Consider the following 113074-nt stretch of genomic DNA (forward strand, 5'->3'; position numbering starts at 1 on the left):
CTCCCGCAGACGCTGGCCAAGCGCCGGCAGGCAGGCGTCGAGCACGGCCAGTTGACGGCTCGCCACCGTGGCGGCGGAGAGCGCTTCCTCGAGCATCAGCGAAGTCATTCGAGTTCTCCTTCCACCATCACGGCGTCGAGTTCCAGGGAGCGATCCAGGCGCACCACATCGGCCCAGGCTGCGGGCGCCAGGCGGCCGCGCTCGGCGAGGCCGAGGTAATCGGCGGGGAATTGCGAAAGGCGTTGCGAGGCTTCGGCCAGGGGCAGGCCGATCTTCACCAGGTTGCGCAGCGCCTGGTCCATGGTCAGGGTGCTGCCGGCCAGAGTGCCGTCGGGCAGGCGCACGCCGCCCAGGCACTTGGTCACCGTGTGGCTGCCGAGCTTGTACTGGCCGTCGGGCATGCCGGCGGCGGCGGTGGAGTCGGTCACGCAGTACAGGCACGGGATCGAACGCAGGGCCACCCTGATGGCGCCGGGATGGACATGCAGCAGGTCGGGGATCAGCTCGGCGTAGCGTGCGTGGGCCAGGGCCGCGCCGACGATACCCGGTTCGCGGTGGTGCAGGCCGGTCATCGCGTTGTAGAGGTGGGTGAAGCTGCTGGCGCCGGCTTCCAGTGCGGCCACGCCATCCTCGTAGCTGCCCAGGGTATGGCCGATCTGCAGGCGTACGCCGCGCTCGGCGAGGGCGCGGATCAGCGGCCGGTGTCCGGCGATCTCGGGGGCGATGGTGATCACCCGGATCGGCGCGCGGCGCAGGTAGTCCTCGACTTCCTCGAGCACCGCGGCATGGGCGAAGTTGGGCTGCGCGCCGAGCTTGCCGGAGTTGATGTAGGGGCCTTCCAGGTGCACGCCGAGTATCCGTGAACCGCCCTCCAGCGAGCGGCGGCAGTAATCGCCGAGCTGGCTGAGGATGTCGGCGATCTCCTCGCGCGGAGCGGTCATGGTGGTGGCCAGCAGCGAGGTCGTGCCGAAGCGCCGGTGGGTGCGGGCGATGGTGGCGAAGGCGTCGCCGCCTTCCATGATGTCGCGGCCGCCGCCGCCGTGCACATGCAGGTCGATGAAGCCTGGCAGCAGGTACGGATCGGCGTTGCCGGCCGGATCGCAGGGCTCGCCTTCGATCCGCTGGATACGCCCGTCCTGGATGTGTAGGCGGCCGAGGACCCAGCCTTGCGGGGTGAGAATGTTGCCTTCGAGCATGGCGGCTCCGTGTCGGTCAGCGTCGCAGTTCGGCGACGAAGTCGTAGTAGTCGTTGCGGCAGTAGGTGTCGGTCAGCTCGATCGGGGTGTTGTCCTCGAGGTAGCCGATCCGGGTCATCAGCAGCATCGCGGTGCCCGGCGCGATGCCGACCAGCGCGGCATCGGACGCGGAGGCGTTGATCGCGCGCACGTGCTGGAGGGCGCGGACCACTGGGCGACCGATGCCGTCCAGGTATTCGTAGAGGGAATCGCCGACCGCTGTCGGGTCCGGCAGCAGGCGCGCCGGCAGGGTGCTGTTCTCGATCGCCATCACTGTGCCGTCGGCCTTGCGCAGGCGCTTCATGCGCGCGACCTTTTCGGTCGGCGAGAGGCCGAGGCGGATCAGTTCGTCGTGGGTGGGCAGGGCGATGCCGCGCTCCAGCCAGGTGGAGCCGGGGGTGAAGCCTTTCAGGCGGAGCATCTCGCTGAAGCTGGAGAGACGCGACAACGGTTGTTCGAGACGCGGCGTAATGAAGGTGCCGGAGCCCTGGTTGCGGCGGATCAGGCCCTGCTCGAAGAGTACTTCGAGGGCCTTGCGCGCGGTGACGCGGGAAATGTTCAGGGTTTCGCTGAGGTTGCGTTCGGAGGGCAGCGCTTCCTCCGCTTTCCACTGGCCGGCATGGATCGCGCTCTCGAGATTGCGCGCCAGCTGCAGATAGAGGGGGGTGGGTTGCGCCTCGTCGGGACGCAGGGCCAGGAGCAGGTCGTGGGCTGTCTTCATGAGAGGTTCCGATGCGGATTGTGTTGTTGTCGCCCGGTAATGCTGGGAAAACTAATACCACTTGAATACCACGTCAATGCCAGTTGTGCGTCGCGCACGCGTCAGCCAGCCGTCCCGTCGATTGACTCGGCCTGAGTAAGGGATGCAAGGGTTTGACGGATAAAAGAAAACGCCGCCGGAAAATCTCGCGGCGGCGTTCCTGGCGTGGCTGACGGCTGACGAGTGGTATCAGCCTGGTTCTGTCAGGGGCGGATCTCGATCAGCGTGCCGTCTTTCACCACGCTCCAGACTTCGCGCATGTCGGTGTTGTTCATGGCGATACAGCCATTGGTCCAGTCCAGGGTGGAGAAGTACCACTCCGGGTATTCGTCATCCAGCGGGGTGCCGTGGATCATGATCATGCCACCGGCCGGCAGGCCCTTTTCCCGGGCCTTGGCCACGTCGCGGGCGTTGGGGTAGGAAATGTGCATGGAGAGGTTGTAGTTGTTGCTGGTCTTGCGCCAGTCGATCCAGTAGAAGCCTTCCGGGGTGCGGTTGTCGCCTTCGGCCAGCTTCGGGCCGGTCGGGCGCTTGCCCAGCGAGACACGGTAGCTTTTCAGGACGTTGCCTTTGTTGAGGAGCAGCAGTTTTCGCTCGGACTTGAGCACCAGGACCTTGTCCACCTTGCCTTCCAGGCTCGGCGCGGCATTGGCCTGGGTCAGACTGGCGAAGGTCAAGCACAGCAAAGCAAGCAACCAGCGCATGGAAGTGAAATCCCCGATGTTCCCTTGAGCCGCAACGGCGGCGGTGTTCGAGTGTTTGGCGTTCAGTCTTTCTTATAGGAAGCCAGCATAGGTGCAATGGCTTCGTTGCGCACCGGGAAGCAGCCTTCGCGGCGGTCGCTGAAGTAGCATTCTAAGGTACGGCCGATGGTCGGAAAAGCCAGCTCCGACCAGGGAATCTCCGCTTCGTCGAAAAGCCGCACCTCCAGGCTTTCATCGCCGGCGGAGAAATCCAGGTCGAGCAGCTCGGCGCGGAAGAACAGGTAGACCTGGCTGATGTGCGGCAGGTCGAAAAGGGTATAGAGCTGCAGGTCACCGATCCGCGCGTTGGCTTCTTCCTCTGTCTCGCGGGCCGCCGCCTGGGCGAGGGTCTCGCCGTTCTCCATGAAGCCGGCCGGCAGCGTCCAGTAGCCCAGGCGCGGCGCAATGGCGCGACGGCAGAGCAGGACCTGGCCGTCCCACACCGGCAGGCTGCCGGCGACGATACGCGGGTTCTGGTAGTGCACGGTGTGGCAGGCGTCGCAGACGTAGCGCAGGCGGTTGTCGCCGTCCGGGATGCGCTGGACCACCGTGGCGCCGCACAGGCTGCAGAATTTCATGCCAGGTTCTTCTTCGGGGAAAGGCCTATCTTGCTCGGCTGGCCGGGAGGCGACAAGGCCCCGTGCGGGAGGGGTGGGCTGGCCGGGGCTTTCGTGCCATGATCTCGGGGAAACGACAAGACCTCGGAAACCCCGGCAGTATGAACTGCACGCTCGACGAGCTGCGCCAACGCATCGAGGCGCACCGCCCCCGCCAACTGGATACCGACCAGCGCTTCCCCCAAGCGGCCGTGCTGGTGCCCATCACCCGCAGCGACGATCCGGAGCTGGTGCTGACCCTGCGCGCCGCCGGTTTGTCCACCCATGGCGGCGAGGTCGCCTTCCCCGGCGGGCGGCGCGACCCGGAAGACGCCGACCTGGTGCGCACCGCCCTGCGCGAGGCGGAGGAGGAGATCGCCTTGCCGCCGGGCCTGGTGGAAGTGGTCGGGCCGCTGAGCACCCTGGTCTCGCGGCATGGCATCGAGGTCACTCCCTATGTCGCCTTCATTCCCGACTTCGTCGAGTACCAGCCCAACGACGGCGAGATCGCCGCGGTGTTCAACGTGCCGCTGAGTTTCTTTCGCGACGACCCGCGCGAGGTCACCCACCGTATCGACTACTTCGGCCGCAGCTGGTACGTGCCCAGCTATCGCTTCGGCGAGTTCAAGATCTGGGGCCTGACGGCCATCATGGTGGTGGAGCTGGTCAACCTGCTGTACGACGACCCCATCGACCTGCACACGCCGCCGGCTTCGTTCATCAAACTGAGTTGACCGACGGGGCGCAGACCCCGGCCATGAGGAGATCGCGATGAAATACCGCCTGGGCGATGCCCGCGTCGAAACCCATCCCGACAGCTGGATCGCGCCCAGCGCAGCGGTGATCGGCAAGGTTCGCCTGGATGCCGGCGCCAGCGTCTGGTTTGGCGCGGTGCTGCGCGGCGACAACGAGCTGATCCATATCGGCGAGCACAGCAACGTCCAGGACGGCTCGGTGATGCACACCGACATGGGCTATCCGCTGACCCTCGGCAAGGGCGTCACCGTCGGCCACAACGCCATGCTGCATGGTTGCAGCGTGGGCGACTACAGCCTGGTGGGGATCAACGCGGTGATCCTCAATGGGGCGAAGATCGGCAAGTACTGCATCATCGGCGCCAACGCGCTGATTCCCGAGGGCAAGGAGATTCCCGACGGCTCGCTGGTGATGGGCTCGCCGGGCAAGGTAGTGCGCGAGCTGAGCGAGCCGCAGAAGAAAATGCTCGAGGCCAGCGCCGCCCACTATGTGCACAATGCCCGCCGTTACGCCCGCGACCTCGTCGAGGACCCGGCGTGAACGAGCGACCGGTGGCTTCGCCCTGCGTGCATGTCTGCGCGCTGGACGAGCAGGACATCTGTATCGGCTGCCAGCGCACGGCGGCCGAGATCACCCGCTGGGGCCTGATGAGCAACGACGAGCGCCGCGAGGTGCTCGGTCGCTGTTTCGAGCGCGCCAAGGCGCAAGGGCTGGTCAGCGGTTCCGCCTGAAGCTGATTCCGTTTTCTTTCATTTCCGAGGTTCTTCCATGACCCGTATCGGTACCCCCCTGTCGCCGAGCGCGACCCGCGTCCTTCTCTGTGGCTCCGGCGAGCTGGGCAAGGAAGTCGCCATCGAGCTGCAACGCCTGGGTTGCGAAGTGATCGCCGTCGATCGCTATGGCAACGCGCCGGCCATGCAGGTGGCACATCGCAGCCACGTGATCAGCATGCTCGACGGCGCCGCCCTGCGCGCGGTGATCGAGCAGGAGAAGCCGCACTACATCGTGCCGGAGATCGAGGCCATCGCCACCGCGACCCTGGTCGAGCTGGAGGCCGAAGGCTACACCGTGGTGCCCACCGCCCGCGCCGCGCAACTGACCATGAACCGCGAGGGTATCCGCCGGCTGGCTGCCGAGGAGCTCGGCTTGCCGACCTCGCCCTATTACTTCGCCGATACCTTCGAGGACTACCGCCGTGGCGTCGAGCGCGTCGGCTACCCCTGCGTGGTGAAGCCGATCATGAGTTCGTCGGGCAAGGGCCAGAGCGTCCTGAAAGGCCCCGACGACCTGCAGGCGGCCTGGGACTATGCCCAGGAAGGCGGGCGCGCCGGCAAGGGCCGGGTGATCGTCGAGGGCTTCATCGATTTCGACTACGAAATCACCCTGCTCACCGTGCGCCACGTCGACGGCACCACTTTCTGCGCGCCGATCGGTCACCGCCAGGTCAAGGGCGACTACCACGAGTCCTGGCAGCCGCAGGCGATGAGCGCGCAGGCCCTGGCCGAGTCCGAGCGGGTCGCCCGGGCAGTGACCGAGGCCCTCGGCGGACGCGGGCTGTTCGGCGTCGAACTGTTCGTCAAGGGCGACCAGGTGTGGTTCAGCGAGGTGTCGCCGCGTCCGCACGATACCGGCCTGGTGACCCTGATTTCCCAGGATCTTTCCGAGTTCGCGCTGCACGCGCGGGCGATCCTCGGCCTGCCGATCCCGGTGATCCGCCAGCTCGGCCCGTCGGCCTCGGCGGTGATCCTGGTGGAAGGCAAGTCCCGGCAGGTCGCTTTCGCCAACCTCGGCGCCGCGCTGAGCGAGGCGGATACGGCGCTACGCCTGTTCGGCAAGCCGGAAGTGGATGGCCAGCGGCGAATGGGCGTGGCCCTGGCGCGCGACGAGTCGATCGACGCCGCCCGCGCCAAGGCGACCCGGGCCGCCCAGGCGGTTCGCGTCGAACTCTGAGATGCGCCGGCTGGCATCGCTGGCCTGGTGGGCGGCGGCTCTGCCGTTGCTGCCGCTGGCGGTGCCGCTGGCTATCCGCACCCGCCGCCGAGCCTTGCGCCTGGCGCCCGCGGCGGGACCTCGCGAAGGGCTGGTCGGTGGGTCCGGTGCCGAAGAACCGCTGCGCTTGCTGTTGTTCGGTGAGTCGACAGTGGCCGGGGTCGGCGCCAGTTGCCTGGACTACGCCCTGGCCGGCCGCCTGGCCGCGGCGCTGGGCGAGCGTCTGCGCCGCCCGGTGGCCTGGCAGGCGCTGGGCGAGAACGGCATCACCAGCGGCGAGGCGCGCGAACGCCTGCTACCGCAGGTGGCGGGACGTTTCTTCGACCAGGTGATCCTGGTCTTCGGCGTCAATGACACCACCAGCCTGCGCTCCCTCGAACGCTGGCGTGCCGACTGCGCGGCCCTGATCGAAGGCTTCCAGGCGGCCGGCGCGCAGGTGACCTGCACCGCGGTGCCGCCGCTGCGGCATTTTTCCGCCTTGCCCGGGTTGCTGCGGGCCCTGCTGGGGTGGCGCGGGCGGCTGCTCGACGAGGCGCTGTGCGATCTCGCTGGCGCGACCGGCGCCGGCTACTGCCCGATCTCGCTGGACCTGCTTCCGGGCTACCTGGCCATCGACGGCTTTCATCCGTCGCAGCTGGGCTACCAGGTCTGGGCCGGGGCCCTCGCCGACTGGTTGGCGGCGAGGGAGAAGGGCGGCGTCGCGGTAGTCTGAGCGAGACTCAGGACACTGCGCCGAGGTCGTTGTCGCGGGTTTCCTTCAGGCACAGCACCGCCAGCAGGCTGAGCAGCGCCGCTGCGGAGACGTAGCCGCCGACCCAGCCCAGGCCGCCGATGCCGACCAGCTTCTGGGCGATATAGGGCGCCACCGAGGCGCCGAGAATGCCGCCCAGGTTGTAGGCCGCCGACGCGCCGGTGTAGCGCACGTGGGTGGGGAATATTTCCGGCAGCAGCGCGCCCATCGGGGCGAAGGTGACCCCCATCAGGAACAGCTCGATGCAGAGGAACAGGGCGACGCTGAACGTCGAGCCCTGGCTGAGCAGCGGCTCCATGGCGAAGCCGGAGGCGATCGCCGCCAGGCTGCCGAGCAGCAGTACCGGCTTGCGTCCGAAGCGGTCGCTGAGCCAGGCCGACAGCGGCGTGGCGGCGGCCATGAAGAGCACCGCGAGGCACAGCAGACCAAGGAACTCCTCGCGGCTGAAGCCGAGGCTGGCCACCCCGTAGCTCAGCGAGAACACCGTGGAGATATAGAACAGCGCATAACACACCACCATCGCCAGGGCGCCGAGCAGGGTCGGCCGCCAGTGCTGGGCGAACAGCTCGGCGATCGGCAGGCGGACCCTCTCGTGCTTGGCCATGGCCTTGGCGAACACCGGGGTTTCCGCCAGCTTCAGGCGTACGTAGAGGCCGACCACAACCAGCGCCGCGCTGAGCAGGAACGGGATCCGCCAGCCCCACTCACGGAACTGCTCCTCGCTGAGCAGCATCGCCAGGGCCAGGAACAGGCCGTTGGCGGCGAGGAAGCCGATCGACGGGCCGAGCTGGGGAAACATGCCGAACCAGGCGCGCTTGCCGGCCGGCGCGTTCTCCGTGGCCAGCAGCGCGGCGCCGCCCCACTCGCCGCCGAGGCCGAGGCCCTGGCCGAAGCGCAGCACGCAGAGCAGCAACGGCGCCCAGTAGCCGATGCTGTCGTAGCCGGGGAGGACGCCGATCAGGGTGGTGGACACCCCCATCAGCAGCAGCGAGGCGACCAGGGTCGACTTGCGCCCGATGCGGTCGCCGAAGTGGCCGAACAGCGCCGAGCCCAGCGGACGGGCGAGGAAGGCGATGCCGAAGGTGAGGAAGGCGCTGAGCATCTGCGCGGTGCCGGATGTCTGCGGGAAGAATACCGGACCGATCACCAGGGCGGCGGCAGTGGCATAGACGTAGAAATCGTAGAACTCGATGGCGGTGCCGATGAAGCTGGCGACTGCGACCCGGGTGGTCGAGTTGGCCGGTTCCGGAGCGGCGTCGGCGGCGAGGGTGGCGGCGGTCATGGTGGGAAGGTCCCTGGCAGTCGGGGCACGACGGAGTGCTTCCGTGCGGCCGGATGGTTATGGCCAGTGCGCCGATGCGGCGGCGCGGCGCCCGGGTGGGGCGGACGAGATCGGTCGCGCAGGGAGGATGGGGCTGCGCGCCGTGCGCCGGCTGGTACCGTCGGCATCGGGGCCGGGCGGGCAGGCGGGACTGGCGGGTGACTGGCCGGGGCTCGGGCTGCGGGTAGCGGCGGAACCGGCGGCAGGGCTGGATAAGCTGGGGTCGATTATAGAGCGCCGCGGGGCCGGTTCGGCAATCCCGGATCAGACGCTGGCGTCGCTTTCGACCAGCGGGGTCAGCGCGCGGGGATGCCAGGCGCGCACGCTTTTCACACGGTTTTCCGCCGACTGCTGGATTTCCAGGCAGTAGGGGCCGATGCGCAGGCACACCGCGCAATCGGGGATCTGCTCCAGGGCTTCGGTGACCAGGCCGTTGAGGGTCTTCGGGCCGTCGCAGGGCAATTGCCAGCCAAGCGACTTGTTCAGCTCGCGCAGGTTGGCGCTGCCGTCGATGACGAAGCTGCCGTCCTCCTGGGCCTGGATATCCGGGTTGTCGAGGCTGTCGAGGTCGTTGAAGTCGCCGACGATCTCTTCGAGGATGTCCTCCAGCGTGACGATGCCGATCACCTCGCCATATTCGTCGACCACCACGCCGATACGGCGCTTCTCCTTCTGGAAGTTCACCAACTGGGTCGACAGCGGCGTGCTTTCCGGCACGAAATACGGCTCCATGCAGGCCTGGCGGAGATTCTCCTTGGTCAGGCGGCCCTGGGTCAGCAGGCGCGCGATCTGGCGCATGTGCACGACCCCTTCGATCTGGTTGACGTCGTCGCGGTAGACCGGCAGGCGGGTGTGGCTGGTGGTGCGCAACTGCTCGACGATGACCTCGAGTTCGTCGTCGAGGTCGATGCCTTCGATTTCGTTGCGCGGGATCATCAGGTCGTTGACCGTGACCTTCTCCAGGTCCAGCAGGCCGAGCAGCATGTCATGCCGGTTGACCTCGCTGGCCTGGGGATTGTCGGCCGGATGCAGGGCCTCTTCGTCGCGGCTGCGTCCGCTGTCGTCCTGTTCCGCCGCGGCGACGCCGAGCAGGCGCAGCAGCGCGTTGCTCAGCAGGGTCAGCAGCCACAGCAGGGGCCAGCACAGGCGCTGCAGGATCAGGAGCGGCAGGCTGAGCGGCAGGGCGACGCGTTCCGAGCGAAGGGCGCCGTAGCGGCGCGGCAGCAGGGCGCCGAACAGCAGCAGGAGCAGGGTCATGCCGGGGATGGCGACGGCCAGGCCGATGACGCCCCAGTGGCGCAGCGCGGCCCAACTGGCCAGGGCGGCGGCGCTGACGTTGACCAGGGTGCGGCCGAACAACAGGGTGCCGCGCAGGCGGTCGTCGTGCAGCAGCAGCCAACTGCTGCGCCGGGCCCCGCGCAGGCCTTGCTTGGCCTGCAGGCGCAGGCGGTAACGGTCGAGGTTGAGCAGGGCGGTCTCGACGCAGGAGAAGAACGCCGAGCAGGCGACCAGGAGAACCAGCAGGCCGACCAGGTACCCGGGGTGCAGCTCATCCATGAAGGAGGCCCATCAGATGTGCAGGATGAATTCCCGCACCAGCTTGCTGCCGAAGTACGCCAACATCAACAGGCAGAAACCGGCCAGGGTCCAGCGGATCGCCTTGTGGCCCCGCCAGCCGAGCTGGTGGCGACCCCAGAGGAGCACGGCGAAGACCACCCAGGCGAAGCAGGACAGGATGGTCTTGTGCGCCAGGTGCTGGGCGAACAGGTTGTCGACGAACAGCCATCCGGACAGCAGCGACAGCGAAAGCAGCGACCAGCCGCCCCAGAGGAAGCCGAACAGCAGGCTTTCCATGGTTTGCAGGGGCGGGAAGTTGCGGATCAGCCCGGACGGATGCTTGTGCTTGAGGCGGTAGTCCTGGAGCAGCAGCAAGAGCGCCTGGAACACCGCGATGGTGAGCAGGCCGTAGGCCAGGATCGAGAGCAGGATGTGGGCCAGAATGCCTGGCTGTTCGTTGATCGGCTCGACGGTGCCGTGGGGGATGAGTACCGCCAGCAGGGTGGTGAGGGCACCCAGCGGGAATAGAAGGAGGAGCAGGTTCTCCACCGGTATCCGCAAGGTCGCCAGCAGGGTCAGGAGAATTACCGCGGCGGCGATCAGGCTGGCGGCGTTGAAGAAGTCCAGCACCAGGCCGGCCGGGGTCAGCAATTGCTGGTAGAGGCTGAAGGCGTGGGCGACCAGTGCCAGGAGTCCGAACAGGAGCAGCAGGGGTTTGCCCGGCGCGGTGCGCTTGGACACACAGGCACCCTGGTAGGCGGCGGTGCCGAGATAGAGAACAGCAGCGATGAGGCTGGGCAGCAGGGGATGCATAAGTCCTTGTAATCGCGGGCCCGAAAGGATGGGAGTTTGGCATAGATCGAGCGTCGCGAGAAAGCCGTTGCGAACAGTTCTCTCGTACCTGTGGCCGGGTTGGCGGACCGCCTGCCGCGGGCGCCGCGACCTCATGGTCCGGCGGTCGCTTCGGCAAAGACGGAACGCATCGGCAAATCAAGGACTTGAGGCTGGCCTCCGGTCGTCGCCGGACACACACTCCGTCTTTCATCGCGTGTCCCGCGACGCGCTCTTGGTTATAATCCGCCGCTTGCCGCAACCCCCGTGGAAGGATCGCGCATGTTCGAAAACCTTACAGACCGCCTCTCGCAGACGCTTCGCCATGTCACCGGCAAGGCCAAGCTGACCGAGGACAACATCAAGGACACTCTGCGCGAAGTGCGCATGGCCCTGCTCGAGGCCGACGTGGCCCTGCCGGTGGTCAAGGACTTCGTCAACAAGGTCAAGGAGCGCGCCGTCGGTACCGAGGTCTCGAAGAGCCTGACCCCGGGACAGGCGTTCGTGAAGATCGTCCGCGCCGAGCTCGAGGAGCTGATGGGGGCGGCCAACGAGGACCTGGCGCTGAGCGTCGCGCCGCCGGCGGTGATCCTGATGGCCGGCCTGCAGGGCGCGGGCAAGACCACCACCGCGGGCAAGCTGGCGCGCTTCCTTAAGGAACGCAAGAAGAAGTCGGTGATGGTGGTTTCCGCCGACGTCTACCGACCCGCCGCGATCAAGCAGCTGGAAACCCTGGCGGGCGAGGTTGGCGTAACCTTCTTCCCTTCCGACGTCAGCCAGAAGCCGGTGGCCATCGCCGAGGCGGCGATCCGCGAGGCGAGACTGAAGTTCATCGACGTGGTGATCGTCGATACCGCAGGCCGCCTGCACATCGATGCCGACATGATGGACGAGATCAAGCAGGTGCACGCGGCGATCAAGCCGGCGGAAACCCTGTTCGTGGTCGATGCCATGACCGGCCAGGACGCCGCCAACACCGCCAAGGCCTTCAATGACGCCTTGCCGCTGACCGGCGTGGTCCTGACCAAGGTCGACGGCGACGCGCGTGGTGGTGCCGCGCTCTCGGTGCGGGCGATCACCGGCAAGCCGATCAAGTTCCTCGGCATGGGCGAAAAGAGCGAAGCGCTCGATCCGTTCCATCCCGACCGCGTGGCCTCGCGCATCCTCGGCATGGGCGACGTGCTCAGCCTGATCGAACAGGCCGAGCAGAACCTCGACCGCGACAAGGCCGAGAAGCTGGCGAAGAAGATCAAGAAGGGCAAGGGCTTCGACCTGGAAGACTTCCGCGACCAGTTGCAACAGATGAAGAACATGGGCGGCCTCGGCGGGCTCATGGACAAGCTGCCGATGCTCGGCGGGGTCAACCTGGCGCAGATGGGCAATGCCCAGGGTGCTGCGGAGAAACAGTTCAAGCAGATGGAGGCGATCATCAACTCGATGACGCCCGGCGAACGGCGCGATCCGGAAATGATCAGCGGCTCGCGCAAGCGCCGCATCGCCCTTGGCTCCGGTACCCAGGTGCAGGACGTCGGCCGGCTGATCAAGCAGCACAAGCAGATGCAGAAGATGATGAAGAAGGTCACCGCCAAGGGCGGCATGGCCAAGATGATGCGAGGCATGGGCAGTATGTTCCCGGGGGGCATGCCCAAGCTTTGATCGGACGCGCGGCCGCTGGCCACGCCGGCGGTTTCGCTCCGTCGGCCGGCGGGCGGACCGTGTGCTTCCCGCGCTCTCCGCGCCGGCCGATGGGTGGCCGAAAAAGAGATTTGCAAATTCCCCGATAATCCTTAGAATATGCGGCCTTTCGGGCCGTGGGCCCAGCGTGCATTCATTTTGCAAGCACCGACTACAGGAACGAAGTTCACATGGTAACCATCCGTCTTGCTCGTGGCGGCTCCAAAAAGCGCCCCTTCTACCACCTGACCGTGACCAACAGCCGCAATGCGCGCGATGGTCGCTTCGTCGAGCGCATCGGTTTCTTCAACCCGGTTGCGACTGGTGGCGAAGTGCGTCTGTCCGTCGACCAGGAGCGTGCTACCTACTGGCTCGGCCAGGGTGCACAGCCGTCTGAGCGCGTTGCTCAGCTGCTCAAGGACGCTGCCAAGGCAAACGCCTAAGCCGTCATGAGTGAAATGCCGACACCCGCCGACGACCTGGTCGTGATCGGCAAGATCGTTTCGGTGTACGGCATCCGCGGTGAGGTGAAGGTGTATTCCTTTACCGACCCGTTGGACAACCTGCTGGACTATCGCCGCTGGACGCTCCGGCGCGACGGCGAGATTCGGCAGGCCGAGCTGGTCAGGGGGCGCCTGCATGGCAAGGTCCTGGCCGCCAAGCTCAAGGGGCTCGACGATCGCGAAGAGGCCCGCACCTTCACCGGTTACGAGATCTGCATCCCGCGTAGCGAGTTGCCCTCTCTCGAGGAAGGTGAGTACTACTGGCACCAGCTGGAAGGCCTGAAGGTGATCGACCAGGGCGGGCAGTTGCTCGGCGTGATCGACCATCTGCTGGAAACCGGTGCCAACGATGTCATGGTGGTCAAGCCCTGCGCGGGCAGCCTGGACGACCGCGAGCGCCTGTTGCCCTACACCGGGCAGTGCGTGCTGTCGATCGACCTGGCCGCTGGCGAGATGCGGGTGGACTGGGACGCGGACTTCTGATCATCCATGGACAAGCGTTTGTGGGTGGGCGTCGTCAGCATCTTTCCGGAGATGTTCCGCGCGATCAGTGACTATGGCATCACCAGCCGTGCGGTAAAGCAGGGGTTGCTCACGCTGACCTGCTGGAATCCACGGGACTACACCGAGGACCGCCACCAGACGGTGGACGACCGGCCCTTCGGCGGTGGCCCTGGCATGGTGATGAAGATCAAGCCTCTGGAGGGCGCGCTGGCGGATGCCAGGCAAGCCGCCGGGGGCAGGAAGGCGAAGGTGATCTACCTTTCGCCGCAAGGCCGCCAGCTGACGCAGGCGGGCGTACGCGAACTGGCCGAAGAGGAAGCGTTGATCCTCATCGCCGGGCGCTACGAAGGCATCGACGAGCGCTTCATCGAAGAGCACGTCGATGAAGAATGGTCGATCGGCGATTATGTCCTGTCCGGCGGTGAGTTGCCGGCCATGGTGCTGGTCGATGCAGTGACGCGGTTGCTGCCCGGTGCATTGGGTCATGCAGATTCCGCCGAGGAGGACTCCTTCACGGATGGCCTGCTCGACTGCCCGCACTACACCCGACCCGAGGTGTACGCGGACAAACGTGTTCCTGAAGTGTTGCTCAGTGGCAACCATGAACACATCCGGCGTTGGCGTTTGCAGCAGGCCCTTGGGCGGACCTGGGAACGACGCGCCGATCTTCTGGATAGCCGCTCGCTTTCTGGAGAAGAGCAGAAGCTGCTGGCGGAATATATCCGTCAGCGGGACGATAGTTAACGTATCGATGGCTGGCCGATTGCCGGTCTTAGGAGCACAGCATGACCAACAAGATCATTCAGCAGATCGAAGCTGAACAGATGAACAAAGAGATCCCGGCGTTCGCCCCCGGCGATACCGTGATCGTCCAGGTCAAGGTGAAGGAAGGCGACCGTCAGCGTCTGCAGGCCTTCGAAGGCGTCGTTATCGCCAAGCGCAACCGTGGCCTGAACAGCGCCTTCACCGTGCGCAAGATCTCCAACGGCGTGGGCGTGGAACGTACCTTCCAGACCTACAGCCCGATCGTCGACAGCCTGAGCGTCAAGCGTCGCGGCGACGTGCGCAAGGCCAAGCTGTACTACCTCCGCGCCCTGTCCGGCAAGGCCGCGCGCATCAAGGAAAAACTGGTCTAATCCGGTTCTTCTCCGAGAAAAGCAGCCCGAGGGCTGCTTTTTTCATGTCTGGCGTTCGCCTTTCCGGCGGCGCTTCCTACTGCCCACGGCAGCGCATAACCAGTACAACATCCGCGGCACCCAGGCAGCCACTCCATCCGGTATTCGTGGCATGACCCCCAGAGAGCAAGAAATCCTGCGTCGCACCGAGCTTTCCGAAACCCGTGTGACCAAGGCGGTATTCCCGCCCACCACCAATCACCACAACACCCTGTTCGGCGGGACTGCGCTGGCCTGGATGGACGAGGTCTCGTTCATCACCGCGACCCGTTTCTGCCGCCTGCCGCTGGTGACCGTTTCCACCGATCGCATCGACTTCAACCACCCGATCCCGGCGGGCTCGATCGTCGAACTGGTCGGACGGGTGGTCAAGGTCGGCAACACCAGCCTCAAGGTGGAGGTCGAGGTGTACCTGGAAAGCATGTACGCCGACGGTCGCGAGAAGGCCATACACGGCCTGTTCAGCTTCGTTGCCATCGACGACGAAAAGCGGCCGGTTCCGGTCCTGCCGGGGTTCCCGGCCAGCCAGGCGGCTTGAGACAGGCGGAAAGAAGGCACCCACGGGTGCCTTTTCCATATCCCCGGACGATCCGGCCCTGGGTTGGGATCAGGGCCGCAGGCTGATCTTCAGGGAGGCCTGGGACAGGTCGATCTGTTGCAGGCTGACGCTGCCGAACGTCTGCTCGCGCGGCGCGCCGGCAATGCGAATATTGTCGAAGCGCACCTCGCCGATACTGCTCGGCAGGCGCAGGTTGACCGAGCCGTCGGGGTTGAGCGTGCTTTGCGTCTTGCCGGTTTCGTAGCGAACGTCGCTCATCGAGGTTTCCGCCTCCAGGCTGTCGAGCATCGGCATCACCAGCTTCGCCAGTTGCTTCACCGCGGCCAGTCCGTCGCCGCCCTCGGCCTTCAGGAACAGGCCCTCGAGGCTTTCGTTGAGGCCCTGGGCGTTGACGTTGCTCATCTCGACGTCGGTCAGCGGACGCAGGTTCTTCGGCAATTCCTGGCGGCTCATGGCCGCTGGCGGCTGCATACGCTGGATGTCGGCGCTGGCCATCTGGAACGGACTGAGCAGGGCGGCGACCAGGGTCGCGGCCAGGCGCAGGTTGGTCTGCTTCTTCAGCGCCTTCTTCAGTTGCCGTTCGCTCAGCAGGCCCTGCTCGATCAGGGTTTCGCCCAGGCGCTTGTGGTTGCTCAACTGCGCCTGGATCGCGGCGTCCAGTTGGGCGGCGCTAATCAGCCCCTTGTTGATCAGGATCTGGCCCAGGCGGGAATGTTGTTGATTGGACATGGTCATGGCCTGATGAAAAAAGAGGATGATGGCTAGATGCAATCATCCTCTTCGTGGGCTTCGTTTGTCACCCAACCTTGGATAGGGTGACGACGGTCTTTCGTCGGTTCGTTGAAGTCTAGTCGGCGATTTCCGTGGCCTGCGACTTGCTGACTGACGGTTCCGCGTCGATCAGCGACAGCAGCGTCCAGCCGGTGCCCGGCGCCAGCGTGGACTGTGGCGTGGCGACGTGCATCCTGCCGTTCGGATCGCGGGCGAACAGCAGGATCGCGGACTCGCCGTGCAGCGCCTGGTAGTCGTTCCAGCCGAAGGTGTCGGTGAGCAGGGTGGTGCGGATTTCGGCGCCGCGCGACAGCAGGCTGGCGAACTGCGCGTAGGTCAGCGGTCGCTGGCCAAGTGGGCGGCCACGGTGTTCGTCGCTGGAGCGGTGCTTGTCGGTACGCTTGGCTTCCTGGCTGGTCGGCAGGCCGAACAGCTGGCGATGGCCGAACTCGTGGCGGAAGCGCATGGCCGCCAGGGTATTCAGCTCGCCGGCTGGAGAAACCCCCAGCAAGTGCCCGATGCCGACCAGGTCGAGGTGGGCTTCGGCGTGCTGCGAGGTGGGATTGCCGAAATAGGTGGGCAGGTTGTCCATGCGGGCGGCGCGGATGTTTTCCCAGCTCGAATCAGTCAGCAGCACGCGGCTGCCGAGGCTCTTCAGGGCTTTGCCGATGGCGCGCCCGACCGGATTGGCGCCGACGATCAGGTAGCCGCTGGGCGAGGGCTCGGCGACCTTCAGCAGGCGCGCCAGGGGGCGGGCGGTGGCGCTTTGCAGGACCACCGTGCCGATGATCACCAGAAAGGTCAGCGGCACCAGCAGCGCCGCCTGGGCATGGCCTTCGGCGCTCAGGCGGATGGCGAAGATCGCCGAGACCGCCGCGGCGACGATCCCGCGCGGGGCGATCCAGCTGAGCAGGGCGCGCTCGCGCCAGCTCAGCGGCGAACCCCAGGTCGACAGCGCCACGTTCAGCGGCCGGGCGACGAACTGGATCAGCAGCAGCACCAGCAGCGCCGCCGGGCCCAGGCCGAGCAGGGCATTGATGTCCAGGCGCGCGGCCAGGAGGATGAACAGGCCGGAAATCAGCAGGACGCTGAGGTTTTCCTTGAAGTGCAGGATCTGCCGTACGTCGACGCCCTTCATGTTGGCCAGGCCCATGCCCATCAGGGTGACGGCGAGCAGTCCGGATTCGTGCATCACCCGGTTCGAGGCGATGAATACGCCCAGCACCGCGGCCAGCGTCGCCAGGTTGTGCAGGTAGTCCGGCAGCCAGTGGCGGCGCAGGACGATGCCCAGCGCCCAGCCGCCGAGGATGCCGAACAGGCTGCCGCAGAGGATCACCCCGCCGAAGGTCTGCAGGCTGTGCAGCCAGCCGTCGCCTTCGCCGCTGGAGATGATGAAGCTGTACACCACTACCGCCAGCAGGGCGCCGATGGGATCGATGACGATGCCTTCCCAGCGCAGGATGTTCGCCACCGCGGCCTTGGGCCGGACCACCCGCAGCATCGGGACGATCACCGTGGGCCCGGTGACCAGGGTCAGGGTGCCGAACAGCAGGGCCATTTCCCAGCTGAAGTCGAGCAGGTAGTGGGCGGCCAGGGCGATCACGCCCCAGGTCGAGAGCGCGCCGATGGTCACCATCCGGTGCACCACGGTGCCGATTTCCTTCCATTCGCTGAAATGCAGGGTCAGGCTGCCCTCGAAGAGGATCAGCGCCACCGCCAGGGATACCAGCGGGAACAGCAGGGGGCCGAACATCTCGTCCGGATCGAGCCAGCCGAGCAGGGGGCCGGCGACGATCCCGGACAGCAGCAGGAAAAGAATGGCTGGCAGGCGCAGGCGCCAGGCCAGCCATTGACTGAGCAGGGCGGCGGCACCGATGCCACCGAGGGCGAGCAGGATAGCGTTCTGGTCCATCGAGGATTCCTTGTCAGCGTCGCTCCGCTCGTCCTGAGCCGGGGCGAACCATCGAGCCACATGGCTCCGCTTTTTCCCGCGGGCACGGGAAGCCGGCCGACCTCCTGTCGACCGGCCTGACTAACCATTACGTGGCGATGACGGCCAACGCTCGCGATAGCGCCCAGGCTATGAAAGACTAGCCGCGCTTTCATTTGGTTCGCAGCCTTCATCCATGAGTACCCTCGAACATCCCCTGATCGACCGTTTCCTCGATGCCCTGTGGCTGGAAAAAGGCCTTGCCGACAACACCCGCGAGGCTTATCGCAACGACCTCCAGCAGTTCAACGCCTGGCTCGATGGCCGCGGGCTGCGCCTGGAGGGCATCGGCCGCGACGCCATCCTCGATCACCTGGCCTGGCGCCTGGAACAGGGCTACAAGGCCCGCTCGACCGCGCGCTTCCTCTCCGGCCTGCGTGGCTTCTATCGCTATTGCCTGCGCGACGGCCTGATCGCCGAGGATCCCACCTTGCAGGTGGACCTGCCGCAACTGGGCAAGCCGTTGCCGAAATCCCTCTCCGAAGCGGACGTCGAGGCATTGCTGGCGGCGCCGGAAGTCGACGACCCGCTGGGCCTGCGCGATCGCACCATGCTCGAAGTGCTGTATGCCTGCGGCCTGCGGGTCAGCGAACTGGTCGGCCTGACCCTGGAGCAGGTCAACCTGCGCCAGGGCGTGGTCAAGGTATTCGGCAAGGGCAGCAAGGAGCGCCTGGTGCCGCTCGGCGAGGAAGCCATCGGCTGGCTCGAACGCTACCTGCGCGAGGCCCGCGGCGACCTGCTCGGCGGGCGGCCCAGCGACGTGCTGTTCCCCAGCCTGCGCGGCGAACAGATGACCCGCCAGACCTTCTGGCATCGCATCAAGCATCACGCGCAGGTGGCGGCGATCGGCACGTCGATTTCGCCGCACACCCTGCGCCACGCCTTCGCCACCCACCTGCTCAACCATGGCGCCGACCTGCGGGTGGTGCAGATGCTGCTCGGCCACAGCGACCTGTCGACCACCCAGATCTATACCCATATCGCCCGGGCCCGCCTCCAGGATCTGCACGCACGCCACCACCCGCGAGGCTGACGCTTTGTCCGAAAAATCCGTACCTACCCGAAAAGAGGCGCTTTCGTAGCGTTCTGCGACAAGCGTCGGGCCCGTCGGGATAGTGGTCTATGGTAGGCTTCGCCGACCGCACGACAGGAGTGACACATGCGCGTGACCCGTTTTCTGGCTGCTGCCGCCCTCGGCCTGATGAGTACCCTGGCCCTGGCAGACAATGCCGATCAGAACATCCGCAAGACCCTGCAGGCCCTGCAACCGGACCTGCCCATCGACTCCATCGCCAGCAGCCCGCTGCAGGGGCTCTACCAGGTGCAGCTGAAGGGCGGCCGGGTGCTCTACGCCAGCGCCGACGGCCAGTTCGTCATGCAGGGCTACCTCTACCAGGTGAAGGACGGCAAGCCGGTCAACCTGACCGAGAAGGCCGAGAGCCAGGCGATCGCCAAGGCGATCAACGGCGTGCCCGCCAGCGAGATGGTGGTGTATCCGGCCAAGGGCCAGGCCAAGGCGCACATCACGGTGTTCACCGATACCACCTGCCCGTACTGCCAGAAGCTGCATGCCGAGGTGCCGGACCTGACCGAGCAGGGGATCGAGGTGCGCTACATGGCGTTCCCGCGCCAGGGGCCGCAGTCGGCGGGCGACAAGCAACTGCAGGCGGTCTGGTGTGCGAAGGAGCCGACCAAGGCGATGGACGCCATGATGAACGGCAAGGAGATCAAGTCTTCCGAGTGCAAGAACCCGGTCGACAAGCAGTTCCAGATGGGCCAGATGGTCGGGGTGCAGGGAACGCCGGCGATCGTCCTTGCCAATGGCCAGTTGCTCCCCGGCTACCAGCCGGCCAAGCAGTTGGCCAAGCTGGCGCTGGAGGCCAAATAGCGCCGGGTCTGCCGAACAATTGACTAATAAAGAGCCGCTTCGTAATGTGCGGCTCTTTTGTTTTCATCATTGGCGATTTCCGCCGCCCGCTGGCGGAATCCATCGCCAGGATGTGTCGTGGCCCGTACAGTGGTCGCGTCAACCTCGATTCGATCGGGGAACCATAGCAGGCCGGCGCGTCCGGCCGTCGTAGGTGAGATGGGGAGTTCCAGCGTGAAACCGGTCAAAGTAGGCATCTGTGGGTTGGGGACCGTCGGTGGCGGTACCTTCAATGTACTCGAACGCAACGCCGAGGAGATTGCCCGCCGTGCCGGGCGCGGTATCGAGGTTGCGCAGATCGCCGCCCGCCGGCCGAACCCGAAGTGCGATACCGGTGCGACCCCCATCACCGCCGATATCTTCGACGTAGCGTGCAATCCCGAGATCGACGTGGTCGTCGAGTTGATCGGCGGCTACACCCTGGCCCACGAGCTGGTGCTCAAGGCCATCGAGAACGGCAAGCACGTGGTCACCGCGAACAAGGCGCTGATCGCCGTGCACGGCAACGAGATCTTCGCCAAGGCCCGCGAGAAGGGCGTGATCGTCGCCTTCGAGGCCGCTGTCGCCGGCGGCATCCCGGTGATCAAGGCGATCCGCGAGGGGCTGTCGGCCAACCGCATCAACTGGCTGGCCGGGATCATCAACGGTACCGGCAACTTCATCCTCAGCGAAATGCGCGAGAAGGGCCGTACCTTCCCCGACGTGCTCGCCGAGGCCCAGGCCCTGGGCTATGCCGAGGCCGACCCGACCTTCGACGTGGAAGGCATCGACGCCGCCCACAAGCTGACCATCCTCGCCTCGATCGCCTTCGGCATTCCGCTGCAGTTCGACAAGGCCTACACCGAAGGCATCTCGAAGCTGACCAGCGCTGACGTCAACTACGCCGACGCCCTCGGCTATCGCATCAAGCACCTGGGCGTGGCGCGTCGCACCGAGAGCGGCTTCGAGCTGCGCGTGCACCCGACTCTGATTCCCTCGGATCGCCTGATCGCCAACGTCAACGGCGTGATGAACGCGGTGATGGTCAACGGCGACGCCGTCGGCTCGACCCTCTACTACGGCGCCGGTGCCGGCATGGAGCCGACCGCTTCCTCGGTGGTGGCCGACCTCGTCGACGTGGTCCGCGCCATGACCTCCGATCCGGAGAACCGCGTACCGCACCTGGCGTTCCAGCCGGACGCGCTGTCCGACCACCCGATCCTGCCGATCGAAGCCTGCGAAAGCGCCTACTACCTGCGCATCCAGGCCAAGGACCACCCGGGCGTACTGGCCCAGGTGGCCACCATCCTGTCCGAGCGCGGCATCAACATCGAATCGATCATGCAGAAGGAGGCCGAGGAACAGGACGGCCTGGTGCCGATGATCCTGGTTACCCACCGGGTCATCGAACAACGCATCAACGATGCCATCGCCGCCCTGGAAGCGCTGGAAGGCGTGTCCGGGCCGGTGGTCCGTATCCGTGTCGAACAACTGAATTGATCGAACGCCGGGCGCCGCTCGCGGGCCCGCGTCAACAGCGAAGGTTTTGAACATGCGTTACATCAGCACCCGCGGCCAAGCGCCCGCCCTGAACTTCGAAGATGTCCTCCTCGCCGGCCTGGCCAGCGACGGCGGCCTCTACGTCCCGGAAAACCTGCCACGCTTCACCCTCGAGGAGATCGCCTCCTGGGTCGGCCTGCCCTACCACGAGCTGGCCTTCCGGGTGATGCGCCCGTTCGTCGCCGGCAGCATCGCCGATGCCGACTTCAAGAAGATCCTCGAGGAAACCTATGGCGTCTTCGCCCATGACGCAGTGGCGCCGCTGCGCCAGTTGAACGGCAACGAATGGGTGCTGGAGCTGTTCCACGGCCCGACCCTGGCCTTCAAGGATTTCGCCCTGCAACTGCTCGGCCGCCTGCTCGACCATGTGCTGGCCAAGCGCGGCGAGCGCGTGGTGATCATGGGGGCCACCTCCGGCGATACCGGCTCCGCGGCCATCGAAGGCTGCCGCCGTTGCGACAACGTCGACATCTTCATCATGCACCCGCACAACCGCGTGTCCGAGGTGCAGCGCCGGCAGATGACCACCATCCTCGGCGACAACATCCACAACATCGCCATCGAAGGCAACTTCGACGACTGCCAGGAGATGGTCAAGGCCAGCTTCGCCGACCAGGGCTTCCTCAAGGGTACCCGCCTGGTAGCGGTGAACTCGATCAACTGGGCGCGGATCATGGCCCAGATCGTCTACTACTTCCATGCCGCGCTGCAGCTCGGCGCGCCGCATCGCTCGGTGGCGTTCTCGGTGCCGACCGGCAACTTCGGCGACATCTTCGCCGGCTACCTGGCGCGCAACATGGGCCTGCCGGTCAGCCAGCTGATCGTCGCGACCAACCGCAACGACATCCTGCACCGCTTCATGAGCGGTAATCGCTACGACAAGGACACCCTGCATCCCTCGCTGTCGCCGTCGATGGATATCATGGTCTCGTCCAACTTCGAACGCCTGCTGTTCGACCTGCACGGCCGCAACGGCAAGGCCGTCGCCGAACTGCTGGATGCCTTCAAGGCCAGCGGCAAGCTGTCGGTGGAAGACCAGCGCTGGACCGAGGCGCGCAAGCTGTTCGACTCCCTGGCGGTCAGCGACGAGCAGACCTGCGAGACCATCGCCGAGGTATACCGCTCCTGTGGCGAGTTGCTCGACCCGCACACCGCCATTGGCGTGCGTGCCGCCCGCGAATGCCGGCGCAGCCTGAGCGTGCCGATGGTGACCCTGGGCACTGCGCATCCGGTCAAGTTCCCCGAAGCGGTGGAGAAGGCCGGCATCGGCCAGGCGCCGGCGCTGCCTGCGCACCTCGCCGACCTGTTCGAGCGCGAGGAGCGCTGCACCGTATTGCCGAACGAGCTGGCCAAGGTACAGGCCTTCGTCAGCCAGCACGGCAATCGCGGCAAGCCGCTCTGAGCCTGTCGTGAAAGGAAGAAGCCCGCCTTGATGGCGGGCTTTTTCATGTCTTCTCAAAGGGCAGCGGCGAGTTTGTTGCGCGAGGGGCGGAGCAGCCTCAGTGGATCGTTGAACTGGATGTCGCTGGCCAGCTTGTAGTAGCGCCCGACGAAATAGTCGCGGGCCTGGGCATCGTTCTTTCCCTGGTACAGCACCCAGGCGACGCTGATGCCGGCGAACTCGTTGTACTCGATCTGTCGCAGCGGGCTGAAGTGGGTCGCCGTGGTGGCCGTGGCGCCCCAGGCGGGCACGTCGCGGATCAACGGGCCCTGCCAGAGGATCGGCCAACTGAGCGGCGGCACGACCACATCGGCCAGTCCGGTCAGCAGCAGGGTCGGGGTCTTTACCGTGGAACCGATGGCCAGGGGGCCTGGCTCGATCGGCAGGGCGCCGACCAGCTTCAACCGTGGCTCGATGAGTTGCAGGGCTTGTGCAGAGAGGCTGGCGCTCTGCAGTGTGGCCTGGCCGCCGGCGGAGTGCCCGGCGACCAGCGTCCGGGAAAAGTCGGCCCGGCCATGCAGGGCCGAGGCCGGGTCCCTGTCCAGTTTCGCGACCTCAAGGATGCCGAGGGCGTGCATCAGCGGGAAGGAATTGATGAAGTCGGAGGAGATCACCACGATGAAGCCGTGGCTGGCCCACAGTTTCATCAGTTCGTGATAGTTGCCGGCGTTGGAAAGTATGCCGCCGACGAAAGTGATGACCGGAAGCTTGGCGTCGGACGCGGCGATGTCCGCCGGATAGTAGACGCTGGTACTGATCGGGCTGGCGAAGCCATAGGGGAAAGCCTCGTTGCAGCGGATCGAGCCGTCCAGCAGGACGATCCTGGCGATGGTCCCGACGAAGCCACGACAATCGGCGAGCACGGCGGTGCTGGCGATCTCGGTGTCGGCGACCGGACGCGCGTACTGGTCGTTGGCCAGGCCGACGGCGCCGAACAGCAGCGAGCCCTGTGCCGTGCCGGCGGCGAATGCCAGCGCGAGGATGAAGGCGCGCCAGGCGCCGCGGGGGGATGCGAAGGCAGTCATGATATCCTCGCTGTTCGATGCGCAGGGGGAAGTCTCGTTGTTACTGCCTGACGGACGCGCCGGATACTGCAATTTCAAGCAGGTGAAGGCGTTGCGCGAGGGTGGGATGGTTGGAGTTTTTCCCGGTGCTTCCCTTATAGCGGGCTGATCGTTGCGTTGGCCTGGTTCGGCTCGAATGGCTATTTGCGCCGGCACGTGGCCTTTCGCCAGATGCTGCCGTTAGTCCGGTAAATGCTTGCATCGACGAACCCTATTCGCGTTTTTTCGGTCTTTGACGAGTCTTATTCGTCGAAACAGGAGACCTGATTTGGACAGCCTGAAGCAACGACTGGCCGATGCCTTCGCTCCCCATCCCTTCACCCTCAGCCAGCCCCGGCCCGATGGCGGACGGGTGGTCACGCTGGTCGATCCGCAGGGGGAAACCCTGTTGCAGCGGGTCATCGCCAAGGTGCAGTTGAACGACGAAAGCTATCTCGAGGATGCCGTGCAGACCATTCGCCGGGAATTGCAGGTGCTGGTCGGGCGGATGGAGGAAGACGTGCTGGCGACCTTCCGCGAGCGGGATCACGTGCTGCTGTATTCGTCGCGCTAGCACCGTCTCGTTCGAGGGCGCGTTGCGCATCGGGCGGTCAGGCCGAAGGCGCGCGCCGGTGCAGCGGCTCTTGCCGGATGGCGCCATGCTCGTGGAAGCGTGCGGATAACCCCCTCTCCCTGGCTGGATAGGGGAGAGGGGCCGCCCTGTCCGCGGAGCACCGATGAAGGGCTCCGCGTACCGTTCAGATGGCGCCTTCCCGGCGCAGGGCGGCGATGCCCTCGCTGTCGTAGCCCAGCTCGGCGAGCAGGGCATCGGTATGCTCGCCCAGTTCCGGGCCTACCCAATCCGCCGAGCCTGGCGTGGCGGACAGCTTGGGCACGATGCCAGGCATGCGGAATGGCTTGCCGTCCGGCAAGCGTGCCGAGAGGAACATCTCGCGGGCAAGGAATTGCGGATCGCGGAACATGTCTTCGGCGGAGTAGATGCGGCTGGCCGGGACTTCGGCTCGCGCCAGCACCGCCAGCACTTCCTCCAGGGACTGCGAGGCGACCCAGCGGTCGATAACCCCATAGAGTTCGTCGCGGCGCGCATCGCGCCCGTCGTTGCTGGCCAGTTGCGGGTCGCTGGCCAGGTCGTCGCGGCCGATGGCCTGCATGAAGCGGCGGAAGATCGCGTCGCCGTTGGCGCCGATCTGTACGTGGCGGCCATCGGCGCTGGTGTGGATGGAGGAGGGGGTGATGCCCGGCATGATGTTGCCGGTGCGCTCGCGGATGAAACCGAACACGTCGAATTCCGGAACCATGCTTTCCATCATGGCGAAGATCGCCTCGTAGAGGGCGACGTCGACCATCTGTCCCTCGCCGCCGTTGACCTCGCGGTGTCGCAGCGCCATCAGCGCGCCGATCACGCCCCACAGGGCGGCGATCGAGTCGCCGATGGAAATCCCGGTGCGAACCGGCGGGCGGTCCTCGAAGCCGGTAATGTAGCGCAGTCCGCCCATCGACTCGCCGACCGCGCCGAAGCCCGGCTGGTCCTTGTAGGGGCCGGTCTGGCCGAAGCCCGACAGGCGCACCATCACCAGGCGCGGGTTCAGCGCGTGGAGGACATCCCAGCCCAGGCCGAGCTTTTCCAGTACGCCGGGGCGGAAGTTCTCGATCAGGATGTCGGCATCGCCGAGCAGGCGTTTCAGGATCGCCTGGCCTTCGGCGTGCTTGAGATTGAGGGTCAGGGATTTCTTGTTGCGTGCCTGAACGAACCACCACAGCGAGGTGCCTTCGTAGAGCTTGCGCCACTTGCGCAGTGGATCGCCGCCGTCGGGCGACTCGATCTTGATCACTTCGGCGCCGAACTCGGCGCAGATCCGCGAGGCGAAAGGGCCGGCGATCAGGGTGCCGAGCTCGACCACCTTCAGGCCGGCCAGCGGTTTGGGCGAATGTTCCATGCGGTGTCCGTCAGGCTGCAGTGTGCGCATAGCCTAGAGCATTTGCCGGCGGTGCGGGCGGGTGCCGCGGTAGGGTGAGACGTTTCCCGTTTTTTCCCGATATGCCCGGCGGTCCTTCAATTCCTTTTGCATAGAGGGTTTAATGCGGGAGTCGATACAGGATGTAGCGCGCCAGACACCGAGCCAGGGAGGCCCCTCGTGCCATTTCTTTCTCTCTTTCCTCCCCGTGTTTCTTTTCCATGCTCCGGCCGGCCCGGCGTAGATATGCGCGTGCGTTGGTTTTTATTACATGTGATCTGTTGAAATCTTACATGTGATCTCGTAGTGTGAGTCCATGCAACGGAAATCATCAGCCCATTATCAGCGTGTCTTTCGCCAGCGCCTGCGCGAGCAGGGCCTGGTGAAGAAGGAAGTCTGGATCTTGCCGGAGAACGCCGCGGCGCTCGCCGGCATCGAGCGGATGCTGCGTCGCCCGGCTGCCGGAGCGGCTCATTTGGAGAAGGAGGAAGACATGACGGAAGCCCGGGTATGGAACGCTCGCTCGCTGGCCGAGGCCCTGAGCGGCACCGAGCTGTTCAGCAGCGGCGAGGCCCAGATCGAGCTGATCGAGGGGGCGGAAGCGAGTCTCTATGTGATCATGCGCGAATACGGCGACCTGCCGGTGTTCGTCGCGCCCCAGGGCGAGCAGATCATCGTCGAGGCGCTGCTCTGGCCGGAAAGCGACGTTACCGACGCGACCGCCTTCAACGAAGAGGTCCTGCTCAGCCGGCAACTGTTCCCGCTGTCGAGCATCGGCCTGCTCAACCTGCCGGGCGAGGAGCGCTGCTACAGCATGTTCGGCGCGTTGAGCACGACTTCGTCGCTGGCCAGCGTGCTGCACGAAATCGAAACCCTGGCCGGCAACGTGATCCGCGCCACGGAAGTCTACGCCGGCTACCTGAAAGCCCGGGCCTGAGGGAGGACACCATCATGACGGTATGGAGCAAGCTGCTGAGCGCCCTGCGCGGCGGAGCCAACGAGGTTGGCGAGGCGATCGTCGACAGCCAGGCGCTGCGCATCCTCGACCAGGAGATCCGCGACGCCGACGTCGAACTGCGCAAGTCGCGGGAAGCGCTGGCCTCGATCATGGCCCGCCACCGCCTGGCCCAGGAGCGCGTCGAGAAGGGCGCGGCCCAGGTCGCCGAGTACGAGCAATACGCGATCAAGGCACTGGAGGCCGGCAACGAGGAGCTGGCCCGGGAGGTCGCGGAGAAGATCGCGACCCTGGAGAACCAGCTCGAGGGCGAGCGTGCCCAGGTCGCGGAATTCGCCGCCAGCGTAGCCCAGTTGCGCAAGTCGGTGAGCCAGGCCGAGGGCAACATCCGCCAGCTCAAGCAACAGGTGGATACGGTCAAGGCCACCGAGAGCGTGCAGAAGGCGCAGATGGCCGTTGCCCAGCGCTACGGCAACTCGAAGAGCAAGCTGCAGACCGCGGTGGACTCCCTGGAGCGGATCAAGCAGCGCCAGGCCGAACGCGCGGCGACCATGGATGCCGCGGCCGAACTGGCCAGCGCGGCGGCGCCGGACGATGCGCTGGACGCCAAGCTGCGCGCGGCTGGGATCAAGGCCTCGGGTAACAGCGTGGATGGCGTGCTGGCGCGCCTGAAGGAAAAGGGCAAGGCCTGATAGGCCCGCGGCTCGGCGAAGGCGTCCGGGCCCGTTTTTCAGGGATAGAGCGACAATGGAAGGTTTCCTGCAGACGGCGCTGTCGTTCCCGACCGTGCTGTTCAGCTTTCTTCTGATCCTAGCGATCATCTACTGGGGCATCGTCGCCCTGGGCATGGTCGAGATCGATGTGCTCGATCTCGACGCCGAGTCGGTCGTCGATGGCGCCGGCCAGGCCGAAGGCCTCGCCGCGCTGCTGGCGAAGCTGAAACTCAACGGCGTACCGGTCACCCTGGTGCTGACCCTGCTGTCCTTCTTCGCCTGGTTCCTCTGCTACTTCGTCCAGCTGTGGCTGCTCAGCGCATTGCCGCTCGGCTGGCTGCGCTACCCGTTGGGCGCCGTGGTGGCGGTGGGCGCGCTGTTCCTGGCGGCGCCGCTGGCGGCCACGCTGTGCCGGCCGTTGCGGCCGCTGTTCCGCAAGCTGGAAAGCACCAGCAGCAAGTCGGTGCTGGGCCAGGTCGCGGTGGTGCGCAGCGGGCGGGTCACCCTGCAACATGGCGAGGCGTTGCTGGAAGACGGCGGCGCCGGGCTGATCCTGAAAGTTCGTGCGGAAGAGAACAAAGGCTTCAAGCGCGGCGATCGCGTCGTGCTGCTGGAGTACCTGGAGGCGGAGCACGCCTATCGGGTCGTTACCGAGGAAGAGTTCCGCGGTATCTGACCCGGGCTCGGTGAGAATCAAGGAGAACTGCTGCTATGGATATGACGTCGCTGATGCCCCTCCTGCTGGGAGTGGGCCTGGTCGTTCTGCTGGTCGTGGGCCTGCTGGCCCTGTTCAAGGCCTTCTACATCAAGGTCCCGCAAGGCACCGCGCTGATCGTCAACGACATGTCGTCGACGCCCAAGGTGCATTTCACCGGTGCGCTGGTCTATCCGGTGATCCACCTGAAGGAGTTCATGCGCATCTCGCTGATCACCCTGGAGGTCGACCGGCGCGGCAAGGACGGCCTGATCTGCCGCGACAACATGCGCGCGGACATCACCGTTGCCTTCTACCTGCGGGTCAACGAGACCCAGGACGACGTGCTCAAGGTGGCCAAGGCCATCGGCGTCGACCGTGCTTCCGACCGTTCGGCGGTGAACGAGCTGTTCAATGCCAAGTTCTCCGAGGCGCTGAAGACCGTCGGCAAGCAGTTCGACTTCGTCCAGCTGTTCGAGAATCGCCAGGACTTCCGTGACCGCATCATCGAGGTGATCGGCAACGACCTGAACGGCTACGTCCTGGAAGACGTCGCCATCGACTACCTGGAGCAGACCGCGAAGAACTCGCTGGACCCGAGCAACATCCTCGATGCCGAGGGCATCCGCAAGATCACCGAGCTGACCGCCACCCAGAACGTCATCACCAACGAACTGGAGCGCAACGAAGAGCTGGCGATCAAGAAGAAGAACGTCGAGACCCGCGAGGCGGCCCTGGCCCTGGAGCGCCAGCAGGCTGACGCCGAGGCCCGGCAGAAGCGCGAGATCGAGACCATCCGTGCCCGCGAGGAAGCGGAAACCGCGCGGGTCAAGGAAGAGGAGCGGCTGAAGGCCGAGCAGGCGCGGATCCAGGCGCAGCAGGAAATCGACGTGCGCACCGAGAACCACCAGCGCGAGGTCGAGGTGGCGCAGCAGAACCGCCAGCGCGCGGTGGTCATCGAGGTGGAGAAGGTCACCCGCGCCAAGGACCTGGAGATCGTCGCCCGCGAGCGTGAGGTGGAGCTGCAGAAGATCGAGAAGGAAAAGGCGCTGGAAGAGCAGCGCAAGAACATCGCCAATGTGATTCGCGAGCGCGTCGCGGTGGAAAAGACCGTGGCCCAGGAGGAGGAGCGGATCAAGGAGGTGCGCGAGGTTTCCGAGGCCGAGCGGGTCAAGCAGGTGATCCTGCTGCAGGCCCAGGCGGAAGCCGAGCAGGAGCTGGTACGCCAGGTCAAGCAGGCGGAAGCCGACGAGGCCCGCTCCAAGCACAAGGCGGTGGAAATCAACACCATGGCGCAGGCCGAGCTGGAAGCGGCGTCGAAGCAGGCCGAGGCGAAGAAGCGTCTGGCCGAGGGCATCGAGGCCGAGCGCGCAGCGCCGGGCCTGGCCGATGCGCGGGTGCTGGAAGTCACCGCTGCGGCTAAGGAAAAGGATGGCTTGGCAGCGGCGCGGGTACGTGCCGAACAACTGATCGCCGAAGCCAGGGGCGACGAGGAGCGCGGCCTGGCCGACGCCCGGGTGCTCGAGGCGCAGGCCGCAGCCAAGGAGAAGGACGGCCTGGCCGAAGCCAAGGTGCTGGCCGAGAAGCTCGGCGCCCAGGCGCGCGGCGAGGAGCAGCTCGGCGCGGCCAAGGCCAAGGCCACCAAGGACCAGGGCAGCGCGGAAGCGGAAGTACTGCTGCAGCGCCTGAATGCCGAGGCCGAGGGGCTTGGCAAGAAGTTCGGCGCCCTGGATGCCCTCAGCGACAGCGCTCGCCAGCACGAAGAGTTCCGCATGCAGCTGGAGAAGAGCTTCGAGGAGGCCATGGCGGCCATCGCCGCGAACAAGGACATCGCCAAGGACCAGGCCGAGGTGCTCGCCACCGCGCTGGGCAAGGCGAACATCGAGATCGTCGGCGGCGAGGGCGACTTCTTCAACTCCTTCGCCAAGTCGCTGTCGGTGGGCAAGGCCATCGAAGGTGTGGTCGGCAAGAGCCCGGTGGTGCAGGACGTTCTCGCCCGCCTGCTCAACGGCCGTGGCGCAGCCGCTGCGGTGATGCCGGAACGCAAGAGCGGCCACGAGAACGAGCCGGCGGCGGAAGTCTGAGTCGACCCGCAGCCTCCTCCGCCAACTGCGGAGGCGTTCCGCCCGCGCCCTGAGCGGCGCAGCCCCTGGCGTGGCCTGTTGGCTGCGCCCGGGGCAGGCCGCTCGGGCCGGTTTCCATCGATGACCGCCGTAGACCCAGGAAGACCAGGATGTCGGACACTCAAGCCGCAACTCCCGCGCAGGACGTATTGGACAAGGCCGTTGCCGAGGGCGGCGCCTACGAGGTGCTGCACAAGCGCCTGCTGGAGCAGGGCCAGCGCCTGCGGCAGACCGCCGAAAGGCTCAACGCCAGTCGCCTGGAGGAGTTCGGCGACAGCCAGATGGATGTGATCGGCCGGGTCCGCATCCGTACCGAGAACAACTGCATCGCCCGCGATATCGTCCAGGTCGGCGATTGCCTGCTGTTCGGCTACAACGTGTTCATCGGCCTGCGCAAGGAAACCGGCGTGGCCGACGTGTTCTCCCTCTACCGCCTGGTGGAGGGCAGCGAAGGCTACGAGGCGGAGCCTGTGCCACTGGGGGACAGCTTTCTCGCCGCGCCGGGCTTCGTCAACGACTTCAACGAGCTTTACACCTACTACAAGAACACCCGCCTGCTGCAACTGGCGATCCGCGACGGCAAGCTGCTGGCCAGCTTCCAGATCGGCGAGCGGATCACCGACATCCGCGTGTTCCGCTGGTCGATCTCCAGCGACGGCAGCGAAGTCCGCTACATCGACAACCGCGGCGAGCGCGACATCGCCTTGCCGGCACCGTTCGACTTCGAATGGCAGCGGGCTACCCGCGAGATGGTGGTGGAGGGCCGCTTCCCGCACCTGAACATCCTCGACACCCTGTTCGTCGAGACCATTGGCGGCGACCTGACCATCAAGGTCGAGAACAACACCGAGGTCGGCCTGGGCATCTATCGCGAAGAGGTGATGGACAAGACCCAGTCGCTGGACGACGCGCAGGTTGAGTTCGCCCGCCTCGGCAGCCTGCTGCTGCTCAAGGTCCTGCCCTATCGCGAGGAGCAGTGGCGCTACCTGGTGTTCAACAGCCTGACCGGCAAGGTCGAGCGCATCGACGCCATCGGCCTGGCCTGCATCCAGTTGCCGGAGGACCACGGGATCATCTTCCCCGGCGGCTACTACCTGCAGAACGGCGAGTACCGCACCTTCGAGCAATCCATGGAAGGCATGCGCTTCAAGCGCTCGGTACGCTCGCCCAACGGCGAGGACGTGCAGTACGTTTTCTACCATCCCGAGCAGGGGCGGAACGTGCTGCTCACCTACAACCTGATCAACCGCCAGTTGCAGAATCCGCTGTTCGGCCACGGCTACGCGCGCCTGGAGGACGGGCGCATGGTGATCTTCGCCGCCGAAGGCGAGGAACCGACCCGCATCCATCCGATGCAGGTCTGGCAGACGCCGTTCTGCACCGAGGAGTACGCGGCCCGCCAACCGGCGCGTAGCGGTTTTCTCGGGCGGATCGGCAATGCCGAGCTGGTGCGCGGCGTCTCCGACCTCTACGACTTGTGCCGGGAGATCGAGACCCCGGCGGTTTCGATCCAGCGCTACTCGCTGCTGTGCCAGAACACCCAGCGCCTGTTCGACGTCTACCACTGGCTCGGCAGCGACCAACTGGACGGCTTGGCGCCGCTGTTGCGCGAAGTGGCGGCGACCGCCGAGCTGGTGCTCGACGAGTACGAGAAGGTCGAAAGTATCCGCCGCCAGTCGGCCCAGGCGATGGTCGACGCGGAGGAGCGGCACAAGGCGCTCCTCTCCGGCTTGCTGCCCGACGGCTGGGACCGGGTGCAGCAGTTCGTCGACGGGCTCAACGGCATCACCGCCCAGCGTGGGTTGCTGCTGACCATCCGCGAGTACCGCTACATCGACGTGGCGCGACTCGACGCCATGGAGGCCGAACTGCTCGCGGCCCACGAGCGGGTGGCCGCCGCCACCGCGACCTTCCTCGCCAGCGAACAGGCCCTGCAGCCCTTGCTGGAGCGCCTGCAGAGCCTCGATGGCGAGGCGCAGAAAGCCGAGACCGTGGCCCAGCTCGGCGAGCCGCTGGCGGCCCTGGAGGCGATGGCCGGCGACCTCGACATGCTGTCCTCGCTGATGGCTTCGCTGCGCATCGACGACGCGACCCAGCGGACCCGCATCATCGAGTCGATCTCGGAGATCTACGCCCGCCTGAACCAGGCCAAGGCGCGCGCCGAGCAGCGGCGCAAGGGACTCGGTTCGAGCGAGACCGTGGCCCAGTTCGGCGCCCAGTTCAAACTGTTCGGCCAGGGCATCACCAACGCCCTGGCCCAGGCCCAGGACCCCGAGCGCTGCGACGAGCAACTGTCGCGCCTGCTGGTGCAACTGGAGGAACTGGAAAGCCAGTTCGGCGACCATGAGCAGTTCCTCGGCGACATCCTGGCCAAGCGCGAGGAGCTGCTGGAAACCTTCGAAGCGCACAAGCAGACCCTGCTCGACGAGCGCCAGCGCAAGGCCCAGGGACTGCTCGACGCCGCCCGGCGAATTCTCGACAGCCTGCAACGACGCACCGCGCGCTTCACCCAGGCGGAGGAACTGAACGCGTTCTTCGCCGCCGACCCGCTGATCCTCAAGTTGCGCGAACTGGCCGAACGTCTTCGCGAATTGAAGGACAGCGTCAAGGCCGACGACGTCGAGGCGCGCCTGAAGGCCGCGCGCGACCAGGCGGTCCGCGCATTGCGCGACAAGAGCGAGCTGTTCGAGGAGGGCGGCGACGTCATCCGCCTGGGCCCGCGCCACCGCTTCAGCGTCAACACCCAGGAACTCGACCTGACCCTGATGCCGCGCGGCGACGCGCTGTACCTGCACCTGACCGGCACCGATTTCCTCGAACCGCTGCAGGACCCGCGGCTCGATGAGTTGCGCGAGTTCTGGCAGGTGAACCTGGAATCCGAATCGGAGACGCTGTACCGCGCCGAATATCTCGCCGGCGAAGTGCTCGCCGCCGCCGACGCGGGCCGCGATGGCTTCAGCCTGGAGCGCTTGCAGGCGCTGCTGGCGCAGCCGGACGAGCTGGCGCGGGCGATCCGCGATTTCGCCGCACCGCGCTACAAGGAGGGCTACGAGAAAGGCATTCACGACCACGATGCGGCGGCGATCCTGGTTCGCCTGCTGCCGTTGCGCGAGAGCGCCGGACTGCTACGCTACGCACCCTCGGCGCGGGCCTTCGCCAGCCTGTTCTGGAGCCGCCGGCGCGAGGAGCGGGAAGTCGCCGGCTGGCCCGAGCGGGCACGCAGCAGCCGCAGCATCCAGCAGATGTTCGGTCGTGACGACGGCCTGCTCGCCCTTCGCGGCGAAGTGGCCGCGGCGATGCGTGCGCTGCTCGCCGAACAGCCCATCGCGCTGGACCCGCAGCATATCGACGAGGCGGCCGAGTACCTGGTCTGGGAATTGTCCGCCGAGCGTCCCGAATTCACCTTCAGCAAATATGCCCGGCAATTGCAGGAAGGACTCAAGCTGCGCCTGCAAGGCGCGCGTCTATGGGACGACTACCGGCAGACCCTGGAGCGTCTCGGCGAGCGGCCCGCCGCCCAGTGGGAACTGGCCGGCAACTGGCTGCGCGGACTATGTGGCGACGCCGAGTTCCAGCCGCTGGCGGCCTACCTGGACGAGGCGGTGGCGCTCTCGTTGCTGGACGAGGAGATGCCACGACGGATCACCGAGGTCGACCTGCGCTTCCAGGTCGACGGCCTGATGGGCGAGCATCCGCGCATCTTCGAACGCGGCCTGGCGCTGGCGGTGGACGACTTCTTCGGCCGCCTGCGTCGCCATCGCCAGCAATTCCTGCCGGGGCTGCGGCGCTACCAGGCGCTGCGCCAGGAGATCGTCGAACGCGAGCGCGAGGCATTGCGCCTGGCCGAGTTCAAGCCGCGACCGCTGTCCTCGTTCGTTCGCAACAAGCTGATCAATGACGTCTACCTGGGTGTCATCGGCGACAACCTGGCCAAGCAGATGGGGACGGTGGGCGAGAACAAGCGCACCGACCTGATGGGCCTGCTGATGCTGATCTCCCCGCCAGGCTACGGCAAGACCACCCTGATGGAGTACGTGGCGCATCGCCTGGGGCTGATCTTCATGAAGATCAACGGTCCTGCCCTCGGCCACGAGGTGCGCTCGCTCGACCCCGGGCAGGCGCCGGACGCGACTTCGCGGCAGGAACTGGAGAAGCTCAACCTGGCGCTGGAGATGGGCAACAACGTGATGCTCTATGTCGACGACATCCAGCACACCCATCCGGAGTTCCTGCAGAAGTTCATCTCCCTCTGCGACGGCACGCGCCGGGTGGAAGGGGTGTGGAAGGGCCGGACCAAGACCTACGACATGCGTGGGCGGAAGTTCTGCGTGGTGATGGCGGGCAACCCCTACACCGAGTCCGGCGACGTCTTCCGCATTCCCGACATGCTCGCCAACCGCGCCGACATCTACAACCTCGGCGACACCCTCAGCGGCATGCAGGAGGCGTTCTCCCTCAGCTACATCGAGAACGCCCTGACCTCCAACCCGGTTCTCGCGCCGCTGGCCACCCGCGACATGGCCGACGTCTATCGCTTCGTCGCCAAGGCCGAGGGCAAGCCGTTCTCCAGCAACGAGCTGGCCCACGGCTACAGCGGTGCCGAGATCAACGAGATCAGCAGCACCCTGCAACGCCTCATGCAGGTGCGCGACGTGGTGCTCAAGGTCAACCAGCAGTACATCGCCAGCGCCGCCCAGGCCGACCAGTACCGCAGCGAGCCGCCGTTCAAGCTGCAGGGCAGCTACCGCAACATGAACAAGATGGCGGAGAAGATCTCCGCGGTGATGAACGATGCCGAGCTGCTGCAACTGATCGCCGACCACTACCAGGGCGAGTCGCAACTGCTGACCACCGGAGCCGAGGAGAACCTGCTGAAGCTCGCCGAACTGCGCGGCAACCAGAGCCCCGAGCAGGCCGAGCGCTGGGCGCAGATCAAGCGTGACTTCCTGCGCAACAAGTCCATGGGCGGCAGCGACGCCGACGTCGGCGGACGGCTGGTTGCGCAGCTCAACGACCTTGTGGAAAGCGTCCGTGGCCTGGCTCGCGAACCCCAGCCGGTACAACCGGCGCCCTGGGACGAGTTGTTGGCTGGATTGCGCCAGCTCGGCCAGGGTGCGCCGGCGCTGAATGTCGAGGTGACGGCGCCTGCGCAGCCGGGCGTGCAGCAGGTGCTGGAGAGCCTTGCCGCCTGCCTGCAGGACAGTTTCCTGCCGCTGATCAAGGTGATGGACCGCAAGATCGACGTCGACCTGCGCACGCACAACCGCATCAACGAGATATCCAGCCGCCTCGACGAACTGGGCCGGTTGCTGGGCGGCGAGCAGAGGCCGCTGGAGAACGATCAACCCTGAGGACACGAGGAGCGGGAAATGGACTTCGACGGATTGGACCGCCAGCTGCGCGACAGCCTGGCCGATCTGAAGCTGAGCAACGAGGAGCGGGACGAACTGCGCCAACTGGGCAGCGAGCTGGCACCCGACCAGGTGCGTTTCCTGCGCAACCGTGCCTTCGACCTGGTGCGTGAGCTGGTCCTCCTGGAGGAGCAGGGCGAACGGATAGCCGCCCTGAAGTGGCTGGAGCAGGTGGTGCGCACCCTGGAGGTTACCGCGGCGCCGCCGCGCAGCCGCGCCAGCGCCTATTTCAGTCCCGGCGAGGAGTGTCGGCGGAAGATCCGCGAACTGTGCCGGCAGGCCAGGCAGAGCCTGGACATCTGCGTGTTCACCATCTCCGACGACCAGCTCAGTGCGGAAATCCTGGCCTGCCATCGGCGCGGCGTTCCGGTGCGGATCATCAGCGACGATGACAAGCAGTTCGACGAAGGCAGCGACATCCATGCGCTGCGCGAGGCCGGCGTACCGCTGCGAATCGACGACAGTCCCTTCCACATGCACCACAAGTTCGCCCTGGTGGATGGCGCCTGGCTGCTCAACGGCAGTTTCAACTGGACCCGCAGCGCCAGCGTCAACAACGAAGAGAACCTGCTGGTAACCGACGACGCCGTGCTGATCGGCGCCTATCGGCGAGAGTTCGAGGAACTCTGGGGCCGCTACGCCCCGCGCTGAGCGGCAGCGACGCGAGAAAGGCAGGGCAGGCGGTCGGCCGGCGGACCGCACGCGGGCGGGTTTCAGGTTAGACTTGCGCCCTTTCGCTTCCCACGCCGGTATTCCCATGGCCCTGCAATCCACGCCCTATAAAGCCGATATTTCCCTCACCGACCTGGACCGCGGGGTCTACGAGACGTTGCGCCTGACCGTGGCCCGGCACCCCTCCGAGACCGAGGAGCGCCTGGCCGTGCGCTTGCTGGCCTACGTGCTCTGGTACGGCGAGCAGATCGCCTTCGGGCGTGGCCTGTCGGACGTGGACGAACCGGCGCTCTGGGAAAAGAGCCTGGACGGCCGGGTCCTGCACTGGATCGAAGTCGGCCAGCCGGACGCCGAGCGCATCACTTGGTGCTCGCGTCGCTGCGAGCGCTTCAGCCTGCTCGCCTATGGCAACCTGCGGGTCTGGCAGACCAAGGTGCTGGACAGTGTGCGCAGCCTGAAGAACATCAACGTCGCGGCAGTGCCCCAGGAACCCCTGGAGAGCCTGTCCCGCGACCTGCCGCGTTCGATCAACTGGACCGTGATGATCAGCGAGGGCACCCTGTTCGTCACCGACGAGAACGGCCAGCACGAGTTGCAGCTGGAGTGGCTGCAGGGCGAGCGTTGATCGCCGCCGCCGTTTCCTTCCGTCGAGCCGAACGAGTGACCTGATGCGTATCGAACCCCGCCCCCTGCCCGAAACCCTGCCCGATCTCGGCGACCTTCCGCCATTGCTGGCGCGCCTGTACGCGGCTCGTGGCGTGCGTTGCGCCGAGGAGCTGGACAAGGGCCTGGCGCGGCTGATTCCCTACCAGCGGCTGAAAGGCATCGAGGAGGGCGTGGCGCTGCTGGTGGACGCCCTGGAGGGCGGCCAGCGGATTCTCATCGTCGGCGACTTCGACGCCGACGGCGCCACCGCCAGCAGCGTCGGCGTGCTGGCCCTGCGCATGCTCGGCGCGGCCTGGGTCGATTACCTGGTGCCGAACCGCTTCGAGTACGGCTACGGCCTGACCCCGGAGATCGTCGGCGTGGCCCTGGAGAAGCGTCCCGACCTGCTGGTGACGGTGGACAACGGCATCTCCAGCGTGGACGGCGTCCAGGCGGCGAAAGCCGCGGGGCTCAAGGTGCTGGTCACCGACCACCACCTGCCTGGCCCGGAACTGCCGGCGGCGGATGCGATCATCAACCCCAACCAGCCGGGCTGCGAATTCCCCAGCAAGGCCATGGCCGGGGTCGGGGTGATCTTCTATGTGATGCTGGCGTTGCGGGCGCGCCTGCGCGAGCTGGACTGGTTCGCCCGGCGCGGGCTGAAGGAACCGAACCTCGCCGAGCTGCTCGACCTGGTGGCGCTGGGCAGCGTCGCCGATGTGGTGCCGCTCGATGCCAACAACCGCATCCTGGTCCACCAGGGCCTCGCGCGCATCCGCGCCGGCCGCGCCCGGCCGGGCTTGCGCGCGCTGCTGGAGGTGGCCGGGCGGCCTCCGGTACGGATCACCTCCACCGACCTGGGTTTCATCCTCGGTCCGCGCCTGAACGCGGCGGGTCGGCTCGACGACATGTCCCTCGGCATCGAATGCCTGCTCTGCGACGACGAAGCGCTGGCCCGCGACATGGCGGTGCAGCTCGACCAGTTGAACCAGGACCGCAAGGCCATCGAGCAGGGTATGCAGCGCGAGGCGCTGGCGCAGCTCAAGGAGCTGAGCCTGGAGCAACTGCCGTTCGGCTTGTGCCTGTTCGACGCCGACTGGCACCAGGGCGTGATCGGAATCCTCGCCTCGCGCCTGAAGGAGCGCTACCACCGGCCGACCATCGCCTTCGCCGATGCCGGCGACGGCAGCCTGAAAGGCTCGGCACGGTCGATTCCCGGCTTCCACATCCGCGACGCGCTGGACGCGGTAGCCGCCCGTCATCCCGGGCTGATCAGCAAGTTCGGCGGCCACGCGATGGCTGCCGGACTATCGTTGCCGCAGGAAAACTTCGGCGCTTTCTCCGCCGCCTTCGATGCCGAAGTACGCCGCCAACTGGCCGAGGAGGACCTGGCCGGGCGCCTGCTCTCCGATGGCCAGTTGAGCATCCAGGAGTTCCACCTGGAGCTGGCGCGCGCGTTGCGCCAGGCCGGTCCCTGGGGCCAGCACTTTCCCGAGCCGATGTTCCACGGGGTGTTCCAGCTGGTGCAGCAGCGGATCGTCGGCGAGCGTCACCTGAAGCTGGTGCTGAAAAGCGAATGCGGCTCGCTGCAACTGGATGGCATTGCCTTCAACATCGACCGCGAGCAGTGGCCCAACCCTACCGTGCGCTGGGCCGAGCTGGCCTACAAGCTCGACGTCAACGAATTCCGCGGCCAGGAAAGCGTGCAACTGATGATCGTCCACATGGCCCCTCGCTGAGCGCGTCCCGGAGCTGGGGGCAACCTAGCTGCCACCTGCTTTTCTGCTAGCTATTCCAGCGAAAACATACAGATTTCCGGCGAAATCAAGGCTACCTGCCAGTTCTGGCAGGTTTGGCCGCGGGTTCTTTTTGGTACACGAAAGCACCGTCGAAAACGGGACCGAGCCAGGGGAGTGCAGTTCCTTCTACCCGAAGGACTGATACGGCTGTTCCGATCAGCCCACAAGGCGGCGGTAAGCGTCGGCCGAGTACTTCGGCCTGAAAAAACCAGGAGAACTGAACAAGATGAAGAAGGTTTCTACGCTTGACCTGTTGTTCGTTGCGATCATGGGTGTTTCGCCGGCCGCTTTTGCCGCCGACCTGATCGACGTGTCCAAACTCCCCAGCAAGGCTGCCCAGGGCGCGCCCGGCCCGGTCACCTTGCAAGCCGCGGTCGGCGCTGGCGGTGCCGACGAACTGAAAGCGATCCGCAGCACGACCCTGCCCAACGGCAAGCAGGTCACCCGCTACGAGCAATTCCACAACGGCGTACGGGTGGTCGGCGAAGCCATCACCGAAGTCAAGGGTCCCGGCAAGAGCGTGGCGGCGCAGCGCAGCGGCCATTTCGTCGCCAACATCGCTGCCGACCTGCCGGGCAGCACCACCGCGGCGGTATCCGCCGAGCAGGTGCTGGCCCAGGCCAAGAGCCTGAAGGCCCAGGGCCGCAAGACCGAGAATGACAAAGTGGAACTGGTGATCCGCCTGGGCGAGAACAACATCGCCCAACTGGTCTACAACGTCTCCTACCTGATTCCCGGCGAGGGACTGTCGCGGCCGCATTTCGTCATCGACGCCAAGACCGGCGAAGTGCTCGATCAGTGGGAAGGCCTGGCCCACGCCGAGGCGGGCGGCCCCGGCGGCAACCAGAAGATCGGCAAGTACACCTACGGTAGCGACTACGGTCCGCTGATCGTCAACGACCGCTGCGAGATGGACGACGGCAACGTCATCACCGTCGACATGAACAGCAGCACCGACGACAGCAAGACCACGCCGTTCCGCTTCGCCTGCCCGACCAACACCTACAAGCAGGTCAACGGCGCCTATTCGCCGCTGAACGACGCGCATTTCTTCGGCGGCGTGGTGTTCAAACTGTACCGGGACTGGTTCGGCACCAGCCCGCTGACCCACAAGCTGTACATGAAGGTGCACTACGGGCGCAGCGTGGAGAACGCCTACTGGGACGGCACGGCGATGCTCTTCGGCGACGGCGCCACCATGTTCTATCCGCTGGTGTCGCTGGACGTGGCGGCCCACGAGGTCAGCCACGGCTTCACCGAGCAGAACTCCGGGCTGATCTACCGCGGGCAATCAGGCGGAATGAACGAAGCGTTCTCCGACATGGCCGGCGAGGCAGCCGAGTTCTATATGCGCGGCAAGAACGACTTCCTGATCGGCTACGACATCAAGAAGGGCAGCGGTGCGCTGCGCTACATGGACCAGCCCAGCCGCGACGGGCGATCCATCGACAACGCGTCGCAGTACTACAACGGCATCGACGTGCACCACTCCAGCGGCGTGTACAACCGTGCGTTCTACCTGTTGGCCAATTCGCCGGGCTGGGATACCCGCAAGGCCTTCGAGGTGTTCGTCGACGCCAACCGCTACTACTGGACCGCCACCAGCAACTACAACAGCGGCGCCTGCGGGGTGATTCGCTCGGCGCAGAACCGCAACTACTCGGCGGCTGACGTCACCCGGGCGTTCAGCACCGTCGGCGTGACCTGCCCGAGCGCGTTGTAAGCTCGGTGGTCCCGGCCGGCACTCCAGGAAGGAATGCCGGTCGGGGTCGCTCAAGCCGTCTTCCGCCAGGAGGGCGGCTGCTTTATGTCGCTTGGGCCGTTGGCCTCCGCGAACCCGGTCTAAAGTTCAGGTGTGAGCACTTATTCCAAGACCGACCGGGAGTCCTGCCATGAGTCTGCTGTTCGAGCCTCTTAGCCTGCGTCAAATCACCTTGCCCAACCGCATCGCCGTATCGCCCATGTGCCAGTACTCGGCGCAGGAGGGCCTGGCCAACGACTGGCATCTCGTGCACCTGGGCAGCCGCGCGGTGGGCGGCGCCGGCCTGGTGATAGTCGAAGCCACCGCGGTGTTGCCCGAGGGGCGCATCACCGCTGACGACCTCGGCATCTGGAGCGACGCGCATGTCGAGCCGTTGCATCGCATCACCCGTTTCATCGAATCCCAGGGCGCGGTCGCCGGGGTCCAGCTGGCCCACGCCGGGCGCAAGGCGAGTACCTGGCGGCCGTGGCTGGGCAAGCACGGCAGCGTGCCGATCGGCGACGGCGGCTGGATACCGGTGGCGCCGTCGGCGATCCCGTTCGATCCCCAGCACACGACCCCCGAGGCCCTGAGCGAGGCGCAGATCGAGGCGCTGGTGCAGGCCTTCGTACGCGCCGCCGAGCGCTCCCTGGCTGCCGGCTTCAAGGTCGCGGAGGTGCATGCGGCCCACGGCTACCTGTTGCATCAGTTCCTCTCGCCGCTGTCGAACCAGCGTCGCGACCAGTACGGCGGCTGCTTCGAGAACCGCATCCGCCTGCTTCTGCAGGTCACCGCCGCGGTGCGCAAGGCCTGGCCGCAAGAGTTGCCGCTATTCGTGCGGCTGTCCGCCACCGACTGGGTGGAGGATGGCTGGAACCCCGACGAGACCGTGGAACTGGCCCGGCGCCTGAAGGACCTGGGCGTGGACCTGATCGACGTGTCTTCCGGCGGTACCGCGGCGAATGCGGAAATCCCGGTAGGACCGGGCTACCAGACCGAGTTCGCCGAACGGGTGAAGAAGGAGGCCGGCATCGCCAGCGGCACGGTGGGCATGATCACCGAGCCGGTGCAGGCCGAGCATATCCTGCGCACCGGTCAGGCCGACCTGATCCTGCTTGCCCGTGAACTGCTGCGCGATCCGTACTGGCCGTTGCACGCCGCCGACGAACTGCGCAACGAGCAGATGCCCTGGCCGCCGCAGTACCTGCGAGCCGCTCATCGCAGCACGCCGCCGCGCAAATCCCTGGAAATGCAGTGAGCCGTCGGGGCCGTCGGCGCGGCGAGGCGCTGGCGGCCCACCTGATGGAAACCTTTGCCGACCTTGGCGGTCTGCCTGGCATCAGGAAATCAACCTGAGCGTTTCGTGGGAGATATTGCGTAATGGCAATATGATGTTATTCTCCCGCGACGTTCGCTCCGGACCGCACTTCGAGAAAGGATGCTCGCATGCACGCCAACGCCGGTTCTCCCCACGCCTCCCTGCCTGACAGCGATGTCGCCCTGCTGGCCAATATCCTGGTCCTGGCGACACGCAACATGAACAACATGACCACCATGCTGGCGCACCTTTCGGTGGAGCTCAGCCAGAGCGAAGAGCCACGCCTGCAACGGGTCGGTCATCGGGTCCTGAACGAACTCTCGGAGCTGGGGGCCGCCCTGGAGACCCAGTGGGACCTGATCGGCGCGCTGGCACGTTTCTCACCCCTGCTCGAACGTACCCTGCCGCGCCAGGAACCCCTGGTCACCGAGATCCACCTCACCGAACTGCCGGGCCAGGCGCTGCCGCCCTCCGCCTGAACGGCGCGTCGCTCAGCCCTGCGCGAGGCGCTGCGACAGGTGTTCCAGGTAGCAGGCGATGATGTCCACCGACAGCTTGAGGCGGGTTTCCAGCAGCGCCATGGTCGGCTGGAAGTCGGCCACGCTGAGGGCCTTGAGGAACAGGTCGGCCTTGAGCATCTCGAGAAACTGGCAGGCCACCGCGTAGAGCGTTTCCTCGTCCATGTGGGGAGCAACCGCGGCCAGTCGCTCGCTGAGCAGCAGATAGCTCTGCTGCGGCCCCTGCTCGTAGAAGGACTTGCCGATCGCCGGAAACCGCGGGGATTCCGCTACCACCAGGCGATAGAGGCTCTGGCAGCGGGGATCGAGCAGGCTGGTGAGAAAGCGCCGGCCGAAATGCTCGAGGGTGGCGCTCAGTGTGGCGGCGGGGCGCGGCTGATCGGCGCTGTCGTCGAAGATTTCCTCGATCATGTGGGCGATCACCGCGGCGAACAGGCCCTCCTTGCCGCCGAAGGAGCTGTACAGGGTCCCCCGTGAACCACCGGCCCGTTCTATCACCATGTCCAGGGTGGTGCCTTCGAAACCGTGTTCGAGAAAGGCCTGGGTAGCGGCGTCGAGCATGGCGCGGCGGCGTTGCCTGCCGCGTTCGGTCAGACGGGGGGACGCATCGTTCATGAGCGGTATCGGGCCTCGCGGGGTGGCGGTCGGAAGGTGCGCATGGTGGGCCGTCGGGACGGTCCGTTCAAGCCTCCAGGCGGTTTGCTGAGAGCGTTTCTCGTTAGGGTTGACGCTGGTCATTTAAGAACTGTATCGTACAGTACTGTTTTGGCAAGCACTTCCGCTCATTCCTCCGCCTTGCCTCCCCGCAGGAGTCCCCCCATGAATGCCCCCGCTAAGAGCCTGTTGGATATCGATGCCTTTCCCTTGGTCCAGGTCCGCGAGATGCCCCGCGAGCTGGCCGATGTCGAGCGCTGGTTGGAGGAGGTCGAGGCGCTGCTGGCCGTCGAGCGCGATTTCGCCCTGGTCTATCCGCCGCTCCCGCAGGAAACAGCTGAAGGCGACCAGCAGGCGCGCAAGCGCCTGGTGTTGTGGCTCAAGGAAAATCGCCAGCGCTTCGTCGAGCATTGCCGGGGCATCCTGCTCAGTGCCAACGGCCAGCCGGACAACCTCGCCGACCTGCAGCAACTGGCGCCGGTGCTGCAGGCTGTCTACGGCCCGCCGGTGAGCGTGGCGCCGGACCTGGCGTCCGCCCGCGGCATGGCGAAGGCACTGCTGAGCGGGCCGGCGACGGGGATGAACTGGTGACGCCGCCATGTCCCTGAACACTCCGCGCAACAAACCGTCCCGCACCGAGACCGAAGCTGTCGCTGCCAGCTCGGGACGATCCGCCGTCGGTCGGCGGGATTACACCGAGCAGCTGCGCCGGGCAGCCCGGCGCAATGCCTGGGACCTCTACGGCGAGCACTTCTACTGAGCGGGCGTGCCGGATTGCCATTGGTGCGGGCGATGGAACACATCGTTTGATTCCTGGGCTCTTTACCTCAAGTTAACTTGAGCTATCAGAATCCGCGCAGAGCGTCTGGCGATCTTGCCGGGCGCCACTCCATGCCCGGAGGCAACGATGGATAGCCCGTCCACTCTCGCTCGTCCGCACCCCCAGGCCAGCCCGCGATGGCTGGCAGTTGCCAATGTGATCTTCGCCGGCATCGCCGCTGCCCTGCATGTCGGCAAGGCGACCATCGCCCTGCCGTCGCTGCAACGGAGCTTCGGCGGCGACCTCGCCGCGCTGAGCTGGATCATGTCCGCCTTTCCGTTCGTCGGCGTATTCGGCGGCATCGCCGCCGGCCTCCTGGTGCGTTGTTGGGGAGATCGCCGGCTGCTGACCGTTGGGCTGGCGATTCTCGGCGGGGCGAGCCTGCTCGGTGCGTCGATGCAGGACTTCGCCTGGTTGCTTGCCACTCGCTTCGTCGAAGGGCTCGGTTTCCTCATCGTGGTAGTGGCGGCGCCCGCCGTGTTGCACAGGATCACCAGCGAGACGCGGCGCAGCGTGGTGTTCGGTCTGTGGAGCACCTTCATGGCAGGCGGAATCGCCCTCTCGATGCTGTTCGGGCCGCTGCTCGCGGACTGGCGTGCCGACTGGCAACTGAGCGCACTGCTGGTACTGGTCGCGGCGCTGCTGCTGCCGCTCAGCGTCCCTGCCGACGATGGGTGCAGGGCGGCAGGCGTGAGGCCGGCCGGTCTTGGCGCGTTGCTCAAGGTTCCGGCGATCACCCTGCTGGCGCTCGGCTTCACCACCTACAACCTGCAGTTCTTCGCCCTGATGACGTTCCTCCCCGTGTTCCTCATGCAGCGCCTGGGCGTCGCCCTGGAGACTGCGGGACTCATCGGCGCGGCCATCGTCGCGGCGAACGCCCTGGGCAATGTCGCGGCGGGCTTCATCCTTTCCCGCGGCATACGTCCCGGCGCCTTGCTGGCGAGCACCGCGATCCTGATGGGACTCACCGGTGCGGCGTTCTTCCATGCCGCGACGCCGGGACTCCTGGCGATTGCGCTGGGGTTCGTCTTCTCGGCGGTCGCCGGCATGCTTCCCACCACCGTGCTGGCGACCGCGCCGCTGGCCTCGCCCGCGCCTTCGCTGACGCCACTGGCCATCGGCTGGGTAATGCAGGGCAACTACCTGGGGCAGGTGATCGGCCCCTTGCTGATCGGCCTGATCGTCAGCCGTTTCGACTGGTCGGGCGCGATCGGCCTGATGCTGGTCGCGGGCGCGGCGGGGGCCGTCCTGGGGTTCTGCCTGCTGCGTGCGCTGGACGGCCTGCCTCGCGCCATTGCCACGGGTTCCGCGGCTCGCCCCGCGGATTAGAAGAGAAACCGGCTTCGTGCAGGGCGGGTAGCCGAGCGACTATTCGTCCTGCGCATTGGTTCGGCACGGGCGGCCAGAGGCCGCCGCCGTCCCTCGGCTCAGTCGTCGCGGGTGAGCACTTCCAGCAGTTCGATCTCGAACAGCAGGTTGGAGTGGGGCTTGATGTGCGCGCCGACCTGCCGTTCGCCGTAGGCCAGGTGGGAAGGGACGAACAGCCGTCGCTTGCCACCGACCTTCATGCCCATCAGGCCCTGGTCCCAACCCTTGATCACTCGTCCGGTGCCGATCACGCACTGGAATGGCCGGCCGCGCTCGTAGGAGGAGTCGAACAGCGTGCCGTCTTCCAGGGTGCCCTTGTACTGGGTGGTGATCAGCGCACCCTTCACTACCTCCTTGCCGTCGCCCAGGAGGAGGTCTTCGATCTGCAGTCGGTCGTTCATGGGGCGGTACCTGCGCGGTTTGCGGAAAGCCGCGATTCTGCCAGCAAGCGCGCCGCCTGTCGCCGAGCCGACGGATCAGGGCATTGCCAGGCGGTCCGCGGCACGGGCATCATGCCCGCGCCTTTCCGTCGGGAAGGCTACCGCGTTCCGCGATGTCGCGCGCATCGCGGCTGGACACATATCTCAGGGATCATACGAGAACATATCCGCATGCAAAGACTGTCGCGTATCGGCCGCAACACCCTCGCCGTCTCCGTTTCCACCTTGCTCCTCAGCGCCTGCAACCAGGGCGACGATGCGCCGAAGCCTGCGGCGGTCGCGCCGCAACCGGCCGCACCGAGCATGGCTGCACTGAGCATCCCGCTATGCCTCAACGGCCAGTGCGCGGTGATCGACCAGGACGCCAAGCTGCTCGTGCCGTTCGACAACGACTACGACAATATCGTCGCCAGCGCCTACCAGGGCACCCTGATGGCGGCGCGCGAGGAGCGCTGGAACCTGATCCAGGCGAAGGACGGCAAGGTGTTGCGCGACGATATCGGCGAAGCCCTGTCGCTGCTCACCCCCAACCTCTATGGCTTCGTCCGCGATGGCAAGTACGGCGTGGTCGACGGCCAGGGCAAGGAAGTCCAGGCGCCGCGTTTCGACGACATCTACCCCAACAGTGCCAACGAATTCATCATCTACGAGATCGATGGCAAGCGCGGCATCCTCGATGCCAAGGGCAAGCAGCTCACCGAGGCGCTCTACGACACCACCCTGGTCAACGGCAGCGTCGCCGAACACGGCGGCTTGATCAGCGCCGAGCGTGGCGAGGAGAAGTGGATCATCAACCTCGCTACCGGCGAACAGAAGGCCGTGGCCTACGAGAGCCTGGGCGACCTCCACGACGGCGTGATGAGCGCCAGCGTCATCGGCAAGGGCTCCCAACTGGTGGATGCCAAGGGCGACGTGGTCGGTGACGGCAAGAGCTACGATTACCTGGGCACCCCGGCCAACGGTCTGGTCGCGTTCCGCGAGAAGTACGACAGCCCCTGTGGCTACCTCGACTACCAGGGCAAGGTGGCGATCGCCGCCCAGTTCGCCGGTTGCGGCGCCTTCGGCAAGCAGGGCGGGCTGGCCCAGCAGCGCATGGAAGATGGCTCGTCGGGCAAGTACGGCCTGATCGATCGCAGCGGCGCCTGGAAGGTGCAGCCGCAGTACGATTCGGCCGACAGCGCCGGCCTCACCGCGCTTGGCTACACCGTCGACGTGCCCGGGCTGGCTGCCGTCGGCGTGAGCACCGGCCTGTTCAGCGCCGACTTCGGCATCTTCAACCTCGACGAAGGCAGCGAGTGGGTGAAGCCGGGTTATGCGCAGATCGGCGCGCTGGGCAACGACCTGTTCGTCGTGGCGAAGAAGGGCGGGCCGCAGAAGACCGTCAGCTTCATGGGTTCGGAAAGCCAGGTGCCGGTGGTGGGCCTGATGGACCGCAGCGGCAAGATGCTGCTGGAGCCGGGCGAACTGATCAGCATCCAGTCTGCGTATGACGGTCGTTTCCTGGAAGCTCTCGACGGTATGGACAACGCTGCCCACACCGTGTTGCTCGATCGCCAGGGACGCACGCTGGTTCCGGCGCTCTGGCAGAAGCTGGAGGTGAATCCGCAGCAGGGTTACATCCTGGGCTACGAAGTCAGCGGCACTGGCGACGAGGCGACGGAAACCTTGCGCGCACTGTACGACCTGAACGGCAAGCCGCGCTTCACCGTGGCCACCACCGATTGCGGCGCCGAACAGTTGCTCGACGGCAATGGCAAGGCGATCTGGCCGCAGGACCCGACGCCGTATTGCCAGTCGGACGAGGAGCAGGGCGACGAAGGCGAGCCGGAGCAGGAGCCCGCCGAAGAGAGCGAAGAAACCAGCGAGAGCTGAGTTCCCTGCGCGCGTCCGCCCCTTGCGGCGGGCGCGCGGTTCCGCTGTTTCGCCGTGGCTGGTGGCCACGGCCTTCCCTCAATGGCGGTGCCAGAAGTCCGAATACTCCTCGAACGGGTAGCGCTCGCCGTCATAGCGCAGCGTGCGCTTCACCGTGCGCAAGGGTTTGCCGTTCTCCGTTTCGCCGTCGCTGACCCGCGAGGTGACGACCAGGTCGGCAAAGCCGTTGGAGCGTCCGCGGCCGAGTTCCAGGGTCAGGTGCGAGACTTCCTGTTCGAACCCGGGCTCGGCGGAGCAGACCGAGCCTTTCAGCGTCCTCCACTGATCCAGGTAGGTATTGAGCACCGGCCGCAGCTTGCCTTCGCCGGCCGGCACCACCAGGGTCAGCAGGTTGTCGAAGCCGGCTTCCGGACAACTGGCGCCACGCGCCACGCTATGGAATACCACGCCGAAGGCGCGCACCGTCGGGCTCAGGCGATAGCGCGCGGTGTCCAGCCAGAGGCTGTCGCTGCCGACGGCGACGGACGCGTCTTCTTCGAAGTCGCTGTCGTAGCGTTCGAGCAGCCTGCCGCTGCGGCTGTCGGCCTTGGCCAATAGCAGATGCGGGTGGCGTTCGCCTTCCACGGCGGTGTCGCCCGGATCCAGGTAGGCCATGGCGATCACCGTCTGCGCGGGGTCGTCCGGCCAGGGCTTGCAGGCCACGGCGAGGAACGGACCGGAAGATTCGTACGAAGGGGCTATCCAGCCATCGTGGCCGACCTGCCTGGCTACGGCGTCAAGCAGTCGCGACGCGCAGGGCTGCGGTTCGCGGGCTTCGGCCTGGCTGGCGAGTCCCAGCAGCAGGAGGCAGAGTCGGGCGGAGAGGCGGCGGTTACGGTCCATGTGAAAAGAGTCCTTTGGCGGAGGCGGGCACGGATGACGCCCGGCGCTGCGGGACATTCTAGCTGCTGCGCGGACCTTGCGAAGCGGGCTGGCGGGGCGGACATATCGCGGCCGCGCTGCTCAGGCCAGGCCGTTTTCCCGGATGTAGATAAAGAGTCCGGCATTGCTGTCCAGGCCAAGCTTGCGCATGGCGCTGCTCTTTTGCGCGCTGATGGTCTGCTTGCTGCGGCACAGTCGGATGGCGATTTCCCCGACCGCCAGGCCGCTGCCGTACAGGCGCAGCACTTCCACTTCGCGCGGGGTGAGTTGTTCGAGGCTGGCCAGCGGCTTGCCGTGCTCGGCTTCGCCCACTTCCAGCAGGTGTGCGATGGAGCGCGAGATGAATGGTCGACGGCCGGCGTGGCGGATCGCCTTGGGCAGATCGTCGAGCATGCCGCGTTTGCTCACCAGGCCGTGAATGCCCAGCTTGAGCAGGGATGAAACGAGTGCCGGGTTGCCGAGCATGGTGACGACGATGATCGGCAGGTCCGGATAGCGCCGCCGGACCTTCTGCACCAGGCGCAAGCCGTCGGCCTGCTGGCTGCCGGGCATCATCAGGTCGGTGATCAGCAGGTCGCAGGGGTGCGCTTCGAGCTGCGCCAGCAAGCCATCGGCGTCCTGGGCCTGGGCGACGATCCGCAGGTCGTCGTACGCACTCAGCAGATAGCGCATGCCGATCAGGGTGAGGGCGTGGTCGTCGACGAGGATGACGCGTGTTTTCATGAAATCGAACCCGATCGAGGTGGAGGTTTCCGCAGCGGCTACCGGCAACGCCGGCAGGCGGATAATCCGCCAGGAGGCAGCTCCGGACGGGCTCGAATTCTAGCGATGGTGTCTGTCGGTTTAATCAGGACTTTTCTGAATGCTAGTAGGAAATTTCCTATGTGTTTTCCCTAGGTTATTTCGAGGGGAGGCCGAGAAACATAGGGTCTTTGAACGGCTTTCGTGGAGTAGGGGTTGAAATCGCTGTCAGTACATTTCTGTCAGTCTTGCTGGACATCGGAAGGGCGCGACGGCAGCGCGGGTTCCGCTGCCGTCGCCGTCCTTCAACCCAGTTCGCGGACTGCCCGCACCGCCTGGTCGATGGCGGCATGGGCGTAGGCATCCCAGGCCGCATCCGAGTTGGCGATGGCGACATTGCCGACCTTGCTTCGCGCCAGTTCCATCAGCGCTTCGCTTTCCGCCTCGTCGTCGTAGAGGGTATTCATGAAGTAGGAGTAGCCGTGCGACCAGCGGTTCACGGTGATGCCGGTGATGTCGCGGCGGTGGTCGAAGCCCGCCGGGCCGAGCATGGCCTGGAGCTGGTCGCGGATGTCCTTTTCCAGTTGCTCGAAGCTCATCGCGTAGAGCTTGCTGCGGCCTACGCGAGCCTGGGTGCGGGCGTCCATGCCGGCGTTCGGGGTGGTCGGCACGTAGACCATGTGCACGCCGATCGGCTGCCGCGGGTCGCGTGGATGCCGGTAGCTGCCGAGGTCGACCGGGAAGTCCAGCTTGATCCGCGAGTAGGGCAGGGTCGGCGCGTAGATCTCGTGGATGCCGAGGGTCTTCCAGGCCTGCCAGTTGCGCAGCAATACCTTGGTGTACACCAGCGGGAACTTGACGTTCTGGCTCAGCGCGTGGGCCTGCTCCTCGGAGAGGTCGCGCAGCAGGTACGGCACCATCATGTTGTAGCAGGCCATCACGCAGTGCTTGCCGCGTACCCGGTGCAGGCGGCCGGCGCGGCTGTAGCCGACATCGACGCCGCCGGCGCGGTTGCGCACGCTGACGGCGGTGCTGTTCAGGCGCAGGCGCACCGGGTGCCCGGCGAGGTCCAGCTTCGAGTAGTCGAAGCGGGCCATGACGATGTCCTCCATGCCTCGGCCCGGCGCCACCGCGGGGATCAGGTCGCGCACCATGAGCCGAGCCAGCGAGGCGTTGCCGTCGGGGAAATGGTAGATGTACGGCTCGTCCATTTCCGCCTGGGCCTCCTCGCTGGGTTGCGGTAGGCCGAGGGCGTCGAAGCCGGGGAAGCCGGCGGCGTATGCGTCGGCCGCCGGCAGGGCGTCGGCGCCGAGGGCAGAGAAGTCGTTGCTGCGGCCCTGGAAGTACTTCACCGAGGTTTCCGAGAGCCCGACGTTCTTGAGCAGGTAGTCGCGGTAGCTGGTCTTCGCCAGGTAGGTTTCCTTCTCTTCCACGCTCTTGCCGGCAAGATAGTCGCGAGGTGACTCGTACAGCGCGATGAGCGCCTCCCGGTCTTCGCGGCTCAGCGGGAAGTCGCCGATGAAGGCGCGCCAGGAGCGGGCATTGAGACGATCGCGGGGGACCTCGTCGGCAACCATCGGCGTCGGGTCGCCGCTGACCAGCTTGTCCACGCCGAAGCTGGCCTTGTCGAAGAACACCGCGCGGGACAGGCCCAGGCCGGGGTAGAAGTCGGTGTCGAAGGCTGTCTCGAAGCGCTTGAGCTCGACGCCCAGGCGTTTCAGCAGGTGTTTGGCGTCTTCGCTATAGAGGGCGTTCGGCGATTGCAGCGACTCGCTGCCGCCGTAGCCGAGGATAGTGCGCCCGCCGGCCTGGAATTCGTTGCGCTTGGCATGGCCGCCGAAGTCGTCGTGGTTCTCGATGACCAGGATGCGCGCCGCGGGGTGCCGTTCGCGATAGAACCAGGCGGCGGCGAGGCCGCTGATGCCGCCGCCGACCACCACCAGGTCGTATTCCTCTTCGATCGGCAGGTGGTCGACATCGAAGGTCTTCTTCTCCCAGCCCATCTGGTGTGCGACTTCGAAGGCGCCCGGATGGCTACCGCGCAGGCCGGTGAGCGCGGGCGGATAGTAGCGGCCGCCGGGGGCGGCGCGGAGGATCTCGGCGGGGGTCAGGCCTGCGGCGATGGTCAGGGCTACGCCGTTCAGGAAGTCGCGGCGGGAGATGGTCATGGGAAGTCCTTTGCGAGGCAGTGGGTGGCTCGGGGGAGCCATGTTCACAGATTGCTGTTGCGAATGCGCGCGGAGCGGCTGGCGTCGGACGCCGACCCGCAGTCGCAGGCGGGCGCGGAGTTTAGAGGGCCATGCCGGCGCGTCGAAGGGCTTTCTGCTGGCACTAGGCCTCTATCTGGAGAAATGTGACATGTGTCGCGCTTTGCCACGGTGTCCGGGGAGGCCGGCAATATCTCGAAGCAAACTCCCGGCGGGCAGCGCGGACGCGAAGGGCTAGAGTCGGTCGAATCCGGTTGTTACCGAACGTCCTGGAGGTTCCTCATGAATACCCGTGGTTTGCTCGACCAATTGCTCAAGTCCGGGCAGGAAATGTTGCAGAACAAGTCCGGCGGCAAGCCCGGCGCCAGCGGCGGCGGACAGCTCGGCAGCCTGCTTTCCGGCGCCGGCGGCGGAGCCCTGGCGGCCGGCGCCATCGGCCTGCTGCTGGGAAACAAGAAGGCGCGCAAGTTCGGCGGCAAGGCGATCACCTACGGCGGCCTCGCCGCGCTCGGGGTGATCGCCTACAAGGCCTACAACAACTGGCAGCAGCAACAGAACGGCGCCGCGCCGCAGGCGCAGCCGCAGACCGTCGACCGCCTGCCGGAAGCCCAGGCCGAAGTGCATAGCCACGCGATCCTCCAGGCCATCGTCGGTGCGGCCAAGGCCGACGGCCACATCGACGAGCGCGAACGGCAGATGATCGAAGGCGAGGTGGCCAAGCTGACCAGCGACCGCGAGGTGCAGGGCTGGCTGGAGCGCGAGCTGAACAAGCCGCTGGACCCGGCCGAGATCGCCCGTGCCGCGAGCACCCCGGAGATCGCCGCCGAGATGTACCTGGCCAGCCTGCTGATGGTCGACGAGGAAAGCTTCATGGAGCGCTCCTACCTCGAGGAGCTGGCGCGGCAGCTGCGCCTGGAACCCTCGTTCAAGCTGGAGCTGGAGAACCAGGCCAGACAGGCGCTGCAACGCCTGGCCTGAGACGGCGGAGCGTCGTTCCGCGGATAACCGCCGCCATCATGGCGGCGGCGTTGCCGAAGGGCCTAGCAGAACCTCTCGCTCGCGCTGGCACAGCTCCAGCAGGAAGTCCCAGACCACCCGCAGGCGCACCGAGCGGTGCAGCTCCCGCCGGGTGCTCATCCAGTACTCGCGCTGGATGCTTTCCTCGGGCAGCACCGATACCAGCAACGGATCGCGGCTACCCATGAAGTGCGGCAGGATCGCCAGGCCGATGCCGGCCTGTGCCGCCTGCTGCTGGGCGACCACGCTGGTGCTGCGGAACACGACCTGCGGGTGGCGGCAGAAACTGTGGTGGAACATCAGTTCCTGGCTGAACAGCAGGTCGTCGACGTAGCCGATCCACTGGTGCCTGCCGAGGTCGTCGCGGTCGCGCAGCGGCGGCGCCTGTTCCAGGTAGGCGGGGCTGGCGAACAACGCCAGGCGATAGCGGGTCAACAGGCGGGTGATCACCAGGTCGGCGCTCGGCCGGTCGAGGGAGATGGCGATGTCCGCTTCGCGGTTGGTGATGCTGACGAAGCGCGGCACCGAGACCAGCTCGACCTCCAGGCCCGGGTAGTGGCGCATCAATTGCGCCAGGCGCGGAGCGAGGAAGACGCTGCCGAGGCCTTCGGTGACGCCGATGCGGATCTGCCCCAGCGGCGAGATGCTCTGGCTCATTTCTTCCTGGGCGAGCAGCGCGGTGTTCTCCATCGCCTCGGCGTGCTTGAGCAGCGCCTGGCCGGCCGGAGTCAACTGGTAGCCGCCGGTGTGCTGGGCGAACAGTTGGGTGCCGAGGTCGCGCTCGATGTTCTCGATGTGCCGGGCCACCGTGGCGTGAGTGGTGCCGAGACGCTTGGCGGCGGTCAGCAGGCGACCGCTGCGCTGCAACTCAAGGAAGAAACGCAGGTCATTCCAGTCGAACATGGGGAGCGCCTTCTGCCGGGCCGAGGGGGTGTTGTTAGAAAACGAACAATAGCTGCCCCGAAACGTTTGTTTTTTTATCGCGAATGAACGACTAGCCTCAAGCCGTTCGAGACTTGCCGGTCATCCGCAGGTCCGACGGCCCATCACAAGAACGACAAGACGAGGCTCGCCATGCCCGAGGTACTGGATACCTACGACTACCTCATCGTTGGCGCCGGACCTGCCGGCTGCCTGCTGGCCAACCGGCTTTCCGCCGACCCTGCCAACCGTGTCCTGCTGCTGGAAGCCGGCGGCCCGGACAACTATCCCTGGATCCACATTCCCGTCGGCTACCTCTACTGCATCGGCAACCCGCGTACCGACTGGTGCTTCGACACCGACGAGGTCCCCGGGCTCAACGGTCGTTCCCTGAAGTACCCGCGCGGCAAGGTGCTCGGAGGATGCTCCTCGATCAATGGCATGATCTACATGCGTGGCCAGGCCCGCGACTACGACCAGTGGGTGGCCGAAGGCAATCCGGGCTGGAGCTGGAGAGAGCTGCTGCCGCTGTTCCGCAGGATGGAGGACCATTTCGCCGGGACCAGCGAAATGCACGGCGCCGGCGGCGAATGGCGGGTAGAACGCCAGCGGCTCTCTTGGAAGCTGCTCGATGCCTTCCAGCAGGCGGCGGCGCAGACCGGCATCGCCAGCGTCGAGGATTTCAACGGTGGCGACAACGAAGGCTGCGGCTACTTCCAGGTCAACCAGCGCGGCGGGGTGCGCTGGAATGCCTCGAAAGGCTTCCTGCGCGGCATCGCCCAGCGCGCCAACCTGACGGTTCTGACCCATGCCGAAGTCCAGCGAGTGCTCCTCGAGGACGGCCGCGCCAGGGCCCTGTCGGTCCGTTGGCAGGGCCGCGAGCAGCGCTTCGAGGCGCGCCGCGAGATCGTCCTGAGCGCCGGCGCGATCGGTTCGCCGTGCCTGCTGCAACGCTCCGGGATCGGCCCGCGGGACCTGCTGGAGCAGCTCGGCGCCGGGGTCGTCCACGAGTTGCCCGGGGTCGGTGGCAATCTCCAGGATCACCTGCAGCTGCGCATGATCTACAAGGTCGACGGCGTTCCCACCCTCAACCAGATCGCCGGCAGCCTATGGGGCAAGCTGGGCATGGGCCTGCGCTACCTGGCGAGCCGCAGCGGGCCGTTGTCGATGGCGCCGAGCCAACTGGGCGCCTTCGCCCGCTCCGATCCGCAGCAGCCCTCGGCCAACCTCGAATACCACGTCCAGCCGCTCTCGCTGGATCGCTTCGGCGAGCCGCTGCATGCCTTCCCTGCGTTCACCGCGTCGGTCTGCGACCTGCGTCCGCACAGCCGGGGAACGGTGCGCATCCGCTCGCTCGACCTGGGCGAGGCGCCGTCGATCCAGCCCAACTACCTGAGCGATCCGCGCGACCTGAAGGTCGCCGCCGACGCCATACGCCTGACCCGCCGCATCGCCGCCGCACCGGCGCTGGCCGCCTTCCGTCCGCAGGAATACAAGCCCGGCCCGGAATACCGCAGCGAAGAGGATCTGCAGCGCGCTGCGGCGGAGATCGGCACCACCATCTTCCACCCTGCCGGCACCTGCCGCATGGGCCAGGGGCCGCAAGCGGTGGTGGATGCGCAATTGAGGGTGCACGGAATCCCCGGCCTGCGCATCGCCGATGCCTCGATCATGCCCAGCCTGACCTCCGGCAACACCTGTTCGCCGGTGCTGGTGATCGCCGAGAAGGCGGCGCAGATGATTCTCGCCGAGCGCCGCCGCGAGGCCGCGCCGCAGGTCGTCGAAAGCGCCATGGCGGCCGGCGGCAAGGAGGCGGTGGAGGCCTGAGGATCGCTACACCCCGTATCGCGTGGCGCCCGGCGCCGCAGCGGTCGACGCTGAAAACGGAAATGGCAGACAACAATAAGAGCCCCCACAAGGGGCGGGAGAGCCGCAATGACCGAGTACGCAACGACCCCTTCCTACACAGTGCCTGCGACCACGCCCCAGGAGGAGCGCAAGGTGATCTTCGCCTCCTCGCTGGGCACGGTCTTCGAGTGGTACGACTTCTTCCTCTACGGCGCCCTGGCGGCGGTGATCAGCAAGCAGTTCTTCGCCGGCGTCAACGACACCACGGCCTTCATCTTCGCCCTGATGGCCTTCGCCGCCGGCTTCCTGGTGCGGCCCTTCGGCGCGCTGGTGTTCGGCCGCCTGGGCGACATGATCGGGCGCAAGTACACCTTCCTGGTGACCATCCTGTTGATGGGGTTGTCGACCTTCGCTGTCGGCCTGCTGCCCACCTATACCTCGATCGGGGTCGCCGCGCCGATCATCCTGGTCACCTTGCGCATGCTCCAGGGCCTGGCCCTGGGCGGCGAGTACGGCGGCGCGGCGATCTATGTCGCCGAGCACGCCCCGGCGAACAAGCGCGGTAGCTACACCAGTTGGATCCAGTCCACCGCGACCCTCGGCCTGTTGCTCTCGCTGCTGGTGATCCTGGCCTGTCGCCAGTTGACCGGCGACGAGTTCGAGACCTGGGGCTGGCGCCTGCCATTCCTGCTGTCCATCGTCCTGCTGGGCATCTCCACCTGGATCCGCCTGTCCATGCGCGAGTCGCCAGCGTTCCTCAAGATGAAGGCCGAGGGCAAGGTCAGCAAGGCGCCGCTGCGCGAGTCCTTCACCCAGTGGGGCAACCTGAAGGTGGTGCTGACCGCGCTGTTCAGCATCAATGCCGGCCAGGCGGTGACCTTCTACACGGCGCAGTTCTACGTGCTGTTCTTCCTTACCCAGGTGCTCAAGGTCGATGGCGGCACCGCCAACGGTCTGCTGATCGTCGCCCTGGTGCTTGGCGCGCCGTTCTTCATCGTCGCCGGCTGGCTGTCCGACCGCATCGGCCGCAAGCCGGTGCTGCTGGCCGGCCTGTTGCTCGCCACGCTGTTCTACTTCCCGCTGTTCAAGGGCCTGACCCACTACGCCAACCCGGCCATCGACCAGGCCAGCCGGCAGTCGCCGATCAGCGTGGTGGCCGACCCGGCGACCTGCACTTTCCAGTTCGACCCGGTAGGCAAGGCGACCTTCGACAGCCCCTGCGACAAGGTCAAGACCTTCCTGGTCAAGGCCGGCCTGCCCTACTCGACGGTGGCGGCGCCCGCCGGCAGCGACGTCAGGGTGCGGATCGGCGAGACCGAGATCGCCGGCTTCGACGCCGAAGCGATGGCGGCCGCGGTGAAGACGGCAGGCTATCCGCAGCAGGCCGACGGCAGCCAGGTGAACAAGCCGATGGTGATCGCTATCATCTTCGCTCTGGTACTGATCTCCACCCTCTGCTACGGCCCGCTGGCGGCGCTGATGGTCGAACTGTTCCCGACCCGCATCCGCTATTCCTCGCTGTCCCTGCCGTACCATATCGGCAACGGCTGGTTCGGCGGCTTCCTGCCCACGGTCTCGTTCGCCCTGGTGGTGTACACCGGCGACATCTTCTACGGCCTCTGGTATCCGGTGCTGATCACCGGCGGTAGCCTGGTCTGCGCCTTGCTGTTCCTCCGCGAAACCCGCCATACCGACATCCACCGGTGAAATCGCGCCCCGTTCCCGGCATGGGAACGGGGCGCACATTCCCTCCGTGATGAGCCTGTCTTCTCAGAAAAGTCTGGCTTGCCAGTTTTCTTTCTTTCTCTTTCTGCCACACTTCTGGCGTCAAAAAACGCCTTTCCAGCGCCTACAATAGCGGGAAAACCCTATGGCGCTGCTTGCCGGTGCCGGGGACGGCCTATACAGTCCGCGCGATTGACGGGCCGTTGTGGCGGCAGGAACGAATCCGGACTCGAGTCTTGGGGAAAAATGTGAAGAACTGGACTGTTCGCCAGCGAATCCTGGCAAGTTTCGCCGTGATCATCGCGATCATGCTGCTGATGGCCGCTACTGCGTACGTGAAGATGTTGACGGTGGAAAAGGGCGCCTACCGTGTCCAGGACGACGCCATGCCGGGGATGTACTTCATCACGCTGGTACGCAGTTCGTGGACCGACAACTACTTGCAGACCCAGGAACTGTTCGGCATCACCGACGACCAGGAGCTGAGCAAGGCCGAGGCCGACAGTATCCTCGCCAGCGAGGAGCGCCTGGACCAGCAGATCGCCTCCTACCAGAAGACCATGAACCCGGACGAGGCCCGCGACCACGAGTTGCTCGCCGGTTTCCAGGCCGTGCGCAAGAACTACCTGGAGCAGCACGACAAGGTGCTCGAGCTTTACCGCGAGAAGCGCTTCGAGGAAGCCGGCAAGCTCGTCGCCGGCCCGTTGACCGAGCACTGGCGCGAGGGCCGCAAGTACCTCAACGAGATGATCGAGCTGAACAAGGACATCGCCGATCGCGCCTCGGACAACATCGTAAACGCGGTGGACGATGCCGAACTGAGCATGCTGGTGACCCTGCTGCTGGCGGTGGTGGTAGCCGGCATCTGCGGTTTCCTGCTGTTGCGGGCGATCACCCAGCCGATCCAGAAGATCGTCCGCAGCCTCGACCTGATGGCCGGTGGCGACCTCACCGCACGCCTGAACCTCGGCCGGCGTGACGAATTCGGCGCCATCGAGACCGGTTTCAACGGCATGGCCGAAGAGCTCAAGGGCCTGGTGTCGCAGGCCCAGCGTTCTTCGGTGCAGGTCACCACCTCAGTCACCGAGATCGCCGCGACCTCCAAGCAGCAGCAGGCCACCGCCACCGAAACCGCCGCGACCACCACGGAGATCGGCGCCACTTCTCGCGAGATCGCCGCCACCTCGCGCGACCTGGTGCGGACCATGAGCGAAGTCTCCGGCGCCGCCGAGCAGACGTCGACCCTGGCCGGTTCCGGCCAGTTGGGCCTGGCGCGCATGGAGGAAACCATGCACCACGTGATGGGCGCGGCCGACCTGGTCAACGCCAAGCTGGCGATCCTCAACGAGAAGGCCGGCAACATCAACCAGGTGGTCACCACCATCGTCAAGGTCGCCGACCAGACCAACCTGCTCTCGCTGAACGCCGCCATCGAGGCGGAGAAAGCCGGCGAGTACGGCCGCGGGTTCGCCGTGGTGGCCACCGAGGTGCGCCGGCTGGCGGACCAGACCGCGGTCGCCACCTACGACATCGAGCAGATGGTGCGCGAGATCCAGTCGGCGGTATCGGCCGGGGTGATGGGCATGGACAAGTTCTCCGAGGAGGTCCGCCGCGGTATCGCCGAGGTCGGCCAGGTCGGCGAGCAACTGTCGCAGATCATCCAGCAGGTGCAGGCGCTGGCGCCGCGGGTGCAGATGGTCAACGAGGGTATGCAGGCCCAGGCTACCGGTGCCGAGCAGATCAACCAGGCGCTGGTGCAACTGGGCGAGGCCACCGGGCAGACCGTGGAGTCGCTGCGCCAGGCCAGCTTCGCCATCGATGAGCTGAACCTGGTGGCGAACGGGCTGCGCAACGGCGTATCCCGCTTCAAAGTCTGAGGCTGTGACCGTGTCCCGCTCCACCGGCGATCATCGACGCACCAGCAAGCTGTTCCTGCTGTTCCGCATGGAAGGCGACCGCTATGCCCTGGATGCCCGCGAAGTGGTCGAAGTGCTGCCGCTGCTGCGCCTGAAGCGCATTCCGGAGGCGCCGGAATGGGTCGCCGGGGTGTTCTCCCATCGCGGCGTCCTGGTCCCGGTGCTCGACCTCTGCACAATGGCCTTCGGCCGCGCGGCGCTGGCCCGCACCAGCACGCGCATCGTGCTGGTCGAATACCGCGCCCGCCAGGACCGGGAGCCGGTCTGGCTCGGACTGATCCTCGAACAGGCCACCGATACCCTGCGCTGCGAACCGTCGGCGTTCCGCGACTATGGCCTGGACAACGGCGGGGCCCGCTATCTCGGTCCGGTCTATGAAGGACCACGGGGACTGGTGCAATGGGTGCGGGTCGAGGCATTGCTGCCCGACGAAGTGCGCGCCCTGCTGTTCCCGCCGGAGTGCGGCGAGGGGACGGCATGAACGATCGCTTCGAACGCCTGCTCAAGAGCAGGATCGGCCTGGATGCCAGCTCGGTGGGCAGCGCGGTGATCGAGCGCGCGGTACGCCAGCGCATGAGCGGCCTCGCGCTGCACGACGAGGACGAATACTGGATGCGCCTGAACGGCTCGCCGGGCGAGGTGCAGGCGCTGATCGAAGCGGTGGTGGTGCCGGAGACCTGGTTCTTCCGCTACCCGGAGTCGTTCACCACCCTCGCCAGGCTGGCCTTCGAGCGCCTGCCGAGCCTGGGCGGCGGACGCGCGCTAAGGATCCTCAGCCTGCCCTGTTCCACCGGCGAGGAGCCGTATTCCATCGTCATGGCCTTGCTCGATGCCGGGCTCTCCGAGTACCTGTTCGAGGTCGACGCCCTCGACGTCAGCGCTCGGGTGATCGAGCGCGCCAGCCTCGGGGTGTACGGCAGGAATTCCTTTCGCGGCGACGAACTGGGGTTTCGCGACCGCCATTTCAGCGAGGTTGCCGAGGGCTACCAGTTGGCCGAGCAGGTTCGCCGCAAGGTGCGCTTCCGCTGCGGCAATTTGCTCGATCCCGGGCTACTGGCGGGCGAGGCACCCTACGATTTCGTGTTCTGTCGCAACCTGCTGATCTATTTCGACCGCCCGACCCAGAGCGAGGTGGTCGAGGTGCTCAAGCGCCTGTTGCGGTCGGACGGCGCGATGTTCATCGGTCCGGCCGAGGCGAGCCTGCTCAGCCAGCATGGCATGCAGCCGATCGGCGTGCCGCTGTCTTTCGTGTTCCGCCGGACCAGCGAGGCGCCCCGCGGCGCGCGGCCCAAGGCGGTGAGCGACGGAGCGCGCCCGGTGGTTGCCGCCGCCGTGGAGCGTGCGAGTATTCGGCCTTCGCCGCCGCCACCGGCGAAACCGCGCCAGCGGCTGTCCAGCCTGGTTCCACCAGCCAGCGGCCAGCCCCTCGCCAGTCCCGTCGGCGAGTTCGACGAAATCGCCCGCCTGGCGGATGCCGGCCAGCACCGCGAGGCGCGCGCCGCCTGCGAGCGCCAACTGGCCGCGCGTGGGCCGTCGGCCACGGTCTTCTACTGGCTCGGGCTGCTCAGCGATGTCGCCGGGCAGGAGCAGGAAGCCCAGGATTTCTACCGCAAGGCCCTGTACCTGGAGCCGCAGCACGCCGAGGCGCTGGCGCACCTGGCGGCGCTGCTCGCCGCTCGCGGCGACCATGCCGGCGCCCGGCGCCTGCAGCAACGTGCGGCCCGTGGAGTGAACAAAGATGGTTGAGGCGAGCCTGACCTTGCTCGATACCCAACAGGTGGATGACTGCTGGAACCGCATCGGCGTGCATGGCGACAAGTCCTGCGAACGCCTGGCCGAGCATGTCCATTGCCGCAACTGCGAGGTTTACGCTGCCGCGGCGACCTACTTGCTGGACCGCATCGCCCTGCGCCAGGACCAGCTCGACAGCGCCGAAACGATGGACAGCCAGCGCGAACAGAGCGACCTCGGCGAGACGCGTTCGATCCTGGTGTTCCGCCTGGGCGAAGAGTGGTTCGGCCTGGCCACCGGCAGCCTGGTGGAAGTGGCGCCGATGAATCCTATCCATTCCCTGCCGCACCAGCGCTCGCGCGCCCTGCAAGGGGTGACCAACGTGCGCGGCGCGCTGGTCGCCTGCCTTTCCCTCGGCGAACTGCTGGATCTCGAACCCGGCGCCGCGCCGGTCAGCGAGCGCCGGGTGGTTCCGCGCATGCTGATCATTTCCGCCGCCGGCGGTCCGGTGGTGGCGCCGGTGGAGGAAGTCGACGGCATCCATGCGATTCCGCTGGCGCGGATACTGCCGCCCAACCACGCCGACGGCCAGGCCTCGCGCCGGCACGTGGCCGGCGTGCTGCAATGGCGCGAGCGGAGCATCACCCTGCTCGACGAAGGCCCTCTCCTGCAAGCCGTAGCGCGGAGCCTGGCATGACCCCGGACCAGATGAGAGACGCGTCGCTGCTCGAGCTGTTCCGGCTCGAGGCGGAGGCCCAGACCCAGGTGCTCAACGCCGGCCTGATGGCGCTGGAGCGCAGCCCGACCCAGGCCGACCAACTGGAAGCCTGCATGCGCGCCGCGCACTCGCTGAAAGGCGCGGCGCGTATCGTCGGGCTGGACGCCGGCGTGCGCGTGGCGCACGTCATGGAGGATTGCCTGGTGGAGGCGCAGGACGGACGCCTGCTCCTGCAATCGGAACATATCGATGCGTTGCTCCAGGGCTGCGACCTGTTGCTGCGTATCGGCACCCCGCCAGCCGGCGACGCAGGCTGGGCCGAAGGCGCCGGGCGGGAAGAGATCGACGGCCTGGTGCTGCGCCTCGAAGGCCTGGTGCGCAGCGGCCTGCCGCTGGCCCGCGCGGAGCTGCCGGCGACGACTCCCGGTCTGCCGGAAGCGGTCCCCGAGGCGCCGCCAGCGGCGTCAGCGGCCGCCAGCGACGACAACGACGAGGAGCCCGCCGGGCAGGCGGGCGGCGAACAGGCCGAGGAGCGCCGCAGCCGGGTCCTGCGGGTCACCGCCGAACGCCTGGACCGGCTGCTGGATATCTCCAGCAAGTCGCTGGTGGAGTTCCAGCGCATCAAGCCGCTGGCCGATTCCCTGCAACGCCTGCGTCGCCTGCAGTCCAGCGCCAGCCGCGCGCTCGACGTGGTACGCGAGACGGTCCAGGAAACCGCCCTCGACCCGCAGGCCCAGGCCATGCTCGGCGAGGCGCGGCAACTGATTGGCGAATGCCAGCAGATGCTGGTGCAGCACATCGCCGATCTCGACGAGTTCGCCTGGCAGGGCGGCCAGCGTGCCCAGGTGCTCTACGACGCGGCGCTGGCCTCGCGGATGCGGCCATTCGCCGACGTCCTTAGCGGCCAGGCGCGGATGGTTCGCGACCTGGGCCGCTCGCTGGGCAAGCAGGTGCGCCTGCTGGTCGAGGGCGAAAGCACCCAGGTCGACCGGGATGTCCTGGAAAAACTCGAAGCGCCGCTCACCCACCTGCTACGCAATGCCGTCGATCACGGTATCGAGGCGCCGGAAACCCGCCTCGCCGCCGGCAAGCCGGCCGAGGGCAGGATCACCATCCGCGCCCGCCACCACGCCGGCATGCTGGTCCTGGAACTGAGCGACGACGGCGGCGGCATCGATCTGCAGCGCCTGCGCGAGACCGTGCTCAATCGCCAGTTCGCCACCGCCGAGACCGTGGCGCAACTGAGCGAGGAGGAACTCCTGGCGTTTCTCTTCCTGCCCGGCTTCAGCATGCGCGAGCAGGTCACCGAGGTGTCCGGTCGCGGCGTCGGACTGGACGCCGTGCAGCACATGGTCCGCCAGTTGCGCGGCGGCGTGCGCATGGAGCAACGCCAGGGGCAGGGAGCGCTGTTTCACGTCGAGGTGCCGCTGACCCTGTCCGTGGTGCGCAGCCTGGTGGTGGAGATCGGCGAGGAGGCCTACGCCTTCCCGCTGGCGCACATCGAGCGCATGTGCGAGCTGGAAGCGGAGGAGATCGTCCAGCTCGAAGGTCGCCAGCACTTCTGGTACGAGGGTCGCCATGTCGGCCTGGTCTCGGCTGCGCAACTGCTGCAGCGGCCCGAGAGCAGCCGCACCGAAGGGGCCATCCCGGTAGTGGTGGTGCGCGACCGCGATGCGGTCTACGGCGTCGCCGTGGAGCGTTTCGTCGGCGAGCGTACCCTGGTGGTGATGCCTCTCGATCCCCGCCTGGGCAAGGTGCGCGACGTTTCCGCCGGCGCCTTGCTGGACGACGGTTCGCCGGTGCTGATCCTGGACGTCGAGGACCTCCTGCATTCGGTCGGCAAGCTGCTCAGCAGCGGCCGCCTGGAGCGCATCGATCGCAGCCGGCGGCAGGCCGGCGGGGCGCAACGCAAGCGCATCCTGGTGGTCGACGACTCGCTCACGGTGCGTGAGCTGGAACGCAAGCTCCTGCTCGGCCGCGGCTACGACGTGGCAGTGGCGGTGGATGGCATGGACGGCTGGAACGCCCTGCGCTCGGAGCATTTCGACCTGCTCATCACCGATATCGACATGCCGCGTATGGACGGTATCGAACTGGTCACCCTGGTGCGTCGCGACAGCCGCCTGCAGTCGCTGCCGGTGATGGTGGTGTCCTACAAGGATCGTGAGGAGGACCGTCGGCGCGGTCTCGACGCCGGCGCCGACTATTATCTGGCGAAGGCCAGTTTCCACGATGAGGCCTTGCTGGATGCCGTCGTCGTCCTGATCGGAGAAGCACAGGGTTGAGGATCGGAATCGTCAATGACATGCCGTTGGCCGTCGAGGCGCTGCGCCGCGCGCTGGCCTTCGAGCCGCAGCACCAGATCGTCTGGGTCGCCAGCAACGGTGCCGAGGCGGTGACCCAGTGCGCCGCCGATACGCCCGACGTGGTGCTGATGGACCTGCTCATGCCGGTGATGGACGGCGTCGAGGCAACTCGTCGGATCATGGCGGAAAGTCCTTGCGCGATCGTGATTGTTACCGTCGATATCGAGCAGAATGTGCACCGGGTTTTCGAAGCGATGGGATATGGGGCGCTCGATGCGGTGAACACGCCGGCGCTGGGCATCGGCAACCCGCAAACGGCGGCGGCGCCGTTGTTGCGCAAGATTCAGAACGTCGGCTGGCTGATCGGCCAGCGCGATAACCGTGGCAAGGTCCAGGTGGTGCCGCCGAAGGCCGGCGGGGCGCGCCAGCGTCTGGTGGCGATCGGCGCTTCGGCTGGCGGTCCGGCGTCGCTCGCGGTGTTGCTCAAGCAACTGCCGGCCAGTTTCAATGCCGCAGTGGTGCTGGTGCAGCATGTCGACGAGGTATTCGCCGCCGGCATGGCCGAATGGCTGGCCAGCGAATCGAAGCTGCCGGTGCGCCTGGCGCGCGATGGCGAGCCGCCGATACCGGGGCAGATCCTGCTGGCGGGGACCAACAATCACATCCGCCTGCTGCGCAACGGTTCGCTGGTGTACACCGCCGAACCGCGTTCTTTCGTCTACCGGCCGTCCATCGACGTGTTTTTCGAGAGCGTGGCGAATTATTGGCGTGGCGATGCCGTGGGCGTGCTGCTGACCGGCATGGGCCGCGACGGCGCCCAGGGCCTCAAGCAGATGCGCGAGCGCGGTTTCCTCACCATCGCCCAGGACCAGGCCAGTTGCGCAGTCTACGGGATGCCGAAGGCCGCGGCGGCGATCGATGCAGCGGTGCAGATCCTTTCCCTGGAAAAGATCGCCCCGCGCCTGGCGGAGGTATTCGATTAGCCGGGTTCGACTCCGGCCAGGCGCCAGGGTAGGCGCCGGCGCCCGCCGCGGCGGTGCGTGGAACAGCATTCAATTTGATACGAGGGGCCCCGGTCCCGGAGAGAAACATGCACAACCCTCATGAGAGCAAGACCGACCTGGGCGCCCCTCTGGACGGCGCGGTCATGGTACTGCTTGTCGATGATCAGGCCATGATCGGAGAGGCTGTGCGTCGCTCACTGGCGAGCGAGGCGGGCATCGACTTCCATTTCTGTTCCGATCCGCAGCAGGCGGTGGCGGTGGCCAACCAGATCAAGCCGACGGTGATCCTCCAGGACCTGGTGATGCCCGGCGTCGACGGCCTCACGCTGCTCGCTGCCTACCGCGGCAACCCGGCGACCCGCGACATCCCGATCATCGTCCTGTCGACCAAGGAAGAGCCGACGGTGAAGAGCGCGGCGTTCGCCGCCGGCGCCAACGACTACCTGGTCAAGCTGCCGGACGCCATCGAGCTGGTGGCGCGGATCCGCTACCACTCGCGTTCGTACATCGCCCTGCAGCAACGCGACGAGGCCTATCGGGCGCTGCGCGAGAGCCAGCAGCAGTTGCTGGAGACCAACCTGGTGCTGCAGCGGCTGATGAACTCCGACGGCCTGACCGGGCTCTCCAACCGTCGTCACTTCGACGAATACCTGGAGATGGAGTGGCGCCGCTCGCTGCGCGAGCAGTCGCAACTGTCGCTGCTGATGATCGACGTGGACTATTTCAAGAGCTACAACGACACCTTCGGCCACGTCGCCGGCGACGAGGCCCTACGCCAGGTCGCCGGGGCCATCCGCGAGGGCTGCAGTCGCTCCTCGGACCTGGCGGCTCGGTACGGCGGCGAGGAGTTCGCCATGGTCCTCCCGGGCACCTCGCCGGGCGGCGCACGGTTGCTGGCGGAGAAGGTCCGGCGCACGGTGGAGAGCCTGCAGATCAGCCACGACCAGCCACGCCCGGGCTCGCACCTGACCGTCAGCATCGGCGTCAGCACCCTGGTGCCGGGCGGCGGCGGGCAAACCTTCCGGGTTCTCATCGAGATGGCCGACCAGGCGCTCTACCAGGCCAAGAACAATGGCCGCAACCAGGTCGGCCTGATGGAACAGCCGGTGCCGCCGGCCCCGGCGGGCTGAGCGGCGCGCGGCGGCCATGCGTCGCCGGCCGGCATTAAATAGAGGCCGGCGTACTGCCTGTGGGGCGCAAGTGCAGTATACTTCGCAGCTTTTCGACGTTTTCCCGCGAGTGAGCGCCAGCCATGGAAATCAACCCGATCCTCAACAGCATCAAGGACCTCTCCGAGCGCACCCAGACCATTCGGGGGTATCTTTGACTACGATCAGAAGCATGATCGCCTGGTCGAAGTAAACCGCGAGCTCGAAGACCCCAACGTCTGGAACAACCCCGAATACGCCCAGAACCTCGGCCGCGAGCGCGCCCAGCTGGCGCAGGTGGTGGAAACCCTGGACGACCTGACCAGCGGCCTGGCCGACTCCCGCGACCTGCTGGACATGGCGGTCGAGGAAGACGACGAGGGCGCCGTCGACGACGTTGCCAACGAAGTCGAGCGTCTGCGCGAGATCCTCGAGAAGCTGGAGTTCCGCCGCATGTTCAGCGGCGAGATGGACCCGAACAACGCCTACCTGGACATCCAGGCCGGCTCCGGCGGCACCGAGGCCCAGGACTGGGCCAACATGCTGCTGCGCATGTACCTGCGCTGGGCCGACAAGCACGGCTTCGACGCCACTATCATCGAGCTGTCCGAGGGCGAGGTCGCCGGCATCAAGGGCGCCACCGTGCACATCAAGGGCGAGTACGCCTTCGGCTGGCTGCGCACCGAGATCGGCGTGCACCGCCTGGTGCGCAAGAGTCCGTTCGACTCCGGCAACCGTCGCCACACCTCGTTCACCGCGGTGTTCGTATCGCCGGAAATCGACGACAACATCGAGATCGAGATCAACCCGGCCGACCTGCGCATCGATACCTACCGCTCCTCCGGCGCGGGCGGTCAGCACGTGAACACCACCGATTCGGCGGTGCGGATCACCCACGTGCCGACCAATACCGTGGTGGCGTGCCAGAACGAACGCTCCCAGCACGCCAACAAGGACACCGCGATGAAGATGCTGCGGGCCAAGTTGTACGAGCTGGAAATGCAGAAGCGTACCGCCGCGTCCCAGGCCCTGGAGGACTCCAAGTCCGACATCGGCTGGGGCCACCAGATCCGCTCCTACGTGCTCGACCAGTCGCGGATCAAGGACCTGCGTACCGGTATCGAGCGCAGCGACTGCGACAAGGTGCTCGACGGCGATCTAGACGAATACCTCGAAGCCAGCCTCAAACAGGGGCTGTAAAGCTGCTGCGCCTGGCCAGGCCGCGTTGGAAAATGGTTCGGACTGCTCGTTTTTTACGATCGTGAACTCCGTGTCCTCGCCATTTCCCGCCTTGCCTGGCCGGCGTTCGCTACGCTTTTCGCCCCTGTTGCGCAATCCGTTTCCACAGGCAAGAGAGCCTAACCAGGAACCACCAAGACCATGAGCGACCAACAACTCGACCAGCACGAACTGCAACAGGAAGAAAACAAGCTGATCGCCCAGCGCAAGGAAAAACTTGCCGCCGTGCGCGAAGCCCGGGCCATCGCCTTCCCCAACGACTTCCGCCGCGACGCCTACTTCGCGGACCTGCAGAAACAGTACGCCGACAAGACCAAGGAAGAGCTGGAAGCCGCAGCGATCCCGGTCAAGGTGGCCGGTCGGATCATGCTCAACCGCGGTTCCTTCATCGTCCTCCAGGACAGCAGCGAGCGCCTGCAGGTCTACGTCAACCGCAAGACCCTGCCGGAAGAAACCCTGGCCGAGATCAAGACCTGGGACCTGGGCGACATCATCGGCGCCGAAGGCGTGCTGGCCCGCTCGGGCAAGGGCGACCTGTACGTCGACATGACCAGCGTGCGCCTGCTGACCAAGTCGCTGCGTCCGCTGCCGGACAAGCACCATGGCCTGACCGACACCGAGCAGCGCTACCGCCAGCGCTACGTCGACCTGATGGTCAACGAGGAAACCCGCCACACCTTCCGCGTGCGTTCCCAGGTCATCGCCCACATCCGCCGTTTCCTCAGCGAGCGCGGTTTCCTCGAAGTGGAGACCCCGATGCTGCAGACCATCCCCGGCGGCGCCGCGGCCAAGCCGTTCGAGACCCATCACAACGCGCTGGACATGGCCATGTTCCTGCGCATCGCCCCGGAGCTGTACCTCAAGCGCCTGGTGGTCGGCGGTTTCGAGAAGGTCTTCGAGATCAACCGCAACTTCCGTAACGAAGGCGTCTCGACCCGGCACAACCCCGAGTTCACCATGCTCGAGTTCTACCAGGCCTACGCCGACTACGAAGACAACATGGACCTGACCGAGGAACTGTTCCGCGAACTGGCTCAGGCGGTACTCGGTACCACCGACGTGCCCTACGGCGACAAGGTCTTCCACTTCGGCGAGCCGTTCGTGCGCCTGTCGGTGTTCGATTCGATCCTCAAGTACAACCCGGAGATCACCGCCGCCGACCTCAACGACGTCGAGAAGGCGCGGGCCATCGCCAAGAAGGCCGGCGCCAAGGTCCTCGGCCACGAAGGCCTGGGCAAGCTGCAGGTGATGATTTTCGAGGAACTGGTGGAGCACAAGCTGGAGCAGCCGCACTTCATCACCCGCTACCCCTTCGAGGTTTCGCCGCTGGCCCGCCGCAACGACGAAGACCCGAGCGTCACCGACCGCTTCGAGCTGTTCATCGGCGGCCGCGAGATCGCCAATGCCTATTCCGAGCTGAACGACGCCGAGGACCAGGCCGAGCGCTTCATGTTGCAGGTCAAGGAGAAGGACGCCGGCGACGACGAGGCGATGCACTACGACGCCGACTTCATCAATGCCCTGGAATACGGCATGCCGCCGACCGCCGGCGAAGGCATCGGCATCGACCGCCTGGTGATGCTGCTGACCAACTCGCCGTCGATCCGCGACGTGATCCTGTTCCCGCACATGCGCCCGCAGGCCTGAGCGCCGCAACAGTCCATGGAAAAGCCGCCTTCGGGCGGTTTTTTCATGGCCGCGCGGTGTCCCGGCCGCCGGGCCAGGGGTCGATAGCCGCCGATCTGCCGGCTGACCACGGGAGGTGCGGGTGGGATCGGAGCTTCCCCGGTAGCGGCCGATTGATTCCACGCGAAAAAGTCCGAACAATGCTCCATCGTCCGCGAGCGGAGGAAACACCGTGTCCCGAGTAGCTCCCAGAGACAGCGCCGCGCAGGCCGCCAGCGCGGTAGCCGAAAGCGTTCGTTACCAGGGCCGCAAGGCCAGCCGCCAGGGCAGCGAGCAGCGGCGCCAGGCGATTCTCGATGCCGCCATGCGCCTGATCGTCCGCGACGGCGTACGGGCCGTGCGCCACCGCGCGGTGGCCGCCGAGGCCCAGGTGCCGTTGTCGGCCACCACCTACTACTTCAAGGACATCGACGATCTCATCACCGACACCTTCGCCCTCTTCGTCGAGCGCAACGCAGAGGCGCTGTCGGCGTTCTGGAGCAGCGTGGAGGGCGACCTCCAGGAGATGGCCGCGGTGCTGGCCGACGACCCCGGCGCCCGTGGCTCGCTGGTGGAACGGATCGTCGAGCTTGCCGTGCAGTATGTCCAGGTCCAGCTCACCGAGCGCCGCGAGCACCTGCTGGCCGAGCAGGCCTTCCGCCAGGAGGCGTTGCTCAACCCGCGCCTGCGCGAACTGGCCGATGCCCACCAGCGGATTCTCTCCCTCGGCGCCGTGCATTTCTTCCAGGTGCTCGGTTCCGGGCAGCCCGAGCAGGACGCCAAGGTGTTGACGTCGATTATTCTGCAGATGGAATATCAGGGCCTCGTGGACGGGGTCGAGCAACTGGCCGTGGACGAAATGCGCGCCATACTCAGACGGTACCTGAATCTGGTCATGGGCCTGTGACCTGAGCGTCAACCCCGCCATGGCGGGGTTTTTCATACCCGAACCTTCCCTCGGCCAGCCGGTCGCAGGTTGCGGAGGGTTCCTAAGGAGCGTGTGATGAAAGCCTGGCGTTGCCTGGTGGTCCTGAGTTTCCTGCTGTTGGGCGGTTGCCTGGTCACCTTCAAGGAGCCGATACCGCCGCGCGAGGCGGCGCCGAGCCATCTGCTCGGGACCTGGAGCCGCGAGAACGAGTGGAAGGAAGAACAATTCCTGGAGATCACCCGTTCCGGCAGCAATGTCTACCGTGCGCTCAGCTACGTGGACAGCAAGGACAATACCGAGAGCCTGGAAGACTACGGCTTCACCGTCTCCCACCAGGGCAAGCGCTGGTACCTGTCGGCCGGCCTGCCGAAGAGCCTGGGCGGCAACTTCATCATCGCCGGCTTCGAGATCACCGACGGTGACGAGCTGGTGATCTACAACCTCGACGTCGAGCGCATCGTCGAGGACCTCGGCGCCGGCCAGCTCGACGGCGAGACCGTCGACAGCGATCAGGGCAAGGGCGCGCTGGTGCGCAGCCCGTTGGCGAAGGTCTTCGCCTACCTGAACGATCCCGCCAATTCCGACGTGTTCGTCGAGGCCGCCCGCTTCCAGCGGGTCACCCAATGAGATTGCCGATGAGCCAGCGCAAGGCGCAGAACGACTACCAGAAGATCATCCGCTCCCTGTCCGATCGCATCGTCGAGGCGCAGACGCCGATCCGCGTGCTGGATGCGATCAAATGGGACGACGGGATCCGCCAGGACTTCCTCAAGGGCCGCGGCAAGCATGCGCCGAAGGTCGATCGCGGCTACTACGACAGCCGCCCGCTGGCCTTCGACGCCAGCGCCAAGAAGCAGGAATTCCAGAACATCGAGCGCGACATCACCCGCCAGTTGGGCCAGTTCAACCCGGTCGGGCAGATCATGCGGCGGATGTGCAAGGAATACCGAATGGTCATTCGCATGCTCGAGGCGCGCGGCACCCCGGACCTCGGGCTGATCTCCCAGGAACTCTACGGCTCGGCCTCGGACGCCTTCCATGCCGGCGATCCGACCCTGGCCGACCTCGGCCTGATGCTCTCCGACTACCTGAACAACATCGCCGACCGCGGCGATCTCAAGGACGAACCCAAGACCCTGACCGCCAAGGAGGTCGTACCGATCCTCCAGGCGCGGCTGAACACCGTGTTCGGCGAGGAGGAGGGCACCATCCGCGTGTTCGAGTCCGACGGCATCGTCGCCGACGCGGCGGCCGGCGCCGACTACATCAAGGTACGCGCCGACGCCCTGTTCAACGAGCGCGACGTGCGCGCGCTGGAGGTCCACGAGGGCCTGGTGCACGTCGGCACCACCCTGAACGGCCTGAGCCAGCCGATCTGCACCTTCCTCGCCAAGGGACCGCCGTCCTCCACCGTGACCCAGGAAGGCCTGGCGATCCTGATGGAGGTGATCGCCTTCGCCTCCTACCCGACCCGCCTGCGCAAGCTGACCAATCGCACCCGGGCGATCCACATGGCCGAGGAGGGCGCCGATTTCCTCGACGTGTTCCACTTCTACCGCGAGCAGGGCTACAGCCTGGAGGACAGCTACCAGAACGCCAGCCGGGTCTTCCGCGGCTCGACCCCGGATGGCCTGCCGTTCACCAAGGACCTGTCCTACCTGAAGGGCTTCATCCTCATCTACAACTACATCCAGCTCGCCGTGCGCAAGGGCAAGCTCGAACAGATCCCCCTGCTGTTCTGCGGCAAGACCACCCTGGAAGACATGCGCACCCTGCGCCAACTGGTGGACGAGGGCCTGGTGGCGCCGCCGAAGTACCTGCCGCCGCAGTTCCGCGACCTCAACGCGCTGTCGGCCTGGATGTGCTTCTCGAACTTCCTCAACCACCTCAGCCTGGACCGCATCGAAGCGGACTACGCGAACATCCTCTGACCGTTCCCCGCCGTGCCGGTCTTTCCCGGTGCGCGCGGGCGGTCGGCCGGCAAGCAAGGAGAACGGCGATGGCCAGCCACGAACTCGACTACCGCATCCTCGGCGAATCCATGCAGACCGTGGAGATCGAACTCGACCCCGGGGAAACCGTGATCGCCGAGGCCGGGGCAATGAACTACATGACCGGCGACATCCGCTTCACCGCGCGGATGGGCGACGGCTCCGACGGCAGCCTGCTGGGCAAGCTGTGGAGCGCCGGCAAGCGCAAGCTCGGTGGCGAGTCGGTGTTCATGACCCACTTCACCAACGAAGGCCAGGGCAAGCAGCACGTGGCCTTTGCCGCGCCCTATCCGGGCAGCGTGGTGGCGGTGGACCTGGACGATGTCGGCGGGCGCCTGTTCTGCCAGAAGGACTCGTTCCTCTGCGCAGCCTATGGCACCCGGGTCGGCATCGCCTTCACCAAGCGCCTGGGCGCCGGTTTCTTCGGCGGCGAGGGCTTCATCCTGCAGAAGCTCGAGGGCGATGGCCTGGTCTTCGTCCACGCGGGCGGCACGCTGATCCGCCGCCAGTTGAATGGCGAGACGCTGCGGGTCGACACCGGTTGCCTGGTGGCCTTCACCGACGGTATCGACTACGACGTGCAACTGGCCGGCGGCCTGAAGAGCATGCTGTTCGGCGGCGAAGGATTGCTGCTGACCACCCTCAAGGGCAGCGGCACCGTCTGGCTGCAGAGCCTGCCGTTCTCGCGCCTGGCCGGGCGCATCTACGACGCCACCTTTCGCGCCCGCGAAGAGGTAAGGACCAACAACGGATGAAGCGCCTGCTGATCCCGCTGCTGGTACTCGGCGCGCTGTTCCTCGGTGGCTGCAGTTCGCTGCTGTTCTATCCCGAGCCGGTGGTGCAGATCACTCCGGCGCGCGCCGGGCTGGAGTACCGCGACGTCACCCTGACCACCGCCGACGGCGTGCGCCTGCGCGCCTGGTGGCTGCCGGCGAAGAAAGGCGTGCCGGTGAAAGGCACTGTGCTCTACCTGCACGGCAACGGCGGCAACCTGTCCTGGCACCTCGGCGGCACGTGGTGGCTGCCCGCCGAGGGCTACCAGGTGCTGATGCTCGACTATCGCGGCTACGGCCAGTCGGAGGGCCAGCCGGGACTGCCGGAGGTCTACCGCGACATCGACGCGGCGTTCGCCTGGCTCGACCAGGCGCCGGAGGTGAAGGGCACCGAGCGCGTGCTGCTGGGGCAGAGTCTCGGCGGCGCGCTGGCGATCCACTACCTGGCCGAGCATCCGCAGCGCCAGGGCCAGTTCAAGGCGCTGGTGTTCGACGGGGTACCGGCGAGCTACCGCGGCATCGCCCGGCACATGCTGGACGGTTCCTGGCTGACCTGGCCGCTGCAGGTGCCGCTGTCCTGGCTGGTGCCCGACGACGACAGCGCCATCCATTCGGTGGCGCGGCTTTCTGGCGCACCCATGCTGTTCTTTCACAGCATCGACGATACCATTGTGCCCCTCGAGAACGGCATCGCCCTGTACCGCCAGGCGCGGCCGCCGAAGGTCCTGCAACTGACCCGAGGCGGCCACGTGCAGACCTTCGCCGAAGCGACCTGGCAGGAAGTGATGCTGCGCTTCCTCGACGATCCCCATGGCTTCACCGGCCTGCGCCGGCTGGCCGAAATCCCGAACCGCGAATCCGCGAAACCCGAAGGCAATCCATGAGCGACCGTAACGTACTCCCCTGCATCCTGACCGGCATCGGTACCATCTTCGTCACCGTCGGCGTGCTCTGGTACTACGGCTACCTGCATTTCGCCAAGCCGCAGGACGCCCTGTTGCTGGCCGACTTCACCATGCTGAAGAGCCTGCCCGGCGAAGATGTGAAGCTGTCCCTGGAGCCGGCCAAGCAGGTCGCGCAGTGCATCGATGGCGTCCTGGTGCTGTTCGACACCGAGCAGAAGGGCCTTTCCGGCGTGCTGGTGGACAACAGGAAGCACGCCGTGCGCTGCGCCGGACAGGAAGTCCCGCAGGAAGTGAAATGACCGAGGTCCGCGTCTGGCAGGGAGACATCACCCGTCTTGCGGTGGATGCCATCGTCAACGCGGCGAACTCCTCGCTGCTCGGTGGGGGCGGTGTCGACGGCGCCATCCACCGCGCCGCCGGTGCCGAACTGGTGGCGGCCTGCCGCCTGCTGCACGGTTGCAAGACCGGCGAGGCGAAGATCACCCGTGGGTTCCGTCTGCCGGCGGCCCACGTGATCCACACCGTCGGCCCGGTCTGGCGCGGCGGCGACAACGGCGAACCGGAGCTGCTGGCCAGCTGCTACCGGCGCAGCCTGGTGCTGGCCGAGCAGGCCGGGGCGGCCAGCGTCGCGTTCCCCGCCATCAGCTGCGGCATCTACGGCTATCCCTTGGAGCAGGCCGCGGCCATCGCCGTCGAAGAGGTCTGCCGGCAACGCCCGGCGCACAGCAGCCTGGAGGAAATCGTCCTGGTTGCCTTCGATAGCTCGATGGCCGAGCGCTACCAGCGCTTGCTCGGCGAGCGGCCTGTGGCCCGCTGATACCTGGAAAGCTCAAGCCCCGCCCATGAAAAAGCCCCGCCGGATGGCGGGGCTTTTGGGCTTCCGTAGGGCTTATCAGCCGCTGACGGAGGAGCGTGGCGCGACCGGCTTGGCGTCGTTGGAAATGGTGACTTCCACCCGACGGTTCATGGCACGGCCGGAGCTGGTGCCGTTGCTGGCCACCGGATATTCCTTGCCGTAGCCACGGGTGGCTACGCGTTCCGGGCTGATGCCGCGGCTGAGCAGGGCCATGCGCACCGAGTCGGCACGACGCTCGGACAGGCGCTGGTTGTAGTTGGCGGAACCGGTGCTATCGGTGTAGCCCTCTACGATCACCTGGCGCTCCGGGTTCTGCTGGAGGAACTCGGCCAGTTGCTGGATGTTGCGCATGGCGCCGGGCTTCAGGTCGGACTTGTCGAGATCGAACAGAACGTCGCCGAAGGTCACCATGGTGCCGCGCGAGGTCTGCTTGGCATTCAGTTGGCTACGCAGCTTGTCCAGTTGCGCGGTGCGCGCGTCGAGGCGGGCCTGGGCGCGCTGGGCGGAGGCGTTCTGCAACTGCGCCTCGGCATTGCGCAGGACGATGGTCTGCTTGGCCAGTTCGATGCGCTGGTTGGTCAGGTAGGCCAGTTGGTCCACGTCGCGCTGGTCTTCGCCATCCTGGTAGGCCTTGTCGGCCTTGGCCAGCCAGTCGCCGGCGTCCTTGGTTTCCAGGGCCGCGACCTTGGTCGCGTCGGGCTGCGACTGCAGCGCGGAGAAGTTGCTGCGGGCCTGTTCCAGGTTGGCGTTCGGCGGCGTGGAGCAGGCGGCCAGCGCCAGGGCCAGCAGGGATACGGCGGGGAGGGCAATGTACTTACGCATAGGGGTCATCCTTAATCATGAATCGACGAAAGAAGGGCGGAATCCGGCTTAGTGCTGCGTATCGCGCATGCCTTCCTCACGCAGTTCCATGACGCCCTGCTGGGCATCCTTCACGGCTTTCTGCGCCTTGGCGGCCTGGGTCTTGCGCTCGGCGACCCGGGCGTCCCACTCGGCCTGCTGCGCCAGGCGCTTGGCCTGGTCGTATTCCTTGTCGTTCATGGCGATGCGCGCCTGGCTCAGCTTGTCCTGAGCGGACTTCATCTCGACCGGGGCATATTCCGGGCCGCCGGCGCTCACCGCGTTATTCACCGCGGATTCGGTCACGGCGAACTGCTCGGTCGGCGGGTTGCCGGCGCAGCCGGCCAGGACCAGGCTGCTGCCTACGGCCAGCAGGGCCAGCTTGAGGCCACGCAGGGAACCGGTGTGTTGCTTGCTCATCGCTTTTTGCTCCATGGGAAATTTCCTCTGACAGGGATGCTGATTCCTTGGCTTTCATCTCTGGCCATTACCGTGGGCGCGTTTCCGGCCCTCCGGTCTTTTCTTCCTGCTCACTGAGCAAGCCTCTGCCACGCCTCTGTTTCAGGGGCTTGGCGATTGGCCATGTACTTTTAGTGACTCCCCCGCTGGTTCAGGGGTTCAAAAAAAAATCTGAAATTTTCTGACTGAACAGTCGGCTTCCGGCGTGGTCGCAGAACGCCTCCTCTGCTCACTAAAGCCCGTCCTACAGGGCTCTAGTCCACGAAACGCACAACTGCCGCAGCGCTCCAGGACGGAACACTCGGGCAGAAAAAAGCCCCACCTGAGTGGGGCTGGAGGAGGCCAGTGGGGCCTTTTAGAAACGCTTGCGCAACAGTCGCAGACCGTTGAACACCACCAGCAGGCTGGCGCCCATGTCGGCGAATACCGCCATCCACAGGGTGCCTTCGCCTGCCAGGGTAAGGGCGAGGAACACCGCCTTGATGCCCAGGGCCAGGGTGATGTTCTGGACCAGGATCGCGTGGGTGGTGCGCGACAGCCGGACGAATTGCGGCAACTTGCGCAGGTCGTCGTCCATCAGCGCGACGCCGGCGGTCTCGATGGCCGTGTCGGTGCCCGCCGCGCCCATGGCGAAGCCGATGTCGGCGCGGGCCAGGGCCGGCGCGTCGTTGATCCCGTCGCCGACCATGCCGACCCGCGAGCCGTCGGCCTGGCGCGCTTCCACTTCACGCAGCTTGTCCTCCGGCAGGAGGTTGCCGCGAGCTGCGTCGATGCCTACCTGGGCAGCGATGGCGGCTGCGGTGTGCGGGTTGTCGCCGGTGAGCATCAGGGTCTTCACGTCCAGCGCGTGCAGCTCGCGGATCGCCTCGCGGCTGCTGTCCTTGACCCCGTCGGCGACGGCGAAGAGGGCCCGCACGCGCTGCGGATCGCACAGCGCGATGACCGTCTTGCCCTGGCGTTCCAGGGCGTCCAGGCGCTCTTCCAGGGCCGGCGAGCAGAGGCCCAGTTCCTCCACCAGGCGATGGTTGCCGAGGTGGTAGAGGACGCCGTCGATGCGTCCGCTGACGCCTCGTCCCGGCAAGGCGGCGAGGTCCTCGACCACGCCCAGGGCAAGGCCGTCCTCTTCCGCTGCGTTGGCCACGGCGCGCGATACCGGGTGGTCGGAACGCGCGGCCAGGCTGGCGGCGAGCAGGCGCGCATCCGTCCCGTCAGCCTCCGCGATCGGCAGGTAGTCGGTCTGTTGCGGTTTGCCATGGGTGATGGTGCCGGTCTTGTCGAGGGCGACCCAGGACAGCTTGCGCCCGAGTTCGAGGAACACCCCGCCCTTGATCAGGATGCCCAGGCGCGCCGCGGCGGAAAGGCCGCTGACGATGGTCACCGGGGTGGAGATCACCAGCGCGCAGGGACAGGCGATCACCAGCAGCACCAGGGCGCGGTAGATCCAGTCCAGCCAGGCGCCGCCGAACAGCAGCGGCGGCAGCACCGCGGTGGCGAGGGCGATGAGGAATACCACCGGGGTGTAGACGCGGGCGAAACTGTCGACGAAACGCTGGGTCGGTGCGCGGGAACCCTGGGCTTCCTCCACGGCGTGGATGATCCGGGCCAGGGTGCTGTCGTCGGCGCGGCGGGTGACGCGGTACTCCAGCGCGCCCTCGCCGTTGATGCTGCCGGCGAACACCGGCTCGCCGACCTCCTTCTCCACCGGCAGGCTTTCGCCGGTGATCGGCGCCTGGTTGACGCTGGAGCGGCCGCTGGTCACCTCGCCGTCGAGTGCGATGCGTTCGCCGGGCTTCACGCGCACGGTGGCTTCCAGTTCCACTTGCTTGGCCGGCAGTTCCTTCCATTCGCCGCCGACCAGCACGGTGGCCTGTTCCGGAGCCAGTTGCAGCAGGCCGCGGATGGCGTTGCGCGCGCGATCCAGGGACTTCGCCTCGATCAACTCGGCGATGGCGAACAGCACGCTGACCATCGCCGCTTCCGGCCACTGGCCGATAAGCACGGCGCCGGTCACGGCGATACTCATCAGGGCGTTGATGTTCAGGTTACGGTTCTTCAGTGCGATCCAGCCCTTGCGGTAGGTCGGCAGGCCGGCGCCGAGGATGGCCAGCAGGGCGAGGCCGGCGACCACCCAGTCCGGCGCCAGGCCGAACCATTCGACGATCTCCGAGGCCAGCGCCATCGCGCCGGCCAGGGCCAGCGGCCACCAGGGCTTCGCCGGCGCTTGCGAGGGGCCGTCGGTATTTTCGCCGGCATCCAGCGGCACCGCCTGCATGCCGAGGCCGGCGATCAGCTTCTGCAGCGGCTCGACGCTGTCGAAGCGATGCTGGACGCGCAGCAGGCGCTGCATCAGGTTGAATTCCAGCGACTCCACTGCCGGCTGGCGACCGAGGGCGTCGCGGATCAGGCGCTCCTCGGTCGGGCAGTCCATCGCTTCGATGCGCAGGTCGCTCCAGCGCAACTCGGCGTTGCCGGCCAGGGTTCCGATGGCGGCCACCGCCGGGCGAGGCGCGTGGCGGTGCCCATGATCATGTCCGTGACCGTGACAGCAAGTGTCGGCGTGTTCGTGGCTCATGGAAACAATTCCCGTTTGACGTGTTGGGTGCGATTGCACACCCTGTAGCAACTACAGAGTCAAGCGGTACTGCCAATTCGGGTAGCCGCGTCGGCGATTGGAGGAGGGTTGGCATGAAGATCGGTGAGCTGGCGAAGAGAACCGGTTGCCCGGTAGAGACCATCCGCTACTACGAGCGCGAAGGCCTGTTGCCCGAGCCCGCGCGTAGCGAAGGCAACTATCGGCAATACACCCTGGCGCATGTCGAGCGCCTGTCGTTCATCCGTCACTGCCGCTCGCTGGACATGACCCAGGAGGAAATCCGTACCCTGCTGGCGTTGCGCGACCGTCCCGAGGCGGATTGCGGCACCGCCAACCGGTTGATCGACGAGCACCTGCATCACGTCGAGGTGCGCATCGCCGAACTCCAGGCATTGCGCGAGCAACTGCGGGATCTCGGCTCACGCTGTACGGTCGCCGGCAACAGCCAGGCCTGCGGCATCCTCCGCGAACTGGAGCAGCCCGCGCCGCTGTCGCCAATCGCCGAGGAATGCGCCGAGGCCGGGCACATGCACGTCCCCGGCGTGCACCGCCGGCATGGCTGAAGCCGCGCTCAGTGACTGGAGGTGTCCTGTTGCGCGACCAGTTCGTGCAGGTACTTGCGCGAGAGCGACAGGAAGCGTGGGGTAGGGCCGACATCCTCATAGAGCGGATCGCCCTGTTCGTCGGTGGCCACCACCTGACTCCCCTTCACGTAGGGAAAGCTCGCCTCCAGTTCTTCCAGGGCGGCGCCGACCAGCTCGCCCAGTAGTTCCTCGACGCTGCGCCGCGGATACATCTCGTGCAGCGCGGCGAGGCGCGCGGCGCTTTCGACGTCCAGCGGGATGCTGTAGTGGTTGCGGGCCATGCGGCCCTTGGCGGTGTGTTCCCAATGGCGGACAAGCTCACGGATCTTCATGCTGACCTCTTCAGCCCGGTCGTGGCGGGCGTGCTGGGGGGCCCTCGTGGGGCCGTGCCTCGGTGCGGGCACTTCCTTCAGACTAGACCCGATCGGCGCCGGCAGCCTCGCTTCCGGCCCGGCGGCGCCGTACTGGCACCCTGCGGGCTTGTAAGCGCGGGGGCGCCTGAGCCAAGCTGGTTTCCCACCCGCAGTGGAGACAGGTCATGCCGGAGATCGATGCGCGCCTGCGCGAGGACGTCCACCAACTGGGCGAATTGCTCGGCGACACCATCCGCGAGCAGTACGGCCCGCGGTTCCTCGACAAGATCGAGCTGATCCGCAAGGGCGCCAAGGCTGCCCGCCGCGGTTCCGCGGAGGGCGCCCAGCAGCTCACCGCCACCCTCGACGGGCTCGAGGAAGACGAACTGCTGCCGGTGGCGCGGGCCTTCAACCAGTTCCTCAACCTGGCCAATATCGCCGAGCAATACCACCGTATCCGCCGGCGCCGGCCGAACGAGCCGGAACCCTTCGAGAACCTGGTGCTGGAAGAGCTGCTGGGGCGTCTCAAGGACGCCGGGCATGCCCCCGGGCAACTGGCTCGCCAGCTCGCCGGGCTGGAGATCGAACTGGTGCTGACCGCCCATCCCACCGAGGTGGCGCGGCGCACGCTGATCCAGAAATACGATGCGATCACCGCGCAGCTGGCGGCCAAGGACCATGCCGACCTGCTGCCGGAGGAGCGCAGTCGCATCCAGCAGCGCCTGCAGCGGCTGGTGGCCGAGGCCTGGCATACCGACGAGATCCGCAAGGTCCGGCCGACCCCGGTGGACGAGGCGAAATGGGGCTTCGCGGTGATCGAACATTCTCTCTGGCAGGCCTTGCCGAACGTCCTTCGGCACGTCGACGAGGTACTCCTGCGCAGCACCGGCGAACGCCTGCCGTTGACCGCCGCGCCGCTGCGCTTCGCGTCCTGGATGGGGGGCGACCGCGACGGCAATCCCAACGTCACCGCCAGCGTGACCCGCGAGGTCCTGCTGCTGGCGCGCTGGATGGCCGCCGACCTGTACCTGCGCGATATCGACCGACTGGCCGCCGAGCTGTCCATGCAGCAGGCCTCGCCGCAGCTGCTGGCGCGGGTCGGCGATAGCGCCGAGCCCTATCGCGCCCTGCTCAAGCAATTGCGCGAGCGCCTGCGCGTGACCCGCAACTGGACCCACCAGGCCCTGGCCGGCGAGGTGCCGGCCGCGGAGGGCGTCCTGGAGCACAACCGCGACCTGGTCGAGCCGCTGCAACTGTGCCACGAGTCGCTGCACGCCTGCGGCATGGGCGTGATCGCCGATGGCGCGTTGCTCGACTGCCTGCGCCGCGCCGCCACCTTCGGACTGTTCCTGGTACGCCTGGACGTGCGCCAGGACTCGGCCCGCCATGCCGCCGCGCTGAGCGAGATCACCGAGTACCTGGAGGTGGGCAGCTACGACGAGTGGGACGAGAAGACCCGCCTGGAATTCCTTCTCGAGGAACTGAACAGCCGCCGCCCCCTGCTGCCGGCGCACTACCAGCCTTCGGCGGATACCGCCGAGGTGCTCGCCACCTGCCGGGCGATCGCCGCCGCACCACCGGCGTCGCTGGGGTCCTACGTGATCTCGATGGCCGGCCAGCCGTCCGACGTGCTGGCGGTGCAACTGCTGCTAAAGGAAAGCGGCGTCGACTGGCCGATGCGCGTGGTGCCGCTGTTCGAGACCCTCGACGACCTGGACAACGCCGGCCCCTGCATGGAGCGCCTGCTGACGCTGCCGGGCTACCGTTCGCGGCTGTCCGGGGTGCAGGAAGTGATGATCGGCTACTCCGATTCGGCCAAGGACGCCGGTACCCTCACGGCGGCCTGGGCGCAGTACCGGGCGCAGGAGAAACTGGTGGAGATCTGCCGCCAGCACGAGGTCGAGTTGCTGCTCTTCCACGGCCGCGGCGGTACCGTCGGCCGCGGCGGCGGGCCGGCCCACGCGGCGATCCTGTCGCAGCCGCCGGGTTCGGTGGCCGGGCGCTTCCGGGTCACCGAACAGGGCGAGATGATCCGCTTCAAGTTCGGTCTGCCGGACATCGCCGAACAGAACCTCAATCTCTACCTCGCCGCAGTGCTGGAAGCGACCCTGATGCCGCCGCCGGCTCCGGAGCCGGCCTGGCGCGCGCAGATGGACCGCCTGGCGAAGGACGCGCTGCTGGCCTACCGCAGGGTGGTGCGCGACGATCCGCAGTTCGTCGAGTATTTCCGCCTGGCCACGCCCGAGCAGGAACTGGGCCGTCTGCCGCTGGGCAGCCGCCCGGCCAAGCGCCGCGAAGGCGGGGTGGAGAGCCTGCGGGCGATTCCCTGGATCTTCGCCTGGACCCAGACGCGCCTGATGCTGCCGGCATGGCTTGGCTGGGAGACCGCCTTGCTGAACGCCATCGAGCGTGGCGAGGGCGCGCTGCTCGGGCAGATGCGCGAGCGATGGCCGTTCTTCACCACCCGCATCGACATGCTGGAAATGGTCCTGGCCAAGGCCGACGCGGATATCGCGCGGCTCTACGACGAACGTCTAGTGCCGCTCGAGCTGCGTCCGCTGGGGCGTCGTTTACGCGACCTATTGTCGCAGGCGGTGCGCGTGGTACTGGGACTGACCGGGCAGTCGCTGCTGCTCGCCCACGCCAGCGAGACCCGCGAGTCGATCAGCGTGCGCAACAGCTATCTAGACCCGCTGCACCTGCTCCAGGCTGAGCTTCTGGCCCGTTCGCGGCGCTGCCAGGGCGACGCCTGCGGCGGCCTGGAGCAGGCGCTGCTGGTGACGGTCGCGGGGGTCGCCGCCGGACTGCGCAACACCGGATGAGGGAAGGCGGGGGGCAACTTTCGGTGTCTTGTGCGGTGGGGGGGCGCTGTGTATCTTGGACAGCCTTTTCGGCGCCATACAGTGCCGTTTCCTGCAAATACGAGATTGGCCCCACGAGGCGGATCCAGACTTTCGCTTACCAATTCTAAGGAGCATATCGATGCGTGTGATTCTGCTCGGGGCACCCGGTGCCGGCAAAGGCACCCAGGCACGGTTCATCACCGAGAAGTTCGGCATTCCGCAGATCTCCACTGGCGACATGCTGCGCGCCGCAGTCAAGGCCGGCAGCCCGCTCGGCCAGCAGGTGAAAGGCGTGATGGACAGCGGCGGCCTGGTATCCGACGACATCATCATCGCCCTGATCAAGGAACGCATCACCGAGGCCGATTGCGCCAAGGGCTTCCTGTTCGACGGCTTCCCGCGGACCATCCCGCAGGCCGAAGCGCTGAAGGACGCCGGTGTGACCATCGACCACGTGGTCGAGATCGCCGTCGACGACGAGGAGATCGTGTCGCGTATCGCCGGTCGTCGCGTGCATCCGGCCTCCGGCCGCGTGTACCACACCGAGCACAACCCGCCGAAGGTCGCCGGCAAGGACGACGTTACCGGCGAAGAGCTGATCCAGCGCGAGGACGACAAGGAAGAGACCGTGCGTCACCGCCTGTCGGTCTATCATTCGCAGACCAAGCCGCTGGTCGACTTCTACCAGAAGCTGTCGGCCGCCGAAGGCACCCCGAAATACCACAGCATCGCCGGCGTCGGCTCGGTCGAGCAGATCACCGCGAAAGTGCTTTCGGCCCTGAGCTGATCCGCAGCGCTGTAGCACCGACGGCCCGCTTGCGGGCCGTCGGCGTTTCCGGGGCGGCGAAGGCTGGTACAATCGGCGTCTTTTTCACCACGCGGAACCGTCGATGTCCACTCTGTTGGCCCTGGATACCTCCACCGAAGCCTGCTCCGTCGCCCTGCTCCACGAGGGGCGGGCGCTCAGTCACTACGAGGTGATCCCGCGCCTGCACGCCCAGCGCCTGCTGCCGATGGTCCGCGACCTGCTCGACGAGGCCGGCGTCGCCCTGTCCGCGGTGGACGCCATCGCCTTCGGGCGCGGTCCGGGCGCCTTCACCGGCGTGCGCATCGCCATCGGCGTGGTCCAGGGCCTGGCCTTCGCCCTGCAGCGCCCGGTACTGGCGGTCTCCGACCTGGCGATCCTGGCCCAGCGGGCCTACCGCGAGCAGGGTGCGGAGCGGGTCGCCGCGGCCATCGACGCGCGGATGGACGAGGTCTACTGGGGTTGCTACCAGTTGCAACAGGGCGAGATGCGCCTGGCCGGCAGCGAAGCGGTACTGCCGCCCGAGCGGGTCGCCGTACCGTGGGACGCCGCTGCCGCGGACTGGTTCGGCGCCGGCACCGGCTGGGGCTACGTCGAGCGCATGCCGCAGCGCCCGGCCGCGCTGGACGCGAGCCTGCTGCCGCATGCCGAGGACTTGCTCAGCCTGGCCGGCTTGGCCTGGGCGCGCGGCGAAGGCGTGGAGGCGGAACAGGCGCTGCCGGTGTACCTGCGCGACAACGTGGCGACGCCGAAAAAAGCGCCCTGAAAATGCCGCGCAGCGGTAATTGCCAAGCCTTTCGGGGCTGGCTAGAGTGTGGAGACTTCCCCGGGTTTTGATCATGCGTATCGACGGACTTTCTTCCTCTTCGTTGCCGCTGGAGCGCAGCGCCCGACCGGGCTCCGCGGTCACGCCGTATCGCGACGTGCAGCGCGAGGTCGAGGCGCGGCGCGAGCAGCCGGCGCCGGTTTCCGGCAGCCAGGGCTTCGAGCAGGCGCCGCAGGCGCGCAAGGTCCAGGCCAGTTCGGCGGGCGGCGACAGCCTGCCGGTCAGCGCCCGCGACCTGCTGGCGTTCCAGCGCCCGGTAAGCAGCCATGCGGCGATGGCCCTGGCCAGCTACAACTCCACCGCCAGCCTCAACATCGACGCCGGCGCCGAGGATGTCCTCGGCCTCGACCTCTACGCCTGAGCGGTTCCCTGCGCTCCCGTGGTTTCCCTTCCTTATTTCCTCGGTTGTCCATCCTGGAACGAGGCGGCCTGGCGCGGCAGCTTCTATCCGCGCGAATTGCGTTCCGCCGACTACCTCGGACACTACGGCGGCATCTTCAACGCGGTCGAGGGCAATACCACTTTCTATGCCCGGCCTTCGGCGGAAACCGTGCGGCGCTGGGCCGAGACGATGCCGGCGGGGTTCCGCTTCTGTGCCAAGTTTCCCCGCGATATCAGTCACGAAGGCGACCTGCGCGAACGGCTCGAGGCCGCCGGCGACTTCCTCGAACTGCTGGCGCCGCTTGGCGAAAGGGTCAGCCCGCTGTGGCTGCAACTGTCGGCGGCGTTCACCCCGCAGCGCCTGGGCGAACTGCTGTATTTCCTCGATGAGCTGAGTCCGCGACGGATTGCCGTGGAAGTACGCCACCCGGCGTTCTTCGACAAAGGCGAGGACGAGCGCCTGCTCAACCGCCACCTGCGCGAGCGTGGCGTGGAGCGCATCTGCCTGGATTCGCGGGCGCTGTTCAGTTGCCGTTCGGACGATCCGGCGGTGCTCCACGCCCAGTCGAAGAAGCCGCGCCTGCCGATCCGTCCGGCGGCCTTCAGCGATACGCCACAGGTGCGTTTCATCGGCGGTCCCGACCTGCCGGCCAACGAGGTGTTCCTTTTGCCCTGGGTCGACAAGGTGGCCGACTGGATCGAGGCCGGCCTGACTCCATACGTATTCCTGCATACCCCCGACAATCACCTGGCGGCCCAGCAGGCCCAGCGTTTCCATGCGCTGCTGGACCAGCGCCTGCCAGGCTTGCCGGCGCTACCCGAGCCGATCCCGGCCCCGGAAGTGGAGCAACTGGGCCTGCTCTGAGCGCGGCGCTCGACGCTCCGCCGGCCTGCGCCTAGGCTAGGGAGTCCTTTCCCCGCCACGGAGCCCGCCGCCATGAACAGCCAACGCCAACGCGCCGAACGTTTCCGCGACCTGCACCAGGGGCCCGGCATGCTGGTCCTGCCCAATCCCTGGGATGCCGGTTCGGCGAAGATGCTCGCCAGCCTCGGCTTCGACGCCCTTGCCACCACCAGCGCAGGCCTGGCGTTCTCCCTGGGCCGGCGCGACGCGGAAGGCGCGGTGAGCCGGACCGAGGCGCTGGAAAACGCCCGGGCGATCGTCGCTGCCACCGATCTGCCGGTCGCCGCCGACCTGGAAAACGGCTACGGCGATGCTCCGCAAGACTGCGCCACGACCATCCGCCTGGCCGCCGAGGCCGGTCTGGTCGGTGGTTCCATCGAGGATGCCAGCGGGCGCGCCGGACAGCCCATCTATGAGTTCTCCGCCGCGCTGGAGCGGGTCGCTGCCGCGGTCGAGGCGGCCCGTGCGTTGCCATTTCCGTTCACCCTCTGCGCCCGCGCGGAGAACTTCCTGCATGGTCGCGAGGATCTCGACGACACCCTGCGGCGTCTGCGCGCCTACGCCGATGCCGGCGCCGATGTGCTCTACGCGCCCGGTTTGAACCGCCGCGAACAGATCGTCGCGGTGCTCGAAGCGGTGGCGCCGAAGCCGATCAACGTGCTGGTCGGTTCGCCGCGCCTGGAGCTGTCGCTGGACGAGCTGGAAGCCCTCGGCGTCAAGCGCGTGAGCCTGGGCTCGAATCTTGCCCGGGTCGCCTTCGGCGCTTTCCATCAGGCGGCGCAGGCGCTGGCGCGGCGCGACCTGGAAGCGACCCGTGCGGCGATGCCTTTCGACCGTATCAACGACCTGTTCCGCTGAACCCGTGCGCCGCCTGGCCTGGTTGCTGCCATTACTGCTGCTGGCGGGGGCCATCGGCGCCCTGCGCTACCAGTGGCTCGATCTGCCGGCGCGCTGGAATCCCTGGCTGCCGCTGGACGTGCGCGAACCGCCGAACCTGCTGACCCGCTACAAGCTATGGCGGCTGGCCGACGACCGGAGCCTCTGCGACGCCGCCCTGGCCACCTCGCAACTGCGCGACCAGCGGGTAGCCGACGACCCGCCATCGGCTACCTGCCCGTTGAGCAACAGCCTGCGCGTGCGTGGGGCGGCGCTGGAGTTGAGCAGCAGCTTTCTCGCCAGTTGCTCGCTGGCGGTGAGCTATGCGTTGTTCGAGCGGCACGTGCTGCAACCGGCAGCCCTGGACATCTATGGCCAGCCGCTGGCGCGGGTCGAGCATGTCGGCAGCTTCGCCTGCCGCAACGTCTACAACCGCGAGGACGGTCGGCGCAGCCAGCATGCCTCGGCCAATGCCCTGGACATCAGCGGCTTCCGCCTGGCCGACGGGAGGCGGATCCGCCTGGCCACGGACTGGGCCGGCGAGAGCGCCGACGGGCGCTTCCTGCGCCGCGTGCGGGACGGTGCCTGCGCCAGTTTCAATGCGGTGCTGGGGCCCGACTACAACGCCGCCCACCGGGATCACTTCCACCTCGACATGGGCCTATGGAAGGTCTGCCGGTGAGCGCGCGCGGGCCAACTCTGGCAAAATCCGCGCTTTCCCCGACGATTGCCCGACCATGACCGATTCCGCCGCTCCTCGCCTGCATGTCCAAGCCCTGTCCGCCGGTTGCGCCGAGGCTGCGCGGCGCTGGGCGGAGCGGCTCGGCCTGCCGCTGGCGGCGGACGACGAGGCGGAGTTCGCCGTGCAGGTCGGCGAGCAGGGCTTGCAGGTCTTGCAACTGGGGGCGGACTCCCCCGGTCCGGTGCGGGTCGATTTCGTCGAGGGCGCCAGCGCCCACCGGCGCAAGTTCGGCGGCGGCAGCGGACAGATGATCGCCAAGGCGGTCGGCGTCCAGCCAGGCATCCGCCCGCGGGTCCTGGACGCCACGGCCGGCCTGGGCCGGGATGGGTTCGTCCTCGCCAGCCTGGGCTGCGAGGTTACCCTGGTCGAGCGCCAGCCGCTGATCGCCGCCCTGCTCGAGGATGGCCTGGAGCGCGCCCGGCGCGATCCCGACGTGGCGCCGATCGCCGCGCGGATGCGTCTGCTCGGCGGCAACTCGGCGGACCTGATGCGCGCCTGGGATGGCGAGGCGCCGCAGGTGATCTACCTCGACCCGATGTTTCCCCATCGCGACAAGAGCGCATTGGTGAAGAAGGAAATGCGTCTGTTCCGGCCGCTGGTGGGCGACGATCTCGACGCCCCGGCGCTGTTGCAGGCGGCTCTGGCCCTGGCCAGCCACCGGGTGGTGGTGAAGCGCCCGCGCAAGGCGCCGATCATCGAAGGGCCCAAGCCCGGCTATAGCCTGGAAGGCAAGTCCAGTCGCTACGACATCTACCCGAAGAAGGCCCTGGGCAAGGGCTGAGTGTCGACACCGCAGGGAGGCGGCGAGCATGCAGCAGACCATCGATTGTCCGATTCGCTGGCGCCTGGCGCACCTGCCCTGGGCCAACGACGGGCGTGCCGGCGCCCGCCACTGGCTGGAGATGCAGCGCGATCCGCTGGCCTGGTTGCAGAAGATGCACGTCGCGCAGCCGGACCTCGCGGTCGCCCGCATGGGCCCGCAGCGCCTCTGGTGCCTGTTCCATCCGCAGGCGGTGCAGGAATTGATGGTCGATCGCCGCGATGACCTGCAACGCTGGCAGCCGGCGCTGTGCATGCTGAAACAGTGGAACGGGCGCAGCTTCATGATGCGTGAGGGCGCCCCCGCCCAGGCCCGGCGCAAGGAGGTACGGCCGCACCTGGCGCCGCCGCCGGCCAGCGAGGTTCGCCGCCTGGCCGCGGAGTGGGGCGAGCGGGTGGAGGAGGGGCGCGAATACGACCTCGACCTGGAAATGGCTGCGTTCAGCGTCACCCTCAGCGGTCACGCGCTGTTTGACGTCGACCTGCAACCGTCGGCCTATCGGATCGCCAAGGCGGTGCGCCTGCTGTCGCGGGTGGCATTGCTGGAAATGAGCACCGGCCTGCCGCTGGGCCACTGGTTCCCGAGCAAACTGTGTCCGCGCAAGCGCTGGGCGCTGGGCCAGTTGCGCGAGGCGGTGGGCGAGGTGGCGGAGCGCTCGCCGCGGCCGCTGGCGGACCTACGCGATGAACTCTGCACCCTGCTCATGGCGTCCCACCAGTCCACTGGAGTGACCCTGACCTGGAGCCTGTTGCTGCTGGCCCAGCGTCCCGAGTTGCTCGCGCGGCTACGCGCCGAGCTGGCGCGAGTGAATTGGACGGCGATCCGCTCGGTCGCCGACCTGCGCGATTGCGCGCTGCTCAGGGCGGTCCTGCAGGAGTGCCTGCGCCTGTACCCGCCGGCCTACGGCCTGGCGCCGCGGCAGGTGACGGCGGACATCGAGGTGTTCGGCCAGCGGCTGAAGCGCGGCGACGTGACCATGGTCTCGAGCTGGATCACCCAGCGCGATCCCCGTTGGTTCGAGGCGCCGCTGGAGTTCCGTCCCGAGCGCTTCCTCGAACCGGCGCGCTGGCCGCGCGGCGCCTACTTCCCCTTCGGCCTCGGCGACCGCGCCTGCCCCGGCACCGCGATGGCGATGATCGATCTGGCGGCGGCGCTGGCCTACTGGGTCGAGCACTGGGACATCATGCACGACGGCGACCTGGCGCCGCGCGGCTGGTTTTCGCTGCGTCCGCAGCGAGCGCGGGTGCGTTTCCGCCGTCGCGCCTGAGCTGCCTCAGCCGCCCGCGGCGAAGGCGCGCAGGAACAGCGCCACCACTTCTTCCACGTGCCGCTCGCCTTCGGCCTCGTCCAGCGGTTCGGCGCAGCCGATCAACAGACGGTAATTGGCGCAGCCCTTGACCAGCATGAAGAAGTGTTCGGCGGCGTGGCGCGCGTCCGGGAACGCCAGCTTGCCGCTGCGGCGGGCCTGCTCGAGGAGGCGTTCCATCTCGTCGATCACCTGCTTCGGCCCGGCCTCGAAGAACAGCTCGGAAAGCTTGGGGTTCTGCCCGGCCTGCGCGGCCATCAGGCGGGTCAGGGCGATCGCCTCGTGGCTGTTGATCAGCCGGTGGAAGCCGCGGGCGATATTCAGCAGGACCTTTTCCAGTGGCGCGCCTTCGGCCAGCTGGAAGTACAGGGCGGGAAGCTGCTCGGCGCACTTGGCCTTCACCGCTTCGCTGAACAGGGTTTCCTTGTCGGTGAAGTGGCTGTAGACGGTGAGCTTGGAAACGCCGGCTTCCGAGGCGATGGCTTCCATGCTGCTGCCGTCGTAGCCGTTGCAGAGGAACAGGCGCTTGGCCGCCTCGAGAATGGCTTCCCGTTTGGCCGGGTCCTTGGGCCGGCCGGGACCGACGGAGGAGGTGGATTCTGACATGCGCTTATACAATTGAAATACTGGACTGATGGGTTCTGTATTTTTACTATACCGCCCAGTATAAGAACTCGAACGCAGTTTGCGGAAGGTGTCACATGTACCGCCATATCCCGCTCGTCGCCCTGTCCCTGTTTTCCTCCCTGTTCCTCGCCGCCTGCGGCAACGGCACGCCGCCGCCAGCCGCGGCGCGTCCGGCGATCGTCGTCCAGCCCCAGCCGGCGGGGGAGGTGAGCCAGGCCTTTCCCGGCGAGATCCGCGCCCGCCACGAGCCGGAGCTGGCCTTCCGCATCGGCGGCAAGGTCATCCGCCGGCTGGTGGAAGTCGGCGAGCGGGTAAAGAAGGACCAGCCCCTGGCCGAACTCGATCCCCAGGACGTGCGCCTGCAACTGGAGGCGGCGCGGGCCCAGGTCAGTGCCGCCGAGGCCAACTTGCAGACCGTGCGCGCCGAGTACCGGCGCTACCGCACCTTGCTCGACCGCAACCTGGTCAGCCATTCCCAGTTCGAGAACATCCAGAACAGCTACCGCGCCGGCGAGGCGCGGCTGAAGCAGATCCGCGCCGAATTCAACGTCGCCGACAACCAGGCCGGCTACGCCGTGCTGCGCTCGCCCCAGGATGGCGTGATCGCCAGCCGGCGCGTCGAGGTGGGCCAGGTGGTGGCGGCCGGACAGACGGTCTTCAGCCTGGCCGCCGACGGCGAACGCGAGGTGCTGATCGGCCTGCCGGAACACAGCTTCGAACGTTTCCGCATCGGCCAGCCGGTGTCGGTCGAACTCTGGTCGCAACGCGACAGACGCTTCGCCGGGCATATCCGCGAGCTCTCGCCCGCGGCCGATCCGCAATCGCGTACCTTCGCCGCCCGGGTGGCCTTCGACGACCGCGCGACTCCGGCCGAACTGGGCCAGAGCGCGCGGGTCTACGTCGCCGCCGCCGAGGCGGTGCCGTTATCGGTTCCCTTGTCGGCGCTGACCGCAGAGGCCGGCCAGGCGTTCGTCTGGGTGGTCGAGCCGGGCAGCTCGACCCTGCGCCGGCAGGCGGTGCGCACCGGTCCCTATGCCGAGGACCGGGTGCCGGTGCTCGAAGGCCTGAAGGCTGGCGACTGGGTGGTGGCCACCGGGGTCCAGGTGCTTCGCGAAGGGCAGCAGGTGCGTCCGATCGACCGGGCCAACCGCACGGTGAAACTGGCGGCCAAGGAGTAGTCGCATGTCCTTCAACCTTTCCGCCTGGGCGTTGCAGAATCGCCAGATCGTCCTGTACCTGATGATCCTGCTTGGCGCGGTTGGCGCGCTGTCCTACAGCAAGCTGGGGCAGAGCGAAGACCCGCCGTTCACCTTCAAGGCCATGGTGGTGCAGACCAACTGGCCGGGTGCCAGCGCCGAAGAGGTGGCCCGGCAGGTCACCGAGCGTATCGAGAAGAAGCTGATGGAAACCGGCGACTACGATCGCATCGTGTCCTTCTCCCGCCCCGGCGTCTCGCAGGTGACCTTCATGGCCCGCGAGGACATCCATTCCAGCGAGATCCCCGAACTCTGGTACCAGATCCGCAAGAAGATCAGCGACATTCGCGCCACCTTGCCGCAAAGCATCCAGGGCCCGTTCTTCAACGACGAGTTCGGCACCACCTACGGCAACATCTATGCGCTCACCGGCAAGGGCTTCGACTACGCGGTGATGAAGGACTATGCCGACCGCCTGCAACTGCAATTGCAGCGGATCAGGAACGTCGGCAAGGTCGAACTGATCGGCCTGCAGGACGAGAAGATCTGGATCGACCTGTCCAACACCAAGCTGGCCACCCTCGGCCTGCCCCTGGCGGCGGTGCAGAAGGCGCTGGAGGAACAGAACGCGGTGGCCTCCTCCGGGTTCTTCGAGACCGCCAGCGACCGCGTGCAATTGCGCGTTTCCGGGCGTTTCGATTCGGTGGAGGAGATCCGCGACTTCCCCATCCGCGTCGGCGACCGCACCTTCCGCATCGGCGACGTGGCCGAGGTTCGCCGCGGCTTCAACGATCCGCCGGCGCCGCGTATGCGCTTCATGGGCGAGGACGCCATCGGTCTTGCGGTAGCGATGAAGCCGGGCGGCGACATCCTGGTGCTGGGCAAGGCCCTGGAAACCGAGTTCGCCCGCCTGCAGCAGTCGCTGCCGGCCGGACTGGAACTGCGCAAGGTGTCCGACCAGCCGGCGGCGGTACGTACCGGGGTCGGCGAGTTCATCCGGGTGCTGGCCGAGGCGCTGGTGATCGTCCTGCTGGTGAGCTTCTTCTCCCTCGGCCTGCGCACCGGCCTGGTGGTGGCGCTGTCGATCCCGCTGGTGCTGGCGATGACCTTCGCCGCCATGCATTACTTCGGCATCGGCCTGCACAAGATCTCCCTCGGCGCCCTGGTGCTGGCGCTGGGATTACTGGTGGACGACGCGATCATCGCGGTGGAGATGATGGCGGTGAAGATGGAGCAGGGCTACGACCGCCTCAAGGCGGCCAGCTTCGCCTGGACCAGCACCGCCTTCCCGATGCTCACCGGCACCCTGATCACCGCCGCCGGCTTCCTGCCGATCGCCACCGCGCAGTCCGGCACTGGCGAATACACCCGCTCGCTGTTCCAGGTGGTGACCATCGCCCTGGTGGTCTCCTGGTTCGCCGCGGTGGTCTTCGTTCCCTACCTGGGGGCCAAGCTGCTGCCGGACCTGGCCAGGTTGCACGCGCAGAAGCACGGCGGCAGCGCCGATGGCTACGATCCCTATGCTACGGCCTTCTACCAGCGCTTCCGGCGTCTGGTGGAGTGGTGCGTGCGCTACCGCAAGACGGTGATCGTCCTGACCCTCGCCGCCTTCGTCGGCGCGCTGCTGCTGTTCCGCCTGGTGCCGCAGCAGTTCTTCCCGCCCTCGGCGCGCCTGGAGCTGCTGCTGGACATCAAGCTGGCGGAGGGCGCCTCACTGCGCTCTACCGGCGAGGAAGTCCAGCGCCTGGAAAAAATGCTGCAGGGCCATGACGGCATCGACAACTACGTGGCCTACGTCGGCACCGGCTCGCCCCGCTTCTACCTGCCGCTGGACCAGCAATTGCCGGCGGCCAGCTTCGCCCAGGTGGTGGTGCTGGCCAAGGACCTGGAGAGCCGCGAGGCGCTGCGCAAGTGGCTGATCGAGCGGATGAACGAGGACTTCCCGCACCTGCGCAGCCGCATCAGTCGCCTGGAGAACGGGCCGCCGGTGGGCTATCCGGTGCAGTTCCGGGTTTCCGGCGAGGACATCCCGCAGGTTCGCGAACTGGCGCGCAAGGTCGCCGACAAGATGCGCGAGAACCCGCACGTGGTGAATGTGCACCTGGATTGGGAAGAGCCGAGCAAGGTGGTGTACCTGAGCATCGACCAGGAGCGCGCCCGTGCCCTGGGGGTGAGCACCGCCAGCCTGTCGCAGTTCCTGCAGAGCGCGCTGACCGGCTCGCACGTGAGCTTCTTCCGCGAAGACAACGAGCTGATCGAGATCCTCCTGCGCGGCACCGAGCAGGAGCGTCGTGACCTGTCGTTGCTGCCGAGCCTGGCGGTGCCGACCGAGAATGGCCGGAGCGTGGCGCTGTCGCAGATCGCTACGCTCGAATACGGCTTCGAAGAGGGCATCATCTGGCACCGCAACCGCCTGCCGACGGTCACCGTGCGCGCCGATATCTACGACGATTCGCTGCCGGCGACCCTGGTCGCGCAGATCGCCCCGACCCTGGAACCGATCCGCGCCGAGCTGCCGGACGGCTACCTGCTGGAGGTGGGCGGCACGGTGGAGGACGCGGCGAAGGGCCAGAGTTCGGTGAACGCCGGCGTGCCGCTGTTCATCGTGGTGGTGTTGAGCCTGCTGATGGTGCAGTTGCGCAGCTTCTCGCGGATGGCGATGGTATTCCTCACCGCACCGCTGGGCCTGATCGGCGTGACCCTGTTCCTGCTGCTGTTCCGCCAGCCGTTCGGCTTCGTGGCGATGCTCGGGACCATCGCCCTGGCCGGCATGATCATGCGCAACTCGGTGATCCTGGTGGACCAGATCGAACAGGACATCAGCCATGGACTGGATCGCTGGCACGCCATCATCGAGGCTACCGTGCGGCGTTTCCGGCCCATCGTGCTGACCGCGCTGGCGGCGGTGCTGGCGATGATCCCGCTGTCGCGCAGCGTGTTCTTCGGGCCGATGGCGGTGGCGATCATGGGCGGGCTGATCGTCGCCACCGTGCTCACCCTGCTGTTCCTGCCGGCGCTCTATGCCGCCTGGTTCCGCGTGAAGAAGGACGAGGCGCGGGCCTGACGGGAGAAGGGGACGGGGCGATCGCGCCCCGTCCGTCGGCTCACCTGGCCGCGCCGAAGACCTTCTTGGCCAGGCCGGTGGCGGCAGCCGCCGGGTTCTGGCGGATGCTCTTCTCCTGCCTGGCGATCATCTCGAAGAGCCCGTCGAGGGCCTGCTCGGTGACATAGCCCTCGACGTTGGCGCTCTTCGCATCGACCACCCCAAGGGTCGCCGCCTGGCTGGCGAAGGCGTTGTACTGCTTGACCAGGCCGACCTCGTCGGTGGCCTGCTTGACGATCGGCAGGAACTTCGCGCGCAGCTGTTCGCGGCTGGACTTGTCCAGGTATTCGGTGGCGGCGTCGTCACCGCCCTTGAGGATGCCCTTGGCGTCGGCCACGGTCATCTTCTTCACCGCCTCCACCAGCAGGCCCTGGGCCTGCGGCACGGCAGCCTCGGCGGCGCGGTTCATGCTCGCCTCGAGCTGGTCGACCTGGGCGCCCATGCCGAACTGCTTCATCAGCTTCGCCGCTTTGCCCAGCTTGCCGGGCAGTTCGATGCGCACGTCCGGGTTGTTGTTGAAGCCGCCCGGCTGGCCAAGCTGGCGGACGGCGATCTGCGCGCCCTGGGTCAGGGCGTCCTTCAGGCCGCTGGAGGCGTCGTTCTGCGACAGGTCGGCGAGGGACAGGGCGAGGGCGTTGGCCGAGAGCAGCAGGCCGGCGCAGAGGGCAGTGAGTCGGAACATGACAGCGTCCTTGATGTGGAACGTACGGGGTATCCGGCCGCTCGTCGTGAGGTGGATCGGCAACCGGTAGCGAATAGGAGGTGGAGTGTACTGGAGGGAACCGCCGGTTCGCACCGGCGGCATGCCGCGGTGTGCTTCAGCGCGCCGATTCGACCTGCACGCGATAGGGCTGCGGGTCGCTGCCGTCGAGTTTCACCGAGTGGCGGGTGGTGTTGATGAACAGCAACTGGCCGTTCAGCTCGATGCGCGCGCTCACCGCATAGCTGTGGCCCGGCTTGACCTGCTTCGGGTCGTACTCCAGGTGGAACGCCAGCGGCACCTGGCTGGTGATCTCGCGGGTCTGGCTGGCCAACTGCACCGAGGGGGCGTCGGCCAGGGACACGTCTTCCAGGCTCACGCTCAGGCGCGCCGAGGGCGGCAGGGCGATACGCTCGCGGTAGAAGACCTCACCATCGAAGCTGGCGTTCGAAGTCGATTGCTGGGTACCGCAGCCGGCGAGAATGCTGGCGGCGAGCAGCAATGGCAGTTTTTTCATGGGAGCCTCCTTTCAGACGGAACAAAAAAACGAGCGGGCCTCTGACCCGGGAAACCAGCATAGGTTGCCGGGCCGGAACAGGGAAAGGTCGCAGGATATTTCAGCGGAGCGACGCCCGTCCCTCGCGGGGCGGGCGCCGGGCTTCAGTTGGCGGCCGCGTCGTTGCTTTCGGCGGCGGCTTCCTCGGCGGGGCGCTCCAGCGCCACCTGGCGGATCGACAGACGGATCTCCGCCGGCAGCACGCGCTTGGCGGCGCCTTCGGCCAGTTCGCCGAGCAGTTCGTGGTAGCTCAGCTTGCCGGCCTCGTCCTTGCGCAGCACGCGCAGGTCGAGAAGGGTCTGGATGAAGTGGCGGAACAGGCTCTTGTCGAAGAACTCCGGGGCGTTCAGGCCATGCAGGATCGACAGGCGTTGGGCCATCACGGTGCAGAGGTTCTCCAGTTCCTCGGCGGTCAGGGCGTTCTGCCCCGCGTTGAGCAGCAGGGCGATGGCCATGTAGAAGCGCTGCAGGGTCTGGGTCACCGAACGAGCGAGGAGGATCAGCAGCACGTATTGCCGCGAGCTTGGCGCCGGGCGGATGAAGGTGTCGTTCTCCTGGCGCAGCAGGTCCTGTTCCACCAGGGCCGCCAGCCACTGGTCGATCACCGCGTCGAGTTCGTCCAGGCTCCAGCGGATGAACAGTTCCGCCTGCAGGTAGGGATAGAGCGCGCGGGCGAAGCGCAGCAACTGTTCGCGGCTGATCCGCGAGTTGCTCTGGAAGAAGCTGGCGATCAGCGCCGGCAGGGCGAAGACGTGGAGGACGTTGTTGCGGTAGTAGGTCGCCAGCACCGCGTTCTGTTCGTCGAGATAGAGGATGCGGCCCAGCGCGTCCTTCTGCTCGGCCAGCAGGTTCATGCTCTTCACGTATTCGATCAGGGCCTGGCCGTCGCCGTCCGGCAGGGTCGCGCTGGGCGAGTAGGGCACCTTGCGCAGCAGCGCCAGGTAGAGGTCGAGGATTCGCGCCAGGGCGCTTTCGTCGAGGGCCTGGCGACTGGTGGATAGCAGCGCCAGGGCGACCAGGTTGACCGGGTTGATCGCCGCCGCGTCGTTGAGGTGGCGGGCGACGTCCTTGGCCAGCAGGTTGGTGGTCTGCGGCAGCCAGTCGGGGCGGTATTCCGGGCCGAGGTCCTGGTCCTGCCAGTTGGGCTGGTGGCGGTCGAGGAACTGGTCGAGATGGATCGGCTCGCCGAAGTTCACCCAGACCTGGCCAAAACGCTGCTTCAGGGCGCCGACCACCTTGAACAGGTCGAAGATCGACTCCTTCTTCTTGGTCGCGCCGCGCAGTTCGCCGAGGTAGGTGCGGCCTTCCAGCACGCGCTCGTAGCCGATGTAGACCGGCACGAAGACGATCGGCCGGCGCGAGTCACGGAGGAAGCTGCGCAGGGTGATGGCGAGCATGCCGGTGCGTGGGTGGAGCATGCGCCCGGTGCGCGAACGGCCGCCCTCGACGAAGTACTCGGTGGAGAAGCCGCGGGAGAACAGGGTGTGCAGGTACTCGTTGAACACCGCGGTGTAGAGCTGGTTGCCCTTGAAGCTGCGGCGCATGAAGAAGGCCCCGCCGCGGCGCAGGATCGAGCCGATCACCGGCATGTTCAGGTTGATCCCGGCGGCGATGTGCGGCGGGGTCAGGCCGTTGCGGAACAGCAGGTAGGAGAGCAGCAGGTAGTCGATGTGGCTGCGGTGGCAGGGCACGTAGACGATCTCGTTGCCCTGGGCCACGTCCTGCACCCGCTCGATGTGGTTGACCTTGACACCTTCGTACAGCTTGTTCCAGAACCAGCTGAGGATGACTTCGAGGAAGCGGATCACCGGATAGGAGAAGTCCGAGGCGATTTCATTGGCGTAGCGCAGTGCGATGCCTTCGGCCTTTTCCTGGGATATCCGTTCGCTCTCGCATTCCTCGCTGATCGCCTGGCGTACCAGCGGCGCGCGCAGCAGGCCTTTGACCAGGTTGCGGCGGTGCGACAGGTCGGGACCAATCACCGCGGTCTTCAGGTTGCGGAAGTGCACCCGGAGGATACGGTTGACCATGCGCAGCGTGCGTTCGTGGCCCTTGCCCTGTTCCACCAGCTCGCGCAGGTGGATCGGCGCGGAGAACTGCACACGGGTCTTGCGTCCGAGGATCAGGATGCGCGCCAGCTTGCGCAGGCGCCCGGTGACCGCCCAGTTGTCGGCGAACAGCAGCTTCCAGGGGCTCGATTCGCTGTCCGGCGATTGTCCCCAGAACACGCTGACCGGAATGATCTGCGCGTCGTCGAGACCGTTCTGGCCGACCGCGGCGAGCATGCGCACCAGGGTCGGCGAGGCGCCGCGCTTATCCTGGCGGCCGAGCCAGTCGGGTTCGGGCGTCAGGTAGAAGAACGCCGCCGGCTCGATGGCGTCGCCTACCGCTACCGGCATCACCGGACGCGGCAGCCCGGCCTTGCGGCATTCGGTATCCACTACCGCGAGATCGCTGACCGAAGGCTGCTGCAGCACGTAGAGTACCGGCTTGCTGCGGTCGATCTTCAGGGTGAAGGCCGATTGGTTGATGGTTTCCGAGCGTACCCAGAGGTACAGCAGGCGGCGCAGGGCGCCAAAACCAAAGCGGCGGAAAGGGTAGCGGGGCATACGGTGTCTACTGGCAGTTGATCGGGACCCGGCGTGACGGGCGCGGCTAGTTTGCCGCAATCCCCGGAGGGCCGCAAAAGAACGCAACGCGTCCTACGGCGAACGGCGGCGAACAGGTTGCGAATGTAGAACCTTCGGCAGGCGTTCGGGTTCTGTCACGTTTTGCCAAGGTTCTCCCGATGCCCCGTATTGCCAGGCGGCGGGGCGCTTCGGCTATAGTCCCTGCGCGTTTTTCGCGGCCCTGGCCGGACATGGCGGCGGCCGCCGGAACAGGTAGGGGACCATGATCGAAACAAGAAACCTCGGCAAACGCTTCGGCTCGCGGGTGGCGGTGGACGACCTGTCCTTCCAGGTGGCGACGGGGGAGGTACTGGGCTTCCTCGGTCCGAACGGCGCCGGCAAGTCCACCACCATGAAGATGCTCACCGGCTTCCTGGCGCCCAGCGCCGGCACTGCGAGCATCTTCGGCTTCGACATCCGCAACCGCACGCTGCAGGCGCAGCGGCTGATCGGCTACCTCCCGGAAGGTTCGCCCTGCTACGCGGAAATGACCGTGCAGGGCTTCCTCGATTTCATCGCCGAGATCCGTGGCTACCGTGGTGCCGGCAAGCGCGAGCGGGTCGCCCGGGCACTGGGGCTGCTGGAACTGGACGAGGTGCGCCGGCAGACCATCGAAACCCTCTCCAAGGGCTTCCGCCGGCGTGTCGGCCTGGCCCAGGCGATCCTCCACGAACCGCGGGCGCTGGTGCTCGACGAGCCCACCGACGGGCTCGATCCGAACCAGAAGCACCAGGTCCGCGAACTGATCCGCGGCCTCGCGCAGGAGCGCATCGTGATCATCTCCACCCATATCCTCGAGGAAGTCTCGGCGCTGTGCAGCCGCGCCCTGGTGATCGGCGGCGGGCGGCTGCTGGCGGACAGCACGCCGCTGGAGCTGGCCAGCCGCTCGCGCTACCACCAGGCGGTGACGCTCTACAGCGACGAGCCCCTGGATGCCGTGGCGCTGGCGGTGCTGCCGGGCGTGGCGGGCATCGAGGAGAACCCCGCCGAAGGCAGCCTGACCGTCCTGGCGCAGCCGGGCGCGGTAATCTTCCCCCAGGTCAGCGGGCTGGTCGCCGAGCGCGGCTGGCGGATCCGCGAACTGGACGTGGAGCGCGGCCGGCTCGACGAGGTATTCCGCAACCTGACCCGGGGGACGGAGGCATGAAGCAACTGCCGGTGATCTTCAAGCGCGAGCTGGCGAGTTATTTCGCCACGCCGCTGGCCTATGTGTTCATCGTGATCTTCCTGGTCCTGGCGGGCGTGTTCACCTTCTACCTGGGCAACTTCTACGAACGCAACCAGGCCGACCTGGCCTCCTTCTTCGCCTTCCATCCCTGGCTCTACCTGTTCCTGGTTCCCGCGCTGGCCATGCGCCTGTGGGCGGAGGAGCGCAAGTCCGGCTCGATCGAGCTGCTGATGACCCTGCCGCTGACCCGCTTCGAAGCCGTGGCCGGCAAGTTCCTGGCCGCCTGGGCGTTCGCCGGAATCGCACTGCTGCTGACCTTCCCCATGGTGCTCACGGTGAACTACCTGGGCGAGCCGGACAACGGTGCGATTCTCGCCGGCTACCTGGGCAGTTGGCTGCTGGCCGGCGGCTACCTGGCCATCGGTTCGTGCATGTCGGCCCTGGCGAAGAACCAGGTGATCGCTTTCATCCTCGCCGTGGCCGCCTGCTTCCTGTTCATGCTCAGCGGCTTTCCGCTGGTGCTCGATGCGTTCAGCCAGTGGGCGCCGCAGTGGTTGCTCGATGCGGTGGCCTCGCTGAGCCTGCTGACCCGCTTCGATGCCGTCAGCAAGGGCGTCATCGACCTGCGCGACCTGCTGTATTTCGTCAGCCTGATCGTCGCCTGGCTGGCCGCCACGGCGGTGGCAGTCGAGCTGAAGAAAGCCGAATGAGGGGGAGTCGATGAAACGCGTGTTGTCCTCTGGCGCCGGGCTGTTGCTGATCGCGCTGGCGTTCCTGGCCTTCAACATGGTCTCCGGCCTGCTGTTCAGCGGCGCGCGGCTCGACCTGACCGAGCAGAAGCTCTACACCATCAGCCCCGGCACCAAGCGGATCCTGGCCGGCCTCGACGAGCCGATCAACCTGTACTTCTTCTATTCGGATAGCGGTGCCCGGGAACTGGTGCCGCTGCGCAACTACGCCAGGCGCGTCGAGGAACTGCTGCGCGCCTACGAGCGCGAGGCGAACGGCAGGATTCGCCTGCAGGTGATCGATCCCGAGCCGTTCTCCGAGAACGAGGACAAGGCCACCGAGTTCGGCCTGCAAGGAATTCCCCTGCAGCAGGGCGGCGACAACCTGTACTTCGGCCTGGCCGGCAGCAACGCCCTGGACGGAGTCCAGGTCATACCCTTCTTCCCGCTCGATCAGGAGGAGTTCCTCGAATACGACATCAGTCGCCTGGTGCAGACCCTGGCCCAGCCGCAGCGGCCGGTGGTCGGCCTGATGTCGTCGCTGCCGCTCAATGGCGGCTTCGACATGGCCAGCCGGCAGCCGACCTCGCCGTGGATGGTCATGGAGGAAATCCGCCAGCAATTCGACCTGCGCAGCCTCAAGAGCGATGCCACGGAAATCCCGCCGGAGGTCTCGGTGCTGCTGCTGGTGCATCCCAAGCAGTTACCCGAGCAGACGCTATACGCCATCGACCAGTTCGTCCTGCGCGGGGGCAAGCTGCTGGCGTTCGTCGACCCCTTCAGCGAGGCCGACAGCGGCAGCGATTTCGCCGCTACGCTGGATGGCGACAAGTCGTCCGACCTCGCGCCGCTGTTCGAGGCCTGGGGGCTGCGCCTGCTGCCGGGCAAGGTGCTCGGCGATGGCGCCTATGCGATGTCCATCAGTCTTGGCCGGGACCAGCGTCCGGCCCGGCATCCGGCCTGGCTCAGCTTGCCGCGCGAGGCGCTGGACCAGGACGACATCGCCACTGCCGGCCTGGAAAGCCTGACCCTGGCGACGCCCGGCATCCTCGAAAGGCTCCCCGGAGCGAGCACCAGCTTCACGCCTTTGCTGCAAAGCTCGGCCCAGGCGATGCCGTTCGATGTCTCGCGCTTCGGCCTGCTGCGTGACCCCGGCGATTTGATGCGCGAGCTGCGCCCGAGCGGCCGGCGGCATACTCTCGCCGCCCGTATCCAGGGGCCGGCGAAGAGTGCCTTCGCGGAGGGCATCGAGGGGCATCGCGAAGGCCTGAAGGAGGCGCGCAACATCAATGTCATCGTCGTGGCCGATACCGACCTGCTCAGCGATCGCATGTGGGTCCAGGTGCAGGACTTCTTCGGCCAGCGCGTGCCGCAGCCCTGGGCCGACAACGGCGCGCTGGTGGTCAACGCGCTGGACAACCTGTCGGGCACCGACGCGCTGATCAGCGTGCGCTCCCGCGGCCGGTTCAGCCGGCCGTTCGTGGTGGTCGAGCGCCTGCAGCGCGAGGCCGAGACGAGCTTCCGGCAGAAGGAGGAGCAGCTCAAGCAGCGCCTCGCCGATACCGAGCAGCAACTCACCGCCCTACAGCAGGGTGCCGACCCGGAGAAGGCCGTCGAACTGACGCCCGAACAGCAGGCCACGGTGCGCCAGTACATGCAGGAGAAGCTGCGCATCCGCAAGGAGCTGCGCGAGGTGCAGTACCAGTTGAACGCCGATATCGACGCACTGGGCCGCACCCTGAAGCTGGTCAATATCGCCCTGGTTCCCTCGTTGCTCACGGTCGGCGTGCTGCTCGGCTGGCTCTGGCGGCGCCGGCGCATGGCCCGGGGAGGGCATTGACGCATGCGGCGCAATACGCTGATCGTCCTGCTGGCGCTGGTGGCGGCGCTGGCCGGAACCTTCGCCTGGCTGCAGCGCGAGCGCGCAGCCGAGGTACCTGCCTTGCCGGCGGCAGAGCGCTGGCTGCCGGAACTGGACAGCGCGACGCTGAGTGGCCTGCACATGCAGTTTGCCGACGGTTCGCCGGATATCCGGGTCGAGCGGCGTGCGGGCGCGTGGGTCCTGCCGGCCAAGGCCGACTATCCGGCCGACCGGCTACGCTTGTCGGCGCTGCTCGAGGCACTGGCAGAGGCGCGCAAGGTCGAGGCGAAGAGCGCCAACCCGAAGAACCACGCGCTGCTTGGCCTGGCGGAGCGTGGCGAGGGGCAGGCGCTACGCCTGAGCCTGCAGCGGCAGTCCAGCGAGCCTCTGGTGCTGCTGGTAGGCAAGGATGCGCAGCATGGCGGTAGCTTCGTACGACGACTGGGCGATCCGCAGGCCTGGCTGATCGACAAGCGCCTGCCGTTGCCGAACAACGAGCTGGAGTGGCTCGACCGGCGGATCGCCACGCTGCCCTTCGCCCGGGTGCGCGAACTGCAACTGCGCTATCCGAAGGGCGAGCGCCTGGATCTCTATCGCGACGACGCCGGGCAGCCGAACCTGCAGGTCCGGCAATTGCCCTCAGGGCGCAAACTGGCCTATGAGGCAGCGGCCAACGGCGCGGCGGCGCTGTTCGCCGACCTGCGTTTCGCCGATGTAGCGCCGCTGGCGCAGGTGGGATTCAGACAGGCGCCATTGCTCCTGGCGTTCAGCCTGCGGACGTTTTCCGGCGCGCGCCTGGATGGCGAGATTCGGCGCCAGGGCGAGCAATACTGGTTGTTGCCGAAGAGCGTCGAGGGCTTCGCCGAGGGCGAGGTCGCCGCCCATCCTGACTGGGCCTATCGGATCGAAGAGGATCGCTACCGCGCCCTGGCCCGGCACCTGCCGGAGCTGCTGGCGCGCTGAGCGGGCTCAGCCGGCGGTCTGGCCGGCCAGTTCGCGCATGCGTTGCAGCACGGCGTTCAGGCCGTTGCTGCGCGAGGGCGACAGTTGGCGGGAAAGACCCAGGCAGGTGAACCAGTCGTTGAGGTCCAGGCGCGCCAGTTCGCGGGTCTCGATGCCGTCGACCCGTGCCAGCAGCACCGCCAGCAGGCCGCGGATCAGGCGCGCGTCGCTGTCGGCACGGAAGCGCCAGTGGCCGTCGCGCTGCTCGCCGAGCAGCCAGACCAGGCTTTCGCAACCGTGCACGCGATGCTCTTCCTGGCGTTCGTGTTCCGCGAGCGGCGCCAGGCGCTCGCCCCATTGCAGCAGCAGACGCGCACGCTGTTCCCAACTGGCGGTGTGACCGAAGGCGTCCAGTGCCTCCTGGGCCTGTTCGGGGAGAACCGGGTTCATCGCAGCAACTCCAGTGAGCGGTCGAGGGCCAGGAAGAAGCGCTCCAGGTCGTCGGCATCGTTGTACAAGCCCAGCGAGACACGCAGGGCGCCGGGTACCTCGAGGCGTTGCAGCAGCGGCATCGCGCAATGGTGGCCGGCGCGCACCGCGATGCCCTGTTCGCCGAGCAGGTGGGCGAGATCGGCGACGTGCACGCCGTCGACGCAGAAGCTGGCCAGCGCCGCCTGGGGTTCGCCGAGCAGGCTGACGCCGTCGCGCGCCAGCAGGCCGGCGAGCAGGCGGGCGTGGAGGGCGCCTTCGTGGGCGGCGACTTCGGCTTCGTCCAGGGTGGCCAGCCAGTCGATGGTCGCGCCTAGGCCGATCGCCGCGGAAACCGCCGGGGTGCCCGCCTCGAAGCCGAGCGGAGCGGCATGGAAGCTGGCTTCGTGGAAGCCGGTGTGGCGTACCATCTCGCCGCCGAACTGCCAGTGCGCCAGTTGCTCCAGGGCCTGTGGGCGACCCCAGAGCACGCCGATGCCGTCGGGGCCGTAGAGCTTGTGGCCGGAGAATGCGTAGAAGTCGCAGCCCAGGCCCGGCAGGTCGTGGCGTCCGTGGACGCTGCCCTGGGCGCCGTCGACCAGGGTCCAGGCACCGCGCTCGCGGGCCAGCTGGATCAACTCCACCACCGGTTGCCAGGTGCCGAGAACGTTGGACAACTGGCTGATCGCCAGCAGGCGGGTACGCTCGCCGATGATATGGCGGGCCTGCTCCAGGTCGATCACCCCGCGCTCGTCCAGCGGCAACACGCGCAGGACCAGGCCGCGGCGCAGGGCCAACTGCTGCCAGGGAAGCAGGTTGGCATGGTGTTCCAGGGCACTGACCAGCAGTTCGTCGCCAGGCCGGAAATGCCGCTCCAGGCCATAGGCCACCAGGTTGATCGCCTCTGTGGTGCCGCGGGTGAACAGTACCTCGGCCGGGTTGCCGGCGTGCAGCCAGTGGGCGACGCGGCTGCGCGCGGCCTCGAAGGCCCGGGTGGCGCGCTCGCCGGGGACATGTTGGGCGCGGTGGACGTTGGCGGCGCCGCCGAGGTAGTAGCCGTTCAGGGCGTCGAGTACGGCCTGTGGCTTCTGGGCGGTGGCGGCGCTGTCGAGGTAGGTCAGGCCTTCCGCGGCGAAGGCGGAAAAGGCCGGAAAGTCGGCGCGCCAGGGAGACGGCAGGGACATGGCGGACACTGTGCGAGGACGGTTACAGGGGAAAGGGTAGCGCACCCGGCGGCGCTGGCGAGCACCGTCGGGCGAGCGGGGAGGCGAGCTGGGCTCAGTTGTGCGCGTGCAGCGCTTCGTTCAGCTCGATGGCGGTCTTGTTGGTCTTGCACTCCACCGCACCGTTCTGCGAGTTGCGGCGGAACAGCAGGTCGGGCTGACCGGCCAGGTCGCGGGCCTTGACCACTTTCACCAGGGCGTTCTGCTCGTCGAGCAGGGCGACCTTGGTGCCGGCGGTGATGTACAGGCCGGCCTCGACGATGTTGCGATCGCCCAGCGGGATGCCGATGCCGGCGTTGGCGCCGATCAGGCAGCCTTCGCCGACGCTGATGACGATGTTGCCGCCACCGGAAAGGGTGCCCATGGTCGAGCAGCCGCCGCCCAGGTCCGACCCCTTGCCGACGAACACGCCGGCGGATACGCGGCCTTCGATCATGCCCGGGCCTTCGGTGCCGGCGTTGAAGTTGACGAAACCTTCGTGCATCACCGTGGTGCCTTCACCGATGTAGGCGCCCAGGCGCACGCGGGCGGTGTCGGCGATGCGTACGCCGGCCGGGACCACGTAGTCGGTCATCTTCGGGAACTTGTCGACGGAGAAGACTTCCAGCAGCTTGCCCTTCAGTCGCGCTTCCAGTTGCAGTTCGGCCAGTTCGGCCAGGTCCACCGCGCCGATGTTGGTCCAGGCCACGTTCGGCAGGAGCGGGAAGATGCCGCTCAGGTTCACAGCGTGCGGCTTGACCAGGCGGTGGGAGAGCAGGTGCAGCTTGAGGTAGGCCTCCGGGGTGGAGGACGGCGCGGCGTCTTCCGCCAACAGGGTGGCGACCAGCGGCTTCTGGCTTTCCGCCAGGCGCGAGAGCAGGGCCGACTGAGCGGCGTCGATACCCTTCAGGGCGTCGGCCAACTGGTAGGCCTGCTGCGAAGTGAAGGTCAGCGCCTGGTTGCCGGCTGCGTAGCCAAGGATCGGTGCGACGGCGGCGACGATTTCGCTCGAAGGCTTGAGCAGCGGCAGCGCGTAGAACACTTCCAGCCAGGCTTCCTGGCGGTTCTGGGTGCCGACGCCGAAGGCCAGGCTGAACAGGGATTGCGACATGTGGGTTTCCTCGAAACGGAGTGGAACGGTCAGGCCGGACGGCGGCTGAGCAGCAGGCCCAGTCCCGCGCTGCCGAGCAGCGCGGCGCAACCGCGGTTGAACAGACGCCGGGCCCGCTGGCCGGCGAGCAGCCGGCCGAGGTGGAGCCCGGCATAGGAATAAAGAGCGATGGCCAGCCATTCGAGCAGCAGGAATGCCGCTCCGAGCTGGGCGAACTGGGCGCCCAGCGGTTGGCCGGGATCGACGAACTGCGGCAGGAAGGCGGTGAAAATCAGGATCGCCTTCGGGTTGCCCGCCGCCACCAGGAACTCCTGGCGCCCCAGGCGCCAGAGGCTGGGACGCGCCGGGCTGGCTTCGTTCGCCAGTGGCTGCGCATCGGTCCGCCACAATTGCACCGCAAGCCACAACAGGTAGGCAGCGCCGAGCACCTTGATCGCCAGGAACAGCCAGGCCGAGGTGTGCAGCACCAGCGCCAGCCCGGAGGCGGCCAGGGCGAGCATGCCGGCGAATGCCAGCAGGCGCCCGCCGCCGGCCAGCGAGGCGGTGGCGAAACCGTGCCGGGCGGCGTTGTTCAGCGACAGCAGGTTGTTCGGCCCCGGCGCCAGGTTGAGGGCGAAGCAGGCGGGTACGAACAGGGCCCAGGCGACACTCATGCGGCCTCCCGCTCAGGCCAGGGCGGCGGCGTAGGCGTCGGGCTTGAAGCCGACCAGCGTCCTGCCGCCCAGCTCCAGCACCGGGCGCTTGATCATCGACGGCTGGGCCAGCATCAGCTCGATCGCCTTGGCTTCGTCGAGATCGGCCTTCTGCGCTTCGTCGAGCTTGCGGAAGGTGGTGCCGGCGCGGTTGAGGACGGTTTGCCAGCCGTGCTCCGCGCACCAGCGCCGCAGGTGTTCGCGGTCGATGCCGACGGCCTTGTAGTCGTGGAAGTCGTAGGCGACCTTGTGCTCGTCGAGCCAGGTCCGAGCCTTCTTCATGGTGTCGCAGGCTTTGATGCCGTAGAGAACGTAGGTCATTGCTTCTCCCGAGGCCCGGGTCTTCCCGGGCCCTGCCGATAGGTCGCCGAAAGGTGATCGCTGGATTATGCCACGTCGTTCCGCCCCTGTGCGGTCTCGGGGCTACCGCGCTCGGGAGCGGCGTGACGGCAGATAGCCGTGGACGGGCGGGCGGACAGGGAGCCGGGCTGTTTCCCTGGCCGGGAACGGAGAGAGCGCAGGTTGAACAGGTCGATTCGGCTCGCTGGAGAGCATCCTTACCGGTACTTTCGGAATGCTCCGGTCCGCGCTGTACAATCCTTCCCCCGCCGAGGAGATTTCCCATGAGTTGCATCGGTCGCCAGATAGACCAATTACGCCTGCAGATACCGGGCTTCGCCTGCAAGCCCGGCTGCCACGATTGCTGCGGGCCGGTTACCGCCTCGTCGGAAGAGATGGCCCGCCTGCCGGTGAAGAGCGAGGCCGAACACGACGCCGCCCTGGCCGAGTGGAACTGCGTCCATCTCGGACCGAACGGCTGCGAGGCCTATGAGGAACGTCCGCTGATCTGCCGGCTGTTCGGCACCACGCCGAACCTGCCCTGCCCGGAGGGGCGGGGGCCCGAAGTGCCGGTGGCGGAGCAGGTGGAGCGACAGGTGCATGCGCTGATCGCCAGCACTCGCCAGGTGCTGGTGTAGCGGCCTGCCCGCCGCTAGGTTTCCGCGGTCTCGGTGGCGCGGGACTGCAGGGCCGGTTCGAAGGCTGGTTCGGGCGGCGTTTCCTCTAGGGGCATCGGCTCGTCCGCAGAGAGTTTCTGGAGAACCGCGGCGATCCGCTCGATGCTCTCTTCGAGCTCGAGCACCCGGTTGACCATGTACAGGATCATCTCCGGCGAACTCAGGTGCGCCAGCCGCATGGTCGCCTGCAAGTCGTCGTGGCGGTTGTCCCGGTCGGCCATCAGTGTCTCAGCCAGGCTCTTCAGCAACAGCATCTCGGCGCGCCTCATGGGCCGCTGCTCCGCGATTCCGCGGTAGGGGAAAAAGCTCGTTCCATCTCGCGACCTACCCGAAACGACTACATCCAAAGGTGTAATTCTACATTGCCATCACTTCGATCGTCGGACAATAGTCGCGTTCCAGACGCCTTGCACAGGTGACGAACGGGACTCGAAGCGGCCTGGTCTGCATGGCCGGGTGATGGGCGAGTTCCTTGATGCGGGGCGGCGGCTGTTTGGCGCAGGACAAAAAAAGCCCCGCCGGGTAGGCGAGGCTCAGGGGGAGAACAGCGTGCGGGGGCTCGCTGTCCGGGATGAATCGTCGTGGTGCGCTTAGCCGCAGGGCTGCTGCGGACCGCCGGTCATGCTCTCGACGCTGTCCAGTACGGCATGGCCCTTGCCGACCTTCTGCACGTCGTCGACGTCGCGCATGATGCTGCCGCCGTCGCTCATCTGGTTGCGGGTCTTGATCAGGTTGGTGGTGATGTCCAGCAGGCTGCGACCGGTAGCGATCAGGTCATTGGTGGCGCTGGGGGTGCAAGGGGTGTTGGCGGAGGCGACCTGGGCCTGGCCGGGTTGCCCGGGCTGGGTGGTGCGGTAGCCTTGGGTCAGTGCGTTCTGCTGGAGGCAGCCGGAGGTGGCGGCGAACATCGAGGCGAGCAGCAGTGCGGAAGTAAGTCCCTTGCTTGTCATGGCGGCATTCCTTTGTCTGAGTGGGCGCTGCACCCCGTACTCCTTCGGGGCGTCGTCCTGGCCGACGCTACGGCGGGCCTGGACTGAAGGGGAGTGTAGGAGCGTCTCGCACCGCTATGAAATAGCTCGGATGTACTAGTGCGGGAACCTTGGCCGGGCGCCCCGGTCGTCGCCGCGGAGGGGGCGGACGCGCGGGGTAGAGCGGCGGGGCTAGGAAAGACCGTACGGATTGTGCGAATGTCGGATAGCTGCCTACCGATCGCGATGGTGCAATCGGCGCAGTCGCATCGTCCAGGGACGAAGCCGGAGATCCCCGCCCTCATGCAAACCGTGTACACCGTTCTGACCCTGCTGCTGGTCGTCGGCGCCACCCGCCTGGCTGCCCAGTTGCTGCCCTTGCCGCTACCACTGATCCAGATCGCCGCCGGGGCCCTGCTGGCCTTGCCCTCCCTCGGACTGCACATTGCCCTCGACCCGGAGCTGTTCCTCTTCCTGTTCATTCCGCCGCTGCTGTTCGTCGACGGCTGGCGTATTCCCAAGCGGGAAGTCTGGCGGATGCGCTGGCCGATCCTGATGATGGCGTTCGGCCTGGTGTTCTTCACCGTGGTCGGCGCCGGCTATTTCATCCATCTGCTGATCCCGGAAGTTCCCCTGGCGGCTTCCTTCGCCCTCGCCGCCGTGCTGTCGCCCACGGACGCCCTGGCGGTCTCGGCGATCACCCAGGGGCGGCTGCCCAAGCGCCTGATGCACCTGCTGGAGGGCGAGGCGCTGATGAACGATGCCTCTGGCCTGGTGGCATTCAAGTTCGCCATCGCCGCGGCGATGACCGGCGTGTTCTCGCTGGTGGACGCCAGCCTCAACTTCCTCCTGGTCGCGGTCGGCGGCCTGGCCATCGGGGTGTTCCTCAGCTGGTCGCTGGGCCGCATCCGCGCCTGGATGATCTCCCGTGGCTGGGACGACCCGGCGACCCACGTGGTACTGATGCTGTTGCTGCCGTTCGCCTCCTACATGGTGGCGGAACACCTGGGCGTCTCCGGGATTCTCTCGGCGGTGGCGGCCGGCATGATGCAGAGCTGGGTCGACCTGCTGCCGCGGCAGACTTCCACGCGCCTGCTCAACCGCAGCGTCTGGTCGATGCTGGAGTTCGCCTTCAACGGCGTGGTGTTCCTGCTGCTCGGCCTGCAGTTGCCGGACATCATGAAGTCGGTGGCCAACCACCACGGCGACCTGCTCTGGCGTTCCTCGCTGCTGCTGGCCTACGTGGCGGCGATCACCGCCGTGCTGATGCTGATCCGCTACGGCTGGGTCTATGGCTACTGGAAGCTGTCGCTGCGCATCGATCGCTGGCGCGGCAAAAGCCCGCCCGGGCTGAGCGGCATCTCCCTGCGCCGTCTCTCCGCCCTCAGTGCATTGAGCGGCGTGCGTGGTGCGGTGACCCTGGCGGCGGTGCTGTCGGTACCGATGAGCCTGATGGATGGCAGCGCCTTCCCGCAGCGCGACCTGATCATCTTCATCGCCACCAGCGTGATCCTGATTTCCCTGATCGGCGCGACCATCGGCCTGCCGCTGCTGCTGCGCGGGCTGCCGGCGAGCAACAATGGCGCCCACGAGCGCGAGCGGCGCGAGGCCTGGCGCAAGACCGCGGAGGCGGCGATCCGGGCCCTGGAGAGCGAGGAACTGCCGCAGGTGGAAGGCAACGATGCGGCGAATACTTCGCGGGTCGCCGAGGCGCGTGCGCAGATCATGGCCGAATACCGCCAGTCGCTGGATACCGCACCGACCACCGATGAGGCCCGCGACCAGGCCCAAGCCCTGGAGATCGCCGACAAGGCCTTGCGCCTGAAGGCGTTGCGCGCGCAGCGCCTGGAACTGTACCGGCAGCGGCGCAACAACGAGATCGACGACGAGACCCTGGGCGACATCCTGCGCGAGCTGGACCAGCAGGAAAGCTGGCTGACCAATCGCTTCGCCCGCTGGGTGTGAACGAAAAAGGGATCGCCGCGGCGATCCCTTTTCGTTTCTCCGCGCAGGCTTCAGCGCGCCCGCAGGTAGTCGCGGATGCGCTCGGCGGCTTCGACGCACTCGGCCAGTGGTGCCACCAGGGCCATGCGCACGCGGTTGGCGCCGGGGTTCTCGCCGTCCACCTCGCGCGACAGGTAGGAACCCGGCACCACCGTCACGTGCTGCTGCTCGAACAGTTCGCGGGTGAATACGGTGTCGTCCACCGGGGTACGTGCCCACAGGTAGAAACTGCCGTCCGGGCGCTGTACGTCGAGCACGCCGTCGAGGATCGCCAGCACGGCGTCGAATTTCTCGCGGTAGAGGCTGCGGTTGGCGCGCACATGGACCTCGTCGTTCCAGGCGGCGATGCTCGCCAACTGGGTCTGCACCGGCATGGCGCAGCCGTGGTAGGTGCGGTAGAGGAGGAATTTCTTCAGGATCTCCGCGTCGCCGGCGACGAAGCCCGAGCGCAGGCCGGGCAGGTTGGAGCGCTTGGACAGGCTGTGGAACACCACGCAGCGGCTGAAGTCCGTGCGGCCCAGCTCGGCGCAAGCGTTGAGCAGGCCGGGCGGCGGGGCGTTTTCGTCGAAGTAGAGTTCGCTGTAGCACTCGTCGGCGGCGATCACGAAGTCGTAGCGGTCGGCCAGGGCGATCAGCTTCTTCAGGGTCTCCAGCGGTACCAGGGCCCCGGTGGGGTTGCCTGGCGAGCAGAGGAAGAGAATCTGGCAGCGCTGCCAGGTCGCCTCGTCGACCGCGTCGAAGTCGGGGTTGAAGCCGTTTTCCTCGCGGCAGGGCAGGTAATGCGGCACGGCTCCGGCGAGCAGCGCCGCGCCTTCGTAGATCTGGTAGAACGGGTTCGGGCTGACCACCAGGCCGGGCGCCTCGCCGGGCTCGCTGCGGCGGACCACGGTCTGGGTGAAGGCGAACAGCGCCTCGCGGGTACCGTTCACCGGCAGTACGTGGCGCGCCGCATCTAGCCAGCCGGCCGGCACCGAGAAGCGCCGCTCGCACCAGCGCGCGATGGCTTCGCGCAGGGCCGGCAGGCCGAGGGTGGTCGGGTAGACCGCGAGCTGGTCCAGGTTCTCCGCCAGGGTTTCGGCGACGAAGCTCGGCGAGCGGTGCTTGGGCTCGCCGATGGACAGTGCGATCGGCTTCAGCGTCGCGGGCGGCCGGGCGCCGCCGAGCAGGGCGCGGAGCTTCTCGAAGGGGTAGGGTTGCAGGTTGTCGAGTGCGGTATTCATGGCGTTGGCAAGGCTTCTCAGAAGTTTATCCGGGTAGGCAGGGTGTCCCGTCCGTTGTCTTGTGACAGCTGCTCGACCAGGGCGGCCTGCAGGCGTTTGCACAGGTCGGGGTCGGCGAGCGGCTGGTTGCGCGCATCGGTGATGTAGAAGACGTCCTCCACGCGCTCGCCGAGGGTGGCGATCTTGGCGTTCTGCACCGACAGGTCGAAATCCAGGAAGATGCCGCCGATCCGCGCCAGCAGGCCGGGGCGGTCGGGGGCGATGACTTCGAGCACCGAGACCTGGCGCAGCGCGTCGGTGGAGATGGTCACCTGCGGGGCGAAGGCGAAGTGCTTGAGCTGGCGCGGCACCCGGCGCTGGATGATGGTCGGGTAGTCGTCGGGGTTCTTCAATGCGTCGATAAGCCCCTCGCGGATCTCGGCGATGCGCTCCGGGTTGTTGCCGATGGAGTCGCCGTCGGCGTCGAGCACGATATAGGTATCGAGGGTGAACTGGCTGGTGGAGGTGATGATCCGCGCGTCCTGGATGCTCAGGTTGAGCTGGTCCATGGCGGCCACGGTGACCGCGAAGAAATCGTGCTGGTCGGCGGCGTAGATGAAGATCTGCGAACCGCTCTCGAACTCGCGCTGGGTGGTTTCCTTGATCAGCACCAGCGGCGTGCCGTCGTCCGGGTGCTGGAGGATCGCCTCGGTGTGCCAGGCCACGTCGCCGGCGGTGTGGCGCAGGAAGTAGTCGTCGCCGAGCTGGCTCCATAGCTGCTCGGCATCGTCCTGGTCGATGCCATTGCGTACCAGTTGGTCGAGGGCCGCGGTCTGCGTCTGGCGGATCTGCTCCTCGCGGTCCACCGGGTTCTCCAGGCCGCGGCGCAGGGCGCGCTTGGTCTCGGTGTAGAGCTGCCGGAGCAGGCTGGCGCGCCAGGAGTTCCAGAGCGTCGGGTTGGTGGCGTTGATGTCGGCCACGGTGAGCACGTACAGGTAGTCGAGGTGGGTCTGGTCGCCGACCAGTTGGGCGAAATCGAAGATCACCTGCGGGTCGGAGAGGTCCTTGCGTTGCGCGGTGGTCGACATCACCAGGTGGTTCTGCACCAGCCAGGACACCAGTTGGGTGTCCCAGAGCGGCAACTGGTGGCTCTGGCAGAAGGCCTCGGCGTCCACCGCGCCGAGTTCCGAGTGGTCGCCGCCACGGCCCTTGGCGATATCATGGTAGAGACCGGCGATGTAGATCAGTTCCGGCTTGGGCAGACGATCGATGATCTTGCTCGCCAGCGGATATTTCTCGGCCATCTCCGGCCGATTCAGCTTGCGCAGGTGCTTGATCAGGTTGAGGGTGTGGGCGTCCACCGTATAGATATGGAACAGGTCGTGCTGCATCTGCCCGATGATATGGCCGAACTCCGGCAGGTAGCGGCCGAGGATGCCGTAGCGGTTCATCCGCCGCAGGTTGCGGTGGATACCCTGGCTGCTCTTGAACAGCTCGATGAACAGGCTGGTGTTGCGGATGTCGTGGCGGAACTCGTCGTCGATCAGGTGTCGGCTGTCGCGCAGCAGGCGAATGGTGTCGGCGCGCACGCCCTTGATTTCCGGGTGCTGGGCCATCAGCACGAAGATTTCCAGGAGGGCGAACGGGGTGCGCTTGAAGACGTTCGGGTGCGTCACCTCGATGTAGCCGTCGCGCAACTGGAAGCGACTGTTCAGCGGTTGGATCTGCACCGGCTGCTCGCAGGGCAGGATGACTTCCTCGAAGTGCTGGATGATCAGGTCGTTCAGCTCGGAGATCGCCATCACCACCCGGTAGTACTTCTGCATGAAGCGTTCGACCGCCAGCTTGACGTCGTTGTCTTCGTAGCCGAACAGACGGGCGATGCTGCGCTGGTGATCGAACAGCAGGCGATCCTCGGCGCGCCCGGCGAGCATGTGCAGGGCATAGCGGACCCGCCAGAGGAACTCCTGGCTGGAAGCCAGCATGCTGCACTCGCTTTCCACCAGGAAGCCTTCGCGCACCAGGGCGTGCAGGTTGAGGCTGCCGAACTGGCGGCGGGCCATCCAGAGGATGGTCTGGATGTCGCGCAGGCCGCCGGGGGAGCCCTTGACGTTGGGCTCGAGGTTGTACTCGGTGTCGTTGTACTTGGCGTGGCGGCGCTGCTGTTCGTGGCGTTTGGCCAGGAAGAACTCCTTGCTCGGCCACATGTGCGCGCTGCCGGTAACCTGCAGCATGCGCTGGCGCAGGCTGTCAGGGCCGCAGATGGTGCGGCACTCCATGAGGGTGGTGATCACCGTCAGGTCGGCGCGTGCTTCCTCCGCGCACTGCTGCACCGAGCGCACGCTCTGGCCGACTTCCAGGCCGATGTCCCAGAGCAGGGTGAGGAAGCCTTCGATCGGTTCGCGGAAGCTCTCCTGGTCCTCGCTGTCGAGGAGGATCAGCAGGTCGACGTCGGAGTAGGGGTGGAGTTCGCCGCGGCCGTAGCCGCCCACGGCGACCAGGGCGATGTCGGCGTCGTCTCCCCAGTCGAAGCGCTGCCAGGCCTGTTGCAGGATCTGGTCGACGCACCAGGCGCGATCTTCGATCAG

Annotated in this window: 103 protein-coding genes (2 of these 103 cut by a window edge); 68 read left to right on the forward strand and 35 right to left on the reverse strand. The window is 66.8% G+C overall.

Going from position 1 to position 113074, the window contains the following annotated elements:
* The 5 genes from FHW81_RS02655 to FHW81_RS02675 form a co-directional block, all read right to left on the reverse strand.
* Positions 1-108 carry the 5' portion of an SIS domain-containing protein gene (locus tag FHW81_RS02655; RefSeq protein ID WP_003104816.1) on the reverse strand. 915 nt of this gene lie to the left of the window's left edge, so the window shows 108 of its 1023 coding nt (coding positions 1-108); it begins with the start codon at positions 106-108; the stop codon falls past the left edge of the window.
* Positions 105-1196 (reverse strand): N-acetylglucosamine-6-phosphate deacetylase, encoded by a 1092-nt coding sequence (nagA, locus tag FHW81_RS02660; RefSeq protein ID WP_003104817.1) that lies wholly within the window; start codon positions 1194-1196, stop codon positions 105-107. Before nagA ends, FHW81_RS02655 begins: the two co-directional genes overlap by 4 nt.
* Before the next feature lie 16 nt (positions 1197-1212).
* Complete coding sequence (locus tag FHW81_RS02665; RefSeq protein ID WP_003092669.1) at positions 1213-1956, reverse strand: GntR family transcriptional regulator; 744 nt, start codon at positions 1954-1956, stop codon at positions 1213-1215.
* A 242-nt stretch (positions 1957-2198) separates the two neighbouring features.
* Positions 2199-2699, reverse strand: coding sequence for a L,D-transpeptidase family protein (locus FHW81_RS02670; RefSeq protein WP_003092667.1), 501 nt, complete (start codon positions 2697-2699; stop codon positions 2199-2201).
* A 62-nt stretch (positions 2700-2761) separates the two neighbouring features.
* A complete protein-coding gene (locus FHW81_RS02675) occupies positions 2762-3316 on the reverse strand; it encodes an NUDIX hydrolase (protein WP_003092665.1) in 555 nt (184 codons plus the stop codon).
* Between the two features lie 140 nt (positions 3317-3456).
* Here FHW81_RS02675 and FHW81_RS02680 point away from each other — a divergent pair, with 140 nt between their 5' ends.
* From FHW81_RS02680 to FHW81_RS02700, 5 genes are read left to right on the forward strand one after another with little or no spacing between them, the layout of a single operon-like run.
* The gene (locus tag FHW81_RS02680) at positions 3457-4068 is read left to right on the forward strand and encodes a CoA pyrophosphatase (protein ID WP_003092664.1); all 612 of its coding nucleotides are present in this window, start codon (positions 3457-3459) and stop codon (positions 4066-4068) included.
* Between the two features lie 37 nt (positions 4069-4105).
* Positions 4106-4630 carry a gamma carbonic anhydrase family protein gene (locus tag FHW81_RS02685; protein WP_003092662.1) on the forward strand — a complete coding sequence of 175 codons (525 nt, stop codon included), beginning with the start codon at positions 4106-4108 and terminating at the stop codon, positions 4628-4630.
* The gene (locus FHW81_RS02690; RefSeq protein ID WP_003092660.1) at positions 4627-4821 is read left to right on the forward strand and encodes a DUF1289 domain-containing protein; all 195 of its coding nucleotides are present in this window, start codon (positions 4627-4629) and stop codon (positions 4819-4821) included. The genes FHW81_RS02685 and FHW81_RS02690 overlap by 4 nt, the downstream gene beginning before the upstream one ends.
* 37 nt (positions 4822-4858) lie before the next feature.
* Positions 4859-6040: a formate-dependent phosphoribosylglycinamide formyltransferase gene (purT, locus tag FHW81_RS02695; protein ID WP_023130854.1), complete on the forward strand. Its 1182-nt coding sequence runs from the start codon at positions 4859-4861 to the stop codon at positions 6038-6040.
* A gap of 1 nt (position 6041) precedes the next feature.
* Positions 6042-6791 carry an SGNH/GDSL hydrolase family protein gene (locus tag FHW81_RS02700; RefSeq protein ID WP_017002200.1) on the forward strand — a complete coding sequence of 250 codons (750 nt, stop codon included), beginning with the start codon at positions 6042-6044 and terminating at the stop codon, positions 6789-6791.
* A 7-nt stretch (positions 6792-6798) separates the two neighbouring features.
* Here the strand turns inward: FHW81_RS02700 and FHW81_RS02705 are convergent, their stop codons facing one another.
* The 3 genes from FHW81_RS02705 to FHW81_RS02715 form a co-directional block, all read right to left on the reverse strand.
* Entirely contained in the window at positions 6799-8112 is a 1314-nt protein-coding gene (locus tag FHW81_RS02705) for an MFS transporter (protein WP_003113829.1), read from the reverse strand.
* A gap of 303 nt (positions 8113-8415) precedes the next feature.
* Positions 8416-9708: an HlyC/CorC family transporter gene (locus tag FHW81_RS02710; RefSeq protein ID WP_003111904.1), complete on the reverse strand. Its 1293-nt coding sequence runs from the start codon at positions 9706-9708 to the stop codon at positions 8416-8418.
* Positions 9709-9720: 12 nt separating this feature from the next.
* Complete coding sequence (locus tag FHW81_RS02715) at positions 9721-10521, reverse strand: cytochrome C assembly family protein (RefSeq protein WP_003092649.1); 801 nt, start codon at positions 10519-10521, stop codon at positions 9721-9723.
* Positions 10522-10821: 300 nt separating this feature from the next.
* On the opposite strand from FHW81_RS02715, the gene ffh reads away from it, so the two are divergent.
* The 6 genes from ffh (at position 10822) to FHW81_RS02745 (ending at position 14933) form a co-directional block, all read left to right on the forward strand.
* Positions 10822-12195, forward strand: a complete 1374-nt coding sequence (gene ffh, locus FHW81_RS02720; protein ID WP_003092645.1) for a signal recognition particle protein — start codon at positions 10822-10824, stop codon at positions 12193-12195.
* Between the two features lie 209 nt (positions 12196-12404).
* Positions 12405-12656 (forward strand): 30S ribosomal protein S16, encoded by a 252-nt coding sequence (gene rpsP / locus FHW81_RS02725; RefSeq protein WP_003092643.1) that lies wholly within the window; start codon positions 12405-12407, stop codon positions 12654-12656.
* Positions 12657-12671: 15 nt separating this feature from the next.
* Positions 12672-13199 (forward strand): ribosome maturation factor RimM, encoded by a 528-nt coding sequence (gene rimM / locus FHW81_RS02730; RefSeq protein ID WP_003092640.1) that lies wholly within the window; start codon positions 12672-12674, stop codon positions 13197-13199.
* A gap of 6 nt (positions 13200-13205) precedes the next feature.
* On the forward strand, positions 13206-13964 hold the full coding sequence (trmD, locus tag FHW81_RS02735; RefSeq protein WP_003119312.1) for a tRNA (guanosine(37)-N1)-methyltransferase TrmD: 759 nt from the start codon (positions 13206-13208) through the stop codon (positions 13962-13964).
* A 41-nt stretch (positions 13965-14005) separates the two neighbouring features.
* Complete coding sequence (rplS, locus tag FHW81_RS02740; protein WP_003092637.1) at positions 14006-14356, forward strand: 50S ribosomal protein L19; 351 nt, start codon at positions 14006-14008, stop codon at positions 14354-14356.
* 151 nt (positions 14357-14507) lie between these two features.
* Positions 14508-14933: an acyl-CoA thioesterase gene (locus tag FHW81_RS02745; RefSeq protein ID WP_003092635.1), complete on the forward strand. Its 426-nt coding sequence runs from the start codon at positions 14508-14510 to the stop codon at positions 14931-14933.
* A gap of 69 nt (positions 14934-15002) precedes the next feature.
* On the opposite strand, the gene FHW81_RS02750 is transcribed toward FHW81_RS02745, so the two are convergent.
* Positions 15003-15689, reverse strand: a complete 687-nt coding sequence (locus FHW81_RS02750) for a hypothetical protein (protein ID WP_003119314.1) — start codon at positions 15687-15689, stop codon at positions 15003-15005.
* 112 nt (positions 15690-15801) lie between these two features.
* Complete coding sequence (locus FHW81_RS02755; protein ID WP_003100653.1) at positions 15802-17637, reverse strand: cation:proton antiporter; 1836 nt, start codon at positions 17635-17637, stop codon at positions 15802-15804.
* Positions 17638-17851: 214 nt separating this feature from the next.
* Here FHW81_RS02755 and xerD point away from each other — a divergent pair, with 214 nt between their 5' ends.
* The 4 genes from xerD (at position 17852) to thrC (ending at position 22583) form a co-directional block, all read left to right on the forward strand.
* A complete protein-coding gene (xerD, locus tag FHW81_RS02760) occupies positions 17852-18748 on the forward strand; it encodes a site-specific tyrosine recombinase XerD (protein WP_003092629.1) in 897 nt (298 codons plus the stop codon).
* Positions 18749-18874: 126 nt separating this feature from the next.
* Complete coding sequence (gene dsbC, locus FHW81_RS02765) at positions 18875-19603, forward strand: bifunctional protein-disulfide isomerase/oxidoreductase DsbC (RefSeq protein WP_003092626.1); 729 nt, start codon at positions 18875-18877, stop codon at positions 19601-19603.
* Positions 19604-19816: 213 nt separating this feature from the next.
* Positions 19817-21121 (forward strand): homoserine dehydrogenase, encoded by a 1305-nt coding sequence (locus FHW81_RS02770; RefSeq protein WP_003109642.1) that lies wholly within the window; start codon positions 19817-19819, stop codon positions 21119-21121.
* A 52-nt stretch (positions 21122-21173) separates the two neighbouring features.
* A complete protein-coding gene (gene thrC / locus FHW81_RS02775) occupies positions 21174-22583 on the forward strand; it encodes a threonine synthase (protein WP_003092622.1) in 1410 nt (469 codons plus the stop codon).
* Between the two features lie 53 nt (positions 22584-22636).
* On the opposite strand, the gene FHW81_RS02780 is transcribed toward thrC, so the two are convergent.
* Positions 22637-23842 carry an adenylate cyclase gene (locus tag FHW81_RS02780; protein WP_076938858.1) on the reverse strand — a complete coding sequence of 402 codons (1206 nt, stop codon included), beginning with the start codon at positions 23840-23842 and terminating at the stop codon, positions 22637-22639.
* Positions 23843-23954: 112 nt separating this feature from the next.
* Between FHW81_RS02780 and FHW81_RS02785 the strand changes: the two genes are divergently transcribed.
* Entirely contained in the window at positions 23955-24239 is a 285-nt protein-coding gene (locus tag FHW81_RS02785) for a DUF3509 domain-containing protein (protein WP_003092618.1), read from the forward strand.
* A gap of 184 nt (positions 24240-24423) precedes the next feature.
* On the opposite strand, the gene FHW81_RS02790 is transcribed toward FHW81_RS02785, so the two are convergent.
* Positions 24424-25653 (reverse strand): CaiB/BaiF CoA transferase family protein, encoded by a 1230-nt coding sequence (locus FHW81_RS02790; protein WP_004351428.1) that lies wholly within the window; start codon positions 25651-25653, stop codon positions 24424-24426.
* 304 nt (positions 25654-25957) lie between these two features.
* Between FHW81_RS02790 and FHW81_RS02795 the strand changes: the two genes are divergently transcribed.
* The 11 genes from FHW81_RS02795 to FHW81_RS02845 all read left to right on the forward strand — a co-directional run bounded on the left by FHW81_RS02795 (position 25958) and on the right by FHW81_RS02845 (position 42191).
* A complete protein-coding gene (locus tag FHW81_RS02795; protein WP_003092612.1) occupies positions 25958-26578 on the forward strand; it encodes a YjfI family protein in 621 nt (206 codons plus the stop codon).
* A gap of 14 nt (positions 26579-26592) precedes the next feature.
* The gene (locus FHW81_RS02800; RefSeq protein ID WP_003092609.1) at positions 26593-27288 is read left to right on the forward strand and encodes a PspA/IM30 family protein; all 696 of its coding nucleotides are present in this window, start codon (positions 26593-26595) and stop codon (positions 27286-27288) included.
* Between the two features lie 55 nt (positions 27289-27343).
* A complete protein-coding gene (locus FHW81_RS02805) occupies positions 27344-27985 on the forward strand; it encodes a hypothetical protein (RefSeq protein ID WP_003100672.1) in 642 nt (213 codons plus the stop codon).
* Positions 27986-28020: 35 nt separating this feature from the next.
* Entirely contained in the window at positions 28021-30087 is a 2067-nt protein-coding gene (locus FHW81_RS02810; protein ID WP_003113833.1) for a flotillin family protein, read from the forward strand.
* A 149-nt stretch (positions 30088-30236) separates the two neighbouring features.
* Complete coding sequence (locus FHW81_RS02815; RefSeq protein WP_106120613.1) at positions 30237-35477, forward strand: DNA repair ATPase; 5241 nt, start codon at positions 30237-30239, stop codon at positions 35475-35477.
* 18 nt (positions 35478-35495) lie between these two features.
* A complete protein-coding gene (locus FHW81_RS02820; RefSeq protein ID WP_003100680.1) occupies positions 35496-36188 on the forward strand; it encodes a phospholipase D-like domain-containing protein in 693 nt (230 codons plus the stop codon).
* Positions 36189-36294: 106 nt separating this feature from the next.
* A complete protein-coding gene (locus FHW81_RS02825; RefSeq protein ID WP_003092594.1) occupies positions 36295-36834 on the forward strand; it encodes a YaeQ family protein in 540 nt (179 codons plus the stop codon).
* A gap of 43 nt (positions 36835-36877) precedes the next feature.
* A complete protein-coding gene (gene recJ / locus FHW81_RS02830; RefSeq protein WP_003100681.1) occupies positions 36878-38593 on the forward strand; it encodes a single-stranded-DNA-specific exonuclease RecJ in 1716 nt (571 codons plus the stop codon).
* Between the two features lie 286 nt (positions 38594-38879).
* Entirely contained in the window at positions 38880-40376 is a 1497-nt protein-coding gene (gene lasB / locus FHW81_RS02835) for a M4 family elastase LasB (protein ID WP_003113835.1), read from the forward strand.
* Positions 40377-40545: 169 nt separating this feature from the next.
* Positions 40546-41652 carry an NADH:flavin oxidoreductase/NADH oxidase gene (locus FHW81_RS02840; RefSeq protein ID WP_003100683.1) on the forward strand — a complete coding sequence of 369 codons (1107 nt, stop codon included), beginning with the start codon at positions 40546-40548 and terminating at the stop codon, positions 41650-41652.
* Positions 41653-41840: 188 nt separating this feature from the next.
* Positions 41841-42191 carry a hypothetical protein gene (locus FHW81_RS02845; protein WP_003100685.1) on the forward strand — a complete coding sequence of 117 codons (351 nt, stop codon included), beginning with the start codon at positions 41841-41843 and terminating at the stop codon, positions 42189-42191.
* A gap of 12 nt (positions 42192-42203) precedes the next feature.
* Here the strand turns inward: FHW81_RS02845 and nalC are convergent, their stop codons facing one another.
* A complete protein-coding gene (gene nalC, locus FHW81_RS02850) occupies positions 42204-42845 on the reverse strand; it encodes an efflux system transcriptional repressor NalC (protein WP_031633792.1) in 642 nt (213 codons plus the stop codon).
* Between the two features lie 204 nt (positions 42846-43049).
* Here nalC and FHW81_RS02855 point away from each other — a divergent pair, with 204 nt between their 5' ends.
* From FHW81_RS02855 to FHW81_RS02865, 3 genes are all read left to right on the forward strand, one after another.
* On the forward strand, positions 43050-43475 hold the full coding sequence (locus tag FHW81_RS02855; protein ID WP_003100688.1) for a hypothetical protein: 426 nt from the start codon (positions 43050-43052) through the stop codon (positions 43473-43475).
* A 7-nt stretch (positions 43476-43482) separates the two neighbouring features.
* Positions 43483-43644 carry a MexR antirepressor ArmR gene (gene armR, locus FHW81_RS02860; RefSeq protein WP_003100689.1) on the forward strand — a complete coding sequence of 54 codons (162 nt, stop codon included), beginning with the start codon at positions 43483-43485 and terminating at the stop codon, positions 43642-43644.
* Between the two features lie 147 nt (positions 43645-43791).
* Positions 43792-45033, forward strand: a complete 1242-nt coding sequence (locus FHW81_RS02865; RefSeq protein WP_003143206.1) for a CynX/NimT family MFS transporter — start codon at positions 43792-43794, stop codon at positions 45031-45033.
* 98 nt (positions 45034-45131) lie between these two features.
* Here FHW81_RS02865 and FHW81_RS02870 read toward each other — a convergent pair whose 3' ends face one another.
* Positions 45132-45473: an FKBP-type peptidyl-prolyl cis-trans isomerase gene (locus FHW81_RS02870; RefSeq protein WP_003092567.1), complete on the reverse strand. Its 342-nt coding sequence runs from the start codon at positions 45471-45473 to the stop codon at positions 45132-45134.
* A 210-nt stretch (positions 45474-45683) separates the two neighbouring features.
* Between FHW81_RS02870 and FHW81_RS02875 the strand changes: the two genes are divergently transcribed.
* A complete protein-coding gene (locus tag FHW81_RS02875; protein WP_016852519.1) occupies positions 45684-47384 on the forward strand; it encodes a WG repeat-containing protein in 1701 nt (566 codons plus the stop codon).
* A gap of 78 nt (positions 47385-47462) precedes the next feature.
* Here the strand turns inward: FHW81_RS02875 and FHW81_RS02880 are convergent, their stop codons facing one another.
* From FHW81_RS02880 to FHW81_RS02890, 3 genes are all read right to left on the reverse strand, one after another.
* Complete coding sequence (locus FHW81_RS02880) at positions 47463-48266, reverse strand: hypothetical protein (RefSeq protein WP_023089407.1); 804 nt, start codon at positions 48264-48266, stop codon at positions 47463-47465.
* Between the two features lie 120 nt (positions 48267-48386).
* Positions 48387-49028, reverse strand: coding sequence for a response regulator transcription factor (locus FHW81_RS02885; protein WP_003092560.1), 642 nt, complete (start codon positions 49026-49028; stop codon positions 48387-48389).
* Between the two features lie 323 nt (positions 49029-49351).
* Positions 49352-51214, reverse strand: a complete 1863-nt coding sequence (locus tag FHW81_RS02890; protein WP_003113842.1) for an NAD(P)/FAD-dependent oxidoreductase — start codon at positions 51212-51214, stop codon at positions 49352-49354.
* Between the two features lie 321 nt (positions 51215-51535).
* Here FHW81_RS02890 and FHW81_RS02895 point away from each other — a divergent pair, with 321 nt between their 5' ends.
* Positions 51536-52231, forward strand: a complete 696-nt coding sequence (locus tag FHW81_RS02895) for a tellurite resistance TerB family protein (RefSeq protein ID WP_003106298.1) — start codon at positions 51536-51538, stop codon at positions 52229-52231.
* A gap of 36 nt (positions 52232-52267) precedes the next feature.
* On the opposite strand, the gene FHW81_RS02900 is transcribed toward FHW81_RS02895, so the two are convergent.
* Positions 52268-53173, reverse strand: a complete 906-nt coding sequence (locus tag FHW81_RS02900) for a LysR family transcriptional regulator (RefSeq protein WP_016562202.1) — start codon at positions 53171-53173, stop codon at positions 52268-52270.
* A 171-nt stretch (positions 53174-53344) separates the two neighbouring features.
* Here FHW81_RS02900 and FHW81_RS02905 point away from each other — a divergent pair, with 171 nt between their 5' ends.
* The 18 genes from FHW81_RS02905 (at position 53345) to FHW81_RS02990 (ending at position 73905) form a co-directional block, all read left to right on the forward strand.
* The gene (locus FHW81_RS02905) at positions 53345-55018 is read left to right on the forward strand and encodes a GMC family oxidoreductase (RefSeq protein ID WP_033980654.1); all 1674 of its coding nucleotides are present in this window, start codon (positions 53345-53347) and stop codon (positions 55016-55018) included.
* A 108-nt stretch (positions 55019-55126) separates the two neighbouring features.
* Complete coding sequence (locus FHW81_RS02910) at positions 55127-56746, forward strand: MFS transporter (RefSeq protein ID WP_016562201.1); 1620 nt, start codon at positions 55127-55129, stop codon at positions 56744-56746.
* Between the two features lie 266 nt (positions 56747-57012).
* On the forward strand, positions 57013-58641 hold the full coding sequence (gene wspA, locus FHW81_RS02915; protein WP_033980653.1) for a Wsp signal transduction system chemoreceptor WspA: 1629 nt from the start codon (positions 57013-57015) through the stop codon (positions 58639-58641).
* A 4-nt stretch (positions 58642-58645) separates the two neighbouring features.
* Positions 58646-59161: a chemotaxis protein CheW gene (locus tag FHW81_RS02920; RefSeq protein ID WP_033980652.1), complete on the forward strand. Its 516-nt coding sequence runs from the start codon at positions 58646-58648 to the stop codon at positions 59159-59161.
* On the forward strand, positions 59158-60426 hold the full coding sequence (locus tag FHW81_RS02925) for a CheR family methyltransferase (RefSeq protein WP_003122132.1): 1269 nt from the start codon (positions 59158-59160) through the stop codon (positions 60424-60426). Before FHW81_RS02920 ends, FHW81_RS02925 begins: the two co-directional genes overlap by 4 nt.
* Complete coding sequence (locus FHW81_RS02930; protein ID WP_003103738.1) at positions 60419-61108, forward strand: chemotaxis protein CheW; 690 nt, start codon at positions 60419-60421, stop codon at positions 61106-61108. The genes FHW81_RS02925 and FHW81_RS02930 overlap by 8 nt, the downstream gene beginning before the upstream one ends.
* The gene (wspE, locus tag FHW81_RS02935) at positions 61105-63414 is read left to right on the forward strand and encodes a Wsp signal transduction system sensor histidine kinase WspE (protein ID WP_003103736.1); all 2310 of its coding nucleotides are present in this window, start codon (positions 61105-61107) and stop codon (positions 63412-63414) included. The genes FHW81_RS02930 and wspE overlap by 4 nt, the downstream gene beginning before the upstream one ends.
* A complete protein-coding gene (gene wspF / locus FHW81_RS02940) occupies positions 63411-64418 on the forward strand; it encodes a Wsp signal transduction system protein-glutamate methylesterase WspF (protein ID WP_003092534.1) in 1008 nt (335 codons plus the stop codon). Before wspE ends, wspF begins: the two co-directional genes overlap by 4 nt.
* Positions 64419-64525: 107 nt before the next feature.
* A complete protein-coding gene (wspR, locus tag FHW81_RS02945) occupies positions 64526-65569 on the forward strand; it encodes a Wsp signal transduction system regulator diguanylate cyclase WspR (RefSeq protein ID WP_003103734.1) in 1044 nt (347 codons plus the stop codon).
* Positions 65570-65691: 122 nt separating this feature from the next.
* Positions 65692-66787 (forward strand): peptide chain release factor 2 gene (prfB, locus tag FHW81_RS02950; RefSeq protein ID WP_010895661.1). Its coding sequence is split into 2 segments (ribosomal slippage): positions 65692-65763 and positions 65765-66787, totalling 1095 coding nucleotides; the frame shifts between segments, so codons are not numbered across the junction.
* Between the two features lie 180 nt (positions 66788-66967).
* Positions 66968-68473 carry a lysine--tRNA ligase gene (gene lysS, locus FHW81_RS02955; RefSeq protein ID WP_003103728.1) on the forward strand — a complete coding sequence of 502 codons (1506 nt, stop codon included), beginning with the start codon at positions 66968-66970 and terminating at the stop codon, positions 68471-68473.
* Between the two features lie 211 nt (positions 68474-68684).
* Complete coding sequence (locus tag FHW81_RS02960; protein WP_003092520.1) at positions 68685-69398, forward strand: TetR/AcrR family transcriptional regulator; 714 nt, start codon at positions 68685-68687, stop codon at positions 69396-69398.
* 96 nt (positions 69399-69494) lie between these two features.
* On the forward strand, positions 69495-70046 hold the full coding sequence (locus FHW81_RS02965) for a hypothetical protein (protein ID WP_003103725.1): 552 nt from the start codon (positions 69495-69497) through the stop codon (positions 70044-70046).
* Between the two features lie 8 nt (positions 70047-70054).
* Positions 70055-71350 carry a flavohemoglobin expression-modulating QEGLA motif protein gene (locus FHW81_RS02970; RefSeq protein WP_003092515.1) on the forward strand — a complete coding sequence of 432 codons (1296 nt, stop codon included), beginning with the start codon at positions 70055-70057 and terminating at the stop codon, positions 71348-71350.
* A 68-nt stretch (positions 71351-71418) separates the two neighbouring features.
* A complete protein-coding gene (locus FHW81_RS02975) occupies positions 71419-72165 on the forward strand; it encodes a TIGR00266 family protein (RefSeq protein WP_003113847.1) in 747 nt (248 codons plus the stop codon).
* Positions 72162-73067 (forward strand): alpha/beta hydrolase, encoded by a 906-nt coding sequence (locus tag FHW81_RS02980; protein WP_003103721.1) that lies wholly within the window; start codon positions 72162-72164, stop codon positions 73065-73067. Before FHW81_RS02975 ends, FHW81_RS02980 begins: the two co-directional genes overlap by 4 nt.
* The gene (locus FHW81_RS02985) at positions 73064-73387 is read left to right on the forward strand and encodes a hypothetical protein (RefSeq protein WP_003092509.1); all 324 of its coding nucleotides are present in this window, start codon (positions 73064-73066) and stop codon (positions 73385-73387) included. Before FHW81_RS02980 ends, FHW81_RS02985 begins: the two co-directional genes overlap by 4 nt.
* Positions 73384-73905, forward strand: coding sequence for an O-acetyl-ADP-ribose deacetylase (locus tag FHW81_RS02990; RefSeq protein WP_003143214.1), 522 nt, complete (start codon positions 73384-73386; stop codon positions 73903-73905). The genes FHW81_RS02985 and FHW81_RS02990 overlap by 4 nt, the downstream gene beginning before the upstream one ends.
* 75 nt (positions 73906-73980) lie before the next feature.
* Here the strand turns inward: FHW81_RS02990 and FHW81_RS02995 are convergent, their stop codons facing one another.
* The 3 genes from FHW81_RS02995 to FHW81_RS03005 all read right to left on the reverse strand — a co-directional run bounded on the left by FHW81_RS02995 (position 73981) and on the right by FHW81_RS03005 (position 77815).
* Entirely contained in the window at positions 73981-74766 is a 786-nt protein-coding gene (locus tag FHW81_RS02995) for an OmpA family protein (protein ID WP_003092499.1), read from the reverse strand.
* A 48-nt stretch (positions 74767-74814) separates the two neighbouring features.
* Positions 74815-75219 carry a DUF4398 domain-containing protein gene (locus FHW81_RS03000; RefSeq protein WP_003092495.1) on the reverse strand — a complete coding sequence of 135 codons (405 nt, stop codon included), beginning with the start codon at positions 75217-75219 and terminating at the stop codon, positions 74815-74817.
* A gap of 379 nt (positions 75220-75598) precedes the next feature.
* On the reverse strand, positions 75599-77815 hold the full coding sequence (locus tag FHW81_RS03005; protein WP_003117471.1) for a heavy metal translocating P-type ATPase: 2217 nt from the start codon (positions 77813-77815) through the stop codon (positions 75599-75601).
* 113 nt (positions 77816-77928) lie between these two features.
* On the opposite strand from FHW81_RS03005, the gene cadR reads away from it, so the two are divergent.
* On the forward strand, positions 77929-78399 hold the full coding sequence (cadR, locus tag FHW81_RS03010) for a Cd(II)/Pb(II)-responsive transcriptional regulator (protein ID WP_003103716.1): 471 nt from the start codon (positions 77929-77931) through the stop codon (positions 78397-78399).
* An 8-nt stretch (positions 78400-78407) separates the two neighbouring features.
* Here the strand turns inward: cadR and FHW81_RS03015 are convergent, their stop codons facing one another.
* Positions 78408-78752, reverse strand: coding sequence for a hypothetical protein (locus FHW81_RS03015; protein WP_003092488.1), 345 nt, complete (start codon positions 78750-78752; stop codon positions 78408-78410).
* A 206-nt stretch (positions 78753-78958) separates the two neighbouring features.
* Between FHW81_RS03015 and ppc the strand changes: the two genes are divergently transcribed.
* The 9 genes from ppc to FHW81_RS03060 all read left to right on the forward strand — a co-directional run bounded on the left by ppc (position 78959) and on the right by FHW81_RS03060 (position 88237).
* Positions 78959-81595, forward strand: coding sequence for a phosphoenolpyruvate carboxylase (ppc, locus tag FHW81_RS03020; RefSeq protein ID WP_106120614.1), 2637 nt, complete (start codon positions 78959-78961; stop codon positions 81593-81595).
* Positions 81596-81755: 160 nt separating this feature from the next.
* Complete coding sequence (adk, locus tag FHW81_RS03025; RefSeq protein ID WP_003092485.1) at positions 81756-82403, forward strand: adenylate kinase; 648 nt, start codon at positions 81756-81758, stop codon at positions 82401-82403.
* Positions 82404-82506: 103 nt separating this feature from the next.
* Positions 82507-83187, forward strand: a complete 681-nt coding sequence (tsaB, locus tag FHW81_RS03030; RefSeq protein WP_106120615.1) for a tRNA (adenosine(37)-N6)-threonylcarbamoyltransferase complex dimerization subunit type 1 TsaB — start codon at positions 82507-82509, stop codon at positions 83185-83187.
* A 73-nt stretch (positions 83188-83260) separates the two neighbouring features.
* Positions 83261-83608, forward strand: coding sequence for a hypothetical protein (locus FHW81_RS03035; protein WP_003098661.1), 348 nt, complete (start codon positions 83261-83263; stop codon positions 83606-83608).
* Between the two features lie 18 nt (positions 83609-83626).
* Positions 83627-84493: a DUF72 domain-containing protein gene (locus tag FHW81_RS03040; RefSeq protein ID WP_003159440.1), complete on the forward strand. Its 867-nt coding sequence runs from the start codon at positions 83627-83629 to the stop codon at positions 84491-84493.
* 72 nt (positions 84494-84565) lie between these two features.
* Positions 84566-85390 carry an isocitrate lyase/PEP mutase family protein gene (locus FHW81_RS03045; RefSeq protein ID WP_106120616.1) on the forward strand — a complete coding sequence of 275 codons (825 nt, stop codon included), beginning with the start codon at positions 84566-84568 and terminating at the stop codon, positions 85388-85390.
* Positions 85391-85394: 4 nt separating this feature from the next.
* Positions 85395-86090 carry an extensin family protein gene (locus tag FHW81_RS03050; RefSeq protein ID WP_106120617.1) on the forward strand — a complete coding sequence of 232 codons (696 nt, stop codon included), beginning with the start codon at positions 85395-85397 and terminating at the stop codon, positions 86088-86090.
* 55 nt (positions 86091-86145) lie between these two features.
* Complete coding sequence (locus FHW81_RS03055) at positions 86146-86931, forward strand: class I SAM-dependent methyltransferase (protein ID WP_010793368.1); 786 nt, start codon at positions 86146-86148, stop codon at positions 86929-86931.
* Between the two features lie 28 nt (positions 86932-86959).
* Complete coding sequence (locus FHW81_RS03060; protein WP_031688725.1) at positions 86960-88237, forward strand: cytochrome P450; 1278 nt, start codon at positions 86960-86962, stop codon at positions 88235-88237.
* Positions 88238-88243: 6 nt separating this feature from the next.
* Here the strand turns inward: FHW81_RS03060 and mexL are convergent, their stop codons facing one another.
* A complete protein-coding gene (mexL, locus tag FHW81_RS03065) occupies positions 88244-88882 on the reverse strand; it encodes an efflux system transcriptional repressor MexL (RefSeq protein WP_003092468.1) in 639 nt (212 codons plus the stop codon).
* 95 nt (positions 88883-88977) lie between these two features.
* Between mexL and mexJ the strand changes: the two genes are divergently transcribed.
* Positions 88978-90081 (forward strand): multidrug efflux RND transporter periplasmic adaptor subunit MexJ, encoded by a 1104-nt coding sequence (gene mexJ, locus FHW81_RS03070; protein ID WP_003113855.1) that lies wholly within the window; start codon positions 88978-88980, stop codon positions 90079-90081.
* A 4-nt stretch (positions 90082-90085) separates the two neighbouring features.
* The gene (gene mexK, locus FHW81_RS03075; RefSeq protein ID WP_003092464.1) at positions 90086-93163 is read left to right on the forward strand and encodes a multidrug efflux RND transporter permease subunit MexK; all 3078 of its coding nucleotides are present in this window, start codon (positions 90086-90088) and stop codon (positions 93161-93163) included.
* A gap of 40 nt (positions 93164-93203) precedes the next feature.
* On the opposite strand, the gene FHW81_RS03080 is transcribed toward mexK, so the two are convergent.
* The 3 genes from FHW81_RS03080 to plsB all read right to left on the reverse strand — a co-directional run bounded on the left by FHW81_RS03080 (position 93204) and on the right by plsB (position 97067).
* Positions 93204-93884, reverse strand: a complete 681-nt coding sequence (locus FHW81_RS03080; RefSeq protein WP_003098644.1) for a DUF4197 domain-containing protein — start codon at positions 93882-93884, stop codon at positions 93204-93206.
* Positions 93885-94020: 136 nt separating this feature from the next.
* On the reverse strand, positions 94021-94419 hold the full coding sequence (locus FHW81_RS03085) for a YbaY family lipoprotein (protein WP_003098642.1): 399 nt from the start codon (positions 94417-94419) through the stop codon (positions 94021-94023).
* Positions 94420-94562: 143 nt separating this feature from the next.
* A complete protein-coding gene (gene plsB / locus FHW81_RS03090) occupies positions 94563-97067 on the reverse strand; it encodes a glycerol-3-phosphate 1-O-acyltransferase PlsB (RefSeq protein WP_003453659.1) in 2505 nt (834 codons plus the stop codon).
* A 283-nt stretch (positions 97068-97350) separates the two neighbouring features.
* On the opposite strand from plsB, the gene FHW81_RS03095 reads away from it, so the two are divergent.
* The 4 genes from FHW81_RS03095 to FHW81_RS03110 are packed head-to-tail and all read left to right on the forward strand — an operon-like array spanning position 97351 to position 101847.
* The gene (locus tag FHW81_RS03095) at positions 97351-98274 is read left to right on the forward strand and encodes an ABC transporter ATP-binding protein (protein ID WP_003119338.1); all 924 of its coding nucleotides are present in this window, start codon (positions 97351-97353) and stop codon (positions 98272-98274) included.
* Positions 98271-99005, forward strand: a complete 735-nt coding sequence (locus FHW81_RS03100; RefSeq protein WP_003117479.1) for an ABC transporter permease — start codon at positions 98271-98273, stop codon at positions 99003-99005. Before FHW81_RS03095 ends, FHW81_RS03100 begins: the two co-directional genes overlap by 4 nt.
* Before the next feature lie 10 nt (positions 99006-99015).
* Entirely contained in the window at positions 99016-100863 is a 1848-nt protein-coding gene (locus FHW81_RS03105; RefSeq protein ID WP_023085979.1) for a GldG family protein, read from the forward strand.
* 3 nt (positions 100864-100866) lie between these two features.
* On the forward strand, positions 100867-101847 hold the full coding sequence (locus tag FHW81_RS03110) for a DUF4340 domain-containing protein (protein ID WP_023089400.1): 981 nt from the start codon (positions 100867-100869) through the stop codon (positions 101845-101847).
* Positions 101848-101853: 6 nt separating this feature from the next.
* Here the strand turns inward: FHW81_RS03110 and FHW81_RS03115 are convergent, their stop codons facing one another.
* The 5 genes from FHW81_RS03115 to FHW81_RS03135 all read right to left on the reverse strand — a co-directional run bounded on the left by FHW81_RS03115 (position 101854) and on the right by FHW81_RS03135 (position 105620).
* Positions 101854-102276 carry a SufE family protein gene (locus FHW81_RS03115; RefSeq protein ID WP_003092439.1) on the reverse strand — a complete coding sequence of 141 codons (423 nt, stop codon included), beginning with the start codon at positions 102274-102276 and terminating at the stop codon, positions 101854-101856.
* On the reverse strand, positions 102273-103478 hold the full coding sequence (locus FHW81_RS03120) for a cysteine desulfurase (protein ID WP_003098634.1): 1206 nt from the start codon (positions 103476-103478) through the stop codon (positions 102273-102275). Before FHW81_RS03120 ends, FHW81_RS03115 begins: the two co-directional genes overlap by 4 nt.
* A 94-nt stretch (positions 103479-103572) precedes the next feature.
* Positions 103573-104607: a 2,3,4,5-tetrahydropyridine-2,6-dicarboxylate N-succinyltransferase gene (gene dapD / locus FHW81_RS03125; protein ID WP_003092431.1), complete on the reverse strand. Its 1035-nt coding sequence runs from the start codon at positions 104605-104607 to the stop codon at positions 103573-103575.
* Between the two features lie 29 nt (positions 104608-104636).
* On the reverse strand, positions 104637-105260 hold the full coding sequence (locus FHW81_RS03130) for a LysE family translocator (protein WP_004345492.1): 624 nt from the start codon (positions 105258-105260) through the stop codon (positions 104637-104639).
* Between the two features lie 12 nt (positions 105261-105272).
* On the reverse strand, positions 105273-105620 hold the full coding sequence (locus tag FHW81_RS03135; protein WP_003098619.1) for an ArsC family reductase: 348 nt from the start codon (positions 105618-105620) through the stop codon (positions 105273-105275).
* A gap of 302 nt (positions 105621-105922) precedes the next feature.
* Between FHW81_RS03135 and FHW81_RS03140 the strand changes: the two genes are divergently transcribed.
* Positions 105923-106276 (forward strand): YkgJ family cysteine cluster protein, encoded by a 354-nt coding sequence (locus FHW81_RS03140; RefSeq protein ID WP_003098616.1) that lies wholly within the window; start codon positions 105923-105925, stop codon positions 106274-106276.
* 14 nt (positions 106277-106290) lie between these two features.
* Here FHW81_RS03140 and FHW81_RS03145 read toward each other — a convergent pair whose 3' ends face one another.
* Positions 106291-106584, reverse strand: coding sequence for a hypothetical protein (locus FHW81_RS03145; RefSeq protein WP_003098613.1), 294 nt, complete (start codon positions 106582-106584; stop codon positions 106291-106293).
* A 321-nt stretch (positions 106585-106905) separates the two neighbouring features.
* On the reverse strand, positions 106906-107265 hold the full coding sequence (locus FHW81_RS03150; RefSeq protein ID WP_003092416.1) for a hypothetical protein: 360 nt from the start codon (positions 107263-107265) through the stop codon (positions 106906-106908).
* Positions 107266-107502: 237 nt separating this feature from the next.
* Between FHW81_RS03150 and FHW81_RS03155 the strand changes: the two genes are divergently transcribed.
* Positions 107503-109248, forward strand: coding sequence for a Na+/H+ antiporter (locus FHW81_RS03155; RefSeq protein ID WP_004345486.1), 1746 nt, complete (start codon positions 107503-107505; stop codon positions 109246-109248).
* Positions 109249-109298: 50 nt separating this feature from the next.
* Here the strand turns inward: FHW81_RS03155 and dapC are convergent, their stop codons facing one another.
* Complete coding sequence (gene dapC / locus FHW81_RS03160) at positions 109299-110507, reverse strand: succinyldiaminopimelate transaminase (RefSeq protein ID WP_003092403.1); 1209 nt, start codon at positions 110505-110507, stop codon at positions 109299-109301.
* Positions 110508-110524: 17 nt separating this feature from the next.
* A protein-coding gene (locus tag FHW81_RS03165; protein ID WP_003113862.1) for a [protein-PII] uridylyltransferase crosses the window boundary here: on the reverse strand, positions 110525-113074 show its 3' portion. The gene runs 153 nt beyond the window's last position; only the last 2550 of its 2703 coding nucleotides appear in the window; the start codon falls outside the window, past its right edge; the stop codon is at positions 110525-110527.

It is taken from the genome of Pseudomonas sp. RC10-4-2, assembly GCF_050433085.1.
GTDB classification, from domain to species: Bacteria; Pseudomonadota; Gammaproteobacteria; order Pseudomonadales; family Pseudomonadaceae; genus Pseudomonas; species Pseudomonas aeruginosa.

Coding starts and splice junctions, on each gene's coding strand:
- adk (WP_003092485.1), top strand. CDS start 81,756: ATGCGTGTGATTCTGCTCGGGGCACCCGGTGCCGGCAAAGGCACCCAG.
- FHW81_RS02680 (WP_003092664.1), top strand. CDS start 3,457: ATGAACTGCACGCTCGACGAGCTGCGCCAACGCATCGAGGCGCACCGC.
- FHW81_RS03110 (WP_023089400.1), top strand. CDS start 100,867: ATGCGGCGCAATACGCTGATCGTCCTGCTGGCGCTGGTGGCGGCGCTG.
- wspE (WP_003103736.1), top strand. CDS start 61,105: ATGACCCCGGACCAGATGAGAGACGCGTCGCTGCTCGAGCTGTTCCGG.
- FHW81_RS02755 (WP_003100653.1), bottom strand. CDS start 17,637: ATGGACCAGAACGCTATCCTGCTCGCCCTCGGTGGCATCGGTGCCGCC.
- FHW81_RS02965 (WP_003103725.1), top strand. CDS start 69,495: ATGAAAGCCTGGCGTTGCCTGGTGGTCCTGAGTTTCCTGCTGTTGGGC.
- FHW81_RS03005 (WP_003117471.1), bottom strand. CDS start 77,815: ATGAGCCACGAACACGCCGACACTTGCTGTCACGGTCACGGACATGAT.
- FHW81_RS02715 (WP_003092649.1), bottom strand. CDS start 10,521: ATGCATCCCCTGCTGCCCAGCCTCATCGCTGCTGTTCTCTATCTCGGC.
- FHW81_RS03095 (WP_003119338.1), top strand. CDS start 97,351: ATGATCGAAACAAGAAACCTCGGCAAACGCTTCGGCTCGCGGGTGGCG.
- FHW81_RS02840 (WP_003100683.1), top strand. CDS start 40,546: ATGAGTCTGCTGTTCGAGCCTCTTAGCCTGCGTCAAATCACCTTGCCC.
- FHW81_RS03055 (WP_010793368.1), top strand. CDS start 86,146: ATGACCGATTCCGCCGCTCCTCGCCTGCATGTCCAAGCCCTGTCCGCC.
- mexK (WP_003092464.1), top strand. CDS start 90,086: ATGTCCTTCAACCTTTCCGCCTGGGCGTTGCAGAATCGCCAGATCGTC.
- rpsP (WP_003092643.1), top strand. CDS start 12,405: ATGGTAACCATCCGTCTTGCTCGTGGCGGCTCCAAAAAGCGCCCCTTC.
- rplS (WP_003092637.1), top strand. CDS start 14,006: ATGACCAACAAGATCATTCAGCAGATCGAAGCTGAACAGATGAACAAA.
- FHW81_RS03155 (WP_004345486.1), top strand. CDS start 107,503: ATGTCGGATAGCTGCCTACCGATCGCGATGGTGCAATCGGCGCAGTCG.
- FHW81_RS02750 (WP_003119314.1), bottom strand. CDS start 15,689: ATGACCATGTCCAATCAACAACATTCCCGCCTGGGCCAGATCCTGATC.
- FHW81_RS02900 (WP_016562202.1), bottom strand. CDS start 53,173: ATGTTCGACTGGAATGACCTGCGTTTCTTCCTTGAGTTGCAGCGCAGC.
- FHW81_RS02905 (WP_033980654.1), top strand. CDS start 53,345: ATGCCCGAGGTACTGGATACCTACGACTACCTCATCGTTGGCGCCGGA.
- FHW81_RS02880 (WP_023089407.1), bottom strand. CDS start 48,266: ATGGACCGTAACCGCCGCCTCTCCGCCCGACTCTGCCTCCTGCTGCTG.
- FHW81_RS02865 (WP_003143206.1), top strand. CDS start 43,792: ATGGATAGCCCGTCCACTCTCGCTCGTCCGCACCCCCAGGCCAGCCCG.
- FHW81_RS02975 (WP_003113847.1), top strand. CDS start 71,419: ATGGCCAGCCACGAACTCGACTACCGCATCCTCGGCGAATCCATGCAG.
- FHW81_RS03105 (WP_023085979.1), top strand. CDS start 99,016: ATGAAACGCGTGTTGTCCTCTGGCGCCGGGCTGTTGCTGATCGCGCTG.
- wspR (WP_003103734.1), top strand. CDS start 64,526: ATGCACAACCCTCATGAGAGCAAGACCGACCTGGGCGCCCCTCTGGAC.
- nalC (WP_031633792.1), bottom strand. CDS start 42,845: ATGAACGATGCGTCCCCCCGTCTGACCGAACGCGGCAGGCAACGCCGC.
- tsaB (WP_106120615.1), top strand. CDS start 82,507: ATGTCCACTCTGTTGGCCCTGGATACCTCCACCGAAGCCTGCTCCGTC.
- ppc (WP_106120614.1), top strand. CDS start 78,959: ATGCCGGAGATCGATGCGCGCCTGCGCGAGGACGTCCACCAACTGGGC.
- dapD (WP_003092431.1), bottom strand. CDS start 104,607: ATGTCGCAATCCCTGTTCAGCCTGGCCTTCGGCGTCGGCACCCAGAAC.
- dsbC (WP_003092626.1), top strand. CDS start 18,875: ATGCGCGTGACCCGTTTTCTGGCTGCTGCCGCCCTCGGCCTGATGAGT.
- FHW81_RS02980 (WP_003103721.1), top strand. CDS start 72,162: ATGAAGCGCCTGCTGATCCCGCTGCTGGTACTCGGCGCGCTGTTCCTC.
- FHW81_RS02845 (WP_003100685.1), top strand. CDS start 41,841: ATGCACGCCAACGCCGGTTCTCCCCACGCCTCCCTGCCTGACAGCGAT.
- FHW81_RS03035 (WP_003098661.1), top strand. CDS start 83,261: ATGCGTATCGACGGACTTTCTTCCTCTTCGTTGCCGCTGGAGCGCAGC.
- FHW81_RS02705 (WP_003113829.1), bottom strand. CDS start 8,112: ATGACCGCCGCCACCCTCGCCGCCGACGCCGCTCCGGAACCGGCCAAC.
- FHW81_RS02885 (WP_003092560.1), bottom strand. CDS start 49,028: ATGAAAACACGCGTCATCCTCGTCGACGACCACGCCCTCACCCTGATC.
- recJ (WP_003100681.1), top strand. CDS start 36,878: ATGCGTATCGAACCCCGCCCCCTGCCCGAAACCCTGCCCGATCTCGGC.
- FHW81_RS02795 (WP_003092612.1), top strand. CDS start 25,958: ATGCAACGGAAATCATCAGCCCATTATCAGCGTGTCTTTCGCCAGCGC.
- FHW81_RS02670 (WP_003092667.1), bottom strand. CDS start 2,699: ATGCGCTGGTTGCTTGCTTTGCTGTGCTTGACCTTCGCCAGTCTGACC.
- FHW81_RS02685 (WP_003092662.1), top strand. CDS start 4,106: ATGAAATACCGCCTGGGCGATGCCCGCGTCGAAACCCATCCCGACAGC.
- FHW81_RS02710 (WP_003111904.1), bottom strand. CDS start 9,708: ATGGATGAGCTGCACCCCGGGTACCTGGTCGGCCTGCTGGTTCTCCTG.
- FHW81_RS03150 (WP_003092416.1), bottom strand. CDS start 107,265: ATGACAAGCAAGGGACTTACTTCCGCACTGCTGCTCGCCTCGATGTTC.
- FHW81_RS02800 (WP_003092609.1), top strand. CDS start 26,593: ATGACGGTATGGAGCAAGCTGCTGAGCGCCCTGCGCGGCGGAGCCAAC.
- FHW81_RS02805 (WP_003100672.1), top strand. CDS start 27,344: ATGGAAGGTTTCCTGCAGACGGCGCTGTCGTTCCCGACCGTGCTGTTC.
- plsB (WP_003453659.1), bottom strand. CDS start 97,067: ATGCCCCGCTACCCTTTCCGCCGCTTTGGTTTTGGCGCCCTGCGCCGC.
- FHW81_RS02665 (WP_003092669.1), bottom strand. CDS start 1,956: ATGAAGACAGCCCACGACCTGCTCCTGGCCCTGCGTCCCGACGAGGCG.
- thrC (WP_003092622.1), top strand. CDS start 21,174: ATGCGTTACATCAGCACCCGCGGCCAAGCGCCCGCCCTGAACTTCGAA.
- FHW81_RS03015 (WP_003092488.1), bottom strand. CDS start 78,752: ATGAAGATCCGTGAGCTTGTCCGCCATTGGGAACACACCGCCAAGGGC.
- FHW81_RS03100 (WP_003117479.1), top strand. CDS start 98,271: ATGAAGCAACTGCCGGTGATCTTCAAGCGCGAGCTGGCGAGTTATTTC.
- mexJ (WP_003113855.1), top strand. CDS start 88,978: ATGTACCGCCATATCCCGCTCGTCGCCCTGTCCCTGTTTTCCTCCCTG.
- FHW81_RS02985 (WP_003092509.1), top strand. CDS start 73,064: ATGAGCGACCGTAACGTACTCCCCTGCATCCTGACCGGCATCGGTACC.
- FHW81_RS02895 (WP_003106298.1), top strand. CDS start 51,536: ATGAATACCCGTGGTTTGCTCGACCAATTGCTCAAGTCCGGGCAGGAA.
- FHW81_RS03115 (WP_003092439.1), bottom strand. CDS start 102,276: ATGAACCCGGTTCTCCCCGAACAGGCCCAGGAGGCACTGGACGCCTTC.
- FHW81_RS03130 (WP_004345492.1), bottom strand. CDS start 105,260: ATGAGTGTCGCCTGGGCCCTGTTCGTACCCGCCTGCTTCGCCCTCAAC.
- FHW81_RS02745 (WP_003092635.1), top strand. CDS start 14,508: ATGACCCCCAGAGAGCAAGAAATCCTGCGTCGCACCGAGCTTTCCGAA.
- FHW81_RS02700 (WP_017002200.1), top strand. CDS start 6,042: ATGCGCCGGCTGGCATCGCTGGCCTGGTGGGCGGCGGCTCTGCCGTTG.
- mexL (WP_003092468.1), bottom strand. CDS start 88,882: ATGTCAGAATCCACCTCCTCCGTCGGTCCCGGCCGGCCCAAGGACCCG.
- dapC (WP_003092403.1), bottom strand. CDS start 110,507: ATGAATACCGCACTCGACAACCTGCAACCCTACCCCTTCGAGAAGCTC.
- FHW81_RS02810 (WP_003113833.1), top strand. CDS start 28,021: ATGGATATGACGTCGCTGATGCCCCTCCTGCTGGGAGTGGGCCTGGTC.
- trmD (WP_003119312.1), top strand. CDS start 13,206: ATGGACAAGCGTTTGTGGGTGGGCGTCGTCAGCATCTTTCCGGAGATG.
- FHW81_RS03135 (WP_003098619.1), bottom strand. CDS start 105,620: ATGACCTACGTTCTCTACGGCATCAAAGCCTGCGACACCATGAAGAAG.
- xerD (WP_003092629.1), top strand. CDS start 17,852: ATGAGTACCCTCGAACATCCCCTGATCGACCGTTTCCTCGATGCCCTG.
- FHW81_RS03120 (WP_003098634.1), bottom strand. CDS start 103,478: ATGTCCCTGCCGTCTCCCTGGCGCGCCGACTTTCCGGCCTTTTCCGCC.
- lysS (WP_003103728.1), top strand. CDS start 66,968: ATGAGCGACCAACAACTCGACCAGCACGAACTGCAACAGGAAGAAAAC.
- FHW81_RS03080 (WP_003098644.1), bottom strand. CDS start 93,884: ATGTTCCGACTCACTGCCCTCTGCGCCGGCCTGCTGCTCTCGGCCAAC.
- FHW81_RS02970 (WP_003092515.1), top strand. CDS start 70,055: ATGAGCCAGCGCAAGGCGCAGAACGACTACCAGAAGATCATCCGCTCC.
- FHW81_RS03045 (WP_106120616.1), top strand. CDS start 84,566: ATGAACAGCCAACGCCAACGCGCCGAACGTTTCCGCGACCTGCACCAG.
- FHW81_RS02825 (WP_003092594.1), top strand. CDS start 36,295: ATGGCCCTGCAATCCACGCCCTATAAAGCCGATATTTCCCTCACCGAC.
- armR (WP_003100689.1), top strand. CDS start 43,483: ATGTCCCTGAACACTCCGCGCAACAAACCGTCCCGCACCGAGACCGAA.
- ffh (WP_003092645.1), top strand. CDS start 10,822: ATGTTCGAAAACCTTACAGACCGCCTCTCGCAGACGCTTCGCCATGTC.
- FHW81_RS03000 (WP_003092495.1), bottom strand. CDS start 75,219: ATGGAGCAAAAAGCGATGAGCAAGCAACACACCGGTTCCCTGCGTGGC.
- lasB (WP_003113835.1), top strand. CDS start 38,880: ATGAAGAAGGTTTCTACGCTTGACCTGTTGTTCGTTGCGATCATGGGT.
- FHW81_RS02815 (WP_106120613.1), top strand. CDS start 30,237: ATGTCGGACACTCAAGCCGCAACTCCCGCGCAGGACGTATTGGACAAG.
- rimM (WP_003092640.1), top strand. CDS start 12,672: ATGCCGACACCCGCCGACGACCTGGTCGTGATCGGCAAGATCGTTTCG.
- FHW81_RS02790 (WP_004351428.1), bottom strand. CDS start 25,653: ATGCGCACACTGCAGCCTGACGGACACCGCATGGAACATTCGCCCAAA.
- FHW81_RS02870 (WP_003092567.1), bottom strand. CDS start 45,473: ATGAACGACCGACTGCAGATCGAAGACCTCCTCCTGGGCGACGGCAAG.
- FHW81_RS02855 (WP_003100688.1), top strand. CDS start 43,050: ATGAATGCCCCCGCTAAGAGCCTGTTGGATATCGATGCCTTTCCCTTG.
- FHW81_RS02995 (WP_003092499.1), bottom strand. CDS start 74,766: ATGCGTAAGTACATTGCCCTCCCCGCCGTATCCCTGCTGGCCCTGGCG.
- FHW81_RS03085 (WP_003098642.1), bottom strand. CDS start 94,419: ATGAAAAAACTGCCATTGCTGCTCGCCGCCAGCATTCTCGCCGGCTGC.
- FHW81_RS02675 (WP_003092665.1), bottom strand. CDS start 3,316: ATGAAATTCTGCAGCCTGTGCGGCGCCACGGTGGTCCAGCGCATCCCG.
- FHW81_RS02990 (WP_003143214.1), top strand. CDS start 73,384: ATGACCGAGGTCCGCGTCTGGCAGGGAGACATCACCCGTCTTGCGGTG.
- FHW81_RS03060 (WP_031688725.1), top strand. CDS start 86,960: ATGCAGCAGACCATCGATTGTCCGATTCGCTGGCGCCTGGCGCACCTG.
- nagA (WP_003104817.1), bottom strand. CDS start 1,196: ATGCTCGAAGGCAACATTCTCACCCCGCAAGGCTGGGTCCTCGGCCGC.
- FHW81_RS02875 (WP_016852519.1), top strand. CDS start 45,684: ATGCAAAGACTGTCGCGTATCGGCCGCAACACCCTCGCCGTCTCCGTT.
- purT (WP_023130854.1), top strand. CDS start 4,859: ATGACCCGTATCGGTACCCCCCTGTCGCCGAGCGCGACCCGCGTCCTT.
- FHW81_RS02925 (WP_003122132.1), top strand. CDS start 59,158: ATGAACGATCGCTTCGAACGCCTGCTCAAGAGCAGGATCGGCCTGGAT.
- cadR (WP_003103716.1), top strand. CDS start 77,929: ATGAAGATCGGTGAGCTGGCGAAGAGAACCGGTTGCCCGGTAGAGACC.
- FHW81_RS02890 (WP_003113842.1), bottom strand. CDS start 51,214: ATGACCATCTCCCGCCGCGACTTCCTGAACGGCGTAGCCCTGACCATC.
- FHW81_RS03140 (WP_003098616.1), top strand. CDS start 105,923: ATGAGTTGCATCGGTCGCCAGATAGACCAATTACGCCTGCAGATACCG.
- FHW81_RS03145 (WP_003098613.1), bottom strand. CDS start 106,584: ATGAGGCGCGCCGAGATGCTGTTGCTGAAGAGCCTGGCTGAGACACTG.
- FHW81_RS02820 (WP_003100680.1), top strand. CDS start 35,496: ATGGACTTCGACGGATTGGACCGCCAGCTGCGCGACAGCCTGGCCGAT.
- FHW81_RS02910 (WP_016562201.1), top strand. CDS start 55,127: ATGACCGAGTACGCAACGACCCCTTCCTACACAGTGCCTGCGACCACG.
- FHW81_RS02930 (WP_003103738.1), top strand. CDS start 60,419: ATGGTTGAGGCGAGCCTGACCTTGCTCGATACCCAACAGGTGGATGAC.